Origin of the sequence: Campylobacter concisus (assembly GCF_002092855.1) — a bacterium.
Lineage (GTDB): Bacteria > Campylobacterota > Campylobacteria > Campylobacterales > Campylobacteraceae > Campylobacter_A > Campylobacter_A concisus_AI.
Window position 1 is genome coordinate 287,792 of record NZ_LVLC01000012.1, and the last position, 115,343, is coordinate 403,134.

At 37.0% G+C, this 115,343-nt stretch carries 120 protein-coding genes and 1 pseudogene (2 of these 121 running past the window's edge); 45 read left to right on the forward strand and 76 right to left on the reverse strand.

Features of this window, described 5'->3' with window-relative positions; all coding sequences use genetic code 11:
• The 9 genes and pseudogenes from A3223_RS05700 to gap all read right to left on the reverse strand — a co-directional run.
• A protein-coding gene (locus A3223_RS05700; protein WP_084109502.1) for an FAD-dependent oxidoreductase crosses the window boundary here: on the reverse strand, window positions 1-1,115 show its 5' portion. The gene continues 232 nt to the left of window position 1, outside the view; only the first 1,115 of its 1,347 coding nucleotides appear in the window; its start codon is at window positions 1,113-1,115; the stop codon falls past the left edge of the window.
• A gap of 128 nt (window positions 1,116-1,243) precedes the next feature.
• Window positions 1,244-3,241 carry a TonB-dependent receptor domain-containing protein gene (locus tag A3223_RS05705; RefSeq protein WP_084109503.1) on the reverse strand — a complete coding sequence of 666 codons (1,998 nt, stop codon included), beginning with the start codon at window positions 3,239-3,241 and terminating at the stop codon, window positions 1,244-1,246.
• Window positions 3,242-3,838: 597 nt separating this feature from the next.
• On the reverse strand, window positions 3,839-3,958 hold the full coding sequence (locus A3223_RS10020; protein WP_257639256.1) for a DUF2625 family protein: 120 nt from the start codon (window positions 3,956-3,958) through the stop codon (window positions 3,839-3,841).
• A 19-nt stretch (window positions 3,959-3,977) separates the two neighbouring features.
• Window positions 3,978-4,031 (reverse strand): annotated as a pseudogene (locus A3223_RS09915) (hypothetical protein); the annotation flags it as partial.
• 101 nt (window positions 4,032-4,132) lie between these two features.
• On the reverse strand, window positions 4,133-4,240 hold the full coding sequence (locus tag A3223_RS09825) for a DUF2625 family protein (protein WP_369008291.1): 108 nt from the start codon (window positions 4,238-4,240) through the stop codon (window positions 4,133-4,135).
• 182 nt (window positions 4,241-4,422) lie between these two features.
• Entirely contained in the window at window positions 4,423-5,241 is an 819-nt protein-coding gene (gene fabI, locus A3223_RS05715) for an enoyl-ACP reductase FabI (RefSeq protein WP_084109504.1), read from the reverse strand.
• A 175-nt stretch (window positions 5,242-5,416) separates the two neighbouring features.
• Window positions 5,417-6,094 carry a triose-phosphate isomerase gene (locus tag A3223_RS05720; RefSeq protein ID WP_084109505.1) on the reverse strand — a complete coding sequence of 226 codons (678 nt, stop codon included), beginning with the start codon at window positions 6,092-6,094 and terminating at the stop codon, window positions 5,417-5,419.
• Window positions 6,091-7,293, reverse strand: a complete 1,203-nt coding sequence (locus A3223_RS05725; protein ID WP_084109506.1) for a phosphoglycerate kinase — start codon at window positions 7,291-7,293, stop codon at window positions 6,091-6,093. Before A3223_RS05725 ends, A3223_RS05720 begins: the two co-directional genes overlap by 4 nt.
• A 16-nt stretch (window positions 7,294-7,309) precedes the next feature.
• Window positions 7,310-8,308 (reverse strand): type I glyceraldehyde-3-phosphate dehydrogenase, encoded by a 999-nt coding sequence (gene gap, locus A3223_RS05730; RefSeq protein WP_084109507.1) that lies wholly within the window; start codon window positions 8,306-8,308, stop codon window positions 7,310-7,312.
• Window positions 8,309-8,387: 79 nt separating this feature from the next.
• Between gap and nadD the strand changes: the two genes are divergently transcribed.
• Window positions 8,388-9,269 carry a nicotinate (nicotinamide) nucleotide adenylyltransferase gene (gene nadD / locus A3223_RS05735; RefSeq protein WP_084109508.1) on the forward strand — a complete coding sequence of 294 codons (882 nt, stop codon included), beginning with the start codon at window positions 8,388-8,390 and terminating at the stop codon, window positions 9,267-9,269.
• Here nadD and A3223_RS05740 read toward each other — a convergent pair.
• Complete coding sequence (locus A3223_RS05740; RefSeq protein WP_084109509.1) at window positions 9,253-10,236, reverse strand: YeiH family protein; 984 nt, start codon at window positions 10,234-10,236, stop codon at window positions 9,253-9,255. The two genes, nadD and A3223_RS05740, sit on opposite strands and share 17 nt — an antisense overlap.
• Before the next feature lie 103 nt (window positions 10,237-10,339).
• On the opposite strand from A3223_RS05740, the gene A3223_RS05745 reads away from it, so the two are divergent.
• Window positions 10,340-11,275, forward strand: coding sequence for a sugar transferase (locus A3223_RS05745; protein WP_084109510.1), 936 nt, complete (start codon window positions 10,340-10,342; stop codon window positions 11,273-11,275).
• Between the two features lie 91 nt (window positions 11,276-11,366).
• Here A3223_RS05745 and argS read toward each other — a convergent pair whose 3' ends face one another.
• Genes argS through gpmI form a run of 6 tightly spaced genes read right to left on the reverse strand, consistent with a single transcriptional unit; the run spans window position 11,367 to window position 17,572 of the window.
• On the reverse strand, window positions 11,367-12,950 hold the full coding sequence (gene argS / locus A3223_RS05750; protein WP_084109511.1) for an arginine--tRNA ligase: 1,584 nt from the start codon (window positions 12,948-12,950) through the stop codon (window positions 11,367-11,369).
• A gap of 9 nt (window positions 12,951-12,959) precedes the next feature.
• Complete coding sequence (gene tatA, locus A3223_RS05755) at window positions 12,960-13,181, reverse strand: twin-arginine translocase TatA/TatE family subunit (protein WP_084109512.1); 222 nt, start codon at window positions 13,179-13,181, stop codon at window positions 12,960-12,962.
• A gap of 50 nt (window positions 13,182-13,231) precedes the next feature.
• The gene (gene gmk, locus A3223_RS05760; RefSeq protein ID WP_084109513.1) at window positions 13,232-13,843 is read right to left on the reverse strand and encodes a guanylate kinase; all 612 of its coding nucleotides are present in this window, start codon (window positions 13,841-13,843) and stop codon (window positions 13,232-13,234) included.
• Window positions 13,844-15,286, reverse strand: coding sequence for a hypothetical protein (locus tag A3223_RS05765; protein WP_084109514.1), 1,443 nt, complete (start codon window positions 15,284-15,286; stop codon window positions 13,844-13,846).
• A gap of 57 nt (window positions 15,287-15,343) precedes the next feature.
• On the reverse strand, window positions 15,344-16,105 hold the full coding sequence (fliR, locus tag A3223_RS05770) for a flagellar biosynthetic protein FliR (protein ID WP_084109515.1): 762 nt from the start codon (window positions 16,103-16,105) through the stop codon (window positions 15,344-15,346).
• A 3-nt stretch (window positions 16,106-16,108) separates the two neighbouring features.
• Window positions 16,109-17,572 carry a 2,3-bisphosphoglycerate-independent phosphoglycerate mutase gene (gene gpmI / locus A3223_RS05775; RefSeq protein WP_084109516.1) on the reverse strand — a complete coding sequence of 488 codons (1,464 nt, stop codon included), beginning with the start codon at window positions 17,570-17,572 and terminating at the stop codon, window positions 16,109-16,111.
• A 79-nt stretch (window positions 17,573-17,651) separates the two neighbouring features.
• Between gpmI and mraY the strand changes: the two genes are divergently transcribed.
• From mraY to A3223_RS09705, 4 genes are all read left to right on the forward strand, one after another.
• Window positions 17,652-18,716 (forward strand): phospho-N-acetylmuramoyl-pentapeptide-transferase, encoded by a 1,065-nt coding sequence (gene mraY, locus A3223_RS05780; RefSeq protein WP_084109517.1) that lies wholly within the window; start codon window positions 17,652-17,654, stop codon window positions 18,714-18,716.
• 8 nt (window positions 18,717-18,724) lie between these two features.
• Window positions 18,725-19,942, forward strand: a complete 1,218-nt coding sequence (murD, locus tag A3223_RS05785; protein WP_084109518.1) for a UDP-N-acetylmuramoyl-L-alanine--D-glutamate ligase — start codon at window positions 18,725-18,727, stop codon at window positions 19,940-19,942.
• Window positions 19,943-20,086: 144 nt separating this feature from the next.
• The gene (locus A3223_RS05790; protein ID WP_084109519.1) at window positions 20,087-23,323 is read left to right on the forward strand and encodes a hypothetical protein; all 3,237 of its coding nucleotides are present in this window, start codon (window positions 20,087-20,089) and stop codon (window positions 23,321-23,323) included.
• A 1-nt stretch (window position 23,324) separates the two neighbouring features.
• A complete protein-coding gene (locus A3223_RS09705; protein WP_219336696.1) occupies window positions 23,325-23,867 on the forward strand; it encodes a hypothetical protein in 543 nt (180 codons plus the stop codon).
• 71 nt (window positions 23,868-23,938) lie between these two features.
• Here the strand turns inward: A3223_RS09705 and A3223_RS05800 are convergent, their stop codons facing one another.
• Window positions 23,939-24,976: a 3'-5' exonuclease gene (locus A3223_RS05800; protein WP_084109520.1), complete on the reverse strand. Its 1,038-nt coding sequence runs from the start codon at window positions 24,974-24,976 to the stop codon at window positions 23,939-23,941.
• Between the two features lie 63 nt (window positions 24,977-25,039).
• On the opposite strand from A3223_RS05800, the gene waaC reads away from it, so the two are divergent.
• The 7 genes from waaC to A3223_RS10025 are packed head-to-tail and all read left to right on the forward strand — an operon-like array spanning window position 25,040 to window position 30,728.
• Window positions 25,040-26,014, forward strand: a complete 975-nt coding sequence (waaC, locus tag A3223_RS05805) for a lipopolysaccharide heptosyltransferase I (protein ID WP_084109521.1) — start codon at window positions 25,040-25,042, stop codon at window positions 26,012-26,014.
• The gene (locus A3223_RS05810; RefSeq protein ID WP_084109522.1) at window positions 26,007-26,900 is read left to right on the forward strand and encodes a lipid A biosynthesis lauroyl acyltransferase; all 894 of its coding nucleotides are present in this window, start codon (window positions 26,007-26,009) and stop codon (window positions 26,898-26,900) included. The genes waaC and A3223_RS05810 overlap by 8 nt, the downstream gene beginning before the upstream one ends.
• Complete coding sequence (locus A3223_RS05815) at window positions 26,894-27,598, forward strand: glycosyltransferase family 2 protein (RefSeq protein WP_084109523.1); 705 nt, start codon at window positions 26,894-26,896, stop codon at window positions 27,596-27,598. The genes A3223_RS05810 and A3223_RS05815 overlap by 7 nt, the downstream gene beginning before the upstream one ends.
• Window positions 27,595-28,656 carry a putative lipopolysaccharide heptosyltransferase III gene (rfaQ, locus tag A3223_RS05820; protein WP_084109524.1) on the forward strand — a complete coding sequence of 354 codons (1,062 nt, stop codon included), beginning with the start codon at window positions 27,595-27,597 and terminating at the stop codon, window positions 28,654-28,656. Before A3223_RS05815 ends, rfaQ begins: the two co-directional genes overlap by 4 nt.
• A gap of 4 nt (window positions 28,657-28,660) precedes the next feature.
• Window positions 28,661-29,734: a glycosyltransferase family 4 protein gene (locus tag A3223_RS05825; RefSeq protein ID WP_084109525.1), complete on the forward strand. Its 1,074-nt coding sequence runs from the start codon at window positions 28,661-28,663 to the stop codon at window positions 29,732-29,734.
• Complete coding sequence (locus A3223_RS05830; protein WP_084109526.1) at window positions 29,731-30,528, forward strand: polysaccharide deacetylase family protein; 798 nt, start codon at window positions 29,731-29,733, stop codon at window positions 30,526-30,528. Before A3223_RS05825 ends, A3223_RS05830 begins: the two co-directional genes overlap by 4 nt.
• 59 nt (window positions 30,529-30,587) lie before the next feature.
• Window positions 30,588-30,728 (forward strand): hypothetical protein, encoded by a 141-nt coding sequence (locus A3223_RS10025; RefSeq protein ID WP_369008292.1) that lies wholly within the window; start codon window positions 30,588-30,590, stop codon window positions 30,726-30,728.
• 347 nt (window positions 30,729-31,075) lie between these two features.
• Here A3223_RS10025 and A3223_RS05840 read toward each other — a convergent pair whose 3' ends face one another.
• The 3 genes from A3223_RS05840 to A3223_RS05850 are packed head-to-tail and all read right to left on the reverse strand — an operon-like array spanning window position 31,076 to window position 33,924.
• The gene (locus A3223_RS05840) at window positions 31,076-31,846 is read right to left on the reverse strand and encodes a polysaccharide deacetylase family protein (protein WP_084109527.1); all 771 of its coding nucleotides are present in this window, start codon (window positions 31,844-31,846) and stop codon (window positions 31,076-31,078) included.
• A complete protein-coding gene (locus A3223_RS05845) occupies window positions 31,843-32,892 on the reverse strand; it encodes a glycosyltransferase family 4 protein (RefSeq protein ID WP_084109528.1) in 1,050 nt (349 codons plus the stop codon). Before A3223_RS05845 ends, A3223_RS05840 begins: the two co-directional genes overlap by 4 nt.
• Before the next feature lie 3 nt (window positions 32,893-32,895).
• The gene (locus tag A3223_RS05850) at window positions 32,896-33,924 is read right to left on the reverse strand and encodes a glycosyltransferase family 2 protein (protein WP_180378703.1); all 1,029 of its coding nucleotides are present in this window, start codon (window positions 33,922-33,924) and stop codon (window positions 32,896-32,898) included.
• A gap of 86 nt (window positions 33,925-34,010) precedes the next feature.
• Between A3223_RS05850 and A3223_RS05855 the strand changes: the two genes are divergently transcribed.
• Window positions 34,011-35,183, forward strand: a complete 1,173-nt coding sequence (locus tag A3223_RS05855) for an O-antigen ligase family protein (RefSeq protein ID WP_084109530.1) — start codon at window positions 34,011-34,013, stop codon at window positions 35,181-35,183.
• A gap of 58 nt (window positions 35,184-35,241) precedes the next feature.
• On the opposite strand, the gene uvrA is transcribed toward A3223_RS05855, so the two are convergent.
• Window positions 35,242-38,070, reverse strand: a complete 2,829-nt coding sequence (gene uvrA, locus A3223_RS05860; RefSeq protein ID WP_084109531.1) for an excinuclease ABC subunit UvrA — start codon at window positions 38,068-38,070, stop codon at window positions 35,242-35,244.
• A gap of 174 nt (window positions 38,071-38,244) precedes the next feature.
• Here uvrA and A3223_RS05865 point away from each other — a divergent pair, with 174 nt between their 5' ends.
• The 14 genes from A3223_RS05865 (at window position 38,245) to A3223_RS05930 (ending at window position 50,378) form a co-directional block, all read left to right on the forward strand.
• Complete coding sequence (locus A3223_RS05865; protein WP_084109532.1) at window positions 38,245-38,529, forward strand: NADH-quinone oxidoreductase subunit I; 285 nt, start codon at window positions 38,245-38,247, stop codon at window positions 38,527-38,529.
• A gap of 108 nt (window positions 38,530-38,637) precedes the next feature.
• Window positions 38,638-39,051 carry a nucleoside-diphosphate kinase gene (gene ndk, locus A3223_RS05870; protein WP_084109533.1) on the forward strand — a complete coding sequence of 138 codons (414 nt, stop codon included), beginning with the start codon at window positions 38,638-38,640 and terminating at the stop codon, window positions 39,049-39,051.
• Window positions 39,052-39,067: 16 nt separating this feature from the next.
• A complete protein-coding gene (locus tag A3223_RS05875) occupies window positions 39,068-39,427 on the forward strand; it encodes a hypothetical protein (RefSeq protein WP_021091843.1) in 360 nt (119 codons plus the stop codon).
• A 12-nt stretch (window positions 39,428-39,439) separates the two neighbouring features.
• Window positions 39,440-39,586, forward strand: a complete 147-nt coding sequence (gene rpmF, locus A3223_RS05880) for a 50S ribosomal protein L32 (RefSeq protein ID WP_002942540.1) — start codon at window positions 39,440-39,442, stop codon at window positions 39,584-39,586.
• A 3-nt stretch (window positions 39,587-39,589) separates the two neighbouring features.
• Window positions 39,590-40,579: a phosphate acyltransferase PlsX gene (gene plsX / locus A3223_RS05885; RefSeq protein WP_084109534.1), complete on the forward strand. Its 990-nt coding sequence runs from the start codon at window positions 39,590-39,592 to the stop codon at window positions 40,577-40,579.
• A 3-nt stretch (window positions 40,580-40,582) separates the two neighbouring features.
• Complete coding sequence (locus A3223_RS05890) at window positions 40,583-41,590, forward strand: beta-ketoacyl-ACP synthase III (RefSeq protein ID WP_084109535.1); 1,008 nt, start codon at window positions 40,583-40,585, stop codon at window positions 41,588-41,590.
• Between the two features lie 237 nt (window positions 41,591-41,827).
• Window positions 41,828-42,427: a peroxiredoxin gene (locus tag A3223_RS05895; protein ID WP_021091673.1), complete on the forward strand. Its 600-nt coding sequence runs from the start codon at window positions 41,828-41,830 to the stop codon at window positions 42,425-42,427.
• Window positions 42,428-42,550: 123 nt separating this feature from the next.
• Window positions 42,551-43,633, forward strand: coding sequence for a PilZ domain-containing protein (locus A3223_RS05900; protein ID WP_084109536.1), 1,083 nt, complete (start codon window positions 42,551-42,553; stop codon window positions 43,631-43,633).
• An 8-nt stretch (window positions 43,634-43,641) separates the two neighbouring features.
• A complete protein-coding gene (locus tag A3223_RS05905) occupies window positions 43,642-45,930 on the forward strand; it encodes an ATP-binding protein (RefSeq protein WP_084109537.1) in 2,289 nt (762 codons plus the stop codon).
• Window positions 45,931-45,988: 58 nt separating this feature from the next.
• Entirely contained in the window at window positions 45,989-46,600 is a 612-nt protein-coding gene (gene plsY / locus A3223_RS05910; protein WP_084109538.1) for a glycerol-3-phosphate 1-O-acyltransferase PlsY, read from the forward strand.
• Complete coding sequence (locus A3223_RS05915; RefSeq protein ID WP_084109539.1) at window positions 46,597-46,923, forward strand: dihydroneopterin aldolase; 327 nt, start codon at window positions 46,597-46,599, stop codon at window positions 46,921-46,923. Before plsY ends, A3223_RS05915 begins: the two co-directional genes overlap by 4 nt.
• A 76-nt stretch (window positions 46,924-46,999) precedes the next feature.
• Window positions 47,000-47,671 (forward strand): homeostatic response regulator transcription factor HsrA, encoded by a 672-nt coding sequence (hsrA, locus tag A3223_RS05920; RefSeq protein ID WP_021091657.1) that lies wholly within the window; start codon window positions 47,000-47,002, stop codon window positions 47,669-47,671.
• 38 nt (window positions 47,672-47,709) lie between these two features.
• A complete protein-coding gene (locus A3223_RS05925) occupies window positions 47,710-48,927 on the forward strand; it encodes a sensor histidine kinase (protein WP_180378704.1) in 1,218 nt (405 codons plus the stop codon).
• A 2-nt stretch (window positions 48,928-48,929) separates the two neighbouring features.
• Window positions 48,930-50,378 (forward strand): Ppx/GppA phosphatase family protein, encoded by a 1,449-nt coding sequence (locus A3223_RS05930; protein ID WP_084109540.1) that lies wholly within the window; start codon window positions 48,930-48,932, stop codon window positions 50,376-50,378.
• A 102-nt stretch (window positions 50,379-50,480) separates the two neighbouring features.
• Here the strand turns inward: A3223_RS05930 and A3223_RS05935 are convergent, their stop codons facing one another.
• The 11 genes from A3223_RS05935 to A3223_RS05985 form a co-directional block, all read right to left on the reverse strand.
• Window positions 50,481-51,359 (reverse strand): excinuclease ABC subunit A, encoded by an 879-nt coding sequence (locus A3223_RS05935; RefSeq protein ID WP_084109541.1) that lies wholly within the window; start codon window positions 51,357-51,359, stop codon window positions 50,481-50,483.
• Window positions 51,356-51,673: a flagellar motor switch protein FliN gene (gene fliN / locus A3223_RS05940; RefSeq protein WP_021091807.1), complete on the reverse strand. Its 318-nt coding sequence runs from the start codon at window positions 51,671-51,673 to the stop codon at window positions 51,356-51,358. The genes A3223_RS05935 and fliN overlap by 4 nt, the downstream gene beginning before the upstream one ends.
• Entirely contained in the window at window positions 51,670-52,089 is a 420-nt protein-coding gene (locus A3223_RS05945) for a chemotaxis protein CheX (protein ID WP_084041241.1), read from the reverse strand. Before A3223_RS05945 ends, fliN begins: the two co-directional genes overlap by 4 nt.
• Window positions 52,090-52,167: 78 nt before the next feature.
• Window positions 52,168-52,917 carry a tryptophan synthase subunit alpha gene (trpA, locus tag A3223_RS05950; RefSeq protein ID WP_084109542.1) on the reverse strand — a complete coding sequence of 250 codons (750 nt, stop codon included), beginning with the start codon at window positions 52,915-52,917 and terminating at the stop codon, window positions 52,168-52,170.
• Window positions 52,910-54,091 carry a tryptophan synthase subunit beta gene (gene trpB / locus A3223_RS05955; RefSeq protein WP_084109543.1) on the reverse strand — a complete coding sequence of 394 codons (1,182 nt, stop codon included), beginning with the start codon at window positions 54,089-54,091 and terminating at the stop codon, window positions 52,910-52,912. Before trpB ends, trpA begins: the two co-directional genes overlap by 8 nt.
• Before the next feature lie 15 nt (window positions 54,092-54,106).
• A complete protein-coding gene (locus tag A3223_RS05960; RefSeq protein WP_084109544.1) occupies window positions 54,107-56,446 on the reverse strand; it encodes an AAA family ATPase in 2,340 nt (779 codons plus the stop codon).
• Between the two features lie 8 nt (window positions 56,447-56,454).
• Window positions 56,455-57,069, reverse strand: a complete 615-nt coding sequence (locus A3223_RS05965) for a phosphoribosylanthranilate isomerase (RefSeq protein ID WP_084109545.1) — start codon at window positions 57,067-57,069, stop codon at window positions 56,455-56,457.
• Window positions 57,056-58,672 (reverse strand): anthranilate phosphoribosyltransferase, encoded by a 1,617-nt coding sequence (gene trpD / locus A3223_RS05970; protein WP_084109546.1) that lies wholly within the window; start codon window positions 58,670-58,672, stop codon window positions 57,056-57,058. The genes A3223_RS05965 and trpD overlap by 14 nt, the downstream gene beginning before the upstream one ends.
• Window positions 58,673-58,757: 85 nt before the next feature.
• Complete coding sequence (gene recR, locus A3223_RS05975; RefSeq protein ID WP_009294391.1) at window positions 58,758-59,330, reverse strand: recombination mediator RecR; 573 nt, start codon at window positions 59,328-59,330, stop codon at window positions 58,758-58,760.
• Window positions 59,327-60,583, reverse strand: coding sequence for an ArsS family sensor histidine kinase (locus tag A3223_RS05980; RefSeq protein WP_084109547.1), 1,257 nt, complete (start codon window positions 60,581-60,583; stop codon window positions 59,327-59,329). The genes recR and A3223_RS05980 overlap by 4 nt, the downstream gene beginning before the upstream one ends.
• Window positions 60,580-61,251: a response regulator transcription factor gene (locus tag A3223_RS05985; RefSeq protein ID WP_021091583.1), complete on the reverse strand. Its 672-nt coding sequence runs from the start codon at window positions 61,249-61,251 to the stop codon at window positions 60,580-60,582. The genes A3223_RS05980 and A3223_RS05985 overlap by 4 nt, the downstream gene beginning before the upstream one ends.
• Before the next feature lie 121 nt (window positions 61,252-61,372).
• Here A3223_RS05985 and dnaJ point away from each other — a divergent pair, with 121 nt between their 5' ends.
• A complete protein-coding gene (dnaJ, locus tag A3223_RS05990; RefSeq protein ID WP_084109548.1) occupies window positions 61,373-62,515 on the forward strand; it encodes a molecular chaperone DnaJ in 1,143 nt (380 codons plus the stop codon).
• A 211-nt stretch (window positions 62,516-62,726) separates the two neighbouring features.
• On the opposite strand, the gene pyk is transcribed toward dnaJ, so the two are convergent.
• A complete protein-coding gene (pyk, locus tag A3223_RS05995; RefSeq protein WP_084109549.1) occupies window positions 62,727-64,178 on the reverse strand; it encodes a pyruvate kinase in 1,452 nt (483 codons plus the stop codon).
• A gap of 91 nt (window positions 64,179-64,269) precedes the next feature.
• Here pyk and A3223_RS06000 point away from each other — a divergent pair, with 91 nt between their 5' ends.
• Window positions 64,270-65,325: a TRAP transporter substrate-binding protein gene (locus A3223_RS06000; RefSeq protein WP_021091622.1), complete on the forward strand. Its 1,056-nt coding sequence runs from the start codon at window positions 64,270-64,272 to the stop codon at window positions 65,323-65,325.
• A gap of 156 nt (window positions 65,326-65,481) precedes the next feature.
• Here A3223_RS06000 and A3223_RS06005 read toward each other — a convergent pair whose 3' ends face one another.
• The 9 genes from A3223_RS06005 to gatC are packed head-to-tail and all read right to left on the reverse strand — an operon-like array spanning window position 65,482 to window position 72,939.
• Window positions 65,482-66,270 (reverse strand): shikimate dehydrogenase, encoded by a 789-nt coding sequence (locus tag A3223_RS06005; RefSeq protein WP_084109550.1) that lies wholly within the window; start codon window positions 66,268-66,270, stop codon window positions 65,482-65,484.
• On the reverse strand, window positions 66,267-67,112 hold the full coding sequence (locus A3223_RS06010; protein WP_084109551.1) for an SPOR domain-containing protein: 846 nt from the start codon (window positions 67,110-67,112) through the stop codon (window positions 66,267-66,269). Before A3223_RS06010 ends, A3223_RS06005 begins: the two co-directional genes overlap by 4 nt.
• Before the next feature lie 13 nt (window positions 67,113-67,125).
• Complete coding sequence (locus tag A3223_RS06015) at window positions 67,126-67,668, reverse strand: DUF1882 domain-containing protein (RefSeq protein WP_084109665.1); 543 nt, start codon at window positions 67,666-67,668, stop codon at window positions 67,126-67,128.
• Entirely contained in the window at window positions 67,668-68,912 is a 1,245-nt protein-coding gene (locus A3223_RS06020) for a serine hydroxymethyltransferase (protein ID WP_084109552.1), read from the reverse strand. The genes A3223_RS06015 and A3223_RS06020 overlap by 1 nt, the downstream gene beginning before the upstream one ends.
• Window positions 68,909-70,417: a lysine--tRNA ligase gene (gene lysS / locus A3223_RS06025; protein WP_257639266.1), complete on the reverse strand. Its 1,509-nt coding sequence runs from the start codon at window positions 70,415-70,417 to the stop codon at window positions 68,909-68,911. Before lysS ends, A3223_RS06020 begins: the two co-directional genes overlap by 4 nt.
• A gap of 4 nt (window positions 70,418-70,421) precedes the next feature.
• The gene (locus A3223_RS06030; RefSeq protein ID WP_021091630.1) at window positions 70,422-70,889 is read right to left on the reverse strand and encodes a Fur family transcriptional regulator; all 468 of its coding nucleotides are present in this window, start codon (window positions 70,887-70,889) and stop codon (window positions 70,422-70,424) included.
• Between the two features lies 1 nt (window position 70,890).
• On the reverse strand, window positions 70,891-71,502 hold the full coding sequence (locus A3223_RS06035; protein WP_054197121.1) for a CvpA family protein: 612 nt from the start codon (window positions 71,500-71,502) through the stop codon (window positions 70,891-70,893).
• Complete coding sequence (locus A3223_RS06040; RefSeq protein ID WP_084109554.1) at window positions 71,502-72,641, reverse strand: type IV pilus twitching motility protein PilT; 1,140 nt, start codon at window positions 72,639-72,641, stop codon at window positions 71,502-71,504. The genes A3223_RS06035 and A3223_RS06040 overlap by 1 nt, the downstream gene beginning before the upstream one ends.
• A gap of 10 nt (window positions 72,642-72,651) precedes the next feature.
• Entirely contained in the window at window positions 72,652-72,939 is a 288-nt protein-coding gene (gene gatC / locus A3223_RS06045) for an Asp-tRNA(Asn)/Glu-tRNA(Gln) amidotransferase subunit GatC (protein WP_084109555.1), read from the reverse strand.
• A gap of 127 nt (window positions 72,940-73,066) precedes the next feature.
• On the opposite strand from gatC, the gene A3223_RS06050 reads away from it, so the two are divergent.
• The 8 genes from A3223_RS06050 (at window position 73,067) to A3223_RS09835 (ending at window position 77,381) form a co-directional block, all read left to right on the forward strand.
• Window positions 73,067-73,630 (forward strand): hypothetical protein, encoded by a 564-nt coding sequence (locus A3223_RS06050; RefSeq protein ID WP_084109556.1) that lies wholly within the window; start codon window positions 73,067-73,069, stop codon window positions 73,628-73,630.
• A complete protein-coding gene (locus A3223_RS06055) occupies window positions 73,630-74,637 on the forward strand; it encodes an L-seryl-tRNA selenium transferase (RefSeq protein WP_084109557.1) in 1,008 nt (335 codons plus the stop codon). The genes A3223_RS06050 and A3223_RS06055 overlap by 1 nt, the downstream gene beginning before the upstream one ends.
• Window positions 74,634-74,966 (forward strand): hypothetical protein, encoded by a 333-nt coding sequence (locus tag A3223_RS06060; RefSeq protein WP_084109558.1) that lies wholly within the window; start codon window positions 74,634-74,636, stop codon window positions 74,964-74,966. The genes A3223_RS06055 and A3223_RS06060 overlap by 4 nt, the downstream gene beginning before the upstream one ends.
• On the forward strand, window positions 74,953-75,582 hold the full coding sequence (locus A3223_RS06065) for a type III pantothenate kinase (protein WP_084109559.1): 630 nt from the start codon (window positions 74,953-74,955) through the stop codon (window positions 75,580-75,582). Before A3223_RS06060 ends, A3223_RS06065 begins: the two co-directional genes overlap by 14 nt.
• Entirely contained in the window at window positions 75,579-76,187 is a 609-nt protein-coding gene (hisG, locus tag A3223_RS06070; protein WP_084109560.1) for an ATP phosphoribosyltransferase, read from the forward strand. Before A3223_RS06065 ends, hisG begins: the two co-directional genes overlap by 4 nt.
• 234 nt (window positions 76,188-76,421) lie before the next feature.
• Complete coding sequence (locus tag A3223_RS06075; RefSeq protein WP_257639258.1) at window positions 76,422-76,637, forward strand: cytochrome c3 family protein; 216 nt, start codon at window positions 76,422-76,424, stop codon at window positions 76,635-76,637.
• Window positions 76,638-76,781: 144 nt separating this feature from the next.
• The gene (locus A3223_RS09830; RefSeq protein WP_257639259.1) at window positions 76,782-76,880 is read left to right on the forward strand and encodes a hypothetical protein; all 99 of its coding nucleotides are present in this window, start codon (window positions 76,782-76,784) and stop codon (window positions 76,878-76,880) included.
• 237 nt (window positions 76,881-77,117) lie between these two features.
• A complete protein-coding gene (locus A3223_RS09835; RefSeq protein WP_257639260.1) occupies window positions 77,118-77,381 on the forward strand; it encodes a hypothetical protein in 264 nt (87 codons plus the stop codon).
• A 129-nt stretch (window positions 77,382-77,510) separates the two neighbouring features.
• Here A3223_RS09835 and A3223_RS06085 read toward each other — a convergent pair whose 3' ends face one another.
• From A3223_RS06085 to A3223_RS06155, 15 genes are all read right to left on the reverse strand, one after another.
• A complete protein-coding gene (locus A3223_RS06085) occupies window positions 77,511-78,155 on the reverse strand; it encodes an ABC transporter ATP-binding protein (protein ID WP_084109561.1) in 645 nt (214 codons plus the stop codon).
• The gene (gene tsf / locus A3223_RS06090) at window positions 78,155-79,219 is read right to left on the reverse strand and encodes a translation elongation factor Ts (RefSeq protein WP_084109562.1); all 1,065 of its coding nucleotides are present in this window, start codon (window positions 79,217-79,219) and stop codon (window positions 78,155-78,157) included. The genes A3223_RS06085 and tsf overlap by 1 nt, the downstream gene beginning before the upstream one ends.
• Window positions 79,219-80,007 carry a 30S ribosomal protein S2 gene (gene rpsB / locus A3223_RS06095; protein WP_084109563.1) on the reverse strand — a complete coding sequence of 263 codons (789 nt, stop codon included), beginning with the start codon at window positions 80,005-80,007 and terminating at the stop codon, window positions 79,219-79,221. Before rpsB ends, tsf begins: the two co-directional genes overlap by 1 nt.
• 145 nt (window positions 80,008-80,152) lie before the next feature.
• Complete coding sequence (locus tag A3223_RS06100; RefSeq protein ID WP_084109564.1) at window positions 80,153-80,368, reverse strand: acetyltransferase; 216 nt, start codon at window positions 80,366-80,368, stop codon at window positions 80,153-80,155.
• 77 nt (window positions 80,369-80,445) lie between these two features.
• Window positions 80,446-81,174, reverse strand: a complete 729-nt coding sequence (locus A3223_RS06105; RefSeq protein ID WP_180378705.1) for a DUF4198 domain-containing protein — start codon at window positions 81,172-81,174, stop codon at window positions 80,446-80,448.
• A 206-nt stretch (window positions 81,175-81,380) separates the two neighbouring features.
• Window positions 81,381-82,112 (reverse strand): peptidoglycan editing factor PgeF, encoded by a 732-nt coding sequence (gene pgeF / locus A3223_RS06110; RefSeq protein WP_084109566.1) that lies wholly within the window; start codon window positions 82,110-82,112, stop codon window positions 81,381-81,383.
• Window positions 82,113-82,121: 9 nt separating this feature from the next.
• Window positions 82,122-82,736: a riboflavin synthase gene (locus A3223_RS06115; protein ID WP_084109567.1), complete on the reverse strand. Its 615-nt coding sequence runs from the start codon at window positions 82,734-82,736 to the stop codon at window positions 82,122-82,124.
• A gap of 215 nt (window positions 82,737-82,951) precedes the next feature.
• Window positions 82,952-83,923: a YwqG family protein gene (locus A3223_RS06120; protein WP_180378706.1), complete on the reverse strand. Its 972-nt coding sequence runs from the start codon at window positions 83,921-83,923 to the stop codon at window positions 82,952-82,954.
• On the reverse strand, window positions 83,814-84,668 hold the full coding sequence (locus tag A3223_RS06125) for a CbrC family protein (protein WP_084109569.1): 855 nt from the start codon (window positions 84,666-84,668) through the stop codon (window positions 83,814-83,816). The genes A3223_RS06120 and A3223_RS06125 overlap by 110 nt, the downstream gene beginning before the upstream one ends.
• Before the next feature lie 192 nt (window positions 84,669-84,860).
• Window positions 84,861-85,796: an acetyl-CoA carboxylase carboxyl transferase subunit alpha gene (gene accA / locus A3223_RS06130; RefSeq protein WP_084109570.1), complete on the reverse strand. Its 936-nt coding sequence runs from the start codon at window positions 85,794-85,796 to the stop codon at window positions 84,861-84,863.
• A gap of 1 nt (window position 85,797) precedes the next feature.
• Complete coding sequence (locus A3223_RS06135) at window positions 85,798-87,009, reverse strand: beta-ketoacyl-ACP synthase II (RefSeq protein WP_084041941.1); 1,212 nt, start codon at window positions 87,007-87,009, stop codon at window positions 85,798-85,800.
• A 34-nt stretch (window positions 87,010-87,043) separates the two neighbouring features.
• Entirely contained in the window at window positions 87,044-87,277 is a 234-nt protein-coding gene (gene acpP, locus A3223_RS06140) for an acyl carrier protein (RefSeq protein ID WP_021091725.1), read from the reverse strand.
• 87 nt (window positions 87,278-87,364) lie between these two features.
• Complete coding sequence (gene fabG, locus A3223_RS06145; protein ID WP_084109571.1) at window positions 87,365-88,108, reverse strand: 3-oxoacyl-ACP reductase FabG; 744 nt, start codon at window positions 88,106-88,108, stop codon at window positions 87,365-87,367.
• Window positions 88,109-88,166: 58 nt separating this feature from the next.
• Window positions 88,167-88,586 carry a pyridoxamine 5'-phosphate oxidase family protein gene (locus tag A3223_RS06150; protein ID WP_084109572.1) on the reverse strand — a complete coding sequence of 140 codons (420 nt, stop codon included), beginning with the start codon at window positions 88,584-88,586 and terminating at the stop codon, window positions 88,167-88,169.
• Window positions 88,587-88,955: an L-arabinose ABC transporter gene (locus A3223_RS06155; protein WP_180378707.1), complete on the reverse strand. Its 369-nt coding sequence runs from the start codon at window positions 88,953-88,955 to the stop codon at window positions 88,587-88,589.
• Window positions 88,956-89,039: 84 nt separating this feature from the next.
• Between A3223_RS06155 and A3223_RS06160 the strand changes: the two genes are divergently transcribed.
• Window positions 89,040-89,561: an ATP/GTP-binding protein gene (locus tag A3223_RS06160; RefSeq protein ID WP_084109573.1), complete on the forward strand. Its 522-nt coding sequence runs from the start codon at window positions 89,040-89,042 to the stop codon at window positions 89,559-89,561.
• Window positions 89,562-89,579: 18 nt separating this feature from the next.
• Here A3223_RS06160 and A3223_RS06165 read toward each other — a convergent pair whose 3' ends face one another.
• Together A3223_RS06165 and dut are read right to left on the reverse strand one after the other, a co-directional pair.
• Entirely contained in the window at window positions 89,580-90,320 is a 741-nt protein-coding gene (locus A3223_RS06165) for an EI24 domain-containing protein (RefSeq protein ID WP_084109574.1), read from the reverse strand.
• Window positions 90,317-91,012, reverse strand: coding sequence for a dUTPase (gene dut / locus A3223_RS06170; protein ID WP_084109575.1), 696 nt, complete (start codon window positions 91,010-91,012; stop codon window positions 90,317-90,319). Before dut ends, A3223_RS06165 begins: the two co-directional genes overlap by 4 nt.
• 129 nt (window positions 91,013-91,141) lie before the next feature.
• Here dut and A3223_RS06175 point away from each other — a divergent pair, with 129 nt between their 5' ends.
• Window positions 91,142-91,330: a hypothetical protein gene (locus A3223_RS06175; protein ID WP_021091806.1), complete on the forward strand. Its 189-nt coding sequence runs from the start codon at window positions 91,142-91,144 to the stop codon at window positions 91,328-91,330.
• Here A3223_RS06175 and A3223_RS06180 read toward each other — a convergent pair.
• A complete protein-coding gene (locus A3223_RS06180) occupies window positions 91,327-93,447 on the reverse strand; it encodes an EAL domain-containing protein (protein WP_257639261.1) in 2,121 nt (706 codons plus the stop codon). The two genes, A3223_RS06175 and A3223_RS06180, sit on opposite strands and share 4 nt — an antisense overlap.
• Window positions 93,448-93,773: 326 nt before the next feature.
• Between A3223_RS06180 and A3223_RS06185 the strand changes: the two genes are divergently transcribed.
• Entirely contained in the window at window positions 93,774-94,313 is a 540-nt protein-coding gene (locus A3223_RS06185; RefSeq protein WP_084109577.1) for a hypothetical protein, read from the forward strand.
• Here the strand turns inward: A3223_RS06185 and A3223_RS06190 are convergent.
• Window positions 94,306-96,108: a putative bifunctional diguanylate cyclase/phosphodiesterase gene (locus tag A3223_RS06190; RefSeq protein WP_257639262.1), complete on the reverse strand. Its 1,803-nt coding sequence runs from the start codon at window positions 96,106-96,108 to the stop codon at window positions 94,306-94,308. The two genes, A3223_RS06185 and A3223_RS06190, sit on opposite strands and share 8 nt — an antisense overlap.
• Before the next feature lie 534 nt (window positions 96,109-96,642).
• On the reverse strand, window positions 96,643-98,484 hold the full coding sequence (gene ciaB / locus A3223_RS06195) for an invasion protein CiaB (RefSeq protein WP_084109579.1): 1,842 nt from the start codon (window positions 98,482-98,484) through the stop codon (window positions 96,643-96,645).
• Window positions 98,485-98,575: 91 nt separating this feature from the next.
• Between ciaB and A3223_RS06200 the strand changes: the two genes are divergently transcribed.
• Window positions 98,576-98,989 (forward strand): acyl-CoA thioesterase, encoded by a 414-nt coding sequence (locus A3223_RS06200; protein ID WP_021091795.1) that lies wholly within the window; start codon window positions 98,576-98,578, stop codon window positions 98,987-98,989.
• 148 nt (window positions 98,990-99,137) lie between these two features.
• Complete coding sequence (locus A3223_RS06205) at window positions 99,138-99,776, forward strand: Crp/Fnr family transcriptional regulator (protein WP_084109580.1); 639 nt, start codon at window positions 99,138-99,140, stop codon at window positions 99,774-99,776.
• An 80-nt stretch (window positions 99,777-99,856) separates the two neighbouring features.
• On the opposite strand, the gene A3223_RS06210 is transcribed toward A3223_RS06205, so the two are convergent.
• From A3223_RS06210 to A3223_RS06260, 11 genes are all read right to left on the reverse strand, one after another.
• On the reverse strand, window positions 99,857-100,723 hold the full coding sequence (locus tag A3223_RS06210; protein WP_072594540.1) for a formate/nitrite transporter family protein: 867 nt from the start codon (window positions 100,721-100,723) through the stop codon (window positions 99,857-99,859).
• A gap of 162 nt (window positions 100,724-100,885) precedes the next feature.
• Window positions 100,886-101,332, reverse strand: a complete 447-nt coding sequence (locus A3223_RS06215; RefSeq protein WP_021091859.1) for a hydrogenase 3 maturation endopeptidase HyCI — start codon at window positions 101,330-101,332, stop codon at window positions 100,886-100,888.
• A complete protein-coding gene (locus A3223_RS06220) occupies window positions 101,332-101,676 on the reverse strand; it encodes a formate hydrogenlyase maturation HycH family protein (protein WP_084109581.1) in 345 nt (114 codons plus the stop codon). The genes A3223_RS06215 and A3223_RS06220 overlap by 1 nt, the downstream gene beginning before the upstream one ends.
• Window positions 101,673-102,497: an NADH-quinone oxidoreductase subunit B family protein gene (locus A3223_RS06225; RefSeq protein ID WP_084109582.1), complete on the reverse strand. Its 825-nt coding sequence runs from the start codon at window positions 102,495-102,497 to the stop codon at window positions 101,673-101,675. Before A3223_RS06225 ends, A3223_RS06220 begins: the two co-directional genes overlap by 4 nt.
• Window positions 102,494-103,033, reverse strand: coding sequence for a formate hydrogenlyase complex iron-sulfur subunit (locus tag A3223_RS06230; RefSeq protein WP_084109583.1), 540 nt, complete (start codon window positions 103,031-103,033; stop codon window positions 102,494-102,496). The genes A3223_RS06225 and A3223_RS06230 overlap by 4 nt, the downstream gene beginning before the upstream one ends.
• Window positions 103,030-104,766, reverse strand: a complete 1,737-nt coding sequence (locus A3223_RS06235) for a hydrogenase large subunit (protein ID WP_084109584.1) — start codon at window positions 104,764-104,766, stop codon at window positions 103,030-103,032. Before A3223_RS06235 ends, A3223_RS06230 begins: the two co-directional genes overlap by 4 nt.
• Window positions 104,763-106,244, reverse strand: coding sequence for a hydrogenase 4 subunit F (locus A3223_RS06240; protein ID WP_021091695.1), 1,482 nt, complete (start codon window positions 106,242-106,244; stop codon window positions 104,763-104,765). The genes A3223_RS06235 and A3223_RS06240 overlap by 4 nt, the downstream gene beginning before the upstream one ends.
• 2 nt (window positions 106,245-106,246) lie before the next feature.
• On the reverse strand, window positions 106,247-106,891 hold the full coding sequence (gene hyfE / locus A3223_RS06245) for a hydrogenase 4 membrane subunit (RefSeq protein WP_021091711.1): 645 nt from the start codon (window positions 106,889-106,891) through the stop codon (window positions 106,247-106,249).
• A gap of 1 nt (window position 106,892) precedes the next feature.
• Complete coding sequence (locus A3223_RS06250; protein ID WP_084041928.1) at window positions 106,893-107,813, reverse strand: respiratory chain complex I subunit 1 family protein; 921 nt, start codon at window positions 107,811-107,813, stop codon at window positions 106,893-106,895.
• Window positions 107,814-107,822: 9 nt separating this feature from the next.
• Window positions 107,823-109,790 (reverse strand): proton-conducting transporter transmembrane domain-containing protein, encoded by a 1,968-nt coding sequence (locus tag A3223_RS06255; RefSeq protein WP_084109585.1) that lies wholly within the window; start codon window positions 109,788-109,790, stop codon window positions 107,823-107,825.
• Window position 109,791: 1 nt separating this feature from the next.
• Window positions 109,792-110,361 carry a 4Fe-4S dicluster domain-containing protein gene (locus A3223_RS06260; RefSeq protein WP_021091760.1) on the reverse strand — a complete coding sequence of 190 codons (570 nt, stop codon included), beginning with the start codon at window positions 110,359-110,361 and terminating at the stop codon, window positions 109,792-109,794.
• 414 nt (window positions 110,362-110,775) lie between these two features.
• Here A3223_RS06260 and A3223_RS06265 point away from each other — a divergent pair, with 414 nt between their 5' ends.
• Together A3223_RS06265 and A3223_RS06270 are read left to right on the forward strand one after the other, a co-directional pair.
• On the forward strand, window positions 110,776-111,861 hold the full coding sequence (locus tag A3223_RS06265; RefSeq protein WP_084109586.1) for an MBL fold metallo-hydrolase: 1,086 nt from the start codon (window positions 110,776-110,778) through the stop codon (window positions 111,859-111,861).
• 44 nt (window positions 111,862-111,905) lie between these two features.
• Window positions 111,906-112,193 carry a hypothetical protein gene (locus A3223_RS06270; RefSeq protein WP_084109667.1) on the forward strand — a complete coding sequence of 96 codons (288 nt, stop codon included), beginning with the start codon at window positions 111,906-111,908 and terminating at the stop codon, window positions 112,191-112,193.
• A gap of 484 nt (window positions 112,194-112,677) precedes the next feature.
• Here the strand turns inward: A3223_RS06270 and A3223_RS06275 are convergent, their stop codons facing one another.
• The 3 genes in view from A3223_RS06275 to petA are tightly spaced (at most 10 nt apart) and all read right to left on the reverse strand, a layout consistent with a single transcriptional unit that may run on beyond the window.
• Entirely contained in the window at window positions 112,678-113,721 is a 1,044-nt protein-coding gene (locus A3223_RS06275) for a c-type cytochrome (RefSeq protein ID WP_084109587.1), read from the reverse strand.
• A 2-nt stretch (window positions 113,722-113,723) separates the two neighbouring features.
• On the reverse strand, window positions 113,724-114,968 hold the full coding sequence (locus tag A3223_RS06280) for a cytochrome b (RefSeq protein ID WP_084041924.1): 1,245 nt from the start codon (window positions 114,966-114,968) through the stop codon (window positions 113,724-113,726).
• Window positions 114,969-114,978: 10 nt separating this feature from the next.
• A protein-coding gene (gene petA / locus A3223_RS06285) for a ubiquinol-cytochrome c reductase iron-sulfur subunit (protein ID WP_021091707.1) crosses the window boundary here: on the reverse strand, window positions 114,979-115,343 show its 3' portion. The gene runs 139 nt beyond the window's last position; 365 of the gene's 504 nt are visible here — the last part of the coding sequence; its start codon lies beyond the right edge, outside the window; it ends in the stop codon at window positions 114,979-114,981.

Genomic DNA, 115,343 nt, shown 5'->3' on the forward strand with positions numbered 1-115,343 from the left:
CTTAGGTCATTTTCACTTAGGCTTGGCACGATCTTTCTAGCATCTTTTACAAATTCTTTTTTATTGATAAATGGCACTTCAAATAAGAAATTCCTTAGTATATATGACCTGATATCATCATCTTTTAGTAGGTTCATAAAGACATCAAGGACATTTTTATCAAATTTTAGACACTTTAAAAAGTCAAAAAAGCTTGAACAGCCGTGGTATCTCTCTAGTTTTGGTATGACTAGGGCTGTTGGTCCAAAGCGAGTGTTTCCATTAGCTAGGATATCTGGATCGCCGTGAAGAGCGGCAAATGGTAGCTTATCGTTTTGCACCATATAGACTTTGCCATTTAGCAGGCGTTTTTTTGCGAAATAAAAGCTTCCAGCAACAGGCAATGTGCTAAGATGAAGTCCATAACCCATTTTGTGAGCCAAAAATAGCGAGTGTCCTCCAGCATCTACTACAACGTAGTTTGCGGTGATCACCTCGCCATCATTTATCTTTATGTGAAATGTACCACCCGCCTTTTTTATATCAGTTACTTCTGAGTTTAGGCTGATCTCATAGCCATCTGCGCCTAAATTTAGCGCATTTTGTACAAGTGAGTTTGCTAAGCCACCAAAGTCCATCGTCGTAAACTGCCCATTTTGCGTGCCTATGGCGATGATGTTTTCTGGCCTCTCATTGCCATTTGCGTCAAAAACGACGTTTGGCTCGATCTGTTTTAACTTCTCTTTGTCATAAATTTCAAGATAAGGAAAAAGCTCTTTAAAACTCTCATATCTCTCTTTCATGCGCTCTACTTCGGCATCTCCGATAGCTAGTGCCATCTTTTGATGAGCGAACATATACTTGCCATCAAGATTGTATTTTAGAGCATATTTTACTGGCATATTTGCCACACGAGAGACTTTTTTTGCCTTTTCTAGTGTGTAGTTTGTCTCGATATCGCCACAATGAATGGTTTGTGAGTTGCCTTTGCCGTTTGAATTTAGAGTAGCTACGCCGTCATATTTTTCTAAAAGTGCAACCTTTTTTATATCACTAAATGCAGCCAACTCATAAAAGAGCGCCGTCCCACTAATGCCTGCTCCGACAATTACCACTTCAAAGTGCTTCTGCCTCATTTTTTCTCCCAAAAAAGTTTAGTCGCCAAAATGATACTATATTAATTTTAAAACAAACAGCATGGTGAAAAAAGCTAGAATTTTTATATAAAAGAGAAATTTGGCAAGGCTTTCACCTTGCCACAAAGTTAAAATTTATAAGATACGTTTACTTTGAAATTTCTACCCGGCTCCCAGTCTACGTAGTTTGGATTGCCTGTATAATCAGCCATTCTTTGAGACTGCGAAGCATAAGTTTTATTAAAAAGGTTGTAAATTCCAGCATTTATCTCTAGCCCTTTAAATTTGCCGCTACTTGGCGTATAGCTAGCATAGATGTCGCTAACTGCATAGCTTGGTATCTTGGCATTTTCACTATTGCCAGCTGATATGGTATTTTTTGAAGCGAAGTAGATTAGGTTGTAGCCTATTAGCGTATCGATGCTAGAAAATGCATACTCGGCGTTAAACGTATATTTATCGCCCTGATCGCGGTAGCCGATGACGTTTGAGGTGTAGTAGCCACCGCTTGCCTTAGCGACCCTATCTTTGTATTTTACATTTTGATGAGTGTAGCTAGCAGCTAGGCTTAGTGCGTCTAAATTTAGCCTTGCAAGTAGCTCGACGCCGCTTATGTCTGCCCCACCAGCATTTTTTCTAATCATTATCGGATTTGTTCTACCACCTGCTGCGTTATTATCGACTATTAAATTTTTATATTTTGTCATGAAATATTTTGCAGAGAGGTTATATGAGCTAGCTTCATTTATATCGCCGTGGTATTTAAGACCAGTTTCGTAGCTGTTGCCAGTTGTAGGTTTCAGATCTTTGTTTGCTTCCCAGCTTCTGCTTCCACCTGCCATCATCGACTCCATAACGTCAGGCCCTCTAAAGACTCTTGCATAGCTTGCAAAAGCGTTAAGACCTTTAAGTATCTCATAATCAAGCGCAAGCGCTGGGGTAAATTCGTTAAATTTATAGGTATAGCTCTTTACATTTCCAGCTCTGCCGTCGTAGCTTTTTAGCTCATGGTGCGTATATCTGATACCTGGAGTGATAGTTAGCGAGCTAAAATTTAGCGCATCTTCTGCATATATTGAGTAGTTATTTACTTTTTCTGGGTAGTGGTTGTCTGGTTTGTTAAAATTTTTACTTTGGTAAAACTCAGCACCGTATCTAAGCGTCTGTGTCAAAGCGCCGGTCTCGACTATACTCTTAGCCTTTGCATTTATACCGTTTGTTTTTACGCCTAAAATTTTTAAGACCGGATCATCTTTTTTATGCTCAGTGTTGTATACCGTTACATCTAAATTTAGAAGATCACTTGGTTTATACTCGTATTTTAGCGTTGTAGTATCTCGCTCATATTTACGATTATCAACAGCATTTGAATCGCTATACCAGCTACCAAACTCAGCTCTCATTGGATACATGCCTTTAAATTCATTATACTCTCTTGAGATAGAAATCCTATGCGCGTCAAGGAAGCTGTAGCCAAGCTTTAAAAGATAGCTAAGGTCGTTTCCATCGCCGCCTATCTTTCTTTTGTTGCCGCTTTTGCCGTAGTCGTAGCCTTTGTGATTAATAGCTGCTATAAAATCAAGCCCTTCAACTGGAGCAGTAAATAGCATAAGACCTTGTGAAAATTCGCTGTTATTTGAGGCGTATCCTGTCTTTATCTTTGCGCCGATGATCTCACCATCATCAAGCAAGTCTTTTGCATCAACCGTTTTAAAGGCGACCGAACCGCCAAGTGCGCCCGAGCCGTTTACCACTGATCTTGAGCCAACCTCGACATCAACAGCTTTTATAAGATCCGGATCTATAAGCAAGTCGGCGTTGTGGTGAAATGTATTTCCGTTTTGCTTCGCGCCATCTATCGTGATATTTAGACCGCGATCGCTAACGCCCCTCATATAAATTTTTTGGTTCATGCCGTTCGTGCCGCCTACATAAACGCCAGGGATATCTCTCATCACGTCTTTTACTAGGCCAGCATTTCTGGTTGAAATTTTGATGTCATCAACGCCGTATCCGCCACTGCTACTTGTTACCTCAACTCCGCTTAGCACGCTCTCGTCTGCCCCATTTGCACAAACTGCTATGCTTGCTGCAAGAGAGAGTTTAAATAAGCTTTTAAATCTCATATTTTCTCCTAATTTGGTTATTAAAATTACTATTTTAATTTTATAGCATAATTTTGAGATTGAATATTATAATTTTAAGTATAAATTTTGGATAAATTTTTGAGTTTTTTTGATAAAAATATAAACTATTTTTAAATTTTAATTATCTAATAAATTAATTAAATATCGAAATAAAGGATAAAATTATATGATTTTATCAAGGTAGTAAATAAGGTTAATTTTTAATAGAAAATTCTTACAAGTATAAAAATTCTTAAAATTTGTAGATAATTTTTATCAAGAAAGGCTTAAGAAATCTAAAATAAATTTTGCTTTTTTAGCGCTCAGAATTGTTTTTATAAACACTCTTAAGTAGATTATGAAAAAATTTTATAAATTTTAAATAAGATAGAGCAAAACTCTTGGATCTGCTGGAAGTATCATATAAATTTACTAGACGCCATTGAAGGCAAAAATGAAAAATTTATTCATGCAAATATCATCCTTTTTCATATTTTTTAGTCTTAGACTTACGTTGGTGTCTTGCCAAAGTATCGGCAGCAATGCAAACATCACCTTATCAAGGCAAAAATTTTTTACATCCTCGCACCAGTCATCCTAGTGGTAAAGCTCGCAAAATTTAGATATATCGCCGCATATCGCCCAGTATAAAAACTGCGAGTAGCCAAGCTGCGCATCTTCCCATTTGCCGCTTGTCTGGCATGCAGTAAAAGACATCGCCGGCTTTGTCACCAAAGTCGACGCCATTTAGTGTGAAAATTTTACCCAAAATATCGTTTGCTACGAGCACAAATAGCTAGACATCTGTCCTACCTCGCTAAAGCTTTTGCCAAGATTAAAGCTGTAAATTCCACGCTTCATCTGCTCGCATCCTGAGCCAAGCAGGCGTAGCTAACCTCCGTCTATCACGATGCCACCACACCCATAAACAAGTGCCCCCATCGGTGAGTAAGTAGTTACCTGAGAAGTCCTAAAAGCTCGCTTTGCGCCTATTCTCATCACGCAGTAAAATTTCACTCATTTTTAGCTTATTTAGCTGTTCTTCGACCAAGCTCCCAAGCCCGGCTTATTTGTATCTATAAGCCACCCTAGAGCTCTTATTGCGTACCGTTACAATAAATTTAATGAAATTTAAAAGAAGAATTTGGCGAGTCACCCCGCCAAAAATTTGTATTAGTAGATTATTTTGCGTCCCAAGCTAGGATCGTGTTGCCTTCGGCGTCGGTAGCTACGTCGCCCATACCCATGATGTTATAGCCGCAGTCTACGTAGTGAACTTCGCCTGTTACACCGCTAGCTAGGTCGCTAAGCAGATACATCGCGCTGTTGCCGACGTCTTCAGTTGTAACGTTGCGTTTTAGCGGGCTATTTACTTCGTTGTAGCGTAAAATCATCCTAAAGTCGCCTATACCGCTTGCAGCAAGCGTTTTAATTGGGCCTGCGCTGATCGCATTTACGCGGATATTTTTAGCGCCAAGGTCGTGCGCTAGGTAGCGAACCGAGCTTTCAAGCGCCGCTTTAGCAACGCCCATGACGTTATAGTGAGGCACGAATTTAGGTCCACCTAGATATGTGAGTGTAAGTACCGAGCCGCCCTCTTTTAGCACCGGTAGGACCGCACGAGTAAGGCTTAGTAGCGAATACACGCTAGTTCCCATCGCGATATCAAATGCCTCCTTTGTCGTGTTTACAAACTCGCCCTCAAGCGCTTCTTTTGGTGCGTAAGCCACTGCATGTACAACAAAATCGATCTCGCCAAGGTCTGCTTTGATGCGATCCGCAAGACCGTCAAGATGAGCAGGATTGTTTACGTCAAGCTCATAGACGAATTTACTCCCAAACTCCTCCGCGATCGGCTCTACACGTTTTTTAAGAGCGTCATTTAGGTATGTAAACGCCATTTGCGCACCTTGATCGCAGCAAGCTTTTGCAATGCCGTAAGCTATTGACTTAGCGTTAGCTACACCAACAATGAGGCCCTTTTTGCCTTTTAAAATCATTATTTCTCCTTTAAAATTTGCTTGGCTTTTAAGCGATTTGATTTAAATTTTTAAATTTAAAATTTAATAGCGGCAGTATCGTGAGATGGATTTTTAATGTTGTGTAGAAATTTTAAGTCAAGACTAGGCACATAGCCTGTCGCAGACTTAAAATTTCCAACTCATTAAAAGACGCTCACGAGACAACGCGCATAAGCTCCAAAAACTTCGACGCGTCCCAGCTCGCCGTACCTACTAGTACTCCATCACAGTTTGCGATATCCGCTATCCCGCCGATATTTGCGACGTTTACGCTTCCGCCGTAAAGCAGCGGCGCGCTCGTCTGCTCGCGGATGAAATTTAAAATCTCCTCTATCTGCTCTGCGCTCGCGCTCTTGCCCGTGCCTATCGCCCACACGGGCTCGTAGGCGATCAGCAGCCGCTCGTAGCCAAGCTCGATATTTTTTAGCTGCTCCGCTAAAAACTCCTTCGTGCGACCCGCTTCGTTTACGCTCAAATTTTCGCCGATGCAGTAGACGATCTGCCAGCCCGCCTCTGCGGCGAAGTCAAATTTAGCGCGCAAGAACTCCTCGCTCTCGCCCAGCTCGCGTCGTTCGGAGTGTCCGATCAGCACGCTTTTTACGCCAAACTCGTCCAGCATCGCCTTACCGATCTCTCCAGTGTGAGCGCCACTTTCGCATGGGTAGAAATTTTGCGCGCCGAGTTTAAATTTATGAGCCGCGCCATCAAGCGCGCTAAACGGGGGGAATACCGTCACGTCGTCGTTTGCGCTTAAATTTGCGTCTAAAACTTCAGCGTATTTAGCAAAGCTTTCTCTCGTATGATTGCACTTTAAATTTGCTAAAAACCTCACTCCACAGCCTTTCTAAGCGGTTTTATGCCTGGCAACTCCTTACCCTCGATAAGCTCCAGGCTTGCGCCGCCGCCCGTGGAGATAAAAGTCATCTCGTCGGCATCCCCGGCGCGCTCGACGACGTCGGCCGTATCGCCGCCGCCAACGACCGTAGTCGCGTGTGTGTCGATGATGGCATGGCTCATTTTGATGCTACCTTTGCTAAATTTATCCATCTCAAAAACGCCCATAGGTCCGTTCCACCAGATGGTTTGCGCATCGGCGATGACCTCCTTAAAGAGCCTAATCGACGCTGGTCCGATATCTAGCCCCATCCAGCCATTTGGGATCTCTTGGGCAGGGACATATTTTACGGCACTTTCAGCCGAAAAGGTCTGGGCTGCGACGACGTCCACCGGCAGGTAAATTTTAACGCCAAGCTCCCTGCCCTTACGCAAAATTTCTCGCGCATCTTCGATGAGATCTTCTTCGAGCAGCGAGTTTCCGATATTTTCGCCGAGCGATTTTAGAAACGTAAATGCCATGCCGCCGCCGATTATCAGCTTATCCACGCGCGGAAGCAGGTTATGCAGGGCTTGTAGCTTGCCGCTAACCTTACTACCGCCCACGACCGCCACAAACGGACGCGCAGGGTGCTTGATGAGATTTTGAGCGAAATTTATCTCCTTTTGCAACAAAAATCCCGCCGCCTTGTGCTTCTCGTCGTAAAATTTGGTGATCGCCTCGACCGAGCTGTGAGCTCTGTGACAAACGCCGAATGCATCGTTGATATAAAATTCTCCGAATCCAGAAAGCTCTTTTGCCAAAGCCTCGTCGTTTTTGGTTTCGCCCTTTTCAAAGCGCAAATTTTCAAGAAGTAAAATTTCGCCAGGTTTTAGCGCGGCGGCTTTAGCTTTCGCGTCCGCGCCGATGACGTCCTCGGCAAAAATCACGTCTCTATCAAGTAGCCTCGAAAGCCTTTTTGCCACGCCTCGCAGCGAAAATTTCTCCTCAAAGCCGTTTTTGGGACGTCCTAGGTGACTGGCCAAAACCACGCTGCAGCCGTTATCCAGGCAGTAGCGGATAGTAGGGATCGCCGAGCGGATACGGCGGTCGTCGGTGATGTTTAAAAACTCATCCATCGGCACGTTAAAATCGCACCTAACAAATACCTTCGCGCCGCTTAGCTCAAGATCGTTGATCGATAAAATTTCACTCATTTTTTACCCTTTAAATTTACTTCGTAGCCACGATCTTAGCTAGGTCCACGAGTCTTGTCGAGTAGCCCCACTCGTTGTCGTACCAAGCAAAGACCTTAACCATATCGCCCGCAATAACCTGCGTAGTGTCGCTAGCTACGATGCTGCTATATGCGCTCGTGCAAAAGTCGCTGCTAACTCTATAATCGTCATCGACAAATAAAATTCCCTTCAAATTCGACTCCGCAGCCGCTCTAAACGCCTCGTTTATCTCCTCTTTGCTAGCAGGTCTTTTTAAAACCGCCGTTAGATCGACCATAGAGACGTTAGCGACCGGCACGCGCACGCTTTGTCCGTGCATCTTGCCGTTTAGCTCGGGAAGTACTTTTGCGATCGCCTTTGCGGCTCCGGTGGTTGTAGGCCCGATATTTAGAGCCGCAGCCCGCGAGCGGCGGAAGTCTTTGGCCTTTACGTCTACTAGGCTCTGTCCGTTGGTGTAGGCGTGGATCGTGGTCATGAGCCCTTTTACGATGCCAAATTTATCGTTTAGCACCTTTGCGACGGGCGCTAGGCCGTTTGTCGTGCAGCTTGCGTTTGAGACGATCGCTTCGCCTGCGTATTTATCGTCGTTTACGCCCACTACAAAGGTCGCCGTGTCGTCTTTTGCCGGAGCGCTCATGACGACTTTTTTGATGCCGCGAGCTAAATACGGTTCGCATTTTTCAGTGGTCAAAAACTTGCCCGTACACTCCAAAACCACGTCTGCGCCGTAGTCTGCGTAGCTAAGCTCGTTTAGATCCCTTGTTGAAAAAACTCTTATCTTTTTGCCGTTTACTCCTATAAAATCGTCGCTTATCACCTTAACGTCTTGCTTAAATTCGCCGTGCACGCTGTCGTATTTGAGCAGATAGCGCGTCATGTCGCGCGTCGCCGTGTCGTTGATAGCGACAAGCTCAACATCGTCTCGCTCTAAAATAATACGAGCAGCGCACCTGCCGATACGCCCGAAGCCGTTTATTGCTACTTTAACTGACATCTTAGCTCCTTTTGATATAATTACGCCTAATTCTACAAAAAAGAATTTTAAAACAAATATAAACAAGGCACTTTAATAGATGAAGTTAGCACTTTTTGGCGGGAGCTTTGATCCGGTTCATTTAGGACACGATAGCATTGTGAAAATAGCACTAAGCGGCCTTGATATCGACAAGCTCATCATCATGCCAACTTTTATAAGTCCCTTTAAAAGCGAATTTTCAGCTCCACCAGAGCTTCGCCTAAAGTGGATAAGAGAAATTTGGGGCGGCCTAGAGAAGGTCGAGATCTCAGACTATGAGATAAATTTAGCTCGCCCAGTGCCTACCATAGAGACGGTTAAGTATTTGTATGAGAAATTCAAGATAGAAAAATTTTATCTCATAATAGGCGCAGACCACCTAGCCACACTTGATAAATGGCATGGCTACGAGGAGCTAAAAAATTTAGTGCAGTTTGTGATCGCCAAGCGCAATCACATAGAAATTCCGCGAAATTTACAAAAAATGGACGTACACGTGGATGTTAGCTCTTCGCAGATCAGGCACCAAAAGGGGCTTGATGAGCTGCCTAGCAAGATAAAAGATGAAATCATAAATTTTTACCAAGGATTAAAAATGCAAGAGAGATCGATGCAAGAGCGCACCGAAAGTATAGTTAAGGTTTTAGACGCAAAAAAGGCTGAAGAGATACAAGTGTTTGATATGAGTGGGGATGATTATTTCGTAAAAGCCGTAGTTATCGCTACCACGCTTGGCGAGAGGCACGCTTACTCACTGAGCGAGGATCTAAAAGAGGAGCTTAAACCTCTTGGAGAAAAATTTATAGGTACAGAGAGCTCGCCTGATTGGATCGTGATGGACCTTGGCGACATTTTGATACATCTTTTAAGCCCAGCCTACAGGGCAAAATACAACATCGAAGAGTTTTTGCAAAAGCTAAAAACTAGCAAAGAGTCTTAACAAAGACGAGCGATGAGCAAATAAGCCATAAAAATATAAAAAATGCTAGCAAAAATGGCTTTTTGCCCGTCGCTTTAAATATACTCCTATCTATCCCAAATCCCAAAGCACACATCGCAATGCAAAGACAAATGCTAGCAACCAGCTTTAAAATTTGTACCAAATTTTCAGGGAAAAATGGCAAAGATCTAACGCAGATCGCTACTAGGAAAAACAGCGCAAACCATGGTATGCTCTTTAGCTTTGAGCCGCCGCTATTTTGGCTTAAATTTAAGAAATTTAGCAAAAACAAAAATGGCACGAGCATGATCACGCGAAGCATTTTTATGATGACGGCGGTGCTGTTTGCTGTGCTGTCAAATGCCGCTGAGGCTGCGACTACGTGGGCTACCTCGTGAAGTGAGCCACCGATAAAAAAGCCAGTTTGGTGTGGCGTGAGAGCTAAAAATTTAGCGACAAATGGATAGATAAACATACCAATTGTCCCAAAGAGCACCACCGTGCAAATGGCGATAGCAAGCTTGTTTGCGTCTGCTTTTATCTCATTTTGAGTAGCCATAATAGCAGCTGCGCCGCATATGCTTGCCCCTGAGCCAATGAGCACGGCGCTATCCTTACTAAGTCCCAAAGCTTTAGCTACAAAAAGCGCAAAGCAAAAGGTCGCAAATACCATAAAAGCTGCATATGTCACGCCAAGAGTGCCAACACTTGCAATCTCGCCAAGGCTTATATTAAAGCCAAAAAGTATGATACCTAGCCTTAAAATTTGCTTTCCAGCGATCGCTACGACGCCGCTAGATTTTAAAATTTGAGTTTGTTTTGTAAAAAGATTTGCAAAAATGGCGCCTAAAACGATGGAGATAATGAGCGGGCTGGTGTGAAATTTAGCCAAAATCGTATTTGAGAGCGCAAAAGAAATGGCGCAAATCAGCGCTAAAACAAGCGCAGCAAGAATTTTACGAGACATATTTTAACCTTAATCTATTTTTTAAAAATGCAATTAGCACGTTTGGGTATAATTAGACGAATTTTATAATGCAAATTTAAAATAAAGATAAAGGGATAGGACTATGATCATCCTTGGTGAAAAATATGCTTTTACTAGCCTAGAACTAGAAAAGCTTAGAAAGAAATTTGGTCAAGTAAATTTTTTATCCCATGAAAATAGCGACGCAAAAGCCTTGCGAAGCGCACTAGAAAATCTCATAAAATCAGGCGATCAAAGGCTGATCGTGCTAAATACCGCAAAGCCAGTTGATGGCAAATTGGTTAGATTTCTCACGCTTTTGCAGTTTAAAACGAAGTATAAAAAGATAAAATTTCTAAACGTAGAGAATTTTTTAGAAATTTATCTACACAAATGTTATATCCCAGAAAATGGGGAAAATCTTAATTTGTTAGATGAAATAAGGCCTTATGGTACTTTTAGCTATGCACTCAAGCGAATGATCGATTATGCAAGCTGCTTAATACTTTTCATCTTGCTTTTTGGCTTAAAATTTTATGTAAAAAGAAAGATAGACGAGCAATCGCCTGGAAGCCTTTACTTTTTACAAAGTAGAGTTGGTCTAAATAACAAGGAATTTGAGTGCATTAAATTTCGCTCGATGGTGGAAGATGCCGAGAAAGATGGAGCAAAATTTGCTAGTGAAAATGATGAGAGAGTGTTTGAGTTTGGCGAATTTATGCGAAAAACTCGTATAGACGAGGTACCACAGTGTATAAATGTCTTTCGAGGACAAATGCATCTAATAGGGCCAAGGCCTGAGCGAAGACACTGGATAAATTTCTTTGAAAAAGAGATACCCTACTACAACGAACGCCACATCGTTCGCCCAGGGATTACTGGCTGGGCGCAGGTAAACTACCCTTATGGCTCAAATACGCACGACGCCAAACAAAAACTAATGTATGATCTTTACTACATCAAACACTGGTCGCTTTGGCTGGAGATAAAGATCATAGTAAAAACTATTGCGATTGTATTTGAGAAAAAAGGTGTTTAAATTCTCAAGAGCATTATGAGTTTGAGATATTTTTAAATAAACCTTTTTTCGAATTGAATTTTGTTGCTTTTAGCCAAAATAAATGCAAATTCTACATCTTATCTTTAGCTGTGATTCCCATTATATTAAATGCTGTTTTTATTGAGACAGCAACGACTGCAAATACTTTTAACAAGCTATCTTCGTTTTCATTTCCAACCACACGGTTTTCGTTATAAAATTTATGAAAACTAGCAGCCAACGACTTTAGATAGTCTGGTATCTTTTGAAGCTGCCTTGAGATAAAAGCGTCCTCTAAAATTTCAGGCAAGATTAGCGCCTCAAAAAGTAAATTTCTAGCATTTTCATCTAGGCATTCGAAGTTTGCATTGATTACATCTTGAACATTTTTCCCAGCCTTTGCAAAGACTTGATTTATCCTAGCATGAGCATAGTTTATATAAAAGATAGGATTTGAGCTATCCTCTTTTTTAAGCTCATCTACATCAAATTCCAAACTACTCGTATTTGCCTTGCTTATAAAGATAAATCTAAGCGCCTCAGCACCAATCTCACTTGCGATATCGCTCATTAGCACAGCATTACCAGCGCGCTTGCTCATCTTGTACGGCTTACCATCTTTTAGCAGACTAACCATCTGCATAAGTATTACTTCAAGCTTATTTTCATCGTATCCAAGGAAATTTATCGCAGCCTTAAGCCTTGCGATATATCCATGGTGATCTGCGCCCCAAATGTTTATATAATGATCGAAATTTTTCTCAAATTTAGCGTTATGATAGATGATGTCGCCAGCTAGATATGTTGGTCTGCCGTCATTTCTAACCACAACCCTATCATTATCATCGCCAAGTGTGGTCGAAGCGATATAAGTAGCGCCCTCTTTTTCATACATTTGATTTGAACGTTTTAGCTTGTTTATAGTTGGCTCTAGGCCGTCATAAAGAGCTTTCTCGCTAGCCCAGCTCTCTATAAATATCCCAACATCTGCTAAATCTTTTTTGATGATCTCAAGCACGATATCCTTGCCAAACTCGGCAAGCTCGAGGTTTCTACTCTCATCATAAAAAATTTCCTTGCCAAATTTCTCATTTGCAAGCTTAGCAATATCTAAAATATAATCCCCGCGGTAGTATTTCTCTGGATAGACGACACTTTCGTTAAAAAGCTGCTCTTTTGCCGCAAGCGATATCGAAGTACCAAGCAGATCTATTTGATTACCAGCGTCGTTTATATAGTATTCTGTTGAGATAGCATAGCCAAGTCTTTTACCAAGCCTAGCCAAAGTATCGCCGTAAACTGCGCCTCTAACATGTCCGATGTGAAGTGGTCCAGTTGGATTTGCACTGATGTATTCTATTAAATAGCTATCTTTTTTCGTATCTTCTTTTGCAAAATTTTCGCTATCTAGCAAAATTTGCTTTGAAATTTCATCTAAAAATTCGCTTTTTAGCTTGAAATTTAAATATCCATTTACCGCACTGACTTCGACTATCTTACTGCCACTAAATTTATCGGCAAACTCGCTAGCTATCATAGCTGGCGACTTTTTTAGCTCCTTTGCTAGGCTAAAAAGTGGCGTAGCATAGTGGGCTAAATTTTTATCCTTTGGCTTTTCAAGCACAAATTCACGCTCTAAAACCTTTGAAATTTCAGCTTTTATTTTATTTTTCAACTCTAAAACCTATGCGTTTTTAGTTGTTTCTTCTATCTTTTGACTAGCGGCACTCTCTTCTTTATGCTCGACTTTCTCACTTTTTTCAGGGGTTGTATCCTCCATCTCAGCTTTAAAAGTCTTTATGCCTTTGCCTAGTCCTTTTGCAAGTTCTGGGATCTTCTTTGCTCCAAAAAGTAAAACAATAATCGCTAAAACAACTAGCCAATGACCAATACTAAAAGAACCCATTTTTTCTCCTCAATAAATTTTTCAAAATGTTATCATAAATTCCTGAATTTCTAGCAATCTATCCACTCATCAATAACGCGTCTTAAGTCTATTTTCGCGCTTTTTAGCCTCATCGCTCTAAGAATTGATTTTAGGCCCTTATAACTCTTTTCAATGTCATCATTTACCAAAAAATAATCATATTCTAAGATGTGCTCCATCTCGCCAACTGCGTTCATTAGGCGATTTTCTATCGTTTCGTCGCTATCAGTTCCACGGTTTTTCAAGCGTTTTTTAAGCTCTTTTTTATTTGCAGTTGTGATAAAAACTGAAGTGATGTAGCTTTTAAATTTTTCAAGTGCGATGTGAAAGCCTTGTACGTCGATATCAAATATAACTATCTTCCCAGCCTCAAGTGCTGCTAAAACAGGCTTTAGACTCGTTCCATAATAGTTTTTATGCACCTGCGCCCATTCTAAAAATTCGCCCTTTTCTATGCCGCTTTTAAACTCATCTTCTTTTATAAAATAGTAATCCACTCCATCGACTTCACCTTCTCTTTTTGCCCTTGTTGTGCTTGAAATAGAAAAATAAAGATCCTTCTCTTCCTTTAAAAGACGGCCCAAAAGCGTACTTTTCCCACTTCCACTAGGTCCAGAAACTACTAAAATTTGTCCTTGCAACTACTTTTCCTCAAAACTTATATTTATCTTTATGTTCATATCTTTTAGCACATCTCTTAGCGAGCTTTCATTTAACGACTCATGGACGTGTTTTGTGATCTTTTTGGTTAGCTCTTCTTTATAGTCAGCATCGATTTTTGTTTCATCGCATGAGCTAGTTTGTGGCGCATTATTTAATCCAAATGCTGCTTGCATCGTATTTTCATCTATTTCCTCAATAGACGCTACATCAAAATTTAGGCTACCCAACGTCTCTTCTTTAAAATTTTCTTCCTCAAACACCTCATCTACCATGCCTAGATCTTCTTGAGCAAGGACTTCTTCAGAAATTTCTTCATGATCTTCTTTAGCTGGCTCTTTTTCAAGGTCTATATCTTCACCCAAAGAAATGTCCTCTGCTTCTTTGGTAGATTCTTCATCTATATCTTCCTCTAAATTTTGACTAGCTTCATCTATCAAATTTGCCTTGCCGCTTTCAGGCTCAAAATTTTCATCACTGCCAAAATCAGTCTCTAGCTCATCAAAATTTTCGCTATCTTCGTTAGCTTCTTCGTTTAGCTCTTTATCCAAAGACTCGATCTCGCTGAGCTCTTTTTTACTTTGGCTTATATCATCTACAAAATCTTCATTAAGCTCGGCAGTTTCTAAATTTTGAGAATTTTGCTCGACCATTTTATCAAGCTCGTTTTTAGCCTCTTCATCTGCCAAGTCACTCTCGCCCATATCATCTATCTCATCTACAAGCGAACTAAGCTCATTAAAGTTATCACTATGCTCTTCTTTTATCACAGGCGGCTCATTGTTTTGCTCTAATGATTTATCTATATCTTCTGAATCAGCCATATATTTGCTAGCTATGTCATTTATCATATCATCATCTATGAGTTCAGTGTCTGTTTCATCAAAACTGATATCTTTATCCTTTAAATCCTCGGTCTCCAGTTCACTTAGCTGCTCTTTTAAAAACTCATCGTCTAAAGCCTCGTTATCAAATTTATCTGCCTTATCATCTTCTTTTGCTAAATTTTCAAGGCCCATGTCAATTTCTGGAAGCTCAAAATTTTCTAAATCATCAAAGTTTTTATTACTTTCGTCAAAGTCATTAAAATTTGTAGGCTCATCTAATCCAAGCTCAAGTTCTTTATCATTATCAGTATCTTTGTTTTGTTCAAACAAACTAATAAATTCTGTTGGTAAAAAGGGCTTTTCAAGCATAACATCAGCAAAATCAGGCTTTTCGCCGCCTCTAGGTGCTAGATACATTATCTTTTGATTTAAATTAACATCACTGCTATCCATATCGCTATCGATGATAATATAATCAAATTGATCGCCAACACTATTAACATCGTTAAATTCGCTATATTCTATGCCTAGCTTATTTAAACTTAACGTTATAAGACGAGAAACTGCTGGGTTTTTGTTTACAAGTGCAACTTTCATGATCCCTCCTTGAAGAGCTTGAGGCTGTATTCTATGATAAATTTCATTGCTATTTACTTAAAAAAATAGTGCTGGCATATCGTTTAAAATCTGCACCATCATATCAGTTATGATTTTTATAATGCCAGCTAAAATAGCTATCAAAACCGAAAAGCCGATACTTACCTTAATAGGATAGCCAACGACTAATAGGTTAAATTGTGGCATGGTTTTCATAAGCATGCCAAAAATAGCATCTGAAAGTATAGAAAGCGCGATAATAGGGAAAGCCAGAACAAATCCAAACATAAAAAGATTGCCAAAAAGCTTTAGGGCATAGCTCATCACACCACTTCTTGGATAAAAATCTCCAAGCGGTATAGCAGAAAGTGAAGCAGAATAAAACTGCAATATTAAATGGTGTCCATCAAGCATCAAAAATGCAAGAAGCGCGATAAAATTTAGAATATTTGCAATTACTGGCGAATTTGTACCAGTTTGTGGATCAAGCACTGAAGCCATCGAAAAACCCATGATCATTGAGATCTGCTCGCCAGCCATTTGAAGTATGGCAAAAACGATATTTAGCAAAAGTCCAGCACAAAGTCCGAGCATGGCCTCACTTAAAATTTCCATAATCAAAAAATTTATAGCATGCTCATGGGCGTGTGAGAGCGGAAAAAGCACAACACAAAGGGCAAAAACTAGTAAAGTTTTTACACTAAGTGGGATTTGATTGTGAGAAAAAAATGGAAAAAATACGATAAGCCCACTAAGACGTGCAAAAAGGAGCATAAAGGTTATGACTTTATCCGCTCCAAAAAACTCGACTAGCTCCATTTTTTATATTAACGCCTCGTCCATCTCAGTTGGAATTTCAAGTCCCATAATCTTTAAAACACTAGGAGCGATATTGTTTAGACCGCCATTTTTTACCTTTTTTACGCCATCAGCCATCACAAAACAAAAGACATCATAAGTCGTGTGATTTGTCAGTAGCTCACCGCTGCTATCACGCATTTCTTCGCAGTTTCCGTGATCGCTCGTGATGATCATCGCATAGTTTTTCTCTTTTGCCTTAGTATAAATTTCTCCAATAGCCCTATCTACTGCCTCTACCGCTTTGATCGCGGCCTCATAGTTGCCAGTGTGCCCTACCATATCGCCATTTGCGAAATTTACCACGATGAAGTCTTGCTCGTCATCCATACCTTTTAGCACGGCTTTGCAAACCTCTGCTGCACTCATCTCTGGCCTTTCGTCATAGGTCTTTACCTTTGGGCTAGGGATGAGCACCCTTGTTTCGTTGCTGGCTAGCTCCTCGACGCCACCATTAAAGAAAAATGTTACGTGGGCATATTTTTCAGTTTCAGCCGTGTGAAGCTGCCTTAGTCCAGCCGCTGCTATGACCTCGCTTAGGGTGTTTTTTATCTTTTCATTTTTAAATAGCACTTCAAATTTAAAATTTGCGTCGTATTCGGTCATGGTGATTAGATTTTTGATAGCAAAAGGTCGCTCAAACTCGCTAAATTTCTCCTCACCTAGAGCCTGGCAAATTTCTCTTGCTCTATCATTTCTAAAATTTATTACGATCACGCCGTCATCTTCGCCCATGCCCTTAAAGCCATTAAAGCTTGCTGGCTTTACAAACTCATCTGTCACGCCCTCATCGTAGCTTTTTTGTAGATACTCGCTTGGCGATAAGCTGCTTAAATTTGCTCCATTTACCAAGCTATCATAAGCCTCTTTTACGCGCTCCCAGCGTTTATCTCTATCCATCGCGTAAAATCTTCCACAAACGGTAGCTACTTTAAATTTAGCTTCCAAGCTTTTTATAAAATTTATACCGCTATTTGGGCTAACGTCGCGTCCGTCGGTGATAGCGTGGGCAAAAACTTCGCAGCCATTTTTGCTAGCAAGCTCGCACATACCATCAAAATGCTCCATATGAGAGTGCACGCCGCCGTCGCTATAAAGCCCTATGACGTGGATCTTCTTGCACTTTTTAAAAAGAGCTTTTAGGGCTTCATTTTCTGATATCGAGCCGTCAGCGAAGCTGCGTGAAATTTTGACCAAATTTTGATACAAAACTCGTCCGCTTCCTATGCACATATGCCCTACTTCGCTGTTTCCCATCTGCCCTTCAGGTAGTCCCACAGCGTTTCCAGAAGTTTTTATAAGTGAGTTTGGAATTTCTTTAAAAAATTTCTCGTAATTTGGCTTTTTAGCCGCCTCAAATGCGTTAAATTTACCGCTTTTATTAAATCCAATACCATCAGTTATTATTAAAATAGTTTTTTGACTCATTTTGAAAATTTATCCTTAATTTTAGATAATTTTTAAGGCCATTATACTAAAATTGCTTTTTTTAAAAATAAAGGCTCTCATGTTTTACTATATCTATGAAATTTTAAATTTTAATATCTTTCAATACATCACCGTCCGTGCTGGTATCGCTTTTTTCATCGCTTTTGCACTCACAACTTATTTGATGCCCAAGTTTATCACTTGGGCAAAGGCAAAAAACGCCGCCCAGCCTATCTATGAGCTTGCCCCACAAACTCACCAAAAAAAGGCCAAAACGCCGACTATGGGCGGACTTGTCTTTGTCTTCACAGCCGTACTTTCCACGGTAATTTGCGCAAGGCTTGATAACGCATTTGTCTTAACATCTCTCTTTTGCCTAGTTTGCTTTACGCTGCTTGGCTACAAGGACGATTACAGTAAAATTTTAGGAGCAAAAAATCACGCCGGCCTAAGCCCAAAAGCAAAGCTATTTTTTCAGTTTTTAATAGCCTTTGTAATTTCTGTTTTTTTATATGCAAGTCACGAGCTTAGCACCGAGTTTTATCTACCTTTTTTTAAGCAACCTATTTTAGATTTAAAAATTTTTGCCATTTTCTTTTGGACACTGGTCATAGTCGCTGCTTCAAATTCAGTAAATTTAACAGACGGGCTTGACGGGCTAGCTACTGTGCCATCTATATTTTCGCTTCTGACACTTGGCGTTTTTGCTTATATCTGCGGACACGCTGTCTTTAGCTCATATTTACTCTTGCCAAAGATCATAGGCGTTGGTGAAAGCGTTGTTGTCTCTTCAGCCCTAATTGGCTCATTGATGGGCTTTTTATGGTTTAACTGCCATCCAGCTGAAGTCTTTATGGGCGATAGCGGTAGCTTAAGCGTTGGAGCATATATCGGTTTTATGGGTGTTGCGACCAAAAATGAAATCTTACTCATCATCATTGGCCTCATCTTTGTCGTTGAAACCCTAAGCGTCATTCTGCAGGTAGGCAGCTTTAAAATTTTTAAACGCAGAATTTTTCTTATGGCGCCTATACATCACCATTTTGAGATAAAAGGCTGGGCGGAAAATAAGATCATCGTGCGCTTTTGGATCATCGCACTTTTAGCAAACCTAATCGCACTAACTGCGCTAAAGATCAGATAAGGAAAGTCATGAGAAAATCGCTATTTGGCTACGGTGGCACGATAAAGGCTATCGCTAAAAATTTCACAAAAGACGGTCTTTGGGATATCTATGATGATAAATTTAGTGAAATTTCAAAAGATGAGTTTGGCAATACTCTTTTGCCAGTTAGCGAATTTGATCCAGCAAAAAGCGGCCTAGAGATACCAAGCCCAGGCATTCCGCCTCGTCACGAGCTTATTAAAAAAGCTAAGAATTTAGTTAGCGAGTATGACTATTTTTATGAAATTTATAAAGAAAATCTGCCATTTAATATCTGGATAAGTGGCACAAACGGCAAGACTACGACCACAAAGATGACACAGCACCTACTGGAGAGCAAGGGCTCGGTAATGGGCGGTAATGTTGGTATCGCACTAGCAAATTTAGATCCGCACGCTAAAATTTGGATACTTGAGACTAGCTCATTTACACTTCACTACACAAATCACGCTACACCTGGCATCTACGTGCTTTTACCGATCACTCCAGATCATCTAAGCTGGCATGGAAACATGAGCGAGTACGAAAAGGCTAAGCTAAAGCCGCTTGCTAGCATGAGCGAAAGCAGCGTGGCGATCGTGCCTGAAATTTACGCCAATACGCCAACAAAGGCAAAAGTGATCGCTTACAAAGACGAGAGCGATCTGGCTAAATTTTGCGGTGTAAGCGTAGATGATATAAATTTCAAAACGCCATTTTTACTTGATGCACTGCTTGCATTAGCGGTGGAGAAAATTTTATTTGACCGCTGCGATGTCGCGCTTTTAAATACCTTCGTCATCGAGGCAAACAAGCTTGAAGAATTTAGTGACAAAAATGGCAGAATCTGGGTCAATGACACAAAAGCGACTAACATAGATGCGAGCATACAGGCCGTAAAGCGCTACAAAGATCATTTCATACATCTAATACTTGGTGGCGATGATAAGGGTGTTGATATGACGCCACTTTTTGAAGGCTTAAAGAGTTTAAGAGTAAAAATTTACGCCATTGGCTCAAATAGTGACAAACTCATGAAATTAGCGACTAAATTTGGCATACCAGCTTTGAAATGCGGCTTTTTGCAAAATGCTGTCAATGAGATAAATAAAGAGCTAAAGACTAGCGAGATAGCACTTCTTAGCCCGGCAGCTGCAAGTCTTGATCAGTTTAAGAGCTATGCCGAGCGAGGCGATAAATTTAAAGAGTTTATAAAGGCGCTTTAAATTTACAAGCTCTTTTAAATAGCCTTCTCAAAAATAAAAACATACAAATTTATATTTTTGATATAAATTTTTACTATAAAGTTTTATTGTTGAATACTTTTTAAGTTTGTGCTAATATTTAGCAAAAATTTCCAAGGAAGTTTAATGCCTCTAACGCCCAGAAATGATGTAAATTTTAAAAGAAATTTAATAGATATTATAAAATTTTCATATGACAATGACATAAGCAGACCATTTATATCTAACAACAAACTACTTATTGGATATGGCTTTAGCCTAAAAGATGATATAGAACTTATTTGTGCTCAAATTTATAAAAATAACAAAGACAAAGTCATAAAAGATATCAAGCGAGCTATCACTAACACCACGAGTACGACTACCATAGAAAAGATAAATACAGATGAACTTTTAAAAAAGATAAATGATGCCGCAAAAGAGGCTTATGCAAAGTCTGGAAATGCTGATACTTTGCCTGAGTTTGAATTTAGCTCGGAAGATCAGTTAAATGCCATCTTAGAGCGAAAGCTTACGCCGCTAATCCAAGAGATAAATCAAAAATTAAACAACTCGCCACTTGAAAATTTACAAGCCGTTTCACTTACTTCAGATACGCAAAACAGCCAAATTTCAAGAGAGCATGTCGCGCTTTTAGCACTTCTTTATATCAGTAAAAAAAGCAATATTGATCCGTCCCTAGCAAGCTATATCAAAAGCAAAAATCGTTTTAAGGCCTGGTTTTGGCTAGTATATGATAGCTTTAGTGATGAAGCAAGCAATAAAATATCTCTTTTACGAGAAAAAATTTCAACTCAGTTTGGGCTTTATGAAAGTGATGAACAAAATGTTAATTTTGCCGAGTGCATAGATGTTTTTAGTCATTTAAATATATCCAAAGCAAAATATAAATCAAAAAAACAAAACAATAAAGAGATCATCCAAAACGTCACCCATTTAGAATTTATGAAACTTCAAGAAAATGGATCGAATTTAAACGCATCAGATGCATCAAAGCGTGAGGCTTTATTTCAGCCATTTGTTACAAAGATAAATTCTTTATTAAGCACCCAAAGTACAAAGACCTTTAACCTTGAAAATATATACTGCGTAAATTTAATCAGCTCAAATGCTTCAAACACTTCAAGAATAAATAAGCTCTTAAGACAAAGAGAGGAGGAATTTTATAAACAAGAAAATATACTCTTGCTATGCCCAAGAAAGATGACAACTCCTATTAGAGTCTTTCAACCTAAAAAGAGCGAATTTACCGTCGTGCTAGCTAGTCAGACTCCATTTGATTGCAGTGAGCTAAACCCAAAGGAGCTAAATTCTAGTAGGTCAAACTATGGCAAGGTAAATTTATGTGAGCTAATACTTGCTGACTTTAAATTTGACTCTTATGAAGATAGTAAAAATAAAGAGATAAAATTTAAAAATGCAAAGAGCAAAGATACAGTAATACTCTATCAAGAAAACAAAAATGAAGAAGATAAGATAAATGGTGCTACCTTTACTAGTATAAAGCAAAGTAGTGATGATATAGAGTATAAGCTAGAAGATGGCGCTATAAGTATGAAGTACTTTGAAGACCAAACGTCCAAAAACAAACATCTAAATTTTTCTTTATTAAATTTCGCCAAAGAGAATAACTTTACCCTAAGAGATGATAAAGACTCAGCTATGTTTGATATAAAGCTTCGTCTAGCTCATGGCAACAATGTAGTGCCTACATCAGCATCAAGTTCAGGTCTTACTCTTACAATAAATAATCTCATAATTGAAAACGAAGATGGTAAGGCAAGTGAAGATATAGATAAGATATATCTTCATCACTGCTTTGATAAAAGTATATATGAGAGTATATCTTTAGTAAAAAATGAAGACTCAGATATTAAAAACTCATATACAGCTACATTTAATATCCCAATAGATAAAGAGAATAAAGGAGATACTAAATTTATACTTTATTCAAGTGATCTAAGTAAAGTTTATAGCACTAAAGATATTCATGCTCACACTGATACAGCTGTAATATCTTTAGGATATCAAGATAAGAGTAGCTCTAACTTTTGCTATAGCAATAAGGTCTCGTTAAGAGATATAACAGATCATATAACAAATGTAATCTCTGATAGTGAGTATCCATTTAAGACAAATGAGCCAATATGTTTAAAGGCTATATATAAACAAGAAAAAGGTAGTAAGAGATATAAAGAGATACTTTGGGGATATAAGGTCATAAAGAGCATAGAGTATAACAAAGCGTCTAAATCAAATCCAAAAGATGTAGTAGCCCTAAAAGAACAAAAAGGTAAAGAGATAACATTTAAAATTTCAGATGTTATACAAAAAGATGATCTAGATAAGCTAAAGCAAGGTGGTCATACTATAGTATTTTTTGCATATCTTGAAGGTGATAAGGATAAATTTAAGTTTTATACAAGATATGGCAAAAATCATATAAGAATAGATATAAAGATACCTCTATATATTAAATTTAAAGATGATAAGCTTGGTATATATGAGTTTGAGCATGCTATAAAAGAGAAGGCATTTGATGCTAAATTAAAGCTTAGTGATAATAAAGACAATACTTTAATAAAAAATGATAATTACTTATATATAAATAAAAATATCTCATCAAATGAGATAAATATATATGAAGACGACAAACTAAGCAAAAAGTTAAAAAGTGATGAAAAGATAAATAAGAGCTATCAAATTTATACAAAAGAAGAGAGCTATAGTAATAATCAGTCTAATGCAGATAAAGATGATAAGCTTGGTATAAATTTATTAAATAAAGAGAATATGGATAAATTTATTAACTCTTTTAATGAATCAAAGAGTTTAACTAGAGTAGATAAAGGTATGTGGGAAGATGGAGATGAGGGGGTTGGGATTGATGTCAATAATAAGATATACAACATATTAATCGAAGGAACAATGGAAAATAGTAAAATGGGAAATGGACTTTTATATTTAAAAGAAAATGATGACATTATACTGTCCATTACAATGGTAGCTGGTGGATTTGGAAGCGGTGCTCCACAAAATGGAGAATATACAGTTGATACATATAGAAACAGAAGAAAAGACAAAGATTATAATCCTGGTATGAATATTCATGGAGTAGGTTTTAGTTTTAACCTAAATCCACAATTTAAAACTGAAAGATCACTTCTAAGAATTCATCCAGATGGTAACAACAAAGGAACACTTGGTTGTATTGGAGTTACTGGCACCCAAAAAGAGCTTTTGGAGTTTGAAGAAATTATGAAAAATTTATTAAAACACAAAAAGAGTATTCATGCTACTATTAATATAAAAAATAATCCAAATAACTCTAAGCCTCCAAAAAAAATTACAGTAAAGGAATAACATGATACGACATTTTTTAATACTATCTCTAATTTTAGGTTTTCTAAATTTAACAGCCAGTGAAAATTTGCCGCGCACAACAAGCATAGACAAAATCAAAGTAGGTAAAATTTTACCTACAAGTAATTTATCATCTAAAAAAATTAAATATTTCTTAGATGGCGAAAAGGCAAGCTTCATAAATTTATCAAGAACACAGATAATGACGCTCGATTTTTGTTGTGGTGGTAGCGGTGAGGTCCAAAGGATAAATGTCAAATTTTTTGATAAAAATTTGACTAAAGATTATATAAATTCCAGCAAAATAAAAGATTTTACTACAAATTCTGGCATCAAACTTGGTGACAAACAAGACCAAATTTTAAAGAAGCTAGGCAAGCCAAACGATCTACAAGAAGAAAATGCCACCTCTATTGTCACCTACATCACTGAGCAAAATGAAAGCAAACTCTTACAAGAATTTGATATGCCACTCTACTACGAGAAATTCATCTTTTCTAATGGAGTTTTAAAAGAGTATGAATTTGGATTTGAGTACCCGTGATATTCCGCGGATCAGGATATTAATTCCATAGAGTAGCAAAGGACATTTTACGACCTAAAAGTATAGAATTTCTACTCTTCGTCTAAATTTATCTCAGGAAGCTTTTCTTCTAAAAAACTCTTCTCTTTTTTGCTAGCTGGAGTGATCTCATTTGCTTTTTTCAAAAGCCCATCAAGCCCTTGTTTAGCTAAACGCTCATTTAGCTGCGCTGGCGTATCTTTTACACCATCAAGATCACTAAAATCATCAAATTCCTCGTAATTCTCACTCTCTTTTTGAACCTTTATCTCATAGTCTAACTTGCCAGAAATTCTAGCTAGCTCGTCGCTTATCGCAGTGCAAAAGATCTCAGTGTATCCTCTGTGAGCGCAGTTTTTGGCTAGAAATTCACTCATCACGTTTAGGTGATTTATATAGTCATCTTGCAAGATATTTGCCTGTAAAAGCTCAAATTTTAAAAAGAGCCAGTAGGTATTAAGCACGTCACTTTCGCAGTATTCGTTGATCTTATCAAGCTCACCAGCATAGTAAAGCTCAAGCACCTGATCGCCGTGCACATCGTACTTGCCAGGTAAATTTAAGCTAGCGCAAAGTGTATCAAGCTTTAGTCCTCTCACACTTCCAAAATCGCTTATAAAATCAAGCAAATCAAGGTGAAATTTAGGCGAATACCTTGCTCTATAATTTTCCCATTTATTTTTATTTAGCTCTTTGTTTTCGCTCTCGTAATACGCCGCCGCGTTTAGGTTGTAGCGCATCGCACGTACCATTAGCATCGGTAGGTCAAAGCCACGGCCGTTAAAGCTAACAAGCCTTGGGTTATAATCATTTATAAATTTTAAAAATTTAGCGATGATCTCGCGCTCATCCTTGCCCTCCATCGTGCTAACTTTTAAAAATTTACCGTACTCATCAGCCATTACCGCAGAGATCGCGACCACTCTATGAAACATCACAGGTAAAAAATCACTCCCACTGGCCTCTTTTTGCAGCGCCATCGCTTGCATGCTCACATCTTCATCGCTCCCGTCAATGCCATAAATTTTTCTTATCAAATTTGCATCAGGTATCGTTTCGCAGTCAAAGACACAGATGTAACTTTTCGCCATTTTAGCCCTTTTTTAAGCATTTTTTTTTAAAATCATACCAAAAATTTATATCTAAAGTGATCAATGCAAAACAAAAATCAACTAAAAATAGCCATCGTCAAACTCTCAGCTCTTGGGGATATCGTGCACGCAGCTATTGTACTTCAGTTTATCAAAAAGCACTACCAAAATGCTCATATCACGTGGCTAGTTGATGCTCGTTTTGCAAGCCTTTTAAAAGATCATCCGCTTATCGACGAGCTAGTCGTTTTGCCGCTTAAACAAAGCTTTAAAAAGAGCTACAAGATACTAAAAACGCTTGGTAAATTTGACAAAGTGATCGATCTGCAAGGACTTTTTAAATCAGCCGTCGTCGCAAAAATAATAGGCAAGCAAACTTATGGCTTTAGCAGAGAGAGTGTCAAAGAAAAGATCGCAGCTAGGCTTTATAGACATAAATTTAAAATTGATTACAACGAAAATATAATCATTAGAAATTTATCGCTTGTAGCTTTTGCTCTAAATTTTAGCTTTGAAGCAAGTGAAATTTTAGAAAAAGTACCTTGCTTTGAAGCAAGTGAAATTTATAAAAACGAAAGTGGTAAAAAACGCGTTTTGATCGCTGCCTTTGCAAGCGAAGAGAGCAAAATTTATAACAAATTTAAAGATGTGATCAGGCTACTTGATGGATGCGAAATTTGCCTTTGCTACGGAAGTGAGAGCGAGAAAGTAAGGGCTGAGGCGATCATCTCAGGTACCTCGGCAAAGCTACTTGAAAAACTTAGCATAAAAGAGATGATAAGCTTCATTACAAGCTGTGATTTAGTAATTGGCAACGATAGTGGCCTAACACACCTTGCTTGGGCGATGAATAGGCCTTCTATCACACTTTTTGGCAACCGTCCCAGCCACAGAAATGCTTACATCACGGATAAAAATTTAGTTATAGATATGGGCAAGCAAATAGATGCGAGAAGTATCGATAAAAACGACTTTTGCATAAGAGAAATTTTCCCAGAAACGGTTGCAAATTTTGCAAAAAGGCTACTAAATGGATAGGCTCTATCTGGCTGGCTTTTATACTTTAAAATTTTTTATATTTTTACTGCCTAGTTCACTTAGAGATTTGCTTGCCAAATTTTTAGCGTTTGCGTTTATGAAACTTAAAAAAAAGAGATTTCATATCGTGATGATAAATTTAAATCTTGCATTTGGTGAGTCAAAAACCAAGGAAGAGAAGCTTGAGATCGCTAAAAAATGCTACTACAACTTTGCAAAATATCTTGGTATAAATTTCATCCTAAATCAAAATACAACAAAGCAAAAAGTGCTTGAAAAAGTTAGCTTTAAAAATGAACATAATCTGCTTGAAGCGCTTAAGCTTGATCGTCCGATTATCGTGACTACCGCTCATTTTGGGCAGTGGGAGCTTTTTAGCTTAGCAATGTCCGCTCGTTTTGGCGCAGTCTCAGTGCTTGGCAGAAAGCTTGATAGTAGCGTCATGGATAAAATTTTAAGAGCCAACAGATCGCAGTTTGACGTGGAGCTAATAGACAAAGATGGTGGTGCAAAAGATATCTTAAAAGCACTAAAAGCTAGGCGAATAGTGGGGATTTTAGTCGATCAAAATACATCTCCAAAAGATGGCATAAAGGTGAAATTCTTTGACAAAGATGTGCTTCACACACCAGCTGCAAGCGTACTAGCCCAAAAAACAAACGCACTAATAATTAATGCATTTATCTATCAAAAAGATGAAAATATAAGCGAAATTTGCTTTTCACTAGCCATTGATATAAATAAATTTGACAAAGAAGAGGCGGTACAAAAAGTAACTCAAATGCAGTGTAGCGCGTGCGAAGAGATGGTTAGAGCAAGGCCTGAAGAATACTTTTGGTTTCACCAAAGATTTAAGAGATTTTACGAAAATGAGTATAAATGCTAAGTGTCGTTATCTTAACTTTTAACAGCCAAAAATATCTGCAAGAAGTGTTAGAAAGTACAAATTTTGCAGATGAGGTCATCGTGGTTGATAGCGGCTCAAAAGATAGCACAAGGCAAATTTGTGATAGCTTTAGCAACGTGAGATTTCACGAGCAAGCATGGCTTGGATTTGGCGCACAAAAGCAAAAGGGCGTGGATCTAGCCAAAAACGAGTGGATCTTTGTGCTTGATAGTGATGAGGTGATCACGGATGAACTTAAAAACGAGATCATAGATACGCTAAAAGAGCCAAAATTTATGGCCTACAACGTAGCTAGGCTAAATTTTTTCTTTGGCAAAGCGATCAAAAATATGGGGCTCTATCCAGACTACACAGTGAGGCTTTTTAACAAAAATTTTGCCAAATTTGATGGCAGAGCTGTGCATGAAAAGGTCGTTTTAAATGACGGCTCACAAAGGCTTGGCGCGCTTAAAAATCACTTCTTACACTATGCATATGAGAGCATCGAGCAGTTTATAGCTAAGCAAAATCGCTACTCAAGCATGGGCGCAAAAAGAAATTTACTAAAGGCGCTTACAAGTCCAGCGTGGACATTTTTTAAGCTTTATGTGCTAAAAGGTGGCTTTAAAGAGGGCTTTGCCGGCTACATCATAGCTAGACTTTACGCTCAGTACACATTTTGGAAATATATAAAATGAAAATACTTGTGATTAAATTTAGAAACATCGGCGATGTGCTTTTAACAACACCGCTCATTGAAAATTTGCACCACTACTACCCAGATGCGACCATCGACTTTGCCCTAAACAAAGGCACAGAAGCGATGATCGAGGGAAATCCTCACATAAATAAAATCCACATTTACGATAGACAAAGTGCAAATTCTGGCTTTTTTAAAAAACTAATTACCGAGATAAAATTTATAAAAGCCATCAAAAAAGAAAAATACGATATGGCCATACAAACAACCACGGGGGATCGTGGTATCATCATCTCAAAATACGCAAAGATCAAAAAAATAGTAGGCTTTCTTGGCAAAAATCACTCAATAAATAAACTTCTAAACGTCAAGGCAAAATACTATGAAAATTTTTCACATACGATCGATCATAATCTAAACGCTTTAAGAGCTTTGGGGTTTGAACCGGTTAGCAAAAAGGTGAGCGTATTTTCAGACGAGAGCGTGGAGCATCTAAATCTACCAAAATGCTTTGTACATATGCATCTAACAAGCCGCTGGATGTTTAAATGCGCAAATGATGAGAGCATGGCAGAGCTCATTGACTACTGCGAAAATGAGCTTGGTGTAAAGGTCGTGCTAACAAGCGATAATAAAGAAAATGAACTTGAAAAGCTAGCAAGCGTACTAAAAATTTGCAAGAGTAAGCCTATAAATTTAGGCGGCAAGCTAAATTTGAAACAAACGATCGCCCTATCAAAGTATTCAAGCCTTTTTATCGGAGTGGATACAGCTATAATGCACATTGCCGCTGCAAATGATGTACCAGTCATAGCCTTTTTTGGTCCAAGTAATGCTTTTGAGTGGGGGCCTTGGGATAACTCACTTATGGAAAATGGCTACACAGCGCAAAATGGCATCCAAAGTATGGGCAAACACATCGTCTATCAAAAAGACTGGGACTTTGTGCCTTGCGACAAGGAAGGTATAGCAAAGCATGGCATAGAAAAGTCCTTGATGGATTTTAGCGACGAAATGCCAAAGATAAAAGCCAAAATAAAAGAAATTTTAGGATAGGCAGATGAATATTCTTCACACGCAGACACTTTTTAACTGGGGTGGTGAGCAAAACAAGACGCTAAATGAGATGCATTTTATGCGTGAGATGAGTCACAATGTCATACTTTTTTGCAACCCAAATTCTCAGATAGAAAGCATTGCAAAAGAAGAAGGCTTTAGTGTTATAGCACAAGAGATGAATAAGAAAAATTTTCATAAAAGCGTGCCAGCACTTTGTGAAGCAATAAGCTCAAACAAGATAGATGTCGTGATCACACATGGCTCGACTGATAGCTGGGTTGGAGCAATTGCTGGGCTATTTTACAGAAGCAAAGGCGTTAAATTTTACAAGGAAAGGCATAATCTTTTTCCTATAAAAGGCTTCCTTTCAAAACTAATGCACAAAAGACTATTTGATAAAATTTTATACATCTCAAATAGCGTCAAAGAGTACCTGCTAAGCATCGGCGTTAGCGAAGATAAGCTAGTTTTTATGCCAAGTACAGTCGATGTGGAGGCGATAGATGATACAAAAAGCACATTTAGAGATAAGTTTAATATATCTCAAGATGAGCTAGTTATCGGTACATTTACTTCGCTTTACCGCAAGAAAGGTGTCTACGACTTTGCAAATGCAGCAAAAGAGATTTTAAAAGAGAAGGACGCCACAATAGTTTTTGCAGGAAATATCAGCGAAAGCACAAAAAATGAGATTGCCTCGATTTTTAGCAAAAAAGATAAGATCATCTTCACTGGCTTTAGAAATGACGCGGCAAACATTATAAAAAGCTTTGATATCTATGTCTTCGCATCGCACTCTGAGGGACTTGGCACAGTTTTGCTTGAAGCAATGAGCTCAAAAGTGCCAGTCGTGGTCTATGACAACGCGCCGATGAATGTGCTAGTTAAAGATAAAGAGCGTGGGCTTTGTGCTAAAAATTTAGATGAAATTTCGCTAAAAGAGTGCATTTTGGAGCTGATAAATGAGCCTGAAAAAGCCAAAATTTACTCACAAAACGCCTTTAAATTTGTGGATGAAAACTTTAGTCACAAGGCGCTAAAAGAGGCTATTAAAAATTTACTGGAGCAAAAATGAACTACCCAGTTTGCGTGCTAACGATGCATCACTGTAATAACAATGAAAACGACTTTGCCATTAAGCCAGAGCTATTTAAAAAGGCGCTTTTGATGGCGTTAGATGAGGGCTATAAATTTATAAACTATGCTCAGTTTAAAGATATAGCTAGTGGCCGAGCAAAAGCCTCTAAAAAGAACATTTTACTAACTTTTGATGACGGATATTTTGATAATTATAAATTTGCATTTCCTATCTTAAAAGAGCTAAAAATTCCAGCTGTTTGCTTTTTGATAACAGATAAGATCAAGGATTTTAAAAGGCAAGACTACGACTTTGTATTTAAAAAACATAAAGAGATCGATTATGATAAAGACGCGGAGTATTTTTTAAATTTAGACGAAATTAAAGAGATGCAAGGAAGTGGGCTTTTTGAGTTTGACAGCCATACAGCGAGCCACTTTTCCTGCAAAAGCAACGATGAAACAAAGTTAAGAGAGGAATTTTCTAGCTCGCTGGCTAAGATAAAAGAGCTATTTCCTGAAAAAAAAGAATTTGGATTTTGCTTCCCCAAAGGGCACTTTAACGAGCTTTCACTAAAAGTTGTGAGAGAGTATTATGACTTTGCCTTTAGTGTGATAGATGGTGGATTTTGCGCAGGAGATGATAAATTTAAGATAAGACGTATAGATATATCAAACAATGCAAAAAGCGAGAACGACTACATTTTTAGGATCAAAAAGAAGCTTTTTATCTATTCTACGCCGATGCTAGGAAATTTATATTCAAATTTTAGAAATAGAGGCTATAAATAATGCTTGAGGCATTAAACGAGGCTTGTAAAGAAATTTTAAAAGATAAAAAATGAGCCTTAATCGCTCTTACTGGGCTTCACGGCAGTGGCAAAAGCACACTTGCAAAACAAATTAGAAAAAATGGATTTAAAAACTTTAAACCTTATCAAGCCGCTGTAATCGACGATGATGTAATGAGTATAAATCTCTTTTTTATATGACCAATGGTAAAAATTAAAGTCGACCACAAAAATGAGATAATGCCGTTTTTTTAAATTTATCATGCCATTCGTAAAAGTCGTAATATACGTAAGCGCAAACCCGCTTTTACGTATAAGTAAATGTGACATTCTTTGTATTTTAAACGCTGATGAAAAAGCTCGAATCGCTGATTTATAAAAGAAACTCGAGTAAGGATCCAAGCAAGTGCGCAAAAACAATGAGTATAAATTTGAACTAGAGTTCAAATAGCCAATAAAGCTAAATATCTAATCGGAAGCGGTTCTCCAGATCTCACAAAAAACATATAGATAAAAATAAGAAAATTTTTACCAATTAATTTAGTTCACTAAGACCTTATCGCCGCGTAGATAGAGCCTAAAATATCATTTTGATATATAAACATGGTCTTTTTTAGCCATTTCTCATCACGTTTTGTCACTATCCGTTTTATCTCTTCAAGATTGCCGTCAGCTTTATTAATGCCACGTTTTGTAGTAAAAAATGCCTTATAACCATGCTTTTTGGCCGCTATTAGATACTCGTCATTGTATTTGCCACGCGGCCAGCAAAGCGCGTCGTCCTCAAAGCCAAAATTTTTCTTCATAAATTCACGGCAAAGACCAAATTCCTCGTCCAGACTAAGCTGCCCGAAATATCCATCAAAATGACCGTGCGTATGTGAGTGAAAGTAAAAACAATCGCTCATTTTCTCAATCTGCTCTAAATTTAATATCACATCTTGTGGTCTACTTGGAGCAAGCCTCTTGCACTCGTTGTGATCAACATTTAAAAAGTTAGCAGGCCTCATCTCGTGTGCCTTTTGCGCCGCTTCTATCCAGCCAGTAATTATAAAGATATTTGCCCTTAGCCCAAATTCTTTCACGATAGGATAAGCATAGATGTAGTTGTCCATCCAGCCATCATCAAATGTTATGCAAACACTCTTTTTAGGCACTTCAAGCTCACCTCTTTTATATGCAATAAATTCATTTATGCTTAGCGTTTTATAGCCATTTTCAGCTAGAAATTTCATATGCGATTTAAACTCATCCACGCTACTAGTGATAAATCCGCTCTTTTCAAGCACGTGGTGATACATCAAAACTGGTACGCTCATTTTACAAGCTCCATATATAAATTTTGTGTGTTCTCTATCATTTTTTCGATACTAAATACCTCTTTTACGTACTCTCTGCCAAACTCACCCATCTGTTTTCTTAAATTTTCATCCAAAATGAGCCTTTCAAGCACCTTTTTTAGCCCCTCTTTATCGCCATTTTGAAATAAAAATCCACTCTTTCCGTCGCTTACTGCCTCGCCAAGACCTCCCACGTCGCTTCCGATGGTAGCCAGCTTACACGAAGACGCCTCAAGTAGCGCTCCACCGATGGCCTCCATATCTGAAGGTAACACACAAATATCAAGAGAGCCCAAAAAATCGCTCACATCGGTTCTATTGCCAAGCATAAAGATATTTTTTTTATCTTTTATATACTCTTTTAGATTCTCATTTTGAGGACCGTCACCTACGATAAAAAGAGCTGAATTTTCTAAATTTAACTCGCTAAATGCATCGATTAATAGCTTATGATTTTTAGCTGCTCTTAGCACTGCAACGATACAAACTCCAACTACATCGTCATTTAAGCCAAATTCTTTTTTCATATTTATCTTAAATTCTGGCGTATATTTTTGCGTATCGATGCCAGTGTAGATTTTTAGAACCTTCTCTTTTTTCACGCCTCTTTTTATAAGATCCGCGCAAACTGAGTCGCAAACGCCGACTACTTTTGTGCTTAGGTTATAAGGCAAAGGCGATGTTATAGGCAGCTGTAAATGTCTAGTGCGAACCACACTAACACCGCAAATTTTGCCCACTATAGCGCCTATGGTGCCGTCCTTTCCTGAGTGAGTTGAGATTATTTTTATGTTATTTTGCTTTACAAATTTGCAAATTTTTAAAATTTCAAAGATATTAAAAGACTTTTTGAGATTAAACTCAACAAATTCACACTCTATTTGCTTCTCAAAGCTTTTTGAGCCAGGATTTAGCCCGTAAAAAACCTTAAATTTGCTCTTATCTAGTCCATTTATCACACGCTGAGTGCGGTGTTCCTGTCCACCAAATCCAAGAGAGCTTTCAAGCTCAAGTATATTTATCATCTTCTACTCTTTAAATTCTTTCATTTTTTTATTTGACAAAAAGCCATTTATTGTATTAAAGATTTTTAAAATTTTTGATACATTTTCGTACGATTTTACATTTTTTAGCACTTTAAGCAAAATTCTCTGTTTTAGTCTAAGTTTTGAAAAACCAGCTGAGTTTATAATGCTATCAATATCTTCATAAAAAAGATCAAGTGCCTTTACATAGCTACTATTTTTTAGATTTGGTCTTGCCAAAATAGCTGGCATATATACGCTTTTTATCTTTCTAAATTCTAGATCTGACACCATTTCAAGAGCTAAATTTTTGTTTTTTAAAATTGAGATTATGTCGTCATAAACAAATTTATGATCCATCACAGCTTTTAGCTTTTCAAAACCAGCAGTGTTGTTGTCTCCGATCTTATAATAATAAAATGCCTTATTTAACTTTACAAGAGTTTTTGAAGCGATAACATTTCTCACTATAGCGTGAAAATCTTCAGCTTGCGTGATCCCAACTGGAAATAAATTTTCTTTTAAAATTTCAGTCCTAATCGCCTTATTTGCCGCATTGTGTAAAACTTTGTTATGTCTTGAGGCTAAAAGCTTTTTTAGATACTCGTTTTTATCGATTACACCATCCTCTTTTGTCTCAAAATCCTTCAAAAAGAGTTTTTTATTACCATAAACCTTACACATATCTGTTATCACCATATCGGCATCAAATTTTTTTGAGATATCATAAACACATGAAGCATAATCCTTTTCCACATAGTCATCAGCATCTACGCAGATAGTATATTTGCCGCTAGCTAACAATATGCCATCATTTCTAGCAGCACTAACACCAGCATTACTCTTTGTTTTTAATATTATTTTATCTTCGTACTCTTTTAAAATTTGAGACGTGCCATCATTGCTTCCATCATCTACAACTATGATCTCGATATCATCCATATCTTGAGATATAAGTGAATTTAAACAATCTCTAATATGCTCTTTTTTGTTAAAAACAGGCACTATAAAGCTGATTTTCACATCAGACACGATATTTCCTTTTAATTTTTGTTTAATTGTATATTATTTTTAGTTCAGTAATGATAAAATGTCCACTTAAAATTTAAAGGATCTGCATGAAAAACGACATTGTCTCTAAGCTCTACAATCTCTTTTTAGTTATTGTCTTATTTACACTGCCGGTAACTGAGGGTTTAAAACAAATTTCACTCACACTTTTCGTCTTGGCTGGAATTTATATTTGCGTCAAAGAAAAAAGGCAATTTAAATTTGATCTCATAAATATCTCGCTTTTTATCTTTGTTTTGGCTACTTTTATAAGCTGCTTGGTAAATGGAGTTTCTGCATCAAGAGCGCTTGATCCGCTAAGGTGTATGCTATTTTTCTTTGTGGCTAGAAGTGTTGGTGTAGAAAAAATAAATTTTAAATTTTTATTTTTTGCCTTATTTGCTGGTTTGATTGCTGCATTTATCCCTGCTTGTATAGAAAAATTCACTTCAAATGATCCTTTAGCACTTTTTGAGCTTAAATCAATAGGACACGTAAATCATAGTGCTATTTTTATGCTACTAGTTTTTTGTGTAGCATTAGTTTCGATAAATAGCAAAGAAATTTTTGAAAAGTACATATGCATAAGTGTTGCCGGAATTTGTGTCCTTGGTATAATGATAGCTGGCTCAAGAGCTGCAATGTATCTTTTACCAATCATTATTTTTACTTACTTACTTTTTGAAATTTTAAATAAACAGATAAAAATAAAATTTTTATTAGGCTTGATAATTTTATTTGGTGTAATAGCTATTTCTTATATGTATATATCAACAAATATCACTCAAGATGATAGATTGTATAGTCAACTAACAAAGGGGGTTACTGGATCAGAGACTAGATATCCGATCTTTGCTAGCGCATTTTATACGTGGTTAGAACACCCTTTATTTGGGATAGGTTCTGGAGAGTTTAAGATCATTGATATAACAAAATATTTTCCAGGCAATGTTGAAGTTCATGTTAGTCACGCACACAATACCTTTTTAACATTTTTAACAGAAAAGGGCATCGTTGCCTTGCTTGCATATTTGGTATTTCAACTATTACTCTTTATAAAATTCATTAAAAATTTTAGACAAAATAGCATAGTTTTTCTTGCACTTTTAATGCTCATGGCTAATAATATAATTTCACTCGCAAATACAACATTTCACCATGAAAATGCACTTTTAATGCTACTATTTTGGGCTCTAGCTTTAAGTGCGATAGATGAAAAATCGACCTTAAAAATTAGCTAACGCTCCGATACACCTCAACCGTTTTAAATTTTATAAAGAAACGGTTGAGTCAAATTTTTTATTTTTTCTTCATTTCCTCAAGCTCTTGTGCTAGAAATTCTCCAGTGTAGCTGCCAGTTTTTTTATAGTTTTTAGCTACTTCTTTTACGTTGCCGCACGCTATCACTTTACCACCCTTTGCACCGCCTTCTGGTCCCATGTCTACGATATAGTCGCAGTTTTTGATAACATCCATATTATGTTCGATCACAAAGACTGAATTTCCAAGATCAACTAAGTGATTTAGCACCTTTACCAGCCTATCAACATCGGCAAAATGAAGCCCTGTCGTTGGCTCATCAAGGATGTAAAGCGTATTTCCAGTGTCGCTTCTACTAAGCTCTTTTGCTAGCTTTACACGCTGCGCCTCGCCGCCACTAAGTGTGACTGCGTTTTGTCCAAGCGTGATGTAGCCAAGCCCCACGTCTTGCAGTGTCGTAAGCTTTGAAGCGATCTTTGGTACAGCCTTAAAAAACTCAACCGCCTCATCTATACTCATATTTAGAACCTCAGCGATGTTTTTGCCTTTGTATAAAATTTCCAAAGTTTGAGCGTTATATCTAGCGCCATTACAAACGTCACAAACCACGTTTATATCAGGCAAAAAATGCATCTCGATCGTGATCTCGCCCTCACCTTGGCACTTCTCGCAACGCCCACCTTTGACGTTGAAGCTAAAGCGCCCTATTTTATAGCCTCTAAGCTTTGCCTCTTTGGTCTGTGCAAATAAATTTCTTATCTCGTCCATCACGCCAGTATAAGTCGCTGGATTTGAGCGTGGGGTGCGGCCGATCGGGCTTTGATCGAGGTATATGACCTTGTCTAAATTCTCAAGTCCGCTTAAATTTACCCCAGCTATCTTTTTTACCTTTTTGGCTCTGTTTAGCTGCTCCTGCGCTTCTGGAAGCAGGGTCTGAAGCACTAGCGAGCTCTTGCCAGATCCTGAAACGCCGGTGATACCCACAAGGTTTCTAAGCGGGAATTTAGCGGTTAAATTTGAGATGTTGTTGATATTTACATTTGAAATTTCAAGCCACTTCTCGGCTTTTCTATTTTTTTGATAGTTGATCTTTTTCTTACCATTTATGTATTGTGCAGTCTGAGTATCTGAGCTTAAAAGCTCTTTTGAACTGCCTGCAAAGACCACGTTACCGCCAAATTTACCAGCTCCAGGGCCAATATCTACGATAAAATCAGCCTCTTCTATCGTTTTTTTGTCATGCTCAACGACGATTACAGAGTTGCCTTTGGCTTGTAAATTTCTAAGCGTTTTTATGAGTTTTAGTGTATCTCGCTCGTGAAGGCCGATGCTTGGCTCATCAAGCACGTACATGACGCCACTTAGCCCACTTCCTATCTGGCTCGCGATCCTAATACGCTGCGTCTCACCACCACTGATCGTCCTAGCATCACGTCCAAGCGACAAATAGCCAAGCCCCACGTCATACAAAAAGAAAAGCCTCTCGTTGATCTCTTTTAAGATAGGCTTTGCGATCGCCTTGTCATAGTCGCTAAGATATGCGAAATTTTTCTCATTTGAAAAAAATGCAGTGCAGTTTTCTATGCTCATATCTAAAATTTCACCAAGTCCAAGGCCAGCGACCTTGACCGCTAAACTTTGAGGCTTTAGCCTGTGTCCGTTACAAGCATCACAAATTTTCTCACTCATGTATTCGTCAAAGTCTTTGTAATCCTTCAAAAGCCCATGTGAAATTTTAACCACTCCATCAAACTTTCTAAGCAGCTTATTTCGCTTCCAAAAAAACTCAACTTCCTTGACATTCCCGTATAAAACAAGCCTCTTTTCATCTTCACTTAGCTCATAATATGGCTTTTTGATATCAATGCTATTTTGCTCACAAAAAGCAAGTAAAAATTTATAGTAATAGCTCATGTTGTAGCCGTAAAGTAGCCTGATCGCTCCATTTTCTATCGACTTTTCCTCATCGATGATCTTGCTCATATCTAGGCTGTATCTTATACCAAGTCCGTCACAGTGCTCGCAAGCGCCCTTTGGAGAGTTAAAGCTAAAGCTTAGTGGCTCAAGTGGCGTAAATGAAATTTTGCAGTCAAAACAAGCCATGTGTTCACTGTAATGTATAAAACTCTCTTTTAAGCCCAGTTCATCGGCATTTGCGATCTCTATCTCAACCTCTCCAAAGCTCTCATTTAGTGCCTTTTCTACGTCGCTTGCAAGGCGCTCGTGATTTTGCTCATCAATAGCGATCCTATCAACGATAACCTTTATCGTGTGTTTTTTTGTTTTTGCAAGCTCGATCTCCTCGTCAAGCCTCACTACCACGCCATCTATCTGCGCTCTCACAAAGCCTTTTTGGCGTAAATTTTCGATCAAGTCCGCCCATGTGCCCTTTTTCTCACGAACTAGCGGTGCATAAATGATTACTTTTGCGCCAAGTGGGAGTTTTGAAATTTCATTTATGATATCGCTCGCACTCATTTTTGAGATAGGTTTGCCACATTTATGGCAGTGTTGAACGCCGACCCTTGCGTATAAAAGCCTTAGATAGTCGTAAATTTCTGTAATCGTACCGACCGTTGAGCGAGGATTTTTAGAAGTCGTCTTTTGATCGATGGCAATTGCAGGCGTTAAACCCTCAATCTTATCGACGTCAGGTTTGCCAACACGATCTAAAAACTGCCTAGCATAGCTGCTAAGGCTCTCCATATATCTTCTTTGTCCCTCAGCATAGAGTGTATCAAAGGCTAGCGTACTCTTACCACTGCCACTAAGACCGGTAAAAACTACTAATTTATTTTTAGGAATTTTAAGATTTATATTTTTTAAGTTATGTTCCCTTGCGCCAGTTATTTCAATAATATCGTTCATTAAATTTATACAACCTTTTTAAAATTTTAATCTGTAAATTTAGTCTAAAAGTGATAAAAGATTTATAAAGTAGTTTTTCTAAAATTTAAGATTGTAGTTAAATTTAAGAGCCTATTTATATCATTTTCAGCTTTTTTTGATATTCTACGCCAAATTTTAATCTAAGGAGAAAAAATGTCTGTAAAAATAACTGATATATGCATAAGCTGTGGTTCATGTATTGATGAATGCCCAGTTTCAGCCATCGTTGATGATAGCGACAACCCAACTGGAGCAGACGCATACTATGTTTATTCAAATAAATGTGTTGAATGTGTAGGCTATAACGATGAGCCAGCCTGTGCATCCGCCTGTCCAACTGACGGTTGTATCGTATGGGACGCTGTTGTAGCAGGACAACCTTCTCGCGATCAAATCGGTGCTGATGCACGTAATGGCTCTATTCCAGTTATTCAATAATTTTATATTTATAAATTTTAGGCTCAAATTGAGCCTATTTTATTTTTAAGCTTTATTTGATATAATTGCCAACTTCAATTTAAATAACCTAGATTTAAGGAAAAATTTATGCAAAGAACACTTTCTATTATTAAGCCTGATGCTGTTAAGAAAAATGTTGTTGGAAAAATTATAGATAGATTTGAAAGTAACGGCTTAAGAATCGCAGCTGCAAAGAAAATCCAACTTAGCAAATGCGATGCAAAAGCATTTTATGCAGTTCATAAAGATAGACCTTTCTACAACGATCTAGTCGAATTTATGATAAGCGGGCCAGTTGTGGTTATGGTTTTAGAGGGCGACAATGCAGTTGCTAAAAACCGCGAGCTAATGGGTGCAACTAACCCAAAAGAAGCAGCTCCTGGCACTATAAGAGCTGATTTTGCTGATAGCATTGATGCAAATGCGGTTCACGGAAGTGATAGTCTAGAAAATGCTGTGAATGAAATAAATTTCTTCTTTGCTTCAAGAGAAATTTGCTAATTTTAGGTCAAGAAAATTGATTATATCTTTTTCTAAAATAGCAAACAAAGATATAAGCTTTGAGCTAGTAGGAAATGATAATTTAGTTTTTATTGGAATTTTAAAAAGAAAAGACCCTTTTTTGGTAAAATGCCAAGGCAAAATAAAAGGGAATATAAATTATGTTTGCGATCGATGCGGTGAAGTATTTATGCTACCTATCGATCAAGATGTAGAGCTAAATTTAAGTGACGGTATTTATAAAGATAGCGAAAATGAGCTTAGCGATACGATGGAATTTTTTGATGGCAATATTAATTTAAAAGAAGTCTTTGAGAGCGAGTTAGAAGCTTTTAAAAGTGATTATTTCTATTGTGAAAAATGTAAAAATTTATAAAGGAGAGTAAAAATGGCAGTACCAAAGCGAAGAGTGAGTCATTCTCGTGCAGCAAAACGTAGAACACATTATAAAGTTACACTTCCAGTACCTGTAAAAGACAAAGATGGTTCTTGGAAAATGCCTCACCGCATAAACAAAACTACAGGTGAATATTAAAATATGATTCGCATTGCTATCGATGCTATGGGTGGTGATTTTGGTGCAGATCCTATAATATCTGGTGTTATTGATGCACTAAAAGAGACAGAATTTAAAGCTGTATTAGTTGGCGATAGCAATGTCATCAAACCACTCATTCCACAATCTTATTTAAAAAATATCGAATTTTTAGAAGCTAGCGAAGTTATCTCGATGGCAGATGGTGCGACTGATGCACTTAAGAGAAAAGATAGTACGATCTACAAAGCAATTGAACTCTTAAAAAATAAGGAAGTTGATGCTTTAGTTTCTGCCGGTCATAGCGGTGCAACTATGAGTTTAGCTACCCTAAGAATTGGTAGACTAAAAAATATTTCTCGTCCAGCAATTGCAACACTTATGCCAAATTCAAAAGAATCTGCGACTTTAGTTTTAGATGTTGGTGCAAATGTTGATTGTAGAAGCGAGCATTTGTTTCAATTTGCCATAATGGGTGAGGCCTATGCAAAAGAAATTTTAGGTAGAAAAGAGCCAAAAGTTGGTCTTTTATCAAATGGCGAAGAAGAGAGCAAAGGCAATGAAGTTAGCAAAGAAGCCTTTAAATTAGTTTCTAGGCTTGATAGCTTTGTTGGTAATGCAGAAGGCAACCAAATTTTTGATGGTAGTATCGATGTAATGGTTTGTGATGGTTTTATGGGAAATATTCTTTTAAAAACTAGCGAAGGCGTTGCAGACGCTATAGGTAAAATTATCAAAAAACAAATTAAAAAATCACCTCTTGCTATAGCTGGCTCTGTACTCATGAGAAAAGTTTTTAAGACACTTAAAAAGCAGGTTAGCTATGACGAATATGGCGGTGCACCACTTCTTGGTGTAAATGGTTGTGTTATCATAAGTCACGGCAAAAGCAATTCAAAAGCTATAAAGAATGCAATTTTTCAAGCAATAAAATTTGCTAATTCAAACATAAATAAAGTTATCGAAGAAGAACTTTCGCACTTTGCAAGGTAAAATATGCCAAAAGCTTCACTGATTTCTATCGCTTCTTATATTCCAGAAAAAATTCTAACAAATTTTGACTTTGAAAAAATGGTTGAAACAAGTGATGAATGGATAGTAAAGCGAACAGGTATCGAGCAAAGGCATATTGCAACTAACGAAACAACAAGTGGCCTTGGTACAAAGGCTGGTGAATTAGCCATAAAACGCTCAGGACTTGATAAATCTCAAATAGATGCAATCATCTGTGCCACAATATCTCCAGATCATCTTTGTATGCCTTCTACTGCTTGCAAAATAGCTGCAAATTTGGGTTTAAACTATGGAGTTACAGCATTTGATATAAGTGCGGCTTGTACCGGTTTTATTTATCTTTTAGAACTTGCAAATTCTCTCATTGTTAGCGGTGCCAAAAAGAATGTTTTAATCATTGGGGCCGAAAAATTAAGCTCTATTGTTGACTATACAGATAGAAGCACTTGTATATTATTTGGTGATGGAGCAGGTGCAGCTGTAATTAGTAGTAGTAATGGTAATGAGATCATCGATATCCATACAGCAAGTGACGGCAAACAAGCTGAACTTTTAATAACTCCAGGATGTGGGAGTGTATTTCCAGCTAGCGAGGAAACACTAAAAAATAGGTTAAATTTTATCCATATGAGTGGAAATGAAGTTTTTAAAATAGCAGTTCAAACACTTAGCAAAAGCGTAATAGAAATTTTACATGCAAATAAAATGCAAAGCGAAGATATTGATTTTTTTATACCTCATCAAGCAAATATAAGAATAATAGATGCAGTAAAAAATAGATTAAATTTTAAAGATGAGCAGTGTGTCTTGACTGTTGCTAAATATGGCAATACAAGCTCCGCTTCAATTCCGATGGCTATAAATGATGCCTATGAAGACGGCCGTATCAAAAATGGTTCAGTTTTGCTTCTTGATGCATTTGGTGGCGGCTTTACATGGGGATCAGCAATTCTAAAATTTGGTGGAAAAAATTTTAGCGACTTACAATAATTACAGCAAGTAATTTTCTAAATTTTTAGTAACGCTTTTACTAATTTCTTTCAAGTATTCTCATCAATAAAATTTTTAAAATTCAAATTTTTAACACTTTTAACAAAAATCCATTTTCTACTCTTATCAATAACGCTAAATTTACTACACAAAAATTTCTAAAATATATTTAAACTAAATTTAATTTTGAATAGATATAATTTCGCAATCAATAAAATTTATTATTAAGGAGAACAAATGTTAGTAACAAAAAAAGCACCTGATTTTACAGCTGCAGCAGTTTTAGGAAACAATCAAATTGTAAATGATTTTAATCTTTATAAAAATATTGGCGAGAAAGGCGCAGTTGTATTTTTCTATCCAATGGACTTTACTTTTGTTTGCCCAAGCGAAATTATCGCATTTGACAAAAGATATGACGAGTTCAAGTCACGTGGTATCGAAGTTATCGCAGTTTCATGCGACAACCAATTTTCACATTTTGCATGGAAAGAGACTCCAGTAAACAAAGGTGGTATTGGCAAAGTTCGCTTCCCTATCGTAGCTGATATGACAAAATCAATCGCTCGCGGATTTGACGTACTTCTAGAAGATGCTGGTGTAGCACTTCGTGGCTCATTCTTACTAGACAAAGATGGCACTGTTCGCCATGCAGTTATCAACGATCTTCCACTTGGCAGGAATATCGATGAGATGATAAGAATGGTTGATACTATGCTATTTACAAATGAGCACGGCGAAGTTTGCCCAGCTGGCTGGAATAAAGGTGATGCTGGCATGAAACCAAGCACTGAAGGTGTTGCTGACTACCTTTCACATAACGAAGGCAAACTATAATCAACAGAAATTTCTAGGTATCTTTTACCTAGAAATTTCTCCTCCAAATAAATTTAAATACTTTTTTAATATAACTTTTTATATCATAGCCTTGGCTTTAATCAATAACATTCCGGAGACTAAATGGATTTTAAAGGCAGGCAAGAGCTTGTAATAAATTGCGAAGATAGCATACTTAAATTAAGAGATAAATTTATCGACGATGGTATCAAATTTTGTAGACAGCTAACATTTATCGTGCCGCACGATCAGGTAAAAATTTGTCTTGAAAACATCTTTGATACACTGCTTATTCAAAAGCCAAATGCTACGCAGCTACAAGATGATTTGAATAATCTAATACCAAAATCAAACGCAAGAGATGAATTAATCAATTTTCTACTTTTAAATTTGACTTTAAATTTTAGTCACTCTTGTGACAACAGTACCTTCGTAGGTTATTTCGTAAATGCCGTTTCAAGAATCAAAGAAATTTTATGTGGTGCCAAAGATCAGCAAGAAACAAATGTAAAAGACATGATCGAAACCGGAACATTTTTTTATGAAGATCCGATCAATACTTTCACTCGCATGAAAAAAGCCAAGGTAAGGCCAGAGCTTTTAAATTTATATGATGGATTAAATATAAAATATGAGGCTGAAATTTTAGAAGTTAAAGAAGATAGTGTCGTTTTTCGCGTGGATATGATGCAAATTTTAGCCATGAAGCAAGACGGCAAAGGTTTTATTTTGCCAAATAGCTTTTTCTCAAAGCCATTATGTGCTGATATTGTTAATTACAATATAGTTAATAAAGGCGTCACTCTTTCAAACTTCTTACGAAATACGACGATGTACGCATATAAAAGAAAATTCCAACGTATCTTGCCAAATCGTTTTACCAAAGCTATTATCAAAGGCAAACAAGACAAGATTGAAGGTAGCCTTTATGATGTTTCTGAAGGCGGTATAAGTGTATTAAGCCCGCAAACTACAAATTTTCAAGATGGAGAAGAGCTAGAAGCGAGCTTTGATATCTCAATCGCGCCAGATAAAGTAAAAAACGTGACTTTAAAGCTAAGACTTGTTACAGAGCTAGCATATAAAGGCTACATAAGATACTGCATGAAGCTTATCGATGATGATGAAACGATAAAAGATTTTACGCAAAAGCGCATAAAAGAGACACTTGATGAGCTTCGCTCACGTATAAATTTATACGAATAAGGCAGCTAGTGAAAACAATACAAGAAAATTTAAAACTTTTTTATATCGGACTAAAAGACAAAGAACCATTTTTTTATAAAAATAAGGATCTAACCACCCACGCAGCCATCATCGGTATGACAGGTAGCGGCAAAACAGGCCTTGGTATCACTCTTTTAGAAGAAGCCTGCATAGACAATATCCCTTCTATCATCATCGATCCAAAGGGCGACATCACAAATTTAGCTCTAACCTTTCCGCAGATGAGGCCGGAGGATTTTTTACCATACGTCGATGAAGCAGAAGCGGCCAACAAAGGTCAAAGTGTAGAGGAACTTGCCGCTGCTCAAGCCAAGCTATGGAAAAACGGCATAGAGTCTAGCTTTCAAGATCTTGAGCGAGTAAAAATTTTAAAAGAGAGCGCTAGCTTTAACATCTACACACCAAAAAGCTCAGCTGGCATAGGCGTGGCGCTACTTAGTGATTTTACCTGCCCAAATATCACTGACGAAGAAATTTTTAGCAACTATATAAATTCACTTGCAGCCTCGGTATTATCTCTTATTGGTATAAATTCTGAGGACATGAACTCAAAAGAACAGCTGCTCATCTCAACCATATTTGATACTAAATTTAAAGAGCAAAAAGATATCAGCATCGAAGAGCTTATAAATTTCATCGCAAATCCGCCTTTTAAAAAGATAGGCGTTTTTGACGTCGATACCTTCTATCCAAGCAGTGAGCGCCTAAAGCTTGCCATGAAGATAAACGCACTTATCGCAAGCCCAAGTTTTAAAGGCTGGACGCAAGGCGTTAGGCTAGAAATTTCAAAGATGCTTTTTGACGAAAATGGCAAAGCAAAGTGCAATATCTTTACGATCTCACACCTAAATGACGCCGAGAGGATGTTTTTTGTCACCCTTTTACTAAACGAGATCATCGCGTGGATGCGCGGCACCGAGGGTACAAGCTCACTTAGAGCGATCCTTTATATGGATGAAATTTTTGGATTTTTCCCACCAAATGCAAACCCGCCATCAAAAACGCCTATGCTCACACTTTTAAAGCAGGCTCGTGCATTTGGTCTTGGCTGTGTCTTAAGCACGCAAAACCCAGTCGATCTTGACTACAAAGGTCTTAGCAACATCGGTACTTGGTTCATAGGCCGCCTCCAAACAACCCAGGACAAAGCCCGCGTTATAGACGGACTAAGCGGCATCGCAGGCTCAAGCTTAGACAAAGCTTCACTTGAAAATCTCATATCAAATTTAGCAAAAAGAAATTTTTTAGTGAAAAATATAAACGAAGACGGATTAAACGTCATCTCTACGCGCTGGGCGCTTAGCTATCTAAAAGGCCCGCTTAGCCGCGAACAAATTTTAAATTTAATGAAAGAGCAAAAAGAAAATTTATCTGATACAAGGATCGATAAAAGCGAGATGGAATTTAGCATAAAGCCCATAATCTCAAATGAAATCACGCAACTTTATGCTAACTCAAAAAGCCTCACGCCAAATTTATTTGCAAGCGCAAAGATAAGAATTTATGATACTAAAAAAGGTATCGATAGCGTTTATGAAGCAAACTATCTTTATGAACTAAATGAAAATGACAATGAGCCAAACTGGAGCGAGGCTAGCGAAGGCATGCACGTTGATGCGAGCGAAAATGAGCCAAGCGGCGCAAGCTTTGCTGCTGTGCCAAATTTTATAACGAGCGCTAAAAATTTTGACGCTTTAGAGAAAGATTTTAAAGAGTTTTTATATAGAAATTTCAAATTTAACACCTTTGAAGCGATGGGAATTTACTCAAAAGAAAACGAGTCAAAAGAGGAGTTTTTTATAAGGCTTCAGGATAAGTGCAATGAAATTTTAGAAGAGCAAACCGCAAAGCTCACGGCTAAATTTGAAAAAGAGCAAAAGAGCTTGCAAGATAAGCTAAACAAAGCCCTTGCAAAGCTTGATAAAGAGCAAAAAGAGATGACCATAAGTGGGCTTGATGCTGCCATAAATATAGGCGCTAGCATACTTGGAGCGATATTTGGCAACAAGCTTTTATCTCGTCAAAATGCGGGTAAAATCGCATCGAGTGCAAGAAGTGCAAATAGAGTCTTAAAAGAGCGAAGTGACGTCAAGCTTAGCGAGCAAAGTGTAAATGACATAAATTTAGCCATTAGCGAACTTGAAGAGAAATTTGCACAAGAGTGCGATGCGTTAAAAGAAGCAAATGATGTTAAAAACATCACGATAAACGAAACGCAAATTTCACCAAAGAAAAGCGATATCTATGACGAGAAAGTCGTACTTTTGTGGAGATGATTTATAAGATAATTAGTATTTTTTTACTATCATTTCTGTTAAATTTAAAAGGTAAAATATGCAAAATTTAATACTTTATGCCATTAGTTATTTACTTGGAAGTATTCCATCTGGTCTCATTCTTGCAAAAATTTTTGGGCATGTTGATATAAAAAACGAAGGTAGCAAGAGCATCGGTGCGACAAATGTTTTAAGAGTTTTAAAACAAAAAGATCCAAAATTAGCCAAAAAACTAGCCATTTTAACGATAGTTTGTGATGTTTTAAAAGGCGTTTTGCCACTTGTTGTCGCTTCACATTTGGGAGCTAGCCAAAGCGTGCTTTGGACTATGGCGGTTTTAAGCGTGACTGGACATTGTTTTTCAATATTCTTAGGATTTCAGGGCGGCAAAGGAGTCGCAACTGGAGCTGGAGTGATCGCATTTTTCTTACCAGTTGAGATCATTATTGCTCTAGCTGTTTGGTTTGTGGTCGGAAAATTTTTAAAAATTAGCTCTCTTGCTTCACTTTGTGCGTTGATAGCTCTGATTGCATCAAGCTTTATAATCCATCCAGAGTTAGATGAAATTTACACACATGCTCCGATACTAATCATCGCATTTTTGGTGGTTTATAAACACATACCAAATATCGTTCGTTTAATATCTGGTAAGGAGAAAAAAGTCGTATGAAAAGCGAGATGACGACGATCATTAAAGATTATAAATTTGAAACGATCATCGGAATGCTTGATTTTGAGCGAGTCGCTAAGCAAGAGGTGCAAATGAATCTAGAAATTTGCTCAACTGGCTTTATTGATTATGTTTTAATTATTGACTTTGTTAAAAATTTTTATAATGAAAGACAGTTTCAAAGCGTTGAAGAGTCGCTTGAAGAAACTAGCAAAGCGTTAAAAGAGAAATTTGGCTCACTAACTAGCCTTAAAATGGAAATTTTAAAAACTGAAATTTTACCAAACGCAGTTGTTGGAGCAAAAATAAACACTATTTTTTAAAAATTTATTAAACTATCTTGAAATATTGCTTAATTTATGATACAATCGCCCATAAATTTTAGTTTAAGGAAGCAAAATGCGTATTTTAATAGTTGAAGATGAAGTGACGCTAAATAAGACGATTGCTGAGGGCTTGCAAGAGTTTGGCTATCAAACTGATAGCTCTGAAAATTTTAAAGATGCTGAGTACTATATAGGTATCAGAAATTACGATCTAGTTTTGACTGATTGGATGCTCCAAGATGGCGATGGCATAGATCTTATAAACATCATCAAACATAAATCTCCACGTACTTCAGTTGTAGTTCTTTCTGCAAAAGATGATAAAGAAAGCGAAATAAAAGCACTTAGAGCTGGTGCTGATGACTATATCAAAAAACCATTTGATTTTGACATTTTAGTAGCTAGACTTGAAGCTAGACTACGCTTTGGTGGCACAAATATTATAAAAATCGATGAACTTATCATCAATCCAGATGAGGAGAAAATCACATATTTGGGTCGCGATATTGAGCTTAAGGGTAAACCTTTTGAAGTCCTAACTCATCTTGCAAGACACTCAGATCAGATCGTATCTAAAGAGCAACTGCTCGATGCTATCTGGGAAGAGCCAGAGCTTGTAACTCCAAACGTCATTGAAGTCGCTATCAACCAAATCCGCCAAAAAATGGACAAACCACTAAATATTTCAACAATTGAAACTGTTAGAAGACGCGGATATAGATTTTGTTTTCCAAAAAAAGCCTAAGGAATAGATTTATACTACAATTAGCATCTGGTGCTATGATGCTAATTGTAGTTATTTCGGTAATGCTTTATCACTATATAAGGGTTACCGTTTTTCAAAGTGTAGTTAATGAGCTAAACTATCAAGCCGAAGCTTATAAAAAAAATCCTCAGAATTTCAATCCTTTAAATTCAAAAACATTTACGATAGAAAATCCAAACAAAACCCTAGCAACGATAAAAGCAGACGAGCCACAAGATAAAGAAACATATATCGTAACGCAAAAATCAAAGGATCAAAGTAAAACTTTTTTAATAACAAAACTCGATGAAAGTAGTTATTTAAGCCTAGAAAAAGATACTACTCTTCAAGCTCATATAGTAGAAGAAATTTTTATAGATATTATAATCGTAAATGTATCAGCGATACTTTTGGTGCTTTTTTATGCACTATTTTTATCAAGAATGCTTTTAATACCTATAAAAATTTTAAGTCACAAGCTTACAAATTTAGACGAAAAATTTCTTCATGAGATCGATATAAAAAGTCTACCAGATGAGTTTTTACCACTTGGACAAAGCATAAATAGGCTAATCTCTCGCATCCAAACATTTGTCTTATATCAAAAAGAACTTTTTGTAGGCGTGGCACATGAGCTAAAAACACCGCTGGCTGTAATGAAAACAAAAAATGAAGTTACGCTTTTAAAGCCACGCGAGAGCGAAAAATATATCGAGGCACTAAAATCAAACAATGAAGCTATAAACGGCATGAACGCGATGATAAGTTCTGTGCTTGAGATCGGTCGCCAAGAGGGAGCTCAGTTTGAAGAGCCGGTAAATACCGATGTCATAGGTTTTTTAAAAAAACTTGCGAAAAACTATGAGATACTTGCGAAAAATGATGAAAAAAATATAAAACTAGACCTAAAACCAGAAATTTTAAATCTAAAAATACAAACTAGCTTGCTAACTCACATTGTGCAAAATTTTGTTCAAAATGCCATTAAATTTTCACCAAAAAATAGCACCATTACGATTAGCTCTAAGCTCATAAAAAATAAATTTATTATCGAAGTAATAGATGAAGGAATAGGTATAGATGAGAGCAAAGATTTATTTGCTCCATTTAAAAGATACGGCGACAAAGGTGGTGCTGGGCTTGGGTTGTTTCTAGCTAAAGGTGCGGCACAGGCTCTTGGTGGCGAAGTAGACATTAAAAATAGAAACGATAGAAGCGGTGCAGTCGCAAGCCTAGTTTTAAATATAAAAGGATAGAAATGGCAAAGAGAACCGCAGTAATCGACCTTGGCTCAAATTCTATGCGAATGGCGATATTTGAGAGAACGTCACGCTTAGCGTTTTTTATACTAGCTGAATATAAAACAAAAGTGCGTCTAGGCGAAGGTGGATATGGTTCAAACAATGAAATATCCGAAAGCTCAATGAAAAAAGCACTAAAGGCTTTTAGCGAATTTTCAAATATCATAAAAAGCTACAAATGCAATAAAGTCTTATGTGTTGGTACTTCAGCGCTTAGGGACGCTCCAAACGCAAATGTTCTGATCTCTCTTTTAAGAAAAAAACTTGGTATAAATTTAAAAGTCATAGACGGCAAAGAAGAGGCTACTTTTGGTGCGATCGCAGCCAAAAATTTACTCCATAATATCGATGAATGTGTCACTATCGATATCGGTGGCGGATCAACTGAACTTGCCAGAATAAGCAAAGGCAAAATAATAGATACGCTCTCACTTGACATTGGCACAGTTAGATTAAAAGAGCTTTTTTTTGATAAAAAAAACTTAAATAAATTGCCAAAATTTTTAGAACAAGTTACAAAACAGATAGATGAGCGATTTAAATGCCAAAATATAATCGCTATTGGTGGCTCTCTTAGAGCGATATCATCTGCCATAATGAGCAAAAATTTATATCCACTCTCATCACTGCATGGCTTTTGCTACAAGCTTAGCGACGAGCAAGCCTACATCGAGAGCATCGCAAATGTTAGCGTGCTTGAGCTAAATAAATTTCCTATTAAAAAAGATAGATACGATACCATTAGAGAGGGTGCACATATCTTTTTGGCCCTCGCCAAAGCTCTAAATGCCAAAAATATTATAACAAGTGGGGTTGGCGTAAGAGAGGGAGTGTTCTTGAAAGATTTTTTACGCCCTAGCCTTAAATTTCCGCAAAATTTTAATCCAAGTATCAAAAGTTTGCAAGATCGTTTTATATTATCATGCAATAAATCGGTCACAAGATATGCAAAAGATATATTTATTGTATTAAAAAAGCTTCATGGTCTAAGTGATAACTATCTTGAAGTGCTTTTAGTTGCTGCAAAACTTCACAATGTCGGTCAAGAGATTGGCTTTTATGGCGATCATAAAAACTCAGCCTATATAGTCCTAAATGCCTTAAATTATGGCTTTTCGCATGAACAAAAAGCATTGATTGCAGTAGTAATTGGTACAAACGGAAAGAAAAATATATATGAATTTGAGCGATATAAAAATTTACTTCCAAAAGCCGAGTGTATAAGATGGCTGAGTTTTATACTCTCACTAGCAAAGGCACTTGATCTAACCTGTGAAAGGCTAAATTTAAACTTCGAATTTAGTGGGCATACGCTAAAAATAGAAGGTGCAAAAGAATTTGCTATGGCAAAAGAAGAGATAAAAAAGATCACAAAACCTGAAATTTTTGCTATTTCGTTTGTATAAATTTTGAAACTAGCTTTAACGTATAAAAATTTTAAGCATACAAGGTTAAAAATTTACTCAGAATAAGACCTAATTATTGGATGAGAATTTTAGCTAAAACTACTAAAATTCTCCGCTCATCTTATCTTTATAGTTACTTAAACTATTTTTTCGCTCTTCTAAAAATGAGCTTAGTTTTTTCTTGTTTTCTTCAAAAAATATAGCAAAATCCTGCTCATTTTGTATCTTGTCTTCACCAAAGCTATCAAGCATTACATTTGAGCTACCAACTATCACCAAATAACGCCTATTTTCATAGCTTAATAGCATTAGCTTATTCGTGCGATCAAGATACTTTTCATATATTATATTGACGTTACTATTTTGATTTTTAAGTAGCCAGTTCATTGATTTTGTATCATTTTGAGACTGATTTCTAGGTGCTTTAAATCCGCTAAAATCATTACTCTTTGACGTAATATATCTTTTAAATACATATAAAAATACAAGAAGCGCAATAAGCACACTTAAAACTATAAAATACCTTGAGTCTATATTTAACATAGGCTCTTCATCTATCTTTGGAGTGCTAGGTGTCTCTATTTTTGCACTAGCTTGAGGCATATTTTGTATTTGAGGTTTTGCATTTTTTAGAGTTACACGAATGCGGAGTCCAAAACTATCAGTCGTCTTTGATGCATTTACGATAATAGCATCATTTGAGCGCAAATTTAAGACAAGCGAGTTTTGCTTTGGCTCTATCTCAAGCTCTTGAATAATCTTTGAGTTTATATCTTTACTGGCACTTTGATCGTAATTTAGCGAATTTAATATCAAAGATGTTGTGTCTTTTTCTCGCTTTTGAAAGATATTGCCCTCATACGGCGCATCAAAGCTAAGCATGATATCAACCCTGTCGGTGCGCTCATAGATGTTGTATGTTAGCAAGTTTGAGGCAAAGATCTGCGTAGCAAAAAGCACAAAAAATAGTACAAATTTCATAAAAGTTCTTTTTTGAAGTACTGAATAACTGACTTTGAGTCCAAAATTTCATTTATCCTGATGGCTAAATTTTTCTCATAAACCATTACTTCGCCTTTTCCAAAAATTCTATTATTTATATATAGCTCCACGCTCTCGCCAGCTGGTTTTTCGAGGTCTATGACCGAGCCAGCTTCAAATTTCAAAAGCTCATTTATGCTAACTGTGGTAGTTCCTAGCTCAGCTATAAAATCAACGCTTATATCCATAAGCTCATCATAGCTCTTAAAAAGCCCTAGCTGTTCTAGCGTCTCTATCGCACTCTCGTCGTTCATTGTATATCGTAGCCTATTTGAAATGTTCTATTTTTTATTTTATATACAAATTTCTCTTTTAGCTTTATGCCAAAATTTTCAACTTCGCCTAAAAATTCAGGCGTTCCAAGTTTATAAGCATTTGGCTCTTTTTCATTTAGTAAATTTTTAGCTTTGCCAATGATCTGATTTGCTATCTCTTTACAAAGATCGTCTAGATCACCACCATCAACATCTTCGTGACCAAAAAAGGCATTCATGAAAATTTTCAAAGTATCTTTTTTAAAAAATAGGTAAAAATGATACTCGCTTTTGCCCTTATAGACTGGTATGCTAGCTCCGTAAAATCCTTTGCCTAGACTCTTGCCAAACTCTAAATCTAGCCCTAAAGTATCCTTGCAAAGATAGCTTGTAGCTTCATCTATAACTTTTCTCATATCTCTTCCTTAAGACTTGAAATGCATTTTCAATTATACTTTGGCTTTACTAAATTAGCTATAAATTTATTAAGCATTTTAAAAGAGTTTATCTATCTCTTTTACTAGCTTTTCACCACTAAATTCGGCACAAAGCTTAACTATTTGCGTGCCTATTATCGCTCCATCAGCATATTTTTTTACTTCATTAACATCATCTTTGTTTTTGATACCAAAGCCAACAGCCACTGGTAGATCGCTCTTTTTCTTAAGCTCTAGGACCAAATTTTTTATCCTATCTTCATCAGCCCTTTTTGAACCACTAACGCCAATCGCGCCAAGAGCGTAGATAAATCCTGAGCCAAATTTTAAAATTCCATCCGCTCTACTACCAGATGTGACGCTGATAAGTGGTATCAGGCTTAAATTTAACTCTTTGCATTTTAGAGCAAATTCCTCGCACTCCTCGCAAGGCAGATCCGGCACGATAAAGCCGCTAACTCCAGCCTCAACTGATCTTTTTAGAAATTTATCAACGCCGTAAGCAAAGATAATGTTGTAATAAACTAGAAAAACAAGTGGCTTTGTCACTTTTGCCTTGCAACTCTCAAGCATATCAAAGACAACGTCTGTATTTACGCCATTTTGCACCGTCTCAAAGCTAGCTTGCGCGATGAGTTTACCATCAGCCAGCGGGTCAGAGTAAGGGATGCCGATCTCAACTAGATCAAGTGTACTCTCATCTAAATTTTCTAAAAATTCCTTCGTTTTTTCTAAGCTTGGATATCCAGCCACGATGTAGCCGATGTTTGCCTTTTTGCCGTTAAATGCACTTTTTATCTTATCCATAAATTTTTCCTTTTTCGTAGCCGATAACTGTGTTTATGTCCTTATCGCCCCTGCCTGAGACATTTACGACTATGACGCTTTTTTTATCTAGTTTTGGGCAAAGCTTTTCTAGATATGCCAGTGCATGCGCGCTCTCGATGGCTGGGATGATGCCTTCCATCTTGCTTAGAAAATACAAAGCATTTATACACTCATCGTCAGTTACGGCTTCGTATTTTACCCTTTTGATGTCGTTTAGGTGAGCGTGCTCTGGGCCTATGCCTGGGTAGTCTAGGCCTGCTGAGATGCTGTGAACTGGCGAGATCATGCCGTACTCATCTTGCAAGACCGTCGTTTTCATGCCGTGGATGATGCCAGTTTTACCTTTGCTAAGCGTAGCTGCGTGATAAGGCGTCTCTATACCAAGTCCGCCAGCTTCTATACCTACTAAATTTACGCTCTTATCATCTAAAAACGCACTAAAAATACCAATAGCATTACTACCGCCACCGACGCAGGCGATGACGTAGTCAGCCTTTTTGCCGTAGTCTGCAAGCTGAGCTTTGGCCTCTGTGCCGATGATGCTTTGGAAGTCACGCACGATCTTTGGATATGGGTGCGGACCAACGGCTGAGCCAATGACGTAAAATGCACTCTCTATCTCATTTACCCACGCTTGTATGGCTGCTGTAGTCGCCTCTTTTAGCGTTTTTAAGCCATCTTCTACGCTCACCACCTTTGCGCCAAGAAGCTGCATACGAAAGGCATTTAGCTGCTGTCTAGCCACGTCCGTAGCGCCCATATATACGTCACACTCCAAGCCCAAAAGTGCCGCTGCAGTCGCTGTTGCCACGCCGTGCTGACCAGCTCCAGTCTCAGCTAAAATTTTCTTTTTACCCATTTTTTTAGCAAGCAGCGCTTGAGCTAGGGCATTATTTATCTTGTGCGCGCCAGTGTGGTTTAGATCCTCTCTTTTTAGGTAAATTTCATGTCCATAGTGCTCGCTTAGGCGCTTTGCAAAAAAGAGCGGACTAGGCCTACCAACGTAGTTTTTAAGCAGATCATCAAGCTCGTCTTTAAACTCTTTTGTCTTTGCGATGCTAACATAGGCGTTTTCTAGCTCATCAAGGGCAAACATCACCGTCTCAGGCACAAACTGCCCGCCAAATTTTCCAAAATATGCCTTAATATTCATTTTTATCCTTTACTTTTAATTTATTCTGTTGTTTGATATCCTACAATTTCTAACCCACTGCTCTATTTTTTCTACCTGTTCTTTTTGTAAATACTTTTGCAGGTGCACCTTGTTTAGCAAGTATAGAAGAGAAAGGATGTCTCTTGCAGTATTTTGTTTTTCACTTTCGCTAATGCACGAGAAAAAATCAAGAGTTTTTGTTTTATCCATTGCATGACTTTCGCTGTGCAAAACCAAACGATACATTAAATTTTCAAAATAAGTTTGTTGTTCTGGGCTTAGATTTGCTACTATTGTTTTGTCTCTTACGATATCTTCTATACCGCACTGATAATTAAATGTGCCAAAGGCTTCTAGTACTTTTCTCATATTATTGCCAATATTTTCACTTTCTGATATGGAGTTATTTGCATAATCATAAATTTTTTTCAAAAGAGTTTTATATTCTGAATAATTTTTACCAAAATTAACTAACTTCTGATTTTTTAGTTCTCTTTGTATAAAAATTACTTCATTTTTATCGTTGATTTTTATTTGTGGTAGTGAGCCAATAATCTTTTGTATATCAAACGCGCTCATCAAATCGTGAGTTAAAATTATCATCTTGCTTTTATTGCAACCGGTCATAATTTTATGAATTTGGTAATTTAAAAATGACATCATCCCAACTCTATTTTCAAAATCAAAGCTAGAAATTGGATCATCTATAACTATAAATTTTGGTTTTGTATAAAATTCCTGACTATTCTCGCCTTTGAAAATTTCGGTAAAAAAATAGCTTAATGCAATGGCGTTTCGCTCGCCGGTCGAGACGTCTTTGGCTTTTACTCTATTACCGTTTGATTTTAAGGCATATTGTCCTTGCTCGTTTGGTTCACCAAGCTCAAGCCTACCTTCTTTAAAAAATATATATTTTAGATGCTCATTAATCTTATCCTGGGCTATATTTATCTGCATTCTTTGAGCATTTAGTTCTGAAATTTTACTACTTATACACTCCAGTCGTCTGTCATTGTGATCTTTTTTACTATTTAAAGTCTGCTTAATTCTTAGCTTTTCTTCATAATAGTTAAAATTATCTTTTATCTCGTAGTAGGCTATTTGTTTATTTAGTTTTTCAAGCTCTTGTTTTAGCTCATTTGCTCTAACTTTTTGTGCCATAAAAGCTTGTCTTTTTTTCTCAAGCTGCTCTAAATTTTGATTTAATTCATTAACTAAGTTATCAAAATTTGCATCTAAATTTAAGGCCAAGAAAGGATTTTGTATCTTTTGATTTAGTTTTTCAGTGATTTCAGTTTGACAAGTATCAATTTGTATTTTTATAATATCAAATAAATCTTTATCTAGTTTATCAATATACGGCAAATTTTTTAAATAATTTAGTAAATTTTGAATTTCCTGCTTCCTAGTTTCCAAATTCGCTCGATGGTTTTGTACCTCTGGATTAAATATTGTTTCTAAGCTTGATAAAATTTCTCTTTTATATTCGTCTGTTAGTTTTTGGAAGCAATATGGACAAATATCTTTATCACTTTCCATTATATTTTTAGTTACTATGTGGTTTGCTTCGGCTATGGCTTGTTTTATTTCTTCTTCTCTTGGGGTTAATTGTTTTTGTTCTACTTGATGTAGCAAAAGCTGCTTAATTTCTTCAAAATTTAACTGCCTTATCTCTTCTGTAAAATTTAAATCACTTTGGACACCTTTGTAAGATATAAGTTTTTCATTAAAATTATTTTTTAATTGATCTAAATTTATATCTGTTATAAAATTGTCTATGATATTTTTTGCAAAACTTATTGTTTTGTCTTGCAGAATTTTACTTTGCCTTCTTAGAATATTTTTCTCTCGTTCGGCAAAATTACTCTTTAAATTTTCCACCACATCATTTTCATATTTTTTAGGGTTATCTGTATTTTTATCATCCTCATATTTCTTTAATTCTTGTTCGTAGCCTTGTTTTCTTTGAGTTCTAATTTCTCTAATATTTTCTATTTTTTCAAGCTTCTCATCTATATCTTTCGCTTTTCCAAGTAAAACTATCGCGTCTAAACCATTATTTTTAATTTTAACTTTACTATTTACATACTCTTCATTAAATACAAAAATATTCTTTTTCTGATCTTCGTTTGTTAAATCTACTGCTGCACCGCTTTTGTCTATAATTTGGCTAGCAATAAGAGATTGATTGTTTTGTTCGACGGTATCAAAAGCTTGAGAAATAGTGCTTTTACCGCTTCCGTTTTTGCCATAGATTAAACAAAATCTATGGTACTCTTTCTCAAAAAAATTTAATTTTACTTCACTTTGAAAGCACTTTCCCTGAATTTTTATGCCACAAAAATTACTAAACATTGTATTATTCACTCCAATGTGTTGTTAAATTTTACTACATTTAAAATTCTCTCTATCTTTTGCGCATCTTTTATGCCGTTTTCATTTTCGACTTTGGAGTTGATATCGACTAGATATGGCTTAAATTTCAGCGCCTCTTTTATATTGTGCTCGCCTATGCCCCCAGCCATGCCAAATTTAAATTTAACCTCTTTTAAAATTTCCCACTCAAAGCTAGTGCCGTTTCCGCCAGCATTTTCGCCCTTGCAGTCAAAAAGCGCCATGTCAAAATGCTTAAAATCAACCTCTGGCAAGCTATCTTTAACGCTAAAAACCTGCCAGATCTCAAGCCCCATGTCTTTTAAATTTGCCTCTAAATTTTCACTCACCGCTCCATGCACCTGAGCTACGTCAAGACCAGCAAACTGGCAAATTTCCATTATCTCGCACTCACTTTGCTCCGCAAAAACTCCAACTACTTTTTTGCCCTTGCTGTGAGCAAATTTCGCTATCTGCCTAGCTAAATTTAGCTCGACCTTTCTTTTGCTTTTGGCAAATATCAGCCCGATAAAATCAACATCCAAAGCACAAACCGCACTTGCCTCATCTAGCGTTTTGATGCCACAAATTTTAACTAGCGCCATTAGCCCCAGCCTTTATAAACTCTTCATAAAATTTATACGCCTTACCAGAATTTATCGCCTCAAGCACCATTTTTTTGGCCTCGTCTGGGCTCTTTGCGCCATCAGCCGCGTAGAGTGCAAACATCGCGTTAAAGACCACGATGTCAAATTTCGCCCCCTGTTCCTCGCCTTTTAGCGTACGGATCAAGGTTTTGGCGTTTTCTTCAGGTGTACCGCCCTCGATGTCACTGTGAAGCGCTCTTTTAAAGCCAAACTGCTCTGGCGTGATGCTGTATTCAAAAATTTCGCCATTTTTTAGCTCCACAACGCTTGTTTCACTACAAAGCGTGATCTCATCAAGTCCGTCATCGCCGCGAACGACCAAAGCGTGCTTTCTACCAAGGATTTTAAGCGTCTGGGCGTAGAGCTTTAGCACTGGTTTGTGATAGACGCCAACTAGCTGGTTTGTAAGGTTTAAATTTGGATTTAAAAGCGGTCCAAGCACGTTAAAAACGGTCCTTATGCCAAGTCTTTGGCGCACCTCTCTCACCTCACCAACTAGCGGATGGAAAAATGGCGCGTGGAAAAAGGCTAAATTTTTACTAGCTAAATTTTCACGCTGTTTTGCCAGTGATTTTTCACTTTTGACACCTAAAATTTCAAGCACATCAGAGCTACCCGACTTGCTTGAAACTGCCTTGTTGCCGTGTTTTGCGACCTTTACGCCAAGGCTTGCGAGGATAAATGCCACAGTTGTTGAGATATTTATCGTCTTAAAACCATCGCCTCCTGTGCCGCAAAGATCGATCATAGGCGTATCGTCGCGGTAGGTTTGCGAGTATTTTAGGATATTTTTCGCAAGCGCAGCGAGGCTTTTTGGATAGAGGCTCTTTTCGCTAATGAGCACCAAAAGGGCTGAAAGCTGCACGATCTCGTACTCTTTACTGGCTATTATCTCACAAATTTGCTCAAAGTCGCTATCATCAAGCGGTATGCTCTCTTGAAGCTTGATAAGATATGGCTTAAGCGAGCGAATTTTTGGCTCTTTTACCTCATCTTTTGCTTTATAATTTACAAAATTTTCAACGATCTTTTTGCCGTATTGTGTGAAGTAGCTCTCAGGGTGAAACTGGATACCAAAGATCGGCTTATCTTTTACGCTAAGTGCCATTACTACGCCATCATCGCTCACCGCATCAGCGCTTAAGCAAGCTGGGAGCTCATCGACATAAAGCGAGTGGTAGCGCATAACCTCAAAGCGCTCAGGTAGCCCAGCAAAAAGTGGCTCTTTGTTTTTCACGTCAATAAACGAGGTTTTGCCGTGTAGTGGGTCATCTAGTCTTTTTATCTTTGCGCCAAAGCTAAGCCCTATAGCTTGATGTCCAAGGCAAATTCCAAGCACCGGCACGCCAAGGTCGGCTTTTAGAATTTCTAAACAAACTCCGCTATCTTTTGGGTGCTTTGGCCCTGGGCTTAAAATGATCTTGCTTGGGTTTAGTTTTTTAATCTCGTCAAGCGTGATCTTGTCATTCCTAACGCATCTAACCTCTTCATCTGTAAGCTCTTTTACATATTGCTCAACATTAAAAACAAAACTATCATAATTATCTATAAGTAAAATCAACCTATATCCTTTAAATTTAGCAGCGGCTGAGCCTTGCCTAAATTTCTATAAATTTAGGCAAAATTATAACTAAAAGAAAGTTTAATTAGGCTTTTGTACGGCTTTCGTAGGCTTTTAAAAGTGAGAGCATATCGACGTTTTCTAAATTTACACCAGTTGGCACGCCCTGGGCGATCTTGCTAAATGAAATTTCACTCATCCCTAGCTTATCCTCGACGTAAAGCATAAGCGCGTCAGAATTTAGCCCCGGCGTAAAGGCAAAAACGACCTCTTTTGAGCCATTTTGTTTGATCGCACTTCGCAGCCTCTCTATGGCATCCTCGTCGATCTCGTCAAGCACGAAGTAAAGGCCGTTATAAATGCCATTTTGCTCAAAGACTAAGATATCTTTTGGGCTCTCAACCAGCAATATAACCTCACTATCCCTACTCTCGTCGCTACAAATATCACAAATTTCATTTTCACTTAGCCCACCGCAACGCTCACAACGTTTGATAAACCTCACCGCATCTTCGATATTTTGAGCAAGTCTTAGCCCTGCAAAGCTATCTTGCATGCAGACAAAATAGGCAAACCTTGCGGCTGATTTTTTACCGACACCAGGGAGCTTTGCAAAAGACTCAGTTAGCTCGTTAAATTTTTCTAAGCCTCTTTTCATGCTCGCTTTGCCTTTGATCTAAGTAAAATTTTAAAGACGTGATAGCCGTCTTCATAGTCATAAACAAGCTCAAATTTCTGCATCTGACAAATTTGCTCGATGATATAAAGTCCAAGCCCCATACCGCTTCCTGCACTCACCTTATCGCCTCTAACAAAGGCTTGTTTGTAGTAGTCAATCGGATGATTTAGCTTTTTACCTAAATTTTTAACTGCTATAAATTCGCTATCGCAGATCAAAATAGCCTTTTTATCCTCTGCGTATTTTAGGGCATTGTCTATCAAATTTTTAATCGCCAAACTAAAAAGCTGAAAATCCACTCTTAAAATAACGTCGTCTTTGATATCGCAGCTCACTCGCTCTTCAAATTTATCAAGCATGAGCATATCTTGCACTTGCTCTAAAATGAGCGAGAAATGGCACTCTTGATAGTTTAGTGCGTAGCTTTTAGAAAGGAGCTGCTCAACCTTGCTAAATTCATTTATCAGCATCTCAAGGCGCTCAAAAACGTTTATGAGCCTCATCTTTTGGGTCTCGTTTGCGACCATTTCAGAGACGATCCTGCCTTTGCCAATCGGAGTCTTTAGCTCATGCATAATCGCACGCAAAAATAGCTGCCTTGAGCGGATGAGCTCTCTGATCTTGCAAACGGCGTTATCAAACTCAACCGCAACCTGTCCGATCTCGTCTTGCTCGTTTTCATTTAGCCTAGCTGTCATCGCCATTTCCATATTTCCGCTGGCAAATTTTCTGATGTCTTTACTAAGCCTTCTAAGTGGCGAAAGACTTCTGAGAACCGAGACATAAAGTGAGATGAGAAGGGCTGAAACTATCAAAAATGCGACCCAAAGCGGATCATTTACGTGTCTTGCGTCGTTACTTTCAAGAAGCAGCTGAAAAGACGGGTTTTTAATAAGCAAATACAAATCGCCTTTGTAATTAACCGATTGCACCACTCCAAGAGGTGTATGCTGCGTAAAAACAACAGTTCCATTTGTAGCTATCGAAGTGGCTAAATTCTTATTTCCAACATACTCTAGGTAAAAATTTTTAAAATAATGTTCTAAATCTCTTGGGGGATTTCCACGTTCATAGAGTGCGACAAGATAGTTCATCGCACTTATTTGTCTATCCTTTAGTTTTTCTAAAGCGCTTTCTTGCTGAATGTTTGCAAAAGTTACAAAGAGCAAGCACATCAGCGAGAAAGCTATGGCAAAGATAATAGTTATCTTCGTAGTTATGGAATATTTCATCCGATAAGCTTATATCCTATGCCTCTTACTGAAAATATATGTTTTGGGGCTTTTGAGCTATCACCGATTTTTGATCTAAGGCGTCCGATAATAACATCTAAGCTCTTTGAATCTTTATCTTTTAGGCTTTTGCAATTATAAACTAGCTGTTCGCGTGATACTGAAAAGCTGTGTTGCTTAATGAGATAAGTTAAAATTTCATACTCAGCTGGAGTAAGTGCCAACGGCTCATTGTTAAAGTAAATCTCGTGACGCTTATCATCAATCCTAAATGCGCTATCAACGACCTCTTCTTGTACTTCATTTGTCTTTTTATATCTTCTTATAAGACTTGTGATACGAGCATACATCTCTTTTGGATCGTATGGTTTTGGCAAATAATCATCAGCACCAAGCTGAAGTCCAACAACCTTATCGCTAATATCACTTCTAGCCGAACTTATGATGATAGGAATGTCGTATTTTTGGCGAATTTCTTTACAAACCTCAAGCCCATCAATGCCCGGCAAAGTAAGATCAAGTATTAACAAATCATAGTTTTTTATCCCAGCACTAAGTCCTAAATATGGATCTTCAAAATTCGTAACTTTTATATTAAAACTATCAAGATATTCAGATAAAATTTGTGCAAATTCTGGATCGTCTTCTATCATTAAAACATTAACCATGAATTATCCTTTTTATTAAAAATGTAGAGATTATACGGCAAAAATGTAAATTCTTTTTTAAATTTAAACTTTTTTGGGTAAAATCCCATATTTAAAATAAGCTTAATTAACAAGGAAAAATGTGGAATTTGACTATTACGAAATCCTTGAAATTTCAAGAAATGCAAGCGGAGATGAGATCAAAAAAGCCTTTAGAAGACTTGCTTTAAAATATCACCCAGATAGAAATTCTGGCGACAAAGAGGCTGAACTAAAATTTAAACAAATAAATGAAGCTTATCAAGTTTTAAGCGACGAGCAAAAACGCTCTATCTACGACAGATACGGCAAAGAAGGCCTTGAGGGTCGATTTGGTAGCGGTGGCGGATTTAGTGCCGATTTTGATCTTTCAGATATTTTTGACTCATTTTTTGGTGGCGGTTTTGCAAGTAGTTCTAGGCAGAGAAAAAGATACTCAGAAAAATACTCAGCCGATCTTGAAATTCCTATAAATTTGGAGTTTAACGAAGCTATTTTTGGTTGTGAAAAAGAGATAAAATTTGATCAAAAAGTGCCTTGCCCAACATGCAATGCAACCGGCAGTAAAGACGGCAAAAGTAAGACTTGCCAGCACTGTGGCGGAAGTGGCAGGATAACACGTGGAAATGGCTTTATGAATATCGTCCAAGAGTGCCCATATTGCCACGGAAGCGGTGAAGTAATAAGTGAGCCTTGCCCTGATTGTAACGCAAAAGCTTATAAAATCCAGCAACAAACTGTAAAGATTACCATCCCTGAAGGCGTTGATAGCGGCATGAGAATGAGAGTAGCTGGTAAAGGCAATATCGGCACAAACGGCGTTCAAGGCGATCTTTATGTAAGTATAAACGTAAAAGAAGACAAGCATTTCATTCGCCACAACGACGATGTTTATCTAGAAATTCCTGTCTTTTTCACGCAAGCTATACTTGGCGAGAGTATAAAAATTCCAACGCTTCGAGGAGAAACTGAGCTAAAACTACCTATTGGAGCAAAGGATAAGCAGCAATTTATCTTTGAAAATGAAGGTATCAAAAGCGTAAATTCGCGCAAAAAAGGTAGGCTCGTAGCGCAAATTTCTATTCAAACGCCTGAAAAACTAAGCGATGAGCAAAAAGAGCTTTTAAATAAGCTTCAAGCTAGCTTTGGCATAGAACCAGGCAAATCAAATACCGATGAAAGCGTCTTTGATAAGATAAAAAGCTGGTTTAAAGGCGATGAGCCAAAAGGCAAAAAGAAAAAATAAATTTAAATTTGTGACGTTAAATTTGACGTCACAAATTCTTTCAAAATAAATTTTATATATCCTAATTTTTACAAGTAAATTTCACACAAATTTTAAAATTTCATGAAGGAGTAATTTCGGCTATAAAATTTGAGCTAAGCAAAAAGCAAAGGCAAATTTTAGCCGTCAATTTTTACAAGCAAAATTTTAAAATTTGCAAGAGAGTATAAATTTACTCAGTTGCAAGCTCCAAATAATAATCAAGCTGATCGCGTCTGATGATACGTATAAGGTTCGTGCTACCCTCAACGCCCGTAGGGTGACCGGCTGTGACAAGATAGGTCTTGTCGTGTTCGACATATCCCTCTTCATACGCCTTTTTCATGACATTTGCTAAAAGTGAGCTAAGCTTTGTTTTTTCTAGTACAAGTGCTGGCGTAACACCCCAAGCAAGAGTAAGCATGTGCGATGTCTGTTCATCGTGAGCGACTGCGATGATGTCGATGTTTGTGCGGTTTCTAGCTAATTTTATAGCTGATTTTCCTGAGCCAGTGATTGAGATTAATGCATCTGCTTTTATGCGAACAGCAAGAGATGCAGCACTACTTGCCACCATATCAGTCTCGTCAAAAAAGTCAAACTCATCAAATTTATTATATGGATAGATACTTTGTGTCTGTATGATCGTTTTACTCATCGCCTCTACGACTGCGACTGGGTTTTTACCGATCGCACTCTCCTCACTTAGCATAACAGCATCAGTGCCGTCTAACACGGCATTTGCTACGTCGCTGATCTCTGCTCTTGTGGCAGTCTCATGCTCTGCCATGCTTAGCATCATTTGAGTTGCTGTGATGACTGGCTTGCTTGCTGCATTTGCTTTTTTGATGATGAGCTTTTGGATAGTTGGAACCTTATAAAATGGCACTTCTATGCCAAGATCGCCACGAGCTACCATGATACCATCACTCTTTGCAATGATGTCGTCTATATTTTCAACCGCATCAAATTTCTCGATCTTAGATAAAACGGCAGCTCTTGAGCCAAATTCTTTTAAGATATTTTTTGCCTTTATTACGTCATTTGCATCTTGCACGAAGCTAATGGCAACAAAATTTACGCCATGTTTTGCGCCAAATTTCATATCTTCTTTATCTTTTGGCGTGATGATCTCGATGCCAAGGGCTGTATTTGGAAAATTTACGCCTTTATTTGAGTTTAAAATTCCATCATTTTCAATGATAGTTTTTACTACTTCTTTACCTTCGCTGACAACCTTTGCTCTTATAGAGCCATCATAGAGATAGACATACTCGCCAACCTTTAGCATTGGTAAAATTTGAGGCTGATTTAGGCTTACTTTATAAATTCCCTTCTCAACTTTTTCACCGATAATCTCATCAGCATAGATACTTAGTTCATCACCAGCCTTTAGATAAAATGGCTCACTAAGCTTACCAACTCTGATCTTTGGGCCACAGATATCTTGTAAAATTCCTATTCTTTTATTTAGCTTTTTTTCGATATTTCTTATCTTGTCAATGTTTGATTTATGGTATTCGTGTGTCCCATGGCTAAAATTTAAACGAAAGACATTGACACCTGCTTTTACCATCGCCTCCATTGTCTCTTCATTATCACTCGCTGGCCCCAAAGTAGCTACGATTTTTGTCTTTTTTATCATTTTTATGCCCCATAAATTTGATTTTTGCGATTATAACACATTTTAATAATGTAATTTTTTGTATAATAGGCAAAATTTCAAAGGAGAAGATATGAATAAATTTTTATTAGCGTCTCTTGGTCTAGCAGCTGTTGCTTGCGTTGCTATGGGAGATGATAAAGTTTATAAGCTAAAGCTTGCTAGCTCATGGGAGAGCACTATGCCAGTGCTTGGTGATGTACCAAAAGAGCTAAAGGATAAAGTTGAAAAGATGAGTAATGGCAGACTTGAGCTAAGGATTGATTATCCATCAAAGCATAAATCACCTTTTGCAATGCTTGATTTTGCTAAAAGCGGTCAATACGACATTACTTACACAAGTAGCTATTATTATAAAGGCAAAGATGCTAAAACTATATTTTTTACAGCAACTCCATTTATGATGAATACTGATGAGCAAACAGCTTGGTATGAATTTGGCGGTGGTAAGGAGCTTGAGGCAAAAGTTTACGATCCATACAATATCAAAATTTTTAGAGCTGGAAATACCGGCATGCAAATGGGTGGCTGGTTTAAAAAAGAGATCAAATCATTAGATGATATCAAAGGCTTAAAGATAAGAATTCCAGGCTTTGGTGGTGAAATTTACGCTAAACTTGGCGCTAACATCAATACTATCCCAACTGGTGAGCTTTACATGGCTCTTGAGATGGGAACGATCGACTCAGTCGAATGGGTTAGCCCAGCTTATGATATGGCACTTGGCTTTCACAAAGTGGCAAAATACTACTACACAGGCTGGCAAGAGCCAAACGGTGAAACTCAATTTTTCTTTAATAAAAAATCATACGAGAAGCTTCCAGATGACCTAAAAGCGATCTTTGAAGCAGCTGCAGCCGAAGTAGCAAGAGATGCAAATACAAAAGTATTTTATTCAAATGTCGAGTACTGGGATAAAATGAAGAGCGAGTATCCTGATATCCAAGTAAAATCATTTCCACCAGAAGTAATCGCAGCTCTTAAAAAAGCCACGAATGAACTTCTTGATGAAGAGAGCGCGAAAGATCCATTATTTAAAGAGATCGTTGAGTCGCAAAGAGCTTTCCTTAAAAAAGCAAGAGAATGGACTAAAATTTCAGACTACGCTTATATCAAAACAAATGAATAGTAAAATTTAGCAGGGATCTTCCCTGCTTTTTTATTTTCTACCAAATTACTTTCAACAAAATTTTTAATCAAAACGTTTTATACAAGCCGTAAATTTTAATTTAGCACAAAACTATACTTGCATAAATTTTATAAAATATAAATACTAGTGAGACTATTATAGATAGAAAATTTCTCTCATTGAACGCTCGATTTTTACCTCATCAAGCGTATTATCAAAAAATAAATTTAGTGCCAAAACCGCTTGATATAAAAGCATATCGGCTCCATCTTTTACAATAAGATTGTTTTGTTTTGCCATTTCTAAAAATGGTGTCTGCTTGCCATAAATCACATCAAATACAAATTTAGTATCTTTAAAAATGCTTCTTAGAATTTCTTTGGGTGCTGGCAAAAGATCATTTTTTAATCCAGCCGAGGTCGAGTTAACGACTAGATCAAATTTTTGCTCTTCGTAGTTATCCCAGCTAAAGCATTTGTACTCATCTTTAAATTTCTCAAGCCTATCTTTGCTTCTATTTAGTATGCAAACATCAACACCTTGTTCTTTTAATGCATAAGTTATGGCATTTGCAGTACCGCCAGCTCCAAGAACAATAGCTTTTTTTACATCTTTAAAATTTTTTATTGCTTTTAAAAATCCAGGTGCATCTGTATTGTATGCATAAATTTTGTCATTTTTAAGCACAAGCGTATTTGCAGAGCCTATTTTACGAGCTATATCTGAAGCTTCATCGGCTAAATTTAAAGCCCACTCTTTATGTGGAAGCGTTACGTTTGCACCATTTAATTTTAAGGATTTAAATTTATTGATTAATTCGCTGCCATCTTTTAGCAAGACTCTTGTGTAAAGTGCTTTTAAGCCCAGGTCTGCAATGGCTTTATTGTGCAGCCTCGGAGATACCGAGTGAGCTATTGGATCTCCAAAGACTGCGAATGTTTTCATTTTGCTCTAAAGATAAAAGCGTCTTTATTGATATCTTTTCTAATATCGCCTACTGCTTTTTGAAGCGTTTTTTCATCAAATGGACCAACTAAAATTTTAGTCAGTTCACCAACTTTTATAGTATTGTAGCTATATCCCTTAGCAGCGATCTTCTTCATATATTCAGCATTTGGATTAAATTTACTAGTCACAAATACTTGAACATAAGAGCCTTTTGTAGCAGGTTCAGTTTTAGCTACTTCAGCTTTTTTATCCGTTTTTTCTATTTTGGTTTCAACCTTCTTTTCAATCTTTTTATCTACTTTATTTTCAGTCTTAGCTGATTTTGCCTCGCTCTTTTTATCAGTAGCTGCGACTTTTTCGACTTTTTTAACTGGAGTATCTACCTTTGTCTCAGCTTTTTTTGCTGGTATTTCAGCAGGCTTTTCGATAGGCTTAACTATCTCTTTTGGCTCTTCAGTTTTAGAAACAGGCTTATTGTTTTCTTTATCTTTTAGCTTTTTGATCATATCTTCAAATTCATCTTGTTGCTTATTTTCAGGTACGATCGGTACTTGCTCAAAAAGCTGTGTATCGCCTTTTTTATTGTCTGAATTTGTATCAGCTATCGGAGCTTGTTTATCTACTGGCTGCTCAGCTGGTACTGGAGGAAGCACTAGTCTTGAATCAGCTTCATTTTGAGCTTGTGAAGGATCGCTTGAATTTACTAGCTTCATAGCCACTACAATGATCAAAAAAAGTATAATAAGAGCTGCTATAAATATAAGAAGTTTTTTTAGCTTCAATCCTCTTGCGTCATCATCTCTTTCTAAAAGAATATCTTTTAACTCATCATTTTCCACTTTTTATCCTTAATTACATATATTTTGACCAACTTGCCCCACGCTCTTTTTGATAGAGTTTATAAGGTAAAGTTAGTATGTTAAATTCTTTTGGCATATCGATATTTGGAAACATCCTCCACTCTTTAGGCAACTTCTGCGAAAGCTTTGCGTTGAGCATATTTGCTAGTTGGCAAGCCTCATTTAGCGTAGTGTGACCTTTATGCACATAAAGATGCAGATGTCCTGGCATCTTACTCTCGTAGGCTGTAAAATTTATAAATCCTTCTTCTCTTAAAAGAAGCTGTGCTTTATGCCAAAATCTATCAGGGGTTCTGCCGTTATAGTCAAAGACTATATTCTCAACTTTATCGTATGCATTTATTAAAGAGTGTGCGATAACGGCCTTACCCTCTTCATGCTCTTTCATGACACTATAAGTTAGTGGCTCGTTGATCTTTTCAAATTTATCAAAGAAAATTTTGCCTCTATATTCTATTTTATTAACGATCGTATCGCGCTTGATATAGTAGTGAGTTGTAATAATCTTTATAAGTGCCGTATCAATACTTTGCATCAAAATGTCGCTTTATCATAGATTATAAATTTATGAGCAAGTTCAACTAGCTCAGCTTTTGTCTTCTCTTGCAAAGATGTGTTGTTTATGTCGCTTAGCACATCAGCTATTTTGTTTGCTATTAGTTCAAACTCAGCTTCTTTCATCCCACGAGCCGTAAGCGCAGGACTACCAACACGTATACCACTTGTGATAAATGGGCTTCTTGTCTCGCCTGGAACCGTATTTTTATTTACCGTTATTCCAGCATTTCCAAGAGCGATATCAGCGTCTTTACCGCTAAATTCACGATTTAAAAAGCTCATCAAAATTAGATGGTTATCGGTACCACCACTCACTAGGTCAAAACCTCTTTTTATTAGTACTTCGCCTAATTTTTTAGCGTTTGCTTTTACTTGTTTGGCGTAAATTTTCCACTCAGGGCTAAGGTTGTGCTTAAAGCCAACTGCCTTTGCTGCGATGACATGAACTAGTGGTCCGCCCTGAATGCCTGGAAAAATAGAGGCATTTATCTTCTTAGCATACTCTTCGTTGTTTGTCATAATGATACCGCCTCTTGGGCCTCTTAGGGTTTTATGCGTAGTTGAGCTTACGACATCGCAGTATGGAAAAGGACTTTGATGCTCACCAGCAACAACAAGACCAGCAATGTGAGCAACATCTGCAAAGAGTATCGCACCAACGACGTCAGCTATCTCTCTAAATTTTTTAAACTCGATCTCTCTTGTGTATGCGCTTGCACCGCAAACGATCATTTTTGGCTTTACTATCTTTGCGATATCCATGACTCTATCGTAGTTTATGCGGCCATCAAGCTCGACACCATAAAAGAAGCTCTCATACATCTTACCAGAGCTGCTTACCTTCGCGCCGTGAGTTAGGTGTCCGCCGTGGCTTAGATCCATGCCTAAAATTTTATCACCTGGATTAAGTAAGGCGCCGTAAACGCCTTGATTTGCCTGAGAGCCTGAGTTTGGTTGAACGTTTGCAAATTCACATCCAAAAAGCTCTTTGCATCTATCAATCGCTATTTGCTCGATCTCATCGACAAATTCGCAGCCACCATAATATCTCTTGCCAGGATAGCCTTCAGCGTATTTGTTTGTTAGGATTGAGCCCATTACTTCCATAACTTCTGGATATGTAAAATTTTCACTAGCGATCATCTCAAGGTGATCACATTGGCGTTTTAACTCTAAATTTACTAGATCGTAAATGTCCTTATCGTAGCTTTGCAAACTCATTTTTCATTCTCCTTTATCTCATTTTTAAGTGGCCTCATCGCTGGGAAGAGCACAACATCACGTATTGATTTTTTATCCGTTAAAAGCATAACAAGCCTATCGATGCCTATACCCTCACCTGCAACTGGTGGCATGCCGTATCCTAGGGCTTTTACATAGTCCTCATCCATCTCGTGTGCCTCGTCATCGCCTGCGTTTTTAGCATCGATTTGCGCTTTAAAGCGGTTGTATTGATCAATTGGATCGTTTAGCTCGTTAAAGCCATTTGCTAGCTCGCGACCAGCGATAAATAGCTCAAATCTCTCAGCCACATCAGGATTTGCATCACTTCTTCTTGAAAGTGGACTGATCGAAATCGGATAATCAATAACAAATGTTGGGTGTATAAGCTTACTCTCTACATAGTTATCAAATAGCTCAGCCTGCAAGTGACCAAGATCGAGCTTCTCATTTGCTTCAAGGCCATCAGCTCTTAGTTTTGCTAAAATTTTATCTTTATCGTTTATGAGATTATCATCTAGTCCACCGATCTCAACGAGAGCTTTTTTGTAGCTTATTCGCTTAAATGGCTTACTAAAATCAATCTCCATGCCGTCAAAATTTACAACTTTTTCCATATCCAGCTTGTCTAAAATGACATTAAAAAGATCCTCTGTGATACCCATCAAATCGTGATAGTTATGGTATGCCCAGTAAAACTCTATACTTGTAAACTCAGGATTATGAGTAAGGTCCATTCCTTCGTTTCTAAAATTTCTATTCATCTCATAAACAGCCTCAAAGCCACCTACTATAAGGCGTTTGAGGTATAACTCAGGTGCGATCCTTAGATATCTCTCGACTCCAAGAGCATTGTGAAAAGTGATAAATGGCTTGGCGTTTGCACCGCCTGCTATTGGGTGTAGCATCGGTGTTTCAACTTCTAAAAAGCCCTTTTCTTCAAAAAATCTTCTAATCGTACTTATAATCACTGAGCGTCTTTTAAAATCAGCTCTAACTTCAGGGTTCATTATCATATCAAGGTATCTTTGGCGATATCTTGTCTCAACATCAACTAAACCATGATACTTCTCAGGAAGTGGGCTTATCGACTTTGAAGCAAGGCTGAGCTCGCTTACATGCATAGAAAATTCGCCAGTTCTTGTTATAAATGCATAACCTCTAACATAGACTATATCGCCTATCTCTACGTATTTTTTAACGATTTTAAACCACTCTGGATCAAGTGTTTTATTACTAAAGTAAATTTGTAAATTTCCATCTTCATCTTCAATATTTGCAAAAACCGCTTTTCCAGCATCACGAATTAGTTTTATTCTACCCGCAAGACCTACTAGCTGACCTTCGGCCTTTTTCTCTTCTGTATCATTAATGTAGTTAAATTTTAGTCTAAATTTAGAGATATTCATATCTCTTCTAAGAAAATGCGGATATGGATTAATGCCTAAATTTCTTAGCTCGTCTATGCTTTGTAGTCGTTGAATCTCATGTTGGTTATCAAATATCACCTTACTTTCCCTTTATATTATTTTTTGAGCATTTTTCACAAATTCCATAAAGCTGCATCATGTGACCAGTTAGTTTAAAGCCATGATCTTTTGCGATACTGATTTGTCTTTTTTCTATCATTGGATCTTCAAATTCTATGATAAGACCGCACTTTCTGCATATCATATGGTCGTGATGTGGCTTTGTGGCAAGCTCAAATTTTTTACCTTGTGAACCAAAGCTGATTGATGTCACCATCTCTGATTCTTCAAGTAGATTTAGTGTTCTATAAACAGTTGCGATACCAATATTTAGCTCAGGGTGCGTTTCTTTTATAAAAAGATAAAGTCTTTCTGGAGTAAAGTGTTCGCCATTGTTGTATAGCGTTTTTAGTAAAATTTCACGCTGTTTCGTGTATTTTAAACCATTGTCGCGAAGCACTCTTTTGAATTTCTCAAGCAACGCATCATATTCTAAATTTTCTATCATCTTATTCCCCTTTTGTGATATTAGAGTCGGTATTTACACTAGCATTTGCATCCATTGAGATAAATGCATCAGTTTTGTTTGTATCCATTGGTCTTGCCACTATCTCATCTAACTCACTTTTGATATTTTTCACATCAAGATTTGTTATCCATTTGCCAGTTTCTATCAAAACCGGATAAACTTTACTGTTCGCAAAATAAGGAGCAATTATATTATTTAGCGAAGTACCAGATATTACAGCAACTACTGCCGAAAATGTTAAGAAAATTTTTCCACTTCCCATAACAAATCCACCAAGTCTATCCAAAAAACCAAGTCCGCTTACTGAAACTATTTTTGATAAAAATTTACCAACTAGTAAGCAAACTATCCAGAAAACTAGCCAAAGAGAGATAAATGCAACAAACTGTAAAAATGAAGGATTTTCAAATTTATATATATTTTTAGTTATAAACTCACCAGATAGATCTGAAAACCTACTAGCTATAATTAAGCCGCCGATAAGTCCGATAAGTCCGAATGCTTCTTTAATAAGTCCATTTAATATGCCTTTTATGCCAAGCATCAAGACAAGAGCAATAATAATAATATCAAACCACGTTACTAAATCCATTATACAGTTCCTATTAAATTTTGAAGTTCTTGCTGACTAGTTGAATAAGCTAGCGCATTTTCTTTTGTAATCTTACCCTCTTTTAGTACTTTCATCAAAGCCTGAGTTTGCGTACTCATGCCAGTTTGTTGTTGATTTAGTTGCATCTGAGAGTAAATTTGATGTATTTTATTTTCACGTATCAAGTTTGAGATAGCCATATTGTTTATTAAAATTTCATGCACAGCGCACCTTCCACCGCCTATCTTTGGGATCAGGCTTTGTGAAACGACAGCAGTTAGCGAAACACTAAGCATATTTCTTACTTGTAATTGCTCACTTCCATCGAAACTATCAACGATCCTATTTATAGTTTGAATGGCTGAATTTGTGTGAAGCGTACCAAAGACTAAGTGTCCGGTCTCAGCCGCCGTAATAGCCGTTGAAATCGTTTCTCTATCTCTCATCTCGCCCACAAGTATGATATCTGGGTCTTCACGAACCGCAGATTTTAGAGCCCTTGAGTAAGAAGTTGCGTCAGTGCCGATATTTCTATGAGAAAATAGAGCTTTTTTATTGTTATGCACAAACTCGACTGGATCCTCAATTGTAATAATATGCTTTCTATAATTTAAATTTATCTCATTAAGCATGGCTGCAAGAGTTGTTGATTTACCACTTCCTGTTGGTCCGGTAACCAAAATAAGACCTTTTTCACGCTTAATAATGTGTTTAAAAATTTGTGGGGCATTTAACTCATCAAGAGATGGGATATCGATTGGGATTATACGAAAAGCAGCAGCTAAATCGCCATTCATGGTATAGTAATAGTTGCCACGAAAGCGACCAATATCTGGAAGCTCAATCGCAAAGTCAAGCTCTTTATTATTCTCAAGTTCACTTTTTTGTTCATCAGTAATCAAAGCAAAACATAAATTCTCTATATCCTTGCCACTTAATACGCCAAAATCAATGGGTTTTAAAGCACCATCTACTCTTATTTGCGGCTCAGATCTTGAAACAAGGTGAAGATCGCTTGCCTTATCACTTACAACAGTTTTTAAAAGTGTTTTTATATCGCCAGCAAGATTATTAAGGCTATTATCTTCTGGTATTTTTACACTTAAATTCTTTGCATGAAGCTGTTCGATTAGATCCATATTTTTACCATTATTCTATTATTTTTGGTACAGCAAAAAAATGCCCTTCACGTGAAGGAGCGTACTTTAAGATCGTATCAATCACATCATTTGGCCTTGGCTCATCTTCTCTTAAAGGTGTGCCACCTTTTATAGAGCTAACTACAGCTTCATCGCTGCTTAGATCAAGTTCATTTAAAATATCAACAAAAGATACAATCTCGCTTAGTTGTTTTTTTACTTCTTCTCTTTTTTCATCACTGATTTGTAAGGCAGAAAGTTTTTCTAATTTATTTAAAAGAGTATCATCTATTTGCATTATATAAGTAACCTTATTAATTAATTTTGAGCCATTATATCACATTCAAGCTTTAATTTTGGGATAGTTTTAATTTAATTATGTTAAAATCTGCGAATTAAAATTTTTTAAAAATAAAGGAAAAGCGTTGGCTATAAAAGAAGATCTAACACAGATAAAACAAGAGATTGGTGCTCAAGAACAGTTTTTAGAAAGCATGATCAAAGGTGAGCGTTTCTTTAGAAAGTATAAAAAATTTATGATAATTGCCATTATTGTTGCTGTCATTGCAATTATTGGATTTTATGCGAACAAAATAATAAATGATAATAGAATTGAAGATGCAAATTTGGCTTACTCAAAGCTCATTTTAAATCCAAACGATGCAAATGCCTTAAGCATTTTAAAAGAAAAAGAGCCAAATTTATATGCACTTTTTTCACTTCAGCAAAAGCTTGATAAAAATGAGACAAATAGCATTAGCGAGCTTGCAAATTTAAAAGTAAATCCCATAGTAAAAGATATTATTCTTTCACAAAATGGTAATGCAAACACTCAAATTTTAAGCGAATATAGCACACTTTTAAAAGGTTTTGAGCTTTTAAAACAAAACAAAATCAAAGAAGCAAATGATGAGTTTAATAAAATTTCACTCGACTCTCAACTTCAAACTTTAGTTAAAAATTTAAAACACTATCAGGGAATAAAATAATGAAAAAAATTACTCTTTTCTTGGCTTTTGCCTTGGCTTTAGTTTTAAGCGGATGTGGCACAAAAAGACAATATTTCGAGCCAGCTCAAACCTCTGGCAAAATTTCTTTGTCAAAAGATATGCCATCTTATATCAAATCAGCAAATGCAAATGGCGCCACTCTTGACAACGGCAATGTCATCACCAAAAATGGCCTAAATACAAGCATTAAGTTGCCTGAAGATTTTAATTTCTTAAATGAAAACAACGGCTTTATCATCTCAGCTAGTATAAATGGCGATCTAAATGTGACAGATCCTAGCGGACACAGCGTTTATAGCAATAAATTTCCAACAGCAATTGTTGCTGCCTCTCTTGATCAAAACCTATTAGCAGCTATCAGCGCGGCAAACCACATCTATCTAATAGACATAAATACCGCAACAACAATAATGGAATATAGCTCGTCTAATATAGCAGCAGTTGATTCAAGGATCGTAGCACCATTTTTTATGAGCTCGCTTATCGTTTATCCGGCTTTAGATGGCAAAATTTATATAGTACAAAAAGAGACTGGTAGAATTTTACGTGACGTGGTCGTAAGCTCTGAAAATTTCTTTAACAACATCATATTTTTAGGCGTTGAGGGCGATAATCTAATCGCAGCAACAGCTAAAAAACTTATCGTCATTAACCCAAACCAAACAGTTTATTATGACGGCGAGATCAAAGACGTATTAGTTAATAACGATGAAATTTATATCTTTAAAAAAGATGGTACGATCGTAAGAACAAATCTTATGCTAAAAGAGCAAAATAAAGTAAATTTCAAATTTGCCATCTTCTCAGCAGCTACTATTATCAATAATAAGCTTTACGTAATCGAAAAAACAGGCTACGTTATAAAGACAAATTTAGACCTTAGTGGAGCTGAAATTTATGAGTTTAGCGATGAGATAAAAGATAAAAGCTTTATGGGCAATGGTGCCTTTTATTATGATAATGAGCTTGTTAATTTAGGACAATGAACCAAAAAATTTGGGAGCTTTTTGAAGCCAGAAAAATCCTTTTAAAAGATATCAAAGTACTTAATACAAGTGAATTTAGCACAAAAAAGACGCTTGATATCTTTTGGGGAGTGGACAATAAGAGCTTTTACAATCTTGTCTTTTTAAGAACAGCAAAAAGTAGATTGCTACGCAAAGAGGCTTTGGAACTTGAAGAAATTTCTAAAAAGATAGAGGCAAAATTCCAAATAAATCTAAGAAAAAAAACTATATTTTACAGCTCTGGCATTTGTTCTAAAGCCTTAAAAGAGCTACAAGATAATAATTGGCGATGTTATGATTTTGTGTAATATAGGCAATACTAACGCTACATTTTTAGAAGATGGCAAAATCTCACGTATGAAAATTTCTGAGTTTAAAAACTATAAGCCAGAAAAAAAAGTATATTTTATATCCGTAAATGATGAAATTTTAAATCTTTTAAAAGATGATAAAATGTTTGTAAATTTAGAACCATTTTTTACTATTGATACGATATACCAGGGTCTAGGCGTAGATAGAATAGCTGCATGTTACTCTATAAATAATGGCGTAATCGTTGATGCTGGAAGCGCCATAACAGTTGACATTATGGCAAATTCTATCCATCTTGGAGGATATATCTTGCCAGGCATTTCAAGTATGCTAAACGCCTACAAAAGTATCTCGCCACGACTTGATATTACTATAAATTCACAAATTGACATAGATGCACTACCACAAAAAACAGCTGATGCCGTGAGTTATGGCATTATTAAACCGATAATAACTCTACTAGATAAGCTAGCCGGTGATAAAAAAGTCTATTTTACTGGTGGAGATGGCGATTTTTTGTCAAAATTTTTTAAAAATGCTATTTGCGACAAGATGCTTGTTTTTCGTGCAATGCAAAAGCTAATAACTGAAAAGAAAGATATGATAATATGATAACCGTAGCACTACCAAAGGGAAGAATAGCCGAGGCAACACTAGAAATTTTTAGAAAAATTTTTGGTTCAAGTTTTTTATTTGAAGACAGAAAACTAATTCTTGAAGAAGGAAATTTTAGATTTTTAATGGTTCGCAACCAAGATATCCCAACTTATGTCACTGAAGGTGCAGCTGATATTGGTGTAGTGGGGCTTGACGTACTTGAAGAGCACAAGCCAAATGTTGTAAGGCTACTGGATTTAAAAATCGGGCAGTGCAAAGTTTGCATTGGCATAAAAAACGACTCCGAGCTAGACCTAAACCAGCCAGAGCTAAAAATAGCCACAAAAATGCCAAATATAACAAGAAATTATTTTACGAAACAAGCCGTAGCCGTAAAGATCATCAAGCTTTATGGATCAATAGAACTTGCACCATTAGTTGGGCTAAGTGACGCGATAGTTGATGTAGTCGAAACTGGCTCAACCATGAAACAAAACGGGCTAAAGATCGCTGGCGATATCATGCAAAGTTCAGCTTATCTAATAGCAAATAAAAATAGTTTTATCATTAAAAAAGATGAGATTTTAGAGCTTTACAAAAAAATCAAAGAAGAGATTTAAGGTCCTTCTCTATTATCATAAAGTACAAAAATTTCTCTAGTGATATAAAGTCCGACTATTTGCTTATAAATTCTTTTAGAATAACGCGTTGGTAGTTATTTGCATACTTTTATATTAATTTATCTTAATAGATTGGTGCTTATCCAAAGAGTGATCTAAATATTACAAAGATAGTAGTTTCTGGCGAGCTAAGAGCTAAGCATAAGCTAAAGCCTCATCACGAACATTTAAGCTTTGATTGTATTGATTGCCATCAAAAACCAAGGCGATAATCCTAGCAAATTTAAAGCGACCAGTGATAATGGCTTCTTATCCTATCATAAGAGTAAAAAGCTCTTAGCTGATGGACTAAAATTTATGGATACTCTAAAAGCAAATCCTCACAACTCAGCTTATGATGGTCCGACTTTATACTGCGATGAGTGCCACGAGCATGAAATTCCACAATGAATGTGGAGGGTAACACCTTGAAAATTTCAAAAAACTATTAGTGCTTATATTCTTTATAAGTAAAATTTTGGATTTTAGTTATTTTGCAGTTCATTATACACTTGATGATACAAGTGGGATGAATTCTGTATAGTTTGTCATGAGATGGATTCTGTGGTCATTGTATATAACGATGACGTCCACAGTGATAATGGCAAAACAGGTTATCAAAGCAAGATGTGTAGACTACCACATACCACATAACAATACCTCAAAATACGCTCTAACAGAGGCAAAGATGATATTTTAGAGGGCTGAGTATATTTCTTTGGTAATCCTGATGCGATTGATTGGCATAAGAATATAAAAAATCGCGAGTATTTCGTATTTGATAATAGTGGCACTAGCTCCACACAAATGTAATAGATTAACAACACTTCAGCACAAATTCAAAAGATACATACTCACCACAAACAACTATTTGATAGTAATAAAGAACTAATGTGTGTAAGCTGCCACTATGATGCAGGATATAAGGCTAGCTTTAGAAATTACCTTGAATACCGAAAGCTAACATATAAAATTTATGAGAAGAATATGCTAGAGCAAAAGATTGATGCTAAGAAAAAATCTTCAAAGATGAATATAAACCTACAAAAGAAGAAAAGGAATTTTTTAAAACAAAAAGTCATAAAGACGCTCAAAACCAGCTGGTGGTATGGCTGGATAAGTCTAAATTTTCTATTCATCAAGCAAGCGATTTAAGTTTGCCTGTTTCTACTTCTTACATAAAGCTTTTAATACAAATTTATATTATAAAGATAGAGATAAATCTAAATTGGAAAAATTTATAAAAATATTAAAGATAAAATAATAAATTTTAGTTTTTAAAATTTAAGAAATTTGCACAAGCTCTTTGTTATCAAGCTTGTATGAATTGTCGCATTTAGCGGCTAGATCGTTGTCGTGAGTAACTAGAACAAGGGCAGCGTTATTTTCATTTATATAGTCAAATAAAACTTGCATCACTTCATTTGCCGTCTGCTTATCAAGGTTGCCCGTTGGCTCGTCTGCAAAGATAATCTTTGGCTTTTTAGTAAGCACTCTAGCGATACTCACACGCTGCTGCTGGCCACCGCTTAGCTCGCCAACTTTTTGATTTATCACACTTGAAATTTTAAGCGCTTTAAGATCATTTTTTTCTATATTTTCGCCAGATAAGATGCTTGCAAGCTCGATATTTTCATAAGCACTAAATCCTTTAAAAAGATAGTGTGACTGGAAAATAATGCCAAAATGAAGCCTTCTAATGGCCAAAAGCTCGTTTTGAGAAAGCTCATAGATCGATCTATCTTGATAGACAACCTTACCAAAATTTGGCTTTAAAAGTGTCGAAAGTATGTGTAAAAGTGTTGATTTGCCACAACCACTAACGCCGGTTATCGCGATGCTTTGTTTTTGATTGAGAGTTAAATTTATATTATTAAAGAGCGTATAATCATACGCAAAGCCTAGATTAGACGCTCTTAAAATTTCCATTAGCCTATTTGAGCAGCAACTTCTGCAGCAAAGTCATCTACTTTTTTCTCTAAGCCTTCGCCAAGTTCAAAACGAACGTATTTTACGATCTCGATCTTGCCACCAAGCTCTTTGCTTTTTTCTTCAATAACTTGTTCAATAGTCTTTTTATCGTCCATTACATAAAACTGGCCTAAAAGTGTGAGGCGTTGGTCAAGCACTGTGTTATCAGCATAAAATCTCTCGATCTTACCAGGGATGATCTTGTCCCAAATTTTCTCAGGTTTGCCCTCAGCTTTTAGCTCTTCTTCGATCGCTTTTGTAGCTTTTGCAAGCTCTGCCTCGCCTATCTGGCAGCGGCTAGCATACTCAGGGATGTGATGAAGTGGCTTGCCTAAGCGTTTTAGCTCTTCATTTTCTTTTTCAAGCTCAGCACGAAGTGCGATAAATTCTTTCTCAACAAAATCTTTATCAAGGTCTTTATAGCTTATAACGCTTGGCTTCATAGCAGCTGCATGCATACATAAATTTCTTATAAAATCAGCTGCTTTATTTGCAACTTCTGCGCTTTCGCAAGCTGCACCGATAAGTACACCAACACGACCATTTGAGTGAACATAGCCATTTACCACGCCTTTGTCATCAGCAATAATAGTCTCAAAGCGGCGCACTACAAGATTTTCACCGATAGTTGCGATCTGAGTTTTGAAATAATCTTCAAATTTAACACCATTTAAAGTGCTCGCATTTAGCTCTTCAACTGTTTTTATGCCGCTTGATTGGATGTGAGCTGTTGCGTCTTTTGCAAGTGCTTGAAACTGTGGGTTTCTAGCAACGAAGTCAGTTTCAGAGTTGATCTCACTGATAGTTGCTTTTTTGCATTTTGAGCAAACTTCAACACTTACCAAGCCTTCGCTTGCAAGGCGGTCAGCCTTTTTAGCAGCTTGGCCTAGGCCTTTTTCACGAAGGATGTCAACAGCTTTTTCCATGTCGCCATTTGCTTCGCCAAGTGCCTTTTTGCAGTCCATCATACCAGCTCCGGTTGATTCGCGGAGCTCTTTTACCATTTGTGCAGTTATTTCCATTATTCTTCGTCCTCGCCAAAGTCTTCTTCGCTCATAGCCTCAGCTACAACCGCGTCTTTCTCGTCTTGGCTCACTTCTTCGCCAGCAACTTGCTCGCCACCATCTTGTTCAAGAAGTGATTTACCTTCGTTGATCGCTTCAGCCATCTCTTGGCAGAAAAGTTGAACAGAGCGAATCGCATCGTCATTTCCTGGGATCGGATAGTCAACAACGTCAGGATCGCAGTTTGTATCGATCGGTGCTACAACTGGGATTTTTAGGCGATTTGCCTCTTGAACGGCGATCTTTTCTTTAACTGTATCAACGACAAATATCATATCAGGTAGGCTTTTCATATTGCGGATACCGCCAAGAGTTGCGATAAGTTTCTCTTTTTTGCGGCGAAGCATCAAAGCCTCTTTTTTAGTTAGTAAATTTATCGAGCCATCTTCTTCCATAGTCTCGATAACTTCTAGTTTGCGGATAGACTGGCGGATAGTACCGAAGTTTGTCATCATACCACCTAACCAGCGGTGATTTACATAAGGCATTCCACATTTTTCAGCATACTCTTTTATAGCGTCGATAGCTTGTTTTTTAGTGCCTACAAATAGCACTGACTTGCCTTCAGCAGCTGCGTCACGAACGATGTTATAAGTGTAGCGGAAGTAGCGGATAGTCTTTTGAAGATCTATGATATAGATACCTTTTCTCTCGCCAAAGATAAATTTTTTCATCTTTGGGTTCCAGCGGCGTGTTTGGTGACCAAAATGTACGCCACACTCTAATAAATCTCTCATAGTTACCATGAGTTTCTCCTTGTTTTAGGCATTTTGCCTTGAATTTAGTTTTATCCTCCACGACCATTAATGCTTTCGCACAACCAAATTTAGGATTGTCGTGTGTGAAATAAAGAGGGATTATACTTAAAGTAATATGAATTTAAACTAAAGTTTATTTACTTAATTGTGAGTCTTCTTCGATTTTTATTAACTTGGCAAAAATTTCTGCCATTGCTTGCCTTTGTTCTGATGAAATTTCAAGCTTCTTGACATTTAAAAGAATGCTTACAAACTCCTCGTTTTGTAGTGTTTCTACGCCAAATTTTTTTGCATTTGTAGTGATTTTTAGCACAAGAGGATTTTTTGATTTAAAGTTTTCGTAAGGCATTCTTTCTTTACTTTCAAAATTACAAAGCGATTATAAAAAATTTATAATAAATTCGAACTCAAATTTATATCAAACTTTTATTCTTTTATCTCAAAACTAAGTGTCGTTTTTAACGTCTCTTTATCACACTTCGCAGCATCTGGATAAGGTCTTTCATAAATCACCTCAAATACCCAAAATCCTGGCCTTAGAGCTAATACTTCAGTGATGCCTTGCTCATCCGTCATGCCGTAAAACGCATGCTTGTGGTCTAAAAATCCAGCAAAAGTACCAGTTAGCTTAGCTCGCTCTAGCGGCTTTCCATCAGCAAAAACCTGTAATTTAAAAGGCTTATCCACTCTAAATTCCGCTGGGTTTTGTAGCGGTACGATCTCGATTTTAACTCCAACAGGTTTAGTTACGAAGTCGTTTGTTTCACCTAAATTTAAGACTCTCTTAGATGTTATCGTCATCAGCCGGCAAATCTGTATATCGCTTAGATCCTTTAGATCAAGCTTTGTTTTGTCTATTAGCCACTTGCCATCACTACGCTTTTTAAGCGAATACATAGGATTTTGCTGTGCTAGTAAGATATATGTGCCTTTATTTAATTTTTCGCCCTCATAGCGGTAGTTCTCGCCACTTTGCTTAAGCTTCTTTTTGCTACCATCTTTACTTATTACAGTAATTGGCGCAAAAAGATGGACGCGTTCGGCCATAATAGGCTCTAGCTTTGGAAAATCGTCGCTATAACCCATGTTTGCGATAAATTTTCCTAGCTTTTCATCATTAGCTCCATCTACCCAAAACATGTGTGCTTGCACCATATAAAAGGCTCCTGTTAGCATAACGGAGGTCAAAATTTTACCTATTTTTATGATTTTCCTTATTGTTATTTTTGAGATTCGATGTCAAATTGTAGCTAAAAATTATTATATTTAGCCATTTTTTAGATCAAATTAAATATCAAAACGTTCAATACAATTTAGCTGGCAAATTTTAATAGGCAAGCAATGAAGCTAAAAATTTACTTTTATTTTTTACTATTTACCGATGTGGCTCTATTCATCACAAATCCGCAAAAACGCCCAGTCCTACTCTGTTTGCGGTATGAGAATAATTCATCTCTCTCAAAAGTGCAACGAGGATCTAGCGATATTTGATCTACTCCAAGCTTAGCAAATTCATCTAATAAAGCTGCGTTTATATCAAATTTTCCATCTTTTTTATATTGGTTAAATTCACCAAGATCCAGCTTGCCTACTTCGTAGTTTTGCACTTTGATATTTGCGCCTATAAATACGCGTAAATTATTAGCACAGCAACCAAACTCACTCGTCATCAGCCCCACTGCATTTGTGCAAATTTTACTAGTAACACCTGCGCGTCCCGCATGCACAGCTGCGACTACGCCAAGATGTTCATCTATTATCAAAACAGGCGCACAGTCAGCGACTAAGACGCAAAGTGCTACGTCTTTTAATGATGTTATCACACCATCGCATGGAGGTAGATCGTCGTTAAAATCTTGCAAAATTTCCACTTTATTTGAGTGGATTTGGTTCATAAATTTTAAACTAACAGGCATAATACCAAGCGCCGTTGCTAAAATTTCACGATTTTGTGCGACCTTTAACGGATCATCGCCAACATGATCTGCTAAATTTAAGCTCTCAAAAGCACCCTCACTCACACCGCCAAATCTATTTGTAAAGCCAGCTAATACGCCATTTTTATCAAAGACGATCTCTAAATTTTTACGCATTTTATCCACCTAGTAAAGGCTAGAAATTCGCTCAACATCGTCCCAGCTAAGGGTGCTATCTTGCTTACAAAAAAGCTGCCTAGCTACGTATCGAGCCAAAAGATCGCTTTCGATATTTACGCGCCTGCCGACCTTAAAAGTACCAAAAAGGCTATCTTTAAATGTGATTGGTATGATTGTTAGCCTTATACCCTTTGGCAAAATTTCATTTATGGTTAGACTCACGCCCTCTACGCCCACTGAGCCTTTATTTGACATCAAGCTCATAGCATCGCGCGGCAAGTCGATGTAAAAATCAACCCCATTCTCATTCTTTTTGATATTTGAAATTTTACCGATAAAATCGATATGTCCTTGCATCAAATGCCCATCTACTCGGTCTCCTAGCTTCATCGCTGGCTCGATATGCACTCTTTCTTTTAAATTTTCAACCGCAATATTTGCCCTACTCTCTGCGCTTAGCTCCACACTAAAGCCATCTTCATGTAGTTTTATTACGCTCAGGCAAGCACCATTTACGGCAATGCTATCGCCTAAATTTGGACGAAAATTTGCCTTTAGCCTTAAAATATTTTGTGAATAACTAACAACCTGTGCGATCTCACGAATCAAGCCATTAAACATATTTTGCCTTTAAAATTTTTAAGGATTTTACTAAATTTTGCCTAAATTTGGGCATTAGCATCTTTGGTTATTTTATATATTTAAGTAGATAGTGGCAGAAATGGCAGTAAATTTTTGGTAATCGCACCAAGAATGCTAATAAAAATTTATTGGGTAACCCTAGTATAAAATTTCTCTATAAATTTTAATTTTTATCTTTTATAAATTTGGCAGCCTTAGCTTGTCTGCAAAACTAGCCACGTCTTGCTAAAGTCGCGCGCCGCTAGGTCGTCCCTCTTTATCCACAGATAAATTCTGCCCTCTCCGTCCCAGTCCATATCGCCCTCATCATCACTATCTATCTGTAAAAGTAGTTGCCACTGGGCAGAATTTTTCTCAAATTCCGCTATTCTTGGGTGGTGATAAGCGCTACCATCACCACAGCTAAGCCCATTTGTAACTAGCTCACACTCTAGCTCCATACCATCTTGGACATTATCAGAGTGTCCAAGGAGTTTATTTTCTTTAGCCTGCCAGCTTGGCTCAATAACCTCATGATAAGCCTCCCACTCAGCTTCACTAATTTTACTAAATGGCACAATCGAGCTTTGTAAATTTGGCAAATTTATCTCATTTTCAAAGCTAAGCAAGTGTGCGTTAAACGTAGAATTTTCTCCCTCTAAACTCTCCGCTCTCCTGCGAGAAAGTGACTCATCATTTACATCAGAAAAGATCACTGCAAAGCCATTTTTATCGGCAGGATCGTAGCCCCAAACACGTAAATTTCTATCATAAAAAAGATAGAGCATTCCGCTTTTTGGCAGTAGTGAGTCAATGTCAAATTTGCTAGCTTCAGCAAAATTTATCTGTGCCACAAAACTCAAAGCGCCGTTTTCATTTGACGGCCACGATAAACCATCTGACAGATCTGGCGAGCCACCGAATTTAGACGCTCCAACGGCGATATCATCGTCATTTTTAGCTTGCGTATCTATCCTTATGGCATTTCTTGCTAGTGGCGATAAAAGCTTAAAAAGTTCATCCAGTCCACGTTCTTTACAACCTTTAGAAATTTTTGCAATATCCATATTTTCCTCTTTAACAAGCATCAACGTATATATGATACTTCTTACAATGCAAACAACGAAACAAATATCCAGCAATATCGCCAGCTTTAACAAGATGTTCGCGTAGCATTTTATCGTCATATTCAGCTCTTTTTGTGTAGTCCTCAAAGACCTCGTCTGCTATACCCATTTCTTCAAGCTCTCTTGTACCAACGTCACCTAAAAATTCGCAATAATCATCACAACAAGCTATCCAATGCTCACCCTGCCAGCTCTCGTAGCCAGGGGTTCTTCTAAAAAGTTTATCATCCTTTTTAGTATCATTTATAGATAGCTTGTCAGCATCTTGTACAAATGTAGCGTCAAATTTCTTAGCAGCCATACCGCTAGAAATACAAGTAGGACAAAGATACGAAATATCTTGCTCGCAATAAATGCTACCGTTATAATAAACTTCAGTATCTTTGCCGCAGCACTCACACACTATATTCATATCATCTTTAAATGCGCCGGTTCTTAAAGGATTGGGATGATAGATAAATTTTGGTAGTGTGGAGGCTTTATCTTTTTGAGCCAAAATTTGACCTCTACTTTTTGGGCGAGGCAGCACCCATTTATCATTTTCGTCAATGAATTGCACTAGATAGCCAAGTGCCTTTAGCTGCTTTTTATCACTTTTGTCATGTATTTTTAAAAGTAAGTCGTAAGCACTCTTTCTCATAGATAAAAGCTGATAAATATCGACTAAAACATACTTTGCGCAAATGTCATCACAGTTTTCCAACTCTTCTTTAAACTGATAGAGTGCCTCAATACTAGAAGCATTGCCGTTATTTTTATAATATTCTTTTGAAAGAGTGATATATTTTTCTTGAAATTTATTCATTAATACTCTTTATGTAGATTTGATATTAACAATTTTAGTGTTTAAATCTTAAAGATATAAAAACTAGTGCAAAAATTATGGCTACTAAATCGATTAAATTTATACCGATTTTTAAATTGTTTTAGTATTTTAGTAGATGATGCCACAAACAAATTTGATAAGTATTCTTATAAAATTGTTGTGACTATAAATTTATTCTTCAAATGCTCCGATAGAGAGAATTTTTTCTATTCTTTTTGCTACAAGATCATTTATATCAAGCTTTTCAAGCTCAGCTAGCTCTGAAATAAAATAATTTGCAAGTACTTTTGCAGCACCTTCTTTGTCTCTATGAGCTCCATTTATCGGTTCATCTATAACAGCATCAATCAGTGATAGACTTTTTAAATCATCAGCTGTTATTTTCATAGATTTTGTAGCTTGTTCCTGTTTAGCTGGGTCATTCCAAAGTATTGCTGCACAGCCTTCTGGAGAGATAACTGAAAACACAGAATTTTTCATCATAGCAAGTCTATCAGCCACGCCTATAGCTAAAGCACCACCACTTCCACCTTCGCCTATGACAACAGCAATTATTGGAGTTTTTAAATTTGCAAACTCAAACAAATTTCTAGCTATAGCTTCACTTTGTCCTCGCTCTTCAGCTCCAACACCTGGATATGCGCCTGGAGTGTCTATGAGAAATAAAATGGGTAGATTAAATTTCTCAGCCATTTTTGCAACTCTAAGAGCTTTGCGATAACCCTCAGGATGAGGCATACCAAAATTTCTTCTTAATTTGTTTTTAGTGCCACGGCCTTTTTGCTCGCCTATAACGACAGTCTTTTTGCCTCCGATATAGCCGATGTAGCAAACTATCGCTGGATCATCTCTAAATGCTCTATCTCCATGAATCTCATATCCATCAATCAAAAACGCATTAATATAATCAATAGAATATGGTCTATCTGGATGACGAGCAAGTTGCAAACGTTGATATTCGTTTAAATTTTTATATATTTTTGATATCTCTTTAGATAAATTCTTATTTAAAATTTCAACAGCATGTTCATCGCCTCTGATCTTAGCATTTGCTATATCTTCATCAATTTGCTTTATGCTTTTTTCAAAATCTAAATAATTTGACATCTTAATCCAACTTTTTAAATATCACGACGCCATTCGTGCCGCCAAAGCCAAACGAATTGCTCATAACAGCCTTTATATCAGCTTTTCTAGCTTTATTTGGAACATAGTCTAGATCACACTCTGGATCAGGAGTTTCGTAGTTTATTGTTGGAGGGATAATGCCGTCTCTCATTGCCATTATAGATATAACAGCCTCGATCGCACCAGCACCACCTAGACAGTGTCCGGTTTGACCTTTTGTTGAGCTAACTGGTGGACATTTATCACCAAAAACTGCTTTTAGTGCCGCAGTCTCATTCTTATCATTTACAGGTGTTGAAGTACCATGCGCATTTACATAATCTATCTTTACACCTTTTGCCATATCAAGTGCTTGTTTCATCGCACTTAATGGGCCTTCAAGTGTTGGTGATGTGATATGGTGTGCATCTCCGCTCTCACCAAATCCAACCACTTCAGCATAAATTTTAGCACCTCTTGCAATAGCCGACTCATACTCTTCAAGTACAAGCGCGCCAGCTCCTTCACCCATTACAAAACCATCACGATTTGCGTCAAATGGCCTTGACGCCTTACTTGGTTCATCATTTCTAGTTGAGAGAGCTTTCATTGCTGCAAAGCCACCTATGCCTACACCACAAATAGTAGACTCAGCACCGATAACTAACATATTTGTCGCTTGACCGATCATAATGCATTTTGCTGCTTGAGATATTGCATGAGTACTTGCCGCACAAGCTGTTACACTAGATAAATTTGGACCTTTTAGCCCATGATTTATTGAAACTATTCCACCTAGCATATTTACAAGTGCTGATGGAATGAAAAATGGCGAAATTCGCTTTACACCTTTTTCAAAATATGTAATTGAATTTTTCTCAATATTTGGCAAGCCACCTATACCAGCTGCTGAACTAACGCCAAATTTATGAGCATCAAACTCTTTAAAATTTGCATCAGCCATAGCTTCATTAGATGCTTTTATGCCAAGCTGTATGAAACGATCTACTTTTTTCACCTCTTTGCCGTCCAAAATACTATTTGGATCAAAATCAGTTATCTCGGCAGCAATTTTAACAGGAAAGTCACTTACATCAAAGCTTGTGATCTCTTTCACACCTGTTTTACCCTCGCAAATAGCCTTAAAAGAACTCTCTTTGTCAAGACCAAGTGCGTTTATCATGCCTATACCAGTTACAACGACTCGTTTCAATACATCTCCTTAAATCAAACTATGTAAATTTTAATTATTTACCTAGTTTTTCTATATAATTTACAACGTCTTGAATGCTTATTAATTTCTCTGCTTCACTATCAGGAATTTCTACTTCAAATTTCTCTTCTAAAGCCATAACTAGCTCTACAACGTCAAGTGAATCAGCGCCTAAATCTTCAATGATTTTAGACTCTAGTTTTACCGCTTGTGGATCTACGCTTAGTTGCTCTACAACTACGTCTCTTACGTCTTCAAATACTGCCATTTAAGGTCTCCTTATAAAAAATGTCTGTTATCTTATAATATTTACGCTTTTATTTATTTTAAATTTCAAAACTTGTCTGAAATTTACCTACATATAAAGTCCGCCATTTATTTTAAGCGTCTCACCAGTTACGTAGCTTGCATGATTACTTAGTAAAAACGCCACTGACTCAGCTACTTCACTAGCACTGCCGAAACGTTTTAACGGGATGTTATCACTATAAGTTTTCTTTACATCATCGCTTAGCCCATGCGTCATATCAGTCTCGATAAAGCCTGGGGTTACGCTGTTAAAGCGGATATTTCTGCTTGCACCCTCTTTTGCAAAGCTCTTACTCATAGCGATCAGTCCGCCCTTGCTGGCTGAATAATTCACCTGTCCAGCATTTCCCATCTCGCCAACGATAGATGCGACGTTTACGACCGCTCCAAAGCGCTTTTTGCTCATCACTTTTAAAGCCTCTCTACATCCTATGAAAGCTGAAGTTAAATTTGCATTTATTACATCTGTAAATTCGCTAGTTTTCATGCGAAGTGCTAGCTTGTCGTTTGTAATGCCAGCGTTATTTACAAGGTAGCTTAGCTCGCCGTCGCTATCGACTATCAAATTTATACCTTTTATAAACTCATCTTCGTCTGTCGCGTCAAATTTTATCACCGCAGCCTTGCCACCATTTTGCTCGATCTCAGCCTGCAAAGCGTCTGCTATCTCAGGCTTTGAACGGTAGTTTATCCACACCTTTAAGCCCATATTTGCAAGCGTCTTTGCGATCTGTGCACCGATACCTCTGCTTGCACCTGTTATTAGCACGTTTTTTCCGCTAAATTTCATAAATTCTCCTTATTTTTTTCTAATTTTTCAATGATTGTAGCTTATATAAGCTTAACGTCTAAATTTTATCGCTTCTTTCCCACCTTATCTTTTTGCCAAAACCAAGGACATTACTCGTAAATTTTAGTTTTTCAAGGCTTATAGACCAAATTTTTGGATTCATTGCCTTTGAATAAAAAAACCTTTTGAAATAAATTTCTATTTCATTTTTTTTGGCCTCTCTCATCACTCCTTGAAACTGCACACCCTCTATCTTGCCAACGATCTTTGTATCAAGAGCAACCGTACCAGCAACAAGCTTTGAGTTTTTTAAAAATTTGATATGCGAGCTATCATCTGAGCTAGCTAGAAAAAGGCTAAAATTTACCTCATCAAAGGCGTAAAATGCGCTAAAAGCATAAGGCTGCCCCTCATCATCAACGACACAAACGCTAGCAAGGTGCATCTTTTTTAAAAATTTAACTATTCTCTCATCCATCTAAATTCCTCTAAAAATATCAAGAATGGCTTGAAATTTAAAGACAACAAAGAGCAATATAACAATCCAGATCAAAAAGATGATGAGCTCAACTAGGTTAAACTTATCCTTTGCTACTTTTTTAAAAATAAGCATTGTTAAAAATGCTCCTAAAAAGCCGCCAATGAGCGAGAAATAGTGGATCGCATTTACTTTTACAAAGCTTGGCAAAAGCCCTTTAAAAAATAGTGAAAACATCAAAATTGAGAGCAAATTTGCGAGTATAAAGTAGTAGCAAACGACTGGCAAAACAGGCCAAAGCTTAGCAAAAACGAAGCTTAAAACAGTGATAAGCATCAGCAAAAAGATCCTAGTCCCAAAACAACACATCGCCCGTCCTTTTTTGACGCATTTTACAAAATTTTGCTTTATGAAATTAAAAATTTGACGATTTAGCCTCAAAAGGATTTAAAAATGCAAACAAATTTTTACTCTCAAGGAAGCTACAACAACATGAGCTTTTCGATGAAAACTAGCTCAGGCGATGAGATAAGCTTTTCGATGTATGACAACAAAAGTTTGGAGTTTTCAAGCCAAAAAAATGGTACTTCAAGCCAAAGAAGCCTTACTCTCACGCACGAATACGGCTATGAGTTTTTATATAAAGGAAACGGCATAGACGAGCAAGATATGAAAGAGATCGAAGAAGCGATGAAGCAAATTCGCCCACAAGTTGATGAATTTATGAAAAACGTCAAAGAGGGCGACAAGATCGCTGGCAGCAGCCAAAGCATAAGTGATCTTTCAAACAAGATCAAGCAAATGCTACCTGACGCAAAAGATCTAAATCATAAAAATTTCATAAATGACAATATGTTAAAGATGTTTGACGAACTTCTAGCTCAAAATAATGCGAACAAAAATCTACTAAGTGCCACAAAAAGGCTATTTGATACATTGCTTGATGAAAGCAACAAAGTATCTTACTATGCGTAAATTTAGGGCCTTTTGGCTCTAAATTTTTATAAGTGCCTCTCTCTCAAAAAAGAGGTGCGACAAAACTATCACAAAATAAAGCTGAAAAAATAGCCCAACAAGCGGCACAAGCGAGATGAGATAAAACAAAAGCGCAAAAGCTATAAATTTTATCCCGCCACCTTCAAGCAGTGCTAGCTCAAATTTATCACTATCAAGAGTGTTTGAGCCAACGTCTATCAGTAAAAGTTTGTAGTAGATATAAAAAAACGGTACATTTATGATGAAAAAATTTAATACTGGTACAAATAAAAGCGGTAGGCAAACGAGCAATATCCCAAGAAATTTCATGATCTCAACCGTCATCACCTTTAGCACTCTAGCTGTGCTAACCTCGCTTTTAAGCACGTAGTTGTAGTGCCTTTTGTTTATCTCTTTAGTAACAACTGGAGTTAAAAAGCCAGCTACGATTAGAGCAATCACGATGCTAACAATGATCGTTAAAAAGGTGCTCAGAATATAAAAAAGTATACTAACTATCCACTTTGTGGCACTAAAGCTTAAAATTTTAATAGCGATAAAAGAGAGCGCCGAGTTTGCCTCTAAAAAGGTAAAATTTTCATTTTTAGCGCTATCACTTAAAAGATCAAATATCTCACCGCCGCCCCAGATGCTAAGCCAAGCTAGGCAGACGATGCTAAGGAGAAGCGGCAAGATGGATAGCGCTATAAATTTGGCTGTAAAAAAATCTTTAAAGCCAAGGCGAAGAAGATTTATCATTTCACCTTTTTGTATTCATGCTCAAGTGCTGCGTAAATTTCATCTATCTTACTAACACCATTTGACAAAATTTCGCTCATCACTTCATTATCTTCGCGTCCGTTCCAATTTTTCTTATAGCTGCCTTCTTTGTAGCCATTATTTTGACGGAAGCGATTTAGCACGTTTTTAGCGATGTAGCACTCATAAAGTGAGTATAAATTTACGCCGCATTTTAAAGACATAGAGAAGTAAATTTTTAAAATATCAAATATATCGTAGTCAAACCCGCTGCACTCATGTATGAGCATTTCAACGTCATTCATTATCTCATAAATGCTCTCGTCTTCGATCCTTAATGGCTCTTTGCAAAACTCGCTAAAACCGCTTGATTGACAAATATCATCAGCTAAAGTTTCTATATCTCCAAGCTGTTTTGATTTATAAATTTGCAAAGCTAGGCTCATAATAAAGTGCCAAATATCAACAACTTCTATGCGTAAATTTTGCTCATCAGTCTTTGCATCAATACTCTTCCAATGCTTCCACGCAAAGCTATCAATCAGCTCAGCGCACTCCATATATATGCAGCGCCTCCAGCTGATTAATTTATTTTTATTAGTATAACCATTTTCCCAGCCAAGCCCATTCGTCTCATCATTTAGGCTTTGCTGCATCTTTAACATCTCTAAAATAATCGTTCTTTCATTCATTTTAGGCCTTTTAAAATTTTAAAGGATTATAACAAAAAATTATTAAATGCCACGAGGCAAGCTTGACTTAAATCATTTTATGTATAAAATTTAGGAGCTAAAATTAGCAAAAATTTCAAAGGAGAAAAAATGAGAGAAAAAGATCTAGTGGTTTGCAATGTTTGCGGACTAAAAAGCAGTGATGATACAAATGCAGTTTTTATCCACGCTCATAAAAATGGCGAAGAAGTTGATATCTGCACCAGTTGTGTTCCAAGCGTGATCCATGGCTCAGGCATGGTCGTAAAATCAAACGAAGAGATAAAGGCTGAAATTTAAACTTTAGCTATCATTTGAGGATCTTGTCTTACAAGGTCTTCAAATTCTTCTGCACTCATAGGACGAGATAAGAAAAGTCCTTGAACTTCGTTACAATCAAGCTCTTTTAAGAAATGAATATCTTCTTCTTTTTCTACGCCTTTTGCGCCAACTTTTATCTTCATTGCCTTTGCTAAATCAATAATTGCAGATACGATTTGTGCATCTATTTTGCTATTTGATGCTTGAGCAACAAATTCACTCGCTATTTTTATACGCTTAACACCGTACTTTCTAATATAAATAAATGAAGTATATCCAGAGCCAAAATTATCTATACAAACATCTATATTATTTTCTTTGAGAATAGAAAAAATTTTATCAAGTGTCTTAGTGTTATTTGTCCATATTTCTTCGCCAAATTCTATTTCAAAAAGCTCTGGATTTATATAATGCGAGCGTAAGCTAGAAATAAAATCTAAAACAAATTTTTCTGATTTACTTTGAATCTGTGCAACATTTATACTTATTTTTGGTATCAAGAGTTTTTCTTTTTGCCATCTATCTACATACTCTATGGTCTTTGAAACTAAAAGCGAGCAAATATCGTTTAAGATATCACTATTTACATTGACCTCTTTCATAAATTTGCTTGCTTCCATCAAGCCAAATTTTTCTGATTTCCAATATAAAAAAACCTCTGCGCAGATCATTTTTTCGATTTTTAGATCAAATATTGGTTGAAAATATACATGAAGGTCTTCTTGCAAATTAGCTTTTTTAAGCGCGATCTCGATACTTGAGCTTAGGTGCATTTCATTGCTAATTTTATCGCTATAAACCATAGGATTTAAAGCTGGATTTTTCTTGGCGTAATACATTGCCATATCTGCATTTTTTATAATATTTCTTGGATTTGCCGTGCTATTTTTTGTTGCTACGTCTATGCCTATTATACACTTAAGTCCAAAGTGATATCTATCTATTTGAATTGGCTTTTCAATAGTATCTTTTAAGGCAATTCCAAGATTTAAGCGTTTTGTATGACTATTTATCTCCATTTTTGCTAATACGATAAATTCGTCCGCGCTAATCCTTGCTATGGCCTCTTGTCTATTGCAAACTTCAAGTATCCTTTTTGCAACTAGCTTTAAAATTCTATCGCCTATTTCATGCCCGTAAGATGTATTTATGCTTTTAAAACGGCTTAAATTTATATAATAAACTACGATTTCCTCATCTTCAGAGATACTTTTGCACATTATTTCAAGCTCATTTACTATAAAATTTCTATTACCAAGATCTGTTAGATAGTCTTTCTCGGACATATCTTGAAGTCTTAAATTTGCGAGCATAAGTTCATTGGTTCGCTCATGCATCGACTTTTCCATCTCTCTATGAATATTTCTCTCATAATCTAATATTTTTCTACTTGCAATAGAGCTTTTAACGTAGTAATTAACAATAGCATTTACAACCAAGATAAATAGTGAGATAAGTGCACTAAAAGATGTTAGATCTTCCTGTAACAGCAAAGGCAAAACTATTATTATTGGTAGCCATTTTGATCCTATTGAGATATCTTTATCGGTATTTGTAACATATTCATTTTTAGCTTTTAAATGAAAAGCTCCTATCATCAAAAAAAAGAAAGGAACGATATATAAAAAATCTATTTTATGGCCAAAATTTACATTTGAGATCTGGCTATAAAAAATAAATAAATTTAGCATCGTAAATAAAATGCTAGCCGATATAAGGTAAAAGCCGCTAATTTTTATATGAAGCAAACTACTTGTAAAAATCTCACTTAAAGTAATAAAAAGTATAAGAAAATTTATGGCTACAATAGAGAGAAAAACGATATTTGATCCATTATTTATCATCGATGAAATATCTATTTCGTCAAAAATACCATATATTAAAATTACTATTAAAAAAAAGACACTTATGCTATCCATAACAATGGCTAGTTTTTCTTGGCTGGCTACAAATTTTGAATACAAAAATATACTAACGCCAGCTAAAATAGATATCATCGGCAACATAAAAAACACATCAAGATACGCATAAGAACTATGAGCACGCAATAGTACATCTTGATTTAACACCATTAATGCATCGCAAATAGACCACAAAAAAACACCAAAACATATTGCAAGCCAATGCGTTATTTTGGTTTTTACTTTATCCATTGAAGTATAAATGCCAAAAGTTATTATAAAGAAACTAAGCAAAATAGATATTTTTCCAATTAGATTATAGTCTAGTAAAGATGCTAATAGTGCAAATAAGAATAGTGCTACAACTGCAACTAAGATCCATTTTCGCATGCCAGTTATAGATGATTTTGATATTAAAAAAATAGTGTCCCTCTCCTAAGAAATAGTCCAAATTATACAAAAATTGACTTTGCTTTTGGTTATAATTTCCCAAAAAATTTTAAAATTCACAAAGGTATCTTATGAAGTGCAATATCGTCATAAATGGACAAAATTTAATAGATTATAAATCTTTTATCTTATTTTTCTCAAAAGCAGCAAGAAAGCAGTATTTTATAAACACTTTTATGATATTTACTGAAGCCATCATAGCTGGTTTCGTTGCTGATATGCTATTAAAAAGTAAAATTTTTACTATTATCGGAGCTGTTTTTGCTATATTTTGGATCATTTTTTATCCTATTTTTTTAAAAAGAAGTCGCATAGCTGCATTAAAGAGAATTGAAATTTTAGACGTTCAAAAGAAAATGAATTTTGAAGTAAATGAGAAATTTCTGGCTTATTATGAAAGCGAACCCAAAGAAAATGAAAAATTTGACCTAAATAAAGTTAGTGAAATTTATGAGCTAAAAAATATTTTTATCATTTTTTTAGAAGAAAAAATTCATCTAATAATCCCAAAAGATGAAGCTAGCTCAAAAATGATAAATGAGCTGGCCAAACTTTGCCATAAAGATATTTTGAAATTTGAAAATTTTAGCGCAAAGAGCGTGCTTAAATAGCGCTTATTATAAGCTTTTCAAAATCCTCTGCACTCATTGGCTTGCCCCAAAGATACCCTTGCACCTCATCGCATCCAAGCTCTCTTAAAATTTCAAGCTGGGTTTCATCTTCGACGCCTTCAGCAATAGTCTTTAGCTCCACATTTTTAGCTAAAGCTATAACGCTTTTTACTACGTCTTTATCTATATCATTTTTAGCAATATTATCTATCAGCTCTTTAGCGATCTTTAGGCGACCCATAGGATATTTTTTGATGTAATTCATCGATGAAAAACCGGTACCAAAATCATCTATGGAGATGCAAATTCCTCTATTAGAAAGATCAGATAACGCACTTTGCATCATCTCTTCGGCATTGACAAGGCTGGCCTCAGTGATCTCAACATCTACACAAGATGGATCGATGCCGTATCTATCTATATAGCTTAAAAATTTAGATGCAAAATTTATATTATCAATCTGTTTTGGCGAGATATTTATGCCTATTTTTAGGTTTGTATTATATTTCTCATTCCAAAAGGCCATTTGTTTTATAGCATTTTTTGCTACCCATTTTCCTATCGCATTGATAATAGAGCTTTGTTCGGCTATTGGGATAAATTTTGATTGATCTACCGGACCTTTTATAGGAGAGTTCCACCTAACAAGAGCCTCTGCTCCTACTATTTTTTTACCTTCTATTAGATATTGGGGCTGAAATTTTAGCTCAAATTCTTCATCAAAGCTTATGCTATTTAGCAATATTTCTATGTAGTTTCTATCCTGAATAATGCTTTTTATATCACTATAAAAAACATACTTTTCAGATGCATCTTTCTTTGCTGCTTCTAGTGCTGCTTCTGATTGCATGATAAAATCATCAGCCAAAATTTCACTGGTTTGTGTCGAGCTAATCCCTATTTTCGCATCAAGTACAATTTTATAATCATCTATAACTATTGGCTCTGAAATAGCTTTTAGTAGATAGCGTAAAAATTCCCTGCAATGTACATTTTCGTTTTGCTTGACAACAACGATGAAGTCATCGCCGCCAGATCTTGCAAATAAGGAATCGTTTGGTGGCAATATTGACTCAATATTTAAAGCAAACTTTGCTATTACATCATCGCCGATATAATGCCCATACGAGTCATTTATTGCCTTAAAATGGTTTATATCAATACTATAAATATCTATCTTTTCGCCAAGTGCCTTTGACTTTATCATCTCTTCAAGCCTTGCGATAAAATACTGGCGATTTAGAGCATTTGTCAAATAATCATATTTACTGATCCTTTGTAGGTGCCTATTTGTCTCTTCAAGCTCTTTTACTTTACTTTCTATCTGATTATTTAACACTTTTTTGATATGTATTTCACGTTTAATTAAAATATCCATCTTTCTAACATTAGAAAATGTATAAGATAATGCCCCGTATGCAAGCAAAGTAACTAAAATAGAAAATAACCATGTCAAATTTATCTTCCAAGAGTACAAGATCATGATCGTTAAAAATACGGCGAAAACAAATAGCTTTTGTATTAAAATTTTATCAAAATCGTTTCTGAGCGCCCTAAATTTTAGATTTGCCTCACCCTCTCTTAAATGAAGCGCAGCAACAAACAACATAAAAAATGAACTCTTAAATACAATGTCGTATCCAAAAAAGGATATTTCATCTATCCAAAAATCCATTGTAGTGGTAAAAACATCATAAGTGCTTATTACAATAAGCGCTATCAAGCATAAAAGTATAGATAGTCTTCTTTTTGAAAATTTAAGTGAAAAAAATGCAATAAATGAAGTACAAAACATAAATAAATCTATGGCAATGTAACTTAGATTAAAAAAATCTTTTTGACTTAAAACTTGAGTTAAATTTCTATTAAAAATCATAAACCACATAAAGCTAAAATATATTGCGGAAATAGAAACTGAGTCCACAAACACTTGCATTAAAAATAAATTTTTCAAATTTTTGATCAAAATATAAAAAGCAGAAAATGCAAACATAAAATATGAGACTACGTATGAGATTTGTATAAAATTGACTTTAGAAAGAAATTGTTTAAGAAAATCAACCTTATCATATAGCATCCACATAGTATCTGATGCTACCCAGCAAGTAAGGCCTAGTAATATATATATCCAATATGTTTTTAAATTTCTTGTCTCTTTTAGCTTTAAAAAGATAAATAATGTGATCATAAAATCAAATAGAGTAGTAATTATGTCTTCATAAAAACCACTAGCAATAAAATAACTAACAACATATACACAAAAAAGTATCAACATAAATAAAAAAGATACTTGATTTTCGTTGCTTATTTTACTTATCATGTTCCGTCTTTATATATCTTTCTCTGCCTTTTTGGCTAAGCTTTGCCACCTTTGCCACTCGCCGCTATCATCGACGTCGTTGCCGATAGCTTCGTACCTAGCGTAGAAATGCTCAACAAATTTCTTGCACTCTTCATCTTTTGGTAGATAGCTTAGTTCATCTTTTTGGCAAAATTTCTCCAAAAATGTGCTCGCATCAACTTTTTTAGCGTATGTTTGCGCTAGATCGTAGTAGTTTTCTAAGCAAATTTCTTTAAATTTAGCGTAAGCTTGCTCGCTCATATCCACGCTTAGTTTGCCATCAAATTTAAGCACGCCAGCCCTAAAAAGCAAGCTAAGATGTATGAGTCCCTCGCAGTAATAAGCCCTCACCTCATCGACCTTTCGCCACGCGATAAGCCCAACAGCACGAGCTATTAGCTCATGAAAGATAGCCATTTTATACTCCGCCTCTTCGTGCAAGAAAAAATTTACTAGCCCACCAGTCGTCGCCTTATACTCTTCTATAAATTTAAAGACGCCACTTTTATTCATCATCATCTCAGTATCAAGCCCGATAAAGAGGATGTGTCCAAACTCATGGCCGATCGTTGAAATTTCATAGACTTTTTTCCAAATTTTTGGCTTTAAAAATAAAATCTCTCTGCCAAAATCCAAAAACTCCTTGCTAAAAATTTCAGCCCCAAGCTTCATAAAAGGCTTTGCCTTTGCGCCCTCATAGACGTGATTTACAAAGGCAAAAATTTTCTTACCACATTTTGCACTCACGCTCTCATCATTTGGCACGACTTGAGCGCTAAAAAGCCCGTTTAGCTCCGCTGCGTAATAGATCATCGGCACGCTTATATAAAGCTGCGTTCTAGCGATATTTTCGCTAACTGCCCTATTTGTCTCAGCGTTATCAAATTTTATCTTTTCGCAAACGCTCTTATAAGTTTTTGCCACTTTTTCTTTAAAATTATGCTCATCTATGCCCTCGCTATCAACCAGCCTGATGTCCCACTCAAGTGCAACTGCGTGCGTATAAGCGTCCTCGTAGTACTCTAGCGGATGGCCTGGCTGAAGTGCGCCTTTTACATCCATCCACGCTATCTCAGCCTCTTGCCATGCATTTATCACCTTTGCGTTGTCCTCTTCACAAAAGGCATTTTGCAGCTTTTCAAGGTATTTTATGTATGATTTTTGCTCGTCATTTTGGGCTAAATTTCTTAAAATTTCAAGATTTTTAGCAAAGACACTTTTAAGCTCTCTCACCTCATCTTTAAAGGCAAGTGCGTAAGGCAAAAAGCTAAATTTCTCGCCTTCTTTGCAAACTGCGCCATACGTTCTATCAGCCCTTACACCGTTAGCGTCACACTGAAATAAGCCGTTTTTAGTAATAAACTCATTTGCATGGCTTAGATCTTTAAATTTAGCCTCAAACTCTTTGTTTGTAGTGTCGATAATACGATCCTGCCATGAAATTTGCCACGCATTTAGACTTAGTCCAAGCTCGTGCATCGCATGCACAAAAGCTTGGTTAAATGGATCTAAAATTTTCTCTTCTTTGGCCTTTTCTAAAAGCTTGGCGTGCAGATTTTCATATAAATTTCTAACGTAGCCATACATTAAATTTAGCACTCGTTTTTGCTCATCTTCGCCTAAATTTAGCTTTTTTAGCTCATTTTGAAGCGGATCTACTTTAAGATCTACTATCCTTCTTGCAAGGGCTAGTTTCTGGCTTGGTGTGCCAGCAAGGCCGCAAATTTTAACAGCCTCGTTTATAATGTCATCGTCTAAATTTTTATAAATAGCATTTAGCTTGTTTTTTTGCTCTTTTGTGAGTTCATTTAATCTTTTAAAGTCGTTCATTTTTTCATCCCCTGAAGTTGCAAGATTTTAGCATAAAGCCATTAAAATTTGCTACAATCAACCAAAAATTTTAACATCTAAAAGGCAAAAAATGGATATTTTAAAGGATTTTGGTGAGCCACGCATAAAACAAGTTATGTTGCCAAAGGACACAAACTCAGCTGGAAATATTTTTGGTGGCTGGATAATGAGTCAGATCGACCTTGCAGGTGCACAAGCTGCAAGAGAAATTTCTCCCGAGCGCGTTGTGACAATTTCTATGAAAGAGATCATCTTTAAACAACCTGTCTTTGTTGGCGATGTGCTAAGCTGCTACGCTAAAATCATCTCCGTTGGCAAAACATCGATAACAACGCAAATAGAAGTAACCGCTCTTAGGCTAAATCCGGGCGGATATAGAGAAACTATACACGTTACAAGCGCTACCGCAACTTACGTAAGCGTGACGAAAGATGGGCTTAAAAAGCCAATCGATGAGAAACTAAAACAGCTTCATGGATTTTAAAAATTTGGTTGCAATTTATGCAACCAAATTAAAAAATTAATACTACTTTTAAAAATTATTGAAATTCTTAAACTAAAAGCAATATTTTTCAACTTCTTTAAATGCTTTGTGAAGTAAAATCAGGCCCTATACATTTTTTGGGAGAATCATGAAAAAGTCACGTTTAGGCCTTTTGCAAACACAAATTTTAGATATCCTAACTCAATCCGAGCTTGATAAATTTGAGTACAAAAACCTTCCAAAAACAAGCATCATCTACGCAGAAGAGATCAAAATCATCATTTTAAAAAGTGGCTGTGCAAAGCTTTCGTTTTTTGAAGACGGGGAAGAATTTATCCTTTACCGTTTGGAAGCAAATAACATCGCTGTTCTTGATGATAATTGTGCTTTTGAAATTTTAGAAGATGCAAAAATTTACTCCATAAACTTAAGCGAAATAAGTGAAATTTTATCAAATGTAAATGTTGTAGATGAAATTTTAAAAGCGGCGTTAAACGCCATCATCGTGCAACGTCAAATCATAAAATCCATACTTTTTGAAGATGCAAAAGGCAGGATTGCAAATTTTTTGATCGAGCTTGCAAAGGAGCAGGATCTAAAGCAAAATGGATATCACTACATATTTTTGCCATTTTCTCTAAAAGTGCTCTCAAGCTTTGTGGGGCTAAAACGCCAAAGCGCTTCAACTACTTTTAATGAGCTTATAAAAGATGACATCATAAGAAAGATCACACCACACGAGTTTTTAATAATTGATTATGAAAAACTTGAAAGTTACACAAACTAAAAATCAAAAATTTTTATAATGGCTAGCAAAGAGTAGCCTTAGAGGATTAGTCTTTGCCAAGAAGCAAAGACTAAAAATTTTTAAGCTTTTTTCTTCATATCGAATTTATTTGCCATAAAGCCAACTAAACCAACAAAGAAAAGTCCGCCGCAGATATTACCAAGTGTAACTGGAACTAAGTTTTTACCGATAAAATTTCCCCAGTTTAAAACTTCTAGCTTTTCAGCCGTGATGCCATGTCCTAGAGCTGCAGCTGCAGCAGCGATATCTCCGCCGTTTGCTGCTATATAGTGAGCTTTTGAGATGATGGCTTCAGTGATAATAAACATATTTGCCACGCAGTGCTCCATTGAGCAAGCCACAAACGCGCCGATCATCCACATAATGGCAAAGAATTTACCAGATAGATTGCTCTCGCTTGTCGCAGTCCAAATAGACATACAAACAAAGACATTACAAAAAATTCCGCGGATAAATAGCTCATGAAATGGTGCTGTGATCTTGCCAATACCAGCTGGTATAAAGTGCTGCAAGATGTAGCCATCATACTTTAGCGGCAAGCCTGAGTAGTAGTACATATAAGCGATCAATGCGCCGCCAACGAAGTTAAATATCCAAACGATAGCCCAGTATCCGATAGTCTTACCTAGTTTTAGCTTTCCTTCATATGCGCTAACACCACTTAAAACTGAGCTTGTAAAAAGATGTCCGCCATAAAAGACAACCATCATAAGACCACAGCTAAATGTGATACCACCGATAAAATTTGAAAGACCAATTGACTGATTTTCAGCCATACCAACTGTCGAGTGAGCCCAGAAAATATCACCCATAGCAATAGCAGCTCCAGCCATGATAGCAAGAAAAATAATACTAGTAAGCGGCATATGAGCCTTATGCTCCATAGAGCTTGAGACCGCTTGAGCGGTTTCTGCCGGATTTAACATCACATTCTCCTTTTTATTTTCAATCTCGCACATGAGCCAAGCTCATCTTTGCGACCAAAGTTTAACACTTTGCAAAATCACTAAAGTCAAATCAATGCTTGCGGTTAAAAGCAAATTTTGCCTTTAGTAACCAAAAAGACTAAATTTAGCTATTTGCTAAATTTAACCGACTAAATTTTTATCAATCTCTACAATTCTTAAAAAAGCTTTTCTGGCACTTTTTTTAGCCTGCTCGCTTAGTCCTTCTTCGAAATTTAAGACATTTTCGAGCAAGACGCTAATGCCAAGAAAAAGCGTCTTAGGGCAAATTTTTCGCAAATAGCTCAAAAGCACTGGCGTTGGGAGATTGTGAGTTGAGTAGATGTAGTCTCTATCGTCACTTAGGTCAAAAAACTCTATCTTATCCTCATCAAAGCCGCTCATCGCATCAACTACTATCAAAATATCAGGCGCAAATTCTCTAATAGCTGAAAATTCATTCTCAGGCACATCTTGCCCAAAAAAGACCTTCCACTCTTTTAGCTCAGCTTCTACGATGCGACCTACTTCATTACCCACATCATCATCGCCACGCATAGGATTACCAATGCAAAGGATGGCCTTTTTCATCAAAAGTCCTTCCTAAGCACGATATATCCCTCTTTTAAATTTGTCAAAATTTCTTTAAGCTTACACTCACAAAGCTGCGGCAAGAGTTTAGCGATATGCTCGGCAAAAATTTCAACTTCAAAATATTTGCTTAAATTTCCGATCTTAAATTTCACGTATTCGCCTGAGTTTTTGATCATCTCGTCAAATTCCTCATCGCTTAGCTCTAAAATTTTCTCGCTAAAGTCTATCGTACCAACGCCGTGTCCCACGCAAGTGGAGAAAATTTTTATCTCTTTTAGCTCGCGTGGAAGCTTATCGTTGTCATCCATATGCCTTTTTGTAAGCTTATAAACTTGTATCATCTCTTACTCCAAACCTCGCTATCAACGTCTATCGCAAAGCTTTTATCAGCTTTTGCATATTTTAGATAGACATCATTATGCAAAAGCCCCATGCACTCAGCATATCTAGGATCTTCCTCTTTTTTGATAGCTGTAAGCACAGCCTCTCTTGAAATGCTTGGGTCATGGACATCTTTTGAACATTTGATAGCATTCATATATTTTTCAAAAAGGATTCTACCAAAGATATAGCTCATTAGCCTTCTGCTTTCAGCTTGCAAGTCACGCTCGAATAAAATATCGCCTATGATCGACTTCTCAACTGAAGGTGGCAATGTATTATCTTCTTCGTAGCTTTTTTTATGAAGCTTTTGATCTATGATACCAAGAGCCATGCCAAGGCCGTAAATAATGCTTGCTGGGTGTGGAGGACAGCCTGGGATATAGACATCGACTGGGATTATCTTATCGATGCCGCCCCAAACGCTATAAGCATCGTGGAAAATTCCGCCACTGCTTCCGCATGCACCAAGAGCAACTACGATCTTAGGATCTGGAGTCGCCTCATAAGCACGAAGAAGCGGATAATACATCTGTCTTGTTACAGGACCAGTGCAAAGCAAAATATCAGCGTGTCTTGGGTTTGCAACAAGTTTAAAACCAAAACGCTCAGGATCCCACATCGGCGTAATAGCTGCAAAAATTTCTATCTCACAGCCGTTACAGCTTCCGCAGTCGATCCTATAAACGCTAAAGCTTCTTTTGATATTTTTTAGATGCTCTAGCTTTGCAGTTAGATCATTTGCTGTTTTTATGTCCTCTGGGACTTGATATAGACTCATTTTATAGCCTCCTCAATGCCTTTTGTTAGCCTCTCAGCAGATTGATTTTTCTTGCACTCTGGGCAGATATAAAGGTAGTCTTTTGCCTCTTCAAGTCTGCCTGGGAGTAAATTTGCTGTGCCAAGCTTTTCAAGGGTGAAATTTATAAGCCTTTTTGGCGTAAATGACTTGCCGCAGCATTTGCAAGTTTGCATCTCAAGCTCGCCCCTTTGTATAAGAGCGCTCTTGTCAAATTTAACCGCAAGCTCAAAGCTATCACTAAGTCTTACAGCTCCAGTTGGGCAAACCTCATCGCAGCGTCCGCAAAATATGCAGCGTCCGCAGTCAAATTCCCAAACAAGCTTTGTTTGCTCCTCGTTCATCTTAAGCTCTATCGCGTTACTAGGACAAGCGATACCGCAAGCTGCACAACCTATGCAAAGATCGTATGTATAGTTTGGCTGACCACGGAAATTTTCAGGAACAATATATGGCTCAAATGGATAGGCGTATGTCGCTTTTCCATATTTTTCTGTGATGTCAAATAACTTCATCATCTTAAATCCTTCTTACTAACCCCGCCATCTTGACAGAATTTTTTAAGGTCTTTCTCTGTTAAAATTTTACTTTTTTTAGTCCTTACATCAACCAAAGTAACACGCTCTGTACATGAGTAGCAAGGGTCAAGTGAGCAAACGATAAGCGCAGCGTCACTTATGTTATTCCCTCTAAATTGATACCTTAGACTTGGCCAGTTGTTGTATGTTGCTGCCCTGCATCTCCAGCGATATACTTTTTGAGCGCTACCTTGCATGATCCAGTGAACGTTCTCGCCACGTGGTGCTTCATCATGACCAAGTGCAAAATTTTCAGGTTTGATCATAGTCACAGGATCGATCATGATCGGAGTTTGAGGCATTAGCTCAAAGCATTGGCGGATGATGTGGATAGAGCTTTTTAGTTCTTTATATCTAACCATCTCACGAGCAAAAACGTCGCAACCATGCTCAACTGCTACTTCAAATTCTATCTGTTTAAAAAAGTCGTATGGGTGATCGTAGCGGTTATCACGTTTAAAGCCAGAGCCTCTCATATTTGGACCAACTGGGCTAAAGTCACGTGCTATTTGGCGATCTAGGATTCCCACACCTTTCCAGCGTCCGATTTGGCGTTTATCCTCCATAACTGCGTCCCAAATTTCTGAAATTTGAACGTCAAGTTTATTTATGATCTCGATACCTTTTTTGATCTCTTGGTTTGTCATGTCACGTCTTAAGCCGCCCATAACGACGTTACCATAAGTTTTACGTCCGCCAGTTACCAGCTGAGCTAGCTCCATAGAGTACTCACGAACCCTAAAGATGTGCATAAACGCATTATAGTTACCAGTAACCTCACAAGCTAGACCGATATTTAAAAGGTGGCTGTGAAGACGCTCGATCTCAAGACAGATGACACGTATAGCTTGAGCTCTTAGTGGAATTTCAAGCTTGATAGCTTTTTCTGCTGCTTCAATACAAGCAATAGCGTGAGCATAACCACAAATTCCACAAACTCTCTCTGCAAGATAGCCCATTTGATCATAGTTCATTCTGTTTTCAGCTAGCTTTTCCATACCGCGGTGTTGATAAAAGAGGCGGTAGTCAGCGTCGATGATCTCATCACCATCACAGAAAAGTCTAAAGTGACCTGGCTCATCTGAAGTAATATGTAGTGGTCCAAGTGGCACATCAACTACTGCATCACCTGTTGGGAATAAAAACTCAGAATCAGGCTCATCTCTGTGATCAACCGGATCAGGGCGGTAGCGATAATCCATCGCGTCTTTTCTAAGTGGGTGAAGTCCGTCTGGCCAGTCATCACTTAAAACTAGACGCCTTTTATCAGGCAAACCTTCGGCTACCAAACCAAACATATCATAAGCTTCTCTTTCGTACCAAACACAAGCTGGCACTAGCGGAGTAACTGATGGGAATGTCGGATCACTTCCTGGAATAAGTGTTTTAACAGTGATAAAGCACTTATCCTCAGGCGCAAAGTCGTCCGCTTCAGTCATCTTGCTACCTTCCATTGAAAGAGCATAATAAAGCGCAAAGCTGCCATTTATCTGGCGCTCGTCATTTGGTATCATCGTGCTTATAAAACCGCCAATATCATAATAAAGCGTTTTAACAGCTAGTGGAAGATCATTTCTATCAACCAAAACTGTTATTTGATCGTCTGCTTGACGAGTTACTTCTAAAATTTTTACTTTAGTTTTTAGGATTTCAACAAATTTATCGCCTCTCATTTTAAAGCTCCCATCATTATATTAACACCGTTATCTACTAGCGTATAAAAGCTATCTACGTGCCATACGCCAAAGATTATGATAAGGGCACAAAGTGCTATAAGAGGTAAATTCTCTAACAAACTCATCTCTTTATTATGAACAACCACACCTTTTGGCTCACCAAAGCTTGCCATATTAAAGTGTGCAAAGTCAGCTATGAAAATAACTGCAAGTGCAATAGCAAATAGCGCAACTGCGATGTATTGACCGCTTGTGATAGCTCCGACAAAGACGTTATATTCGCTAACAAATATAGCAAATGCTGGAACACCAACTAGTGAGCAAACAGCCGCGCCAAACATTATAGTGGTGATCGGTGCGATCTTAACCATGCCGCCCATCTTACTCATATCTTTGTGGCCATAGATTCTTGCTATATTGCCTGTTGAGCAAAACGCAAGAGCTTTAGTAAAGCTGTGAGCTAAGCAGTGAAATATCGCTGCAAATAGACCAAATTTACCGCCAACACCAAGTGCAAATGCGATAACACCCATGTGAACGATTGAGTGGTATGCAAACATTCTTTTTACGTTGTGTTGTCTGATTAGGAAAAATCCCGCTACAAAAAGAGTAATAGTTCCTGAAACGATCATTATGCCCTCAACAAAGCTAAATCCAACTGCTTGAGCTGTGATAGCGTAGTATCTTAAAAGTGCTAGCATCGCACATTTTAAAAGTACGCCTGATAGCAATGCTGAGATAGGCGCTGGACCTTCAGCGTGAACGTCTGGTAGCCAAGTGTGAGTTGGAGCAAGACCAGCTTTTGTACCAAAACCAATTAGCGCAAATACAAAGATAAGTTTTGCTGCATCTGGGTTTAAATTTTTAGCGTTTGCCATTATGCTTGAAAATAGCATAGAAGCTTCGCCATCTCCTAGAGTGCTAAATGTAGCTGAGTATAAAAGAACAGTCGCATAAAGTGCAAATGCTAGGCCGATTGAGCAAAGAACAATGTATTTATAGCCACTCTCTGTTGATTTTTGATCTTTGTGGATAGCGACAAGAAACACAGAAGCTAGTGTTGTAGCCTCGATAGCTGCCCACATAAACGCAACGTTGTTGCAAATAACGCTTAAAGTCATTGTAAAGATAAATACATGGCTTAGTGCGTAGTATTTTTTAAGATCACTTAAGTGGATGTGTCCATCTTCAAGCTCCCATCTCATGTAGTGGATAGAGTAAAAATTTACTATAAATCCAGTTACTGCTATAAGCACCAAGAAAACACAGCCTAAGCTATCTAAAAACAAAAATTTATCAAAACTATAAAAAGTTCCGCTACTTAAGACTTTAAGAACATTGTTAAGTAAAGCCACCGATGTCGCAGCAGAAAACAAAACGTGAAGTCCGCTTAATACCGCATAATTTTTAGGACTCAAAAACAAGACCAAAGCACCAAGGAGCGGTAAGATAAGTATTAAAGCTAAACTATCCATCTCTAACCCCTTAAATTTGAAGCTTTAGAAGTATCTAAACTATCATAAGCTTTATAAAATCTAATCGCTAGAATGCTCATGATGATAACGGCAAATATCGCATCTGTTAAAATTCCAAGCTCAACTAACTCATGTGAGTTATAAGCCATTAGAGCAAGGCTTAGGTGGATACCGTTTTCAAACAAGCAGTAAGCTAGAATTTGTTTTATAAATGAGTTTCTTAGCATGAAGCCAAAAATTCCCATCATAAAGACCGTTCCAGCTGCGATTAGCATGATCTCTTCTTTAATAAGAGAGAATTTTAAAAATATAGGGTGGATACTCATTGAAAGAGCTAGAGAAAATCCCATAGCAATAACAGGACTTACAAAAAATCCACCAACTGGCTCATCTTCGCTAACTACGCCAAGTTTTTTGATAAGCCAGAATAAAATTCCTGGCACAAGCAAAACTTTGGTAAAAAAGGCAACGATCGCCCAAGTTTTGAGCTGCTCGGCGTTAAATTTCTCAGATAGCAAGAAAAATATGCTAACTAAAAGTAGTGTTTCAATCGCATAAGCGATGATTGAGAGTTTTAAGCTTCTAAGACCAAAAACCGCAAGCGAAGTTACGATCATGCAAATGGCTAAAATATCAAGTGTTTGCATCTCACACTCCTACTACATAAAGTGTTAGTGCAACAAACGAGATAGCAAGTGCACCAAGCGCATTTTTGCGTAAAGATGAAGTCATTTTAAAGCGTGGACCAAAGTTGTCTATAAAGACAGCTGCCACGTAAAATACTCCAGTTTTTATCACAAAAACGATAATAGCTAAGAAAGGATTGCTAAAATTCCATGGCTCAAATATAGTTAGGAAAAGTCCGATCATAGCAAACTGTTTTAATATAAGTGATGCTTGGACTAAACCAAGGTCGCTACCTGCATACTCGCCAAGCAAGCCCTCTTGAAGCTCTTGCTCAGCTTCAGCTACGTCAAATGGTTTTCTACCAGTCTCAACGTACATGCACCATAAAAATGCGATAGAAGCAACGGCAAAGCTTGGGATTTGATATCCAATAACACCAGTTTTTACCATCTCTTGGATCTCAATTAAATTTGATGTTTTAGCTGCAAGCATAACTACGATTAGGCACATGATCATAACTGGCTCGACATATACGCCTAGCATTTGCTCTCTACCGCCGCCTGTTGCTGCAAATGGGTTGCCGCTATCCATTGAAGCTGCACCAAATACAAATCTAAGCAATGCGCCAAGATAAAGGATCACAAATATATCTGAATATGCTCCAAAAACAGTATCTTTGCTGTATGTTATAGGTATAGCAGCTAGTACTGCAGCTGAAGTTGCAAAAAGGAAAAATGGAGCCCATCTAAATACCCAGTGAGAGCACTCAGGCACAGTTCTTCCTCTTCTAAAGAGTTTTATAATATCGCGATATGTTTGAAAGAAATCGCTACCTTGTTTTGATTGAAGTCTAGCTCTTAGTTTTCTTGCCATACCATCAAACAAAGGAGCTACCAAAACGATAACGACTACTTGAAATATCATTAAAAGTATAGTTTGCATTTTCGTCTCCTAAACTAAAAAGTAGCCCACAGCAAGTATGGCACAAAGATAAATTAGGATATAAAGCGTATAGACATTTGTGTATCCGCTTTGAACGATGCCTAGTTTATCGGCAAATTTCATACACCATTTAATGACTGGCTCATAAAACATTCCCCACCAGATATCTTTTGGATGGTTGTGATATTCAACCGCGTCAAAATAATTTCTAGTAACGATCTTTTTATCAGCTCTAAATAGCCATTGCATGATCTTTCTAAGATCGCCTGTAAATGGACCACCTGTCATTTGCATACGTGAACTATATTTAAAGCCGCAAGCCCATGGATCAGTTTCGCGTGGTTTATCTCTATTTGCTTTCATAACAGCAAGGATGATAAATGGCAAAATCATAGTCGCACATAAAACTAAAGCGATAAGCGGAGTTGAGATCATACTACCTATTGGTGAAGTTACATTTATAGCACCAAGACTAGCTTTATAGTCGCTTATAGCGATAGAATTTACAGCTTGCATAATGTAATCAACTATGTAGTTTGCGCCAAGACCAAAGCCAACGCAGCCTATCATTAGGATGATCATACCAAGAACCATGCCTATTGGACTCTCTTTAGCATTTTCCCAAATTTTTTGATCTCTTGGAGTACCTGCAAAGATAACAGCGTAAAGTTTTAAGTGCATACCAACCAAAACGCCTGTTAGCGCAAGAGCTACGACGCCAAGTGTAAATGCATATCTAACTAATGTTCCTTCCCCCATTGCACCTTGAAGCATACCTTGATATGTAAACCACTCTGAAACAAAGCCGTTTACTGGAGGCAAGGCTGCGATACCCATAATACCTATAAACATACCAAGGCTTGTCCATGGCATCTTTTTAGCAAGACCACCAAGGATGTCCATATTTTGCGTATGAGTAGCGTGGATGACTGATCCAGCGCAAAGGAAAAGTAGACCTTTAAATATAGCGTGGTTAACTACATGGTAGCAACCTGCTAGAAAACCTACTGCTGCAAGTGTTAAATTTCCAGCTGCAACGCCGTAGATACCAGTGCCAAGACCTAGCAAAATGATGCCTATGTTCTCAACTGAGTGGTAAGCAAGCAAAGCTTTGAAGTCGTGTTGGCAAAGAGCGTATAAAACACCAAATAGTGAGCTAGCTGCACCAAGAGCGAGTATTGTAAGACCAAAATATGTGCTAAGTGGCAAGTAAAGTGTAAATTTAACTAGTGTAAATAGAGCAACTTTGATCATAACGCCTGACATAAGGGCTGAAACGTTTGATGGTGCTGCTGGGTGAGCTTGTGGAAGCCAAACGTGAAATGGCCACATACCAGCTTTACTACCAAAGCCAACCAAGAATAGTATAAATACAGCAGCAGAAGCGCCAAATGGCATCTTAACACCCATAAATGCGCTAAATTCAAAGCTTCCTGCATAGTAAGCTGTGATAAGCAAACCACAGGTTATACAAAATGCACCGATTTGTGCGATACCAAGATATACCATAACCGCTTTAAGTGTATTTTTACCGTCATTGACGATGATAAGAAATGATGATACAAGAGTCATAAGCTCCCATAAAACAACAAAGCAAAATACATTATCAGCGCTGATTACTAGAAGCATTGAAAGGATGAATGTGTTAAACAAACATGCAAATACGCCAATGTTTGCTTTTTTGATGTACTCATCTGCATAGCTCATACCATAAACGCTACTTGCAAATCCGATGAAAACAACGACAAAGCTAAAGAAATTTCCAAGTGGATTTAGCGCAAATTTTGGCGAATACAAAAAGCCATCCATAAGAGCAAAGCTATCGCTTACTCCCATATTTGCAACAAAGTGACACATCGCGTAAAAACAGCTTAAAGCACTTAGACCAAAACCAACCTTTACAGCGGCCTTTGGAGCACAATAAAGCAAGATGCTAACGACGGCACTTACAAGAAATAGCATATAAACCGTAGTCATCTTATGCTCCTTGTCCGTTTAAAATTTTAGTAGCAAATTTATTCGCTGCTTCATAATCTATCCTCTTGCCAAGTTTATGTTTGCCCTCTTCTGGATCAATCATAACAAGAGCACTTGTCGGGCAGACATCAACGCAAGCTGGTCCGTTCTCACGACCAAAGCACATATCGCATTTAACAGCGATATTTTTTGCGCCTGATTGTGACTCTATCTCAAGGTTGTACTTTGGCTCGACAGCATAATTTACTGAAGGCATAAGCTCTGCACTTGAGCTTATCGCACCGTAAGGACAAGCGATCGTGCACATCTTACAGCCTATACAAATTTCCTCGTGAAGTTCAATGCAATTATCATTAAATCGCAATGCTCCAGTTGGACACACATTCGCACAAGGGCCATCGTCACATTGTCTGCACTGAGTTGGCATAACGCCAGTAGCTTCTCTTAGCACACTTAGCCTTGCACGTGACAGCTTACCGCGTTCATAAGCGCTCTTAAAACATGCAGCCATGCAGGTCGCACATCCTATACAGCGTTTATAATCGGCAATCACAAATTTATGTTTTTTCATAAATTCCTCCCATTAAACAAGGCTAAACTGCCCTGCTCACTTTTAAAGTGATGGTTAGTCACCAAAATAGAGATAGTTAAATTTTTATTTAACATCTCAAACGCTCCTTCCTAATTTTTGTAATAATTCTATAACTTACAATGAATAAATTCCGTCATCTATCTGACAAATTTTGTATTTTTAAAATTAAATTTTTATCTTATATATTTTTAAGATTATCTATTTAATATCGACTTTTAGGTATATTTATTTGCTAAAGGATAATATTTATTAATAAAATTTTCGTATAAAGAGTAAAAATATCTTAATTAAGTTTAAAATTACAAGTTAATTATTTAAGCTAGGGTTAATTAAATAAAACTGAAATTTAAAAATCTAAAATATAATCCGACCTTTAAATTTAAAAGGCTTTTTATGGGAATTTTTATAGTTATACTTTTGCTTATTGTTGCAGTTTTTGTATTTATGAGATTTGCCCCAGTTTTTGGTGGCGTGCTAGACGCCAAGAGCCAAAAGCTCATAGAGGCTTCACCAAATTTTAACGGCAAAGTTTTTATAAATTTAGAGCCAACGATTGATATGGTAAAAAATAATCCGCAAGCATCTATGCTAAATTACATTCCGCAAGCACTTTTTCCACCAAAAGGTAAGCTACCAACTAAGCCTTTACCAAATTTAAAATTTGACGCAAATGCCTTGAAAAACGGCGAGTTTATCTGGCTCGGGCACGTTAGCCTCATCTGTAAGCTTGATGACAAAACCATCGTCACAGACCCAGTTTTGCACCGAGCGTTCCCACTACCAATTGGTGGTAAGCCCTTTGCTTACGAGCATACTATCACCGCTAGCGACTACCCAGATGTGATCGATATCGCCCTCATCTCGCACGATCACTACGATCATCTTGATCATAAAACGATCCTTGAGCTAAAGGATAGGATAGACAAATTTCTAGTGCCACTTGGTGTCAAAGCCCACCTCGTAAAATGGGGCGTTGATGAAGACAAAATTTATGAGTTTGACTGGTTTGGTGATCTAAAAATAGGAAATTTAAACTTCACGTTTTGTCCTTCAAGGCACTTTAGCGGGCGCACATTTAAAAGAAACACAACACTTTGGGGTGGCTGGGCGGTTGAAGAGGCTGGCTTTAGCTTTTATTTTAGCGGAGATGGCGGATACGGCAAGCATTTTAAGATGATAAATGAGAAATTTGGCGCCTTTGATCTAGTTTTTATCGAAAATGGTGCTTACGGTGATGGCTGGCCTTACGTGCATATGAAGCCAGAGGAGTCAGCGCAAGCACTAAAAGATCTTGGTGCAAAGCTTGGTGTACCGGTGCACTGGGGCAAATTTGATCTATCTTATCATGCTTGGGATGAGCCGATCAAGCGTTTTGAAAAGGTAGCGACAAAACTTGAGCTAAACTACGCAACGCCGATGATCGGAGAAGTTTTCACCGCACAAAATCAGCCTAGGAAAAAGTGGTGGGAGAAAATTTAGGAATAAAATTTGCTCTAAATTTTAAAATCCAAAAGGAAATACAGATGAAAATTTCTGAAAATTTAGCAAATCTAAAAAATGTCATCGATAAAGCTGCAAAAAACGACCTTGATATGAGCGCAACTGGAAACTTTTTACAAAATTTAGAAAAAGCAAATAAAGAGACTGAAAAAATTTATAAACAGCTAGAAAAAGAGCTAAAAAGCGATGCGCAAATGTTTAAACAATTTGACTTCATGCAGATGATAACAAAGCTTCAATACGGCAACCTAAAGCCAAATGAACGTGAAAAACTGCTCAATAAAATGAGCAAGATCGCCAAGGAAATTTAATTTTAAATAGGCTTGATGCGGAGCTAAATTTTACTATTTCTGTGGAATTTGGTGGGTTTTGGTGAGTGATTTGCTTAAAATATAAATTTATTTACCTGGGGTGACTTCTTGAACTCGTATATATTTCTATATTTCTACCAAAACGCTTGTGCATTCATAGCTTACATGGTGGCATAGGCATACTACTGCTTTAGGTTTTAGGCAAATCTTTAAAATTTCATAAACGAGTAATTTTAGGAGTCGTTTCTTGGTAGCGAATGAAAGTTTAGCAAATTTTAAAATTTATGAGCGAGCATATCACACTTCCAAATTCAGTGGCAAGTGATAACAGACCTGAATTTGGTAAGTTGCTAATGCGAGTGAGTAAGATTTTAAAATTTGCAAGACTGCTTGATTAAATTTTGTAAAAGAATAAATTTAAAGAATACCTATTTATATATAAATTTACTAGAGAGGATTTAAGAGCCAAAAAGGCTCTTAAATTTTAGTGTAGTTCGCTCCAAACTTTGCGTTTCCAAAGCCAAGCAAAAATTCCTAAGATAAAGAAGTAAATCATGACATAAAGCCCTGTGCTCTCGCGCTCAGCCTTTTTCTTGTCGCCTACTTTTTGGATATAAGCTACCACATCGTCTTCAGCGGCTTTATTTAAACCAACTCTTGGCATTGCAGTGCCTGGTAACATCTTTTGAGTATCGTTTATAAATTTATGTAAATACTCATCGCCTTTTGAACGAATCATCATCGATAGATCAGGTGGGTTTGAGCCCATATAAGTAGCAAGGCTTACTTTGTTGCTAAATGCATATTTTTTGTCATATTTTATATCATGACATCTTTGACATGCATCAGCGAAAACCTTTTCTTCAGTGATCTTATTGTTTGCCTTTTCATAATCAGCAGATACCTTTTTCAAATAAGCTACTATATCGGCAGTCTCAGCATTTATATCGCCACCAGCACCCATAAATGCGGTCATCGGAAATGGATGCTCGTCGTTAAATTTATGAGTTAGCTTTAAAGCCATATTTGGATTTTTAATGAGTGCGGCCAAGAATTTATCATCATAAATTTTACCAGCGGTACTAAGATCTGGTGGCACTACCCCAAAGCTTTGACTAGCTGTCTCAGCATCCATACTAGCTGGCATACCTGCTGCCTCTATACCGTGGCATCCTGTACATCCTGCTGCTACAAAAGTGTCAGCACCCTTTGTGGCGTCACCTTTTGTAAGGTCGATAGAGTTAATGTCATTCCAAAATGCTGTATAGTCATCAAGAATTTTTTGTGCTACTTCTACATCTTTTGTAGCCGCGTCTATACTTGCCTTATTTCCACTAGCCTTAGCAGTCTCAAGAGCTGCCTTTTTTTGCTCTAAAAAGTGCTTTGCATAGTCAGTATCTTCTTTTGAGAAGTTATACTCAGCATTTGCAGTATGAGGGTGAAGCTTTGTGTGAGCATAAGGCTCGATACCCCAATATAAAACACCTGAAAGAATAACAACAATGGCAAAAATTTTAAGCTCTTTCATAATTAGCCCCTCTTTCTTTCAAGTATTGTTATAACTGGCAACGCAATTATAAATAAGAACAAGAACAGCAATGATGAATAAAATCCTATCCAGTCATTATAACCACCTGTTGGGAGTTTGCCATATATAGATAAAACGATAAGATCGACAACTAAGACCCAAAACCATATAAAAAATAGTGGTCTTTTGTGAGCTGGAGCTACAAGGTCGCTTCTATCAAGAAGAGGTATAAGCATAAATGCAACACCTGCAAACGCAAACGCGATAAGACCGATGTTATAAGCTGAAATTCCAGCTATATCAAAGAAGAAGCCACGTAAAATTTCATATTGCCACAAGAAATACCACTCTGGATAGATATGTGGTGGGGTTTTTAGTGGATTTGCTGGCTCAAAGTTGATAGGATCCATTGCAAAGTTAAAGTGATAGCAAACAAGATAAATGACAAATATCATAAAGAATGATACATACATAAAGTCTTTTGCTAAAAATCCTGGCCAAAATGGTATAACTTTAGATTTCGCTCTATCGCCGTGTAAATACTCTTGTGCCTCTACTTCAAAGTCGATATCTTCGCTTGTTAGGTTATTAACATGCGGAACTCTTAAAGAGTAGAAGTGAATAACCAAAACAGCTATCGTTACAAGTGGCAATAAACAAACATGAAGCATAAAAAATCTAGTAAGTGTTGAGTCGCCAACTGCATAATCGCCTCTAATCCACTCAACTAAAGCATCGCCAATAACTGGTACACCACCAAAAAGCTGAGTGATAACAGTTGCTGCCCAGTAGCTCATCTGTCCCCATGGGAGCATATAACCACTAAATGCTTCCGCTGAAAAACAGATAAATAGCACCATACCACTTATCCATATGACCTCTCTGCCTCTTTTGTATGAACCATAGTAAAGTCCAGTAAGCAAGTGAATATACATAATAAGAAATATCGTAGAAGCTGAAACTGCGTGAATATGACGCCAAAGCCAGCCATACTCGACCTCTTGCATGATAGTATAATTTACACTATCAAATGCTAAATTTACATCTGGTTTGTAATACATTAAAAGTAAAAAACCAGTAACGATTAAGAGCATAAAAAGCGTTGTTAAAATAACGCCCATTGCCCAAAGGAAATTTATATTTTTTGGAATCCAGTATTCGCTAACTAGAACCTTCATAAGTTTTGTAAAAGCTAGGCGTTGATCAAGCCAGTCAATAACGCCAGTTGATTTATGAGCTAAAGACATTGCTATCCTCCTAAGCTTTTGCTACTAATTTTTCGTATTCTGGGCTTGTTTCGCCTAGAACTAGCTTGGTTCCATCGATCTTAAATGGTGGTATATCAAGTGGTCTTGGAGGAGGTCCGTATGTTTGCATTCCGTCGGCATTAAATTCGCCGCCATGACAGGCACATACAAACATTTGTTTGCTTGCTTTATACTCAGGTATACAGCCAAGATGCGTGCAAAGTCCGATAAGAACTACGTATCTAGCATCCCCTACGACAACATCTCTTTTGTCATTTTTAGCCATATCAGGACTTTTTTTAAGGATGAAAATAGGCTTTTTACGCCATTCAACCTGCCTCATTTCTCCATCTTTGATCGGACTTAGATCAACTG

Coding starts and splice junctions, on each gene's coding strand:
- A3223_RS05960 (WP_084109544.1), bottom strand. CDS start 56,446: ATGTTTAGTAATTTTTGTGGCATAAAAATTCAGGGAAAGTGCTTTCAA.
- waaC (WP_084109521.1), top strand. CDS start 25,040: ATGCAAAACAAAAATCAACTAAAAATAGCCATCGTCAAACTCTCAGCT.
- A3223_RS06240 (WP_021091695.1), bottom strand. CDS start 106,244: ATGGATAGTTTAGCTTTAATACTTATCTTACCGCTCCTTGGTGCTTTG.
- A3223_RS06105 (WP_180378705.1), bottom strand. CDS start 81,174: ATGGTGCAAGCACACATGTTTTGGGTAGATGGAGCTAATGATGAAAAG.
- A3223_RS06015 (WP_084109665.1), bottom strand. CDS start 67,668: ATGCAAAGTATTGATACGGCACTTATAAAGATTATTACAACTCACTAC.
- A3223_RS05840 (WP_084109527.1), bottom strand. CDS start 31,846: ATGAGCGTACCAGTTTTGATGTATCACCACGTGCTTGAAAAGAGCGGA.
- A3223_RS06205 (WP_084109580.1), top strand. CDS start 99,138: ATGAAAAAGTCACGTTTAGGCCTTTTGCAAACACAAATTTTAGATATC.
- A3223_RS06125 (WP_084109569.1), bottom strand. CDS start 84,668: ATGAATAAATTTCAAGAAAAATATATCACTCTTTCAAAAGAATATTAT.
- fliR (WP_084109515.1), bottom strand. CDS start 16,105: ATGGAGCTAGTCGAGTTTTTTGGAGCGGATAAAGTCATAACCTTTATG.
- murD (WP_084109518.1), top strand. CDS start 18,725: ATGAGAAAATCGCTATTTGGCTACGGTGGCACGATAAAGGCTATCGCT.
- rpsB (WP_084109563.1), bottom strand. CDS start 80,007: ATGGTAACTATGAGAGATTTATTAGAGTGTGGCGTACATTTTGGTCAC.
- A3223_RS05740 (WP_084109509.1), bottom strand. CDS start 10,236: ATGTCTCGTAAAATTCTTGCTGCGCTTGTTTTAGCGCTGATTTGCGCC.
- A3223_RS06065 (WP_084109559.1), top strand. CDS start 74,953: ATGATTTTGTGTAATATAGGCAATACTAACGCTACATTTTTAGAAGAT.
- A3223_RS06260 (WP_021091760.1), bottom strand. CDS start 110,361: ATGAAAAAACATAAATTTGTGATTGCCGATTATAAACGCTGTATAGGA.
- recR (WP_009294391.1), bottom strand. CDS start 59,330: ATGAAAAGAGGCTTAGAAAAATTTAACGAGCTAACTGAGTCTTTTGCA.
- plsX (WP_084109534.1), top strand. CDS start 39,590: ATGATTCGCATTGCTATCGATGCTATGGGTGGTGATTTTGGTGCAGAT.
- trpA (WP_084109542.1), bottom strand. CDS start 52,917: ATGGATAAGATAAAAAGTGCATTTAACGGCAAAAAGGCAAACATCGGC.
- fabG (WP_084109571.1), bottom strand. CDS start 88,108: ATGAAATTTAGCGGAAAAAACGTGCTAATAACAGGTGCAAGCAGAGGT.
- A3223_RS09830 (WP_257639259.1), top strand. CDS start 76,782: ATGGATTCTGTGGTCATTGTATATAACGATGACGTCCACAGTGATAAT.
- A3223_RS05925 (WP_180378704.1), top strand. CDS start 47,710: ATGCTAATTGTAGTTATTTCGGTAATGCTTTATCACTATATAAGGGTT.
- A3223_RS05765 (WP_084109514.1), bottom strand. CDS start 15,286: ATGAAAGTTGCACTTGTAAACAAAAACCCAGCAGTTTCTCGTCTTATA.
- rfaQ (WP_084109524.1), top strand. CDS start 27,595: ATGAAAATACTTGTGATTAAATTTAGAAACATCGGCGATGTGCTTTTA.
- hyfE (WP_021091711.1), bottom strand. CDS start 106,891: ATGCAAACACTTGATATTTTAGCCATTTGCATGATCGTAACTTCGCTT.
- A3223_RS05830 (WP_084109526.1), top strand. CDS start 29,731: ATGAACTACCCAGTTTGCGTGCTAACGATGCATCACTGTAATAACAAT.
- A3223_RS06020 (WP_084109552.1), bottom strand. CDS start 68,912: ATGAGTTTGCAAAGCTACGATAAGGACATTTACGATCTAGTAAATTTA.
- A3223_RS05745 (WP_084109510.1), top strand. CDS start 10,340: ATGATCATCCTTGGTGAAAAATATGCTTTTACTAGCCTAGAACTAGAA.
- A3223_RS06230 (WP_084109583.1), bottom strand. CDS start 103,033: ATGATGAAGTTATTTGACATCACAGAAAAATATGGAAAAGCGACATAC.
- A3223_RS05895 (WP_021091673.1), top strand. CDS start 41,828: ATGTTAGTAACAAAAAAAGCACCTGATTTTACAGCTGCAGCAGTTTTA.
- accA (WP_084109570.1), bottom strand. CDS start 85,796: ATGTCAAATTATTTAGATTTTGAAAAAAGCATAAAGCAAATTGATGAA.
- A3223_RS05985 (WP_021091583.1), bottom strand. CDS start 61,251: ATGGTTAATGTTTTAATGATAGAAGACGATCCAGAATTTGCACAAATT.
- A3223_RS05705 (WP_084109503.1), bottom strand. CDS start 3,241: ATGAGATTTAAAAGCTTATTTAAACTCTCTCTTGCAGCAAGCATAGCA.
- A3223_RS06085 (WP_084109561.1), bottom strand. CDS start 78,155: ATGGAAATTTTAAGAGCGTCTAATCTAGGCTTTGCGTATGATTATACG.
- A3223_RS06255 (WP_084109585.1), bottom strand. CDS start 109,790: ATGACTACGGTTTATATGCTATTTCTTGTAAGTGCCGTCGTTAGCATC.
- A3223_RS06055 (WP_084109557.1), top strand. CDS start 73,630: ATGAAAAAAATTACTCTTTTCTTGGCTTTTGCCTTGGCTTTAGTTTTA.
- gap (WP_084109507.1), bottom strand. CDS start 8,308: ATGTCAGTTAAAGTAGCAATAAACGGCTTCGGGCGTATCGGCAGGTGC.
- A3223_RS05855 (WP_084109530.1), top strand. CDS start 34,011: ATGAAAAACGACATTGTCTCTAAGCTCTACAATCTCTTTTTAGTTATT.
- gpmI (WP_084109516.1), bottom strand. CDS start 17,572: ATGAGTCAAAAAACTATTTTAATAATAACTGATGGTATTGGATTTAAT.
- A3223_RS05815 (WP_084109523.1), top strand. CDS start 26,894: ATGCTAAGTGTCGTTATCTTAACTTTTAACAGCCAAAAATATCTGCAA.
- gatC (WP_084109555.1), bottom strand. CDS start 72,939: ATGCAAATAGATGATACTCTTTTAAATAAATTAGAAAAACTTTCTGCC.
- A3223_RS05980 (WP_084109547.1), bottom strand. CDS start 60,583: ATGAAATATTCCATAACTACGAAGATAACTATTATCTTTGCCATAGCT.
- A3223_RS06030 (WP_021091630.1), bottom strand. CDS start 70,889: ATGATAGAAAATTTAGAATATGATGCGTTGCTTGAGAAATTCAAAAGA.
- A3223_RS06115 (WP_084109567.1), bottom strand. CDS start 82,736: ATGTTTAATGGCTTGATTCGTGAGATCGCACAGGTTGTTAGTTATTCA.
- A3223_RS05900 (WP_084109536.1), top strand. CDS start 42,551: ATGGATTTTAAAGGCAGGCAAGAGCTTGTAATAAATTGCGAAGATAGC.
- A3223_RS05945 (WP_084041241.1), bottom strand. CDS start 52,089: ATGAGAAAAGTTATAGATGAAGCTACAAGCTATCTTTGCAAGGATACT.
- A3223_RS05845 (WP_084109528.1), bottom strand. CDS start 32,892: ATGATAAATATACTTGAGCTTGAAAGCTCTCTTGGATTTGGTGGACAG.
- A3223_RS06235 (WP_084109584.1), bottom strand. CDS start 104,766: ATGAGAGGCGATAAATTTGTTGAAATCCTAAAAACTAAAGTAAAAATT.
- plsY (WP_084109538.1), top strand. CDS start 45,989: ATGCAAAATTTAATACTTTATGCCATTAGTTATTTACTTGGAAGTATT.
- A3223_RS05825 (WP_084109525.1), top strand. CDS start 28,661: ATGAATATTCTTCACACGCAGACACTTTTTAACTGGGGTGGTGAGCAA.
- fabI (WP_084109504.1), bottom strand. CDS start 5,241: ATGATTTTAAAAGGCAAAAAGGGCCTCATTGTTGGTGTAGCTAACGCT.
- rpmF (WP_002942540.1), top strand. CDS start 39,440: ATGGCAGTACCAAAGCGAAGAGTGAGTCATTCTCGTGCAGCAAAACGT.
- A3223_RS06000 (WP_021091622.1), top strand. CDS start 64,270: ATGAATAAATTTTTATTAGCGTCTCTTGGTCTAGCAGCTGTTGCTTGC.
- A3223_RS05725 (WP_084109506.1), bottom strand. CDS start 7,293: ATGAGTGAAATTTTATCGATCAACGATCTTGAGCTAAGCGGCGCGAAG.
- acpP (WP_021091725.1), bottom strand. CDS start 87,277: ATGGCAGTATTTGAAGACGTAAGAGACGTAGTTGTAGAGCAACTAAGC.
- nadD (WP_084109508.1), top strand. CDS start 8,388: ATGAAGTTAGCACTTTTTGGCGGGAGCTTTGATCCGGTTCATTTAGGA.
- A3223_RS06210 (WP_072594540.1), bottom strand. CDS start 100,723: ATGTTAAATCCGGCAGAAACCGCTCAAGCGGTCTCAAGCTCTATGGAG.
- A3223_RS05890 (WP_084109535.1), top strand. CDS start 40,583: ATGCCAAAAGCTTCACTGATTTCTATCGCTTCTTATATTCCAGAAAAA.
- A3223_RS06185 (WP_084109577.1), top strand. CDS start 93,774: ATGAAGTGCAATATCGTCATAAATGGACAAAATTTAATAGATTATAAA.
- A3223_RS06040 (WP_084109554.1), bottom strand. CDS start 72,641: ATGGATCTAATCGAACAGCTTCATGCAAAGAATTTAAGTGTAAAAATA.
- A3223_RS06225 (WP_084109582.1), bottom strand. CDS start 102,497: ATGAGTCTATATCAAGTCCCAGAGGACATAAAAACAGCAAATGATCTA.
- trpB (WP_084109543.1), bottom strand. CDS start 54,091: ATGAATATTAAGGCATATTTTGGAAAATTTGGCGGGCAGTTTGTGCCT.
- A3223_RS06155 (WP_180378707.1), bottom strand. CDS start 88,955: ATGTGTTGTTTTGGGACTAGGATCTTTTTGCTGATGCTTATCACTGTT.
- A3223_RS05790 (WP_084109519.1), top strand. CDS start 20,087: ATGCCTCTAACGCCCAGAAATGATGTAAATTTTAAAAGAAATTTAATA.
- A3223_RS06100 (WP_084109564.1), bottom strand. CDS start 80,368: ATGCCTTACGAAAACTTTAAATCAAAAAATCCTCTTGTGCTAAAAATC.
- A3223_RS06120 (WP_180378706.1), bottom strand. CDS start 83,923: ATGACGATAAAATGCTACGCGAACATCTTGTTAAAGCTGGCGATATTG.
- mraY (WP_084109517.1), top strand. CDS start 17,652: ATGTTTTACTATATCTATGAAATTTTAAATTTTAATATCTTTCAATAC.
- A3223_RS09825 (WP_369008291.1), bottom strand. CDS start 4,240: ATGAGAATAGGCGCAAAGCGAGCTTTTAGGACTTCTCAGGTAACTACT.
- A3223_RS05865 (WP_084109532.1), top strand. CDS start 38,245: ATGTCTGTAAAAATAACTGATATATGCATAAGCTGTGGTTCATGTATT.
- A3223_RS06215 (WP_021091859.1), bottom strand. CDS start 101,332: ATGAAAAAGGCCATCCTTTGCATTGGTAATCCTATGCGTGGCGATGAT.
- A3223_RS06275 (WP_084109587.1), bottom strand. CDS start 113,721: ATGAAAGAGCTTAAAATTTTTGCCATTGTTGTTATTCTTTCAGGTGTT.
- fliN (WP_021091807.1), bottom strand. CDS start 51,673: ATGAACGACGAGAGTGCGATAGAGACGCTAGAACAGCTAGGGCTTTTT.
- tatA (WP_084109512.1), bottom strand. CDS start 13,181: ATGGGTTCTTTTAGTATTGGTCATTGGCTAGTTGTTTTAGCGATTATT.
- A3223_RS06220 (WP_084109581.1), bottom strand. CDS start 101,676: ATGATACAAGTTTATAAGCTTACAAAAAGGCATATGGATGACAACGAT.
- A3223_RS06005 (WP_084109550.1), bottom strand. CDS start 66,270: ATGAAAACATTCGCAGTCTTTGGAGATCCAATAGCTCACTCGGTATCT.
- pyk (WP_084109549.1), bottom strand. CDS start 64,178: ATGATAAAAAAGACAAAAATCGTAGCTACTTTGGGGCCAGCGAGTGAT.
- A3223_RS05915 (WP_084109539.1), top strand. CDS start 46,597: ATGAAAAGCGAGATGACGACGATCATTAAAGATTATAAATTTGAAACG.
- A3223_RS06280 (WP_084041924.1), bottom strand. CDS start 114,968: ATGTCTTTAGCTCATAAATCAACTGGCGTTATTGACTGGCTTGATCAA.
- A3223_RS05810 (WP_084109522.1), top strand. CDS start 26,007: ATGGATAGGCTCTATCTGGCTGGCTTTTATACTTTAAAATTTTTTATA.
- A3223_RS05930 (WP_084109540.1), top strand. CDS start 48,930: ATGGCAAAGAGAACCGCAGTAATCGACCTTGGCTCAAATTCTATGCGA.
- A3223_RS06270 (WP_084109667.1), top strand. CDS start 111,906: ATGAAAATTTCTGAAAATTTAGCAAATCTAAAAAATGTCATCGATAAA.
- A3223_RS09705 (WP_219336696.1), top strand. CDS start 23,325: ATGATACGACATTTTTTAATACTATCTCTAATTTTAGGTTTTCTAAAT.
- A3223_RS06190 (WP_257639262.1), bottom strand. CDS start 96,108: ATGTTTTGTACTTCATTTATTGCATTTTTTTCACTTAAATTTTCAAAA.
- hsrA (WP_021091657.1), top strand. CDS start 47,000: ATGCGTATTTTAATAGTTGAAGATGAAGTGACGCTAAATAAGACGATT.
- A3223_RS06250 (WP_084041928.1), bottom strand. CDS start 107,813: ATGCAAACTATACTTTTAATGATATTTCAAGTAGTCGTTATCGTTTTG.
- A3223_RS06175 (WP_021091806.1), top strand. CDS start 91,142: ATGAGAGAAAAAGATCTAGTGGTTTGCAATGTTTGCGGACTAAAAAGC.
- A3223_RS05965 (WP_084109545.1), bottom strand. CDS start 57,069: ATGGCGCTAGTTAAAATTTGTGGCATCAAAACGCTAGATGAGGCAAGT.
- A3223_RS05935 (WP_084109541.1), bottom strand. CDS start 51,359: ATGAAATTTGTACTATTTTTTGTGCTTTTTGCTACGCAGATCTTTGCC.
- pgeF (WP_084109566.1), bottom strand. CDS start 82,112: ATGCGTAAAAATTTAGAGATCGTCTTTGATAAAAATGGCGTATTAGCT.
- tsf (WP_084109562.1), bottom strand. CDS start 79,219: ATGGAAATAACTGCACAAATGGTAAAAGAGCTCCGCGAATCAACCGGA.
- A3223_RS05800 (WP_084109520.1), bottom strand. CDS start 24,976: ATGGCGAAAAGTTACATCTGTGTCTTTGACTGCGAAACGATACCTGAT.
- ndk (WP_084109533.1), top strand. CDS start 38,638: ATGCAAAGAACACTTTCTATTATTAAGCCTGATGCTGTTAAGAAAAAT.
- uvrA (WP_084109531.1), bottom strand. CDS start 38,070: ATGAACGATATTATTGAAATAACTGGCGCAAGGGAACATAACTTAAAA.
- A3223_RS06265 (WP_084109586.1), top strand. CDS start 110,776: ATGGGAATTTTTATAGTTATACTTTTGCTTATTGTTGCAGTTTTTGTA.
- A3223_RS06160 (WP_084109573.1), top strand. CDS start 89,040: ATGCAAACAAATTTTTACTCTCAAGGAAGCTACAACAACATGAGCTTT.
- A3223_RS06035 (WP_054197121.1), bottom strand. CDS start 71,502: ATGGATTTAGTAACGTGGTTTGATATTATTATTATTGCTCTTGTCTTG.
- A3223_RS06060 (WP_084109558.1), top strand. CDS start 74,634: ATGAACCAAAAAATTTGGGAGCTTTTTGAAGCCAGAAAAATCCTTTTA.
- A3223_RS09835 (WP_257639260.1), top strand. CDS start 77,118: ATGTGTGTAAGCTGCCACTATGATGCAGGATATAAGGCTAGCTTTAGA.
- A3223_RS06150 (WP_084109572.1), bottom strand. CDS start 88,586: ATGGATGAGAGAATAGTTAAATTTTTAAAAAAGATGCACCTTGCTAGC.
- A3223_RS06200 (WP_021091795.1), top strand. CDS start 98,576: ATGGATATTTTAAAGGATTTTGGTGAGCCACGCATAAAACAAGTTATG.
- hisG (WP_084109560.1), top strand. CDS start 75,579: ATGATAACCGTAGCACTACCAAAGGGAAGAATAGCCGAGGCAACACTA.
- A3223_RS10020 (WP_257639256.1), bottom strand. CDS start 3,958: ATGTCTTTTACTGCATGCCAGACAAGCGGCAAATGGGAAGATGCGCAG.
- A3223_RS06165 (WP_084109574.1), bottom strand. CDS start 90,320: ATGATAAATCTTCTTCGCCTTGGCTTTAAAGATTTTTTTACAGCCAAA.
- dut (WP_084109575.1), bottom strand. CDS start 91,012: ATGAATGAAAGAACGATTATTTTAGAGATGTTAAAGATGCAGCAAAGC.
- ciaB (WP_084109579.1), bottom strand. CDS start 98,484: ATGAACGACTTTAAAAGATTAAATGAACTCACAAAAGAGCAAAAAAAC.